Genomic DNA, 113,433 nt, shown 5'->3' on the forward strand with positions numbered 1-113,433 from the left:
GCGACGAACGTATCGAATGCATCGGGCATGGTGGCATGGCCGCTTCTGCTCCTGCCCATGGTGGGCAAGGCCAGGGCTGCGAGCCCGGCACCCATCAGTCTGCGTCGTTGCATCAGGAAAGCATCGAGGGTATCGGGATCGGTCACGTACTTGGCCCTTTGTGCGGTGGGCAATGGCATTGCGCAAGAGAAGGAAGAAGTCGGATTAGCCTGAATACGAGGTAGTGACCCCGTCATCTAGTTGCGCGATAGGTCCTTCCTGCTTAATATGTAGGCGCCTACCTATATTGTCAAGCCAATGGTCGATGCCAAAACGGATCTGAGCAACTACACATCGCGCGCCGGTGGTGCCGCTTTAGGCGCGAGGCTTCGGCGTCTCTCGGAGCGGATCGATCGAGAGGCCGCGCAGTTCTATGCGGAGCTGGGTGTGGAGTTCGAACAACGTTGGTTCGGCACACTGAACCTGCTGGATCAATTCGATTCGCTCACGGTCGGGGAGCTATCCGAGGCGTTGGGCATCAGTCACGTTTCGGTGAGCCAGGCACGTGACTCATTGCATAAAGCAGGATTGGTCGAAACAACGGCGGATCCAGAAGACGGCCGTCGCAGAATGCTCCGTCTTTCAAGGAAAGGGCGTACCCTCGTGAACCGCTTGAGGCCCACATGGGCGGCTTTATCGGCGGCTGCCGAAGCTCTGGATCGCGAAGCGGGAGGGGTTGTGAAAATGCTTGATCGATTGGAGCGAGCGCTCGAAAAGAGATCAGTCTGTGACCGGGCGAGATTGTTCAAGAAGCCAGACTAGCGCAAGCCTCCGAGCGAACGCCTCAGGCCGATCGTGAGGGGCTGCTTCTGGCCGGACGTCGACATTGGATGGCGACCAAGCTGAGATGCAACGCTGGCTGAAATTGATGGTCGACTTGGCCGGAATCCGCATCGAGTTCGGGCAACGGCTGTCATGGCATCGACGTCGCCCGCACTGACTTCAAGCTGTTCAGTTTGCCGAAGCCGGCCGCACTGGGGTCCAGCTTGGTAGTCGAGTGCCAGCCCATGCGGTAGGAACGAACAGCCTCGCTCCGGGGTGAGCCCTGTGTTGACATGGTCGAGCTCGGCCGAAAGCCTGGCGTTCATCCGTCTTCTGCGGCTTTCGTTGGACGGATGTGCTTATTGCTGCAAACGGCGCACGAGACGATTTTATGCCGACCCATTGCGAATCCTGCCTAGTGACTGCCTAGTGATTAGGGACAAAACTAACCCCAGCTTGGTGGGCGTCGGCGTGGCCATCAGGGCGCTGCTCTACCATGCTGGGCCTGGCTTGGCATGCTCCAAAATCACCTCTCTTGGCGTACTTTGCGAGCATTTCGTTGACCTCATCAATCGCTCGCTTCGCCTTGATCGGGTCGCACGGCCTTTGGGGTATCGCACGAAGTGTCTCTAGCCGCGGCAAAGAGTCGAGAAAGTCAGCCGGAACCGGCCAGGTTCGCCGGGTCCTTGCCAACGTCCGGAATGCGGCCCTGACACGCTCCGTGTCATGCATTTCATTCCAGCTATGGCGCTCGGCCACCGCCTCCAGCCAAGCCTGTGCGGTGAGGTCAATCACGTCCATTGGTGGCGAACGTTCGAGAGAGAGTAGGCAGAGCTTCTGCAGTCCTGCTGCGATCTCGATCAGAAGCCAGTTCGGATTGGGCTGCATGTTTGAGTTTCTCCAGGCGCGCTAGGCCCGTCAGCGTCTTGGACAGCTGTCCATTGCCTCGGGCAGATGTGATGTTCCGAGAAATCGATTCTGCGCGCTCGGCGTTTTCGCGACGAGCAGTGGCGATGACGTAACCTGCCGGCTTGCCAGGGAAAAGGCCTGCGACCTCCAACAAATGCTCGGTCGTAACCCCCTCCACGCAGGCCGCGATGAGGTCCGGGTTCTGCGACGTGACACGGACGCCAGCCTTAGTCAGTGTTGCGGCTGATATGCTGGCGGAGGTTCTTCCTGCAGGCGGAGCGAGCGCTTCTATGTGTGGTTCATGGGCTTCTGGCAATTGGCGACTGGTTTCTGGTGTCTGGAGAGCATTGCCTTTGCTGTGCATTCGCATCGTTGGCGCATGTGCGTTCGCATTGCCTTCGGATTGCCAACGAAGTTCTGCGCTGCGCTTGGCCTTCGCCCGCTTCTCCTGATAGCGGCTGATCTCCTCTTCGCAGCGCTTATGACGCCACCCGTCGGCGGCCTGGATGAAGAACTCGTTCAGCACCGTCTCGAGGGCAATCTTTTCTTCGCGTGAGCGTGCGCGGGCTAGCCGTTGCACCACCTTCATGTCGAGCGGAAGCAATACTTCGGTGCTGTAGTAGCGTCGCAACAGGCGGCCGTACATGCCGTCTTCGCAGGCCGTCAAGTGGGCGGTCGCGGTTTCGTAGTCGCCTATGTGAAGCTCAAAATAGTTCACCTTGGACCAGTCCTCTTCGCTTCGATCAGAGAGCCCTTGGGCCAGGTCACTCCGGCCAATCGGCCATTCGGGTTGCGCCGAACACTGAGTTCATTGAAACGGGATCTTTCGGCAGGATTGGGCCGGGCGACAACGACAACCGTCAACTCACTGACCATTGGTTGTCTGCTCAATGAGCATTCTTATGTCTTCAACCCGCCACGCAGTCGTTCGAGGCCCGAGGCGCACAGGGGCCGGGTATCTTTTCGAACGGACCCCCTCCCACCAAGCGGACCGAGAGACGGGCCAGATCGCGGGAATCGGAGGGGTGGCTTTGGCGTCTCCGAGGATCTGACGGAGGCGAAGGAAACCAGTATCGGGAAGTGTCTGCATTTGGACCTCATTTGATGTGGAGAACCAGCACCAAGACTCCCATGAGGTTCATTTCCCTTGCGTACATATACTCCGACGACACAAGCTATTGATTTACATGGAATTAATGCCGATGTCGCTCCTCGGGCGTCGCAGGATGTTGGCGTATCCCATTGGTCTATATAGGCCGATCTGCCGGCGCAGAACTGTATGTCGTCGACCAGTTCCGGCGGCGAGGCAGTGGCCGCCGCGCTTGAAACTGCCCCCGCGAAGGGGCGATGCGTCGAGCTTGGCCGCAAATGGATTTCAACAGGCCAACCCACTTCATCGATACTTCGTCGATTACACGATTGCAGGGGTGAAGACAGCGGTCCGCACCTGCTGCATGCTCAAAAGTCGAGCACTAGAATTCCGCCTTCTATTGAGCCTTGCGCACTATCGACTCGGCGTTGTCATTGAGCCTCAAACCGTCCAAGTAGTCCGCCCACGCCTGCATCATCTTCTTGCGCTCTGGGAGGTATGCTGTTCGATTGTAGGCCCGTCCATTGGGATCGCGGACGGCATGCGCAAGCTGGTGCTCGATGTAGTCGGGGCGGAAGTGCAGCGTCTCGTCCAGCACGGTGCGGGCCATCGCGCGGAAGCCATGGCCGGTCATGGCTTCCTTGTCGAAACCCATGCGGCGCAGCGCTGCATTGATCGCGTTGTTGCTCATGGGCTGCTTGGGGCTGCGGCCACCGGGGAAGACATAGCGCCCGTGTCCGGTTAGCGGATGCAGCTCCCGCAGGATTGTCAACGCCTGATCTGACAGCGGGACCAAATGAGGTTCGCCCATCTTCATTTTCTCGCCGGGGATGTTCCACTCGGCGGCGTTGAGGTCGATTTCTTCCCACTCGGCGTGGCGCAGTTCGCCGGGGCGCACGAACACCAGCGGGGCGAGGCGCAGGGCGCACCTGGTCACGAAGCCACCCATGTAGCCATCCATGGCGCGCAGCAGGCCGCCAATCGCTTTGGTGTCGGTGATGGCCGCGTGGTGGCGCTCAGGGGCTGCGGGAAGGGCGCCTTTCAGGTCGGCTACGGGATTGCGATCAGCTCGCCCGGTGGCGATCGCATAGCGCATCACCTGTCCGCAGTTCTGCATGATGCGGTGCGCCGACTCGATGGCGCCTCGCTCTTCGATGCGGCGTGCCACCCTGAGGAAGTCGGGAGCGGCCAACTCTGCAACCGGGCGCTTCCCGATCCAAGGGAACACGTCGTTCTCTAGCCACGCTGTCACTTTGACGGAGTAGGCGGTGACCCAATCACGCTTGGCCAGCCACTCGCGGGCCACCACTTCAAAGCTGTTGGCCGCGCGCTCCTCGCCGGCTGCTTTCGTTGCCTTGCGGTGTTCGCCTGGATCGACGCCAGCGGCCAGCAGCTTACGTGCATCGTCACGCTTGGCGCGCGCGTCGGCCAGACCGGTGTCGGGGTAGGTGCCCATGCTGAGCGTCTTGCGCTTGCCCAGGTAACGGTAATCGAATCGCCACCAGCGGGAACCGTTCGGGTTGAGCAGCAGGTACAGCCCACTTCCATCAGTGAGCTTGATGGGCTTGTCAGTCGGCTTGGCTTTGCGGATAGCGGTGTCGGTGAGCGCCATGTCGGTAGCTCCGTGACGGTAGGTGGGCAGGGGGTGGAGGTCTCTACCGTCAAACCTACCGCCGCTTACCGTCGGATTGCAACGCTCGACATCGCACCCAATTGGACACAAAAAAGGCCGAAACCCTTGATATTTCTGGGGATTCCGGCCTGATTTGCACGTCGTTGGACGTTGAGATGGTGGAGGTGGGCGGAATCGAACCGCCGTCCGAAGGCACTCCATCCCCGGCACTACATGCTTAGCTCACCGTTAGATCTCGTCCCGGGGCAGCACGGTGTGCAAAGCGCACCCAAGGACCAGCCTGCTTTGGGTTAACTAGGGGCTGACAGGCGGCCACCCCCGGCGATTCCGTGATAATGACCCTACGCTGCGAGCACGGACACAAGCAGTTTCGGGGCTTACGCCTTAAGCGGCGAGAGCGTAGTTGTCGTCGTTGGCAACTAGAGTTTTGCAGCTGGATTTACGAGGAAAGCTACCCCCTCGGCATGCGCCAGGCGACTTTGCAACCCCCGTCGAAGCCAGTGCACCCCCGGGGACAGCCAACATCGCTGACCACCCCAGTATAGGGCCGGGCCGGCAGTACTCAAGAGGCGGGCAGGTGGCATGCGGCATCCGTTCACGTGACATGGTCTCCACGGCTACGCGGTATGCTCCCGCGCATGACTTCACTCGATGCTGCGTCCGGGAAGGACCGTGGACTCCGCTGGCAAACCGGCCCCCGTGCGTACCTGTTGGCCTTGGCGGTACTGTTGGGCTCGCTGGGCATCGTGATCGCATTGTGGCGCGTGGCTTACCAGCGCGAGTTGGACGTGTCGCGGCAGGCCTTCGTCCAGGACGCCGAAGTGGTTGCCGAGCGGGTCCGGCAGCGGATGGTCAAGTATGAACTGGTGCTGCGTGGCGGCTCGTCCTTGTTTGCTTCGCTTGCCCGCCCCACGCCGCAGCAGTGGCGGGCCTATGTGGACCAACTGGATATCGACCAGCGCTTTCCCGGCATGGTGGGGTTGGGGTTCGCCGGTTATGTAAGCCAGGCGCAGATGCTGGTCCTGCAGCGGGAGTGGATGGACTCAGGGTATGGACGCCTTGAGATCCGGCCGCGTGGCGTCCGGTCGCACTACGGGCCGATTCTCTATCTGGAGCCGCGGACCCAGGTGAATGCCGACGCGGTCGGGTTCGACATGTACGCCGAGGCGCTGCGACACCGCGCCATGGCGGATGCGGCCGACACGGGGCTTCCCCGGCTGACCGGGCCCCTCCGGCTGGTGCAGGATGGCAACCAGCCGCGGACGGGCATGCTGATCTATGCCCCCGTGTACTTCGGCGGCCTTGAGCCGAAAACGCTGGCCGCCCGGCGCGAAGCCTTGCTGGGCTGGGCTTACGTACCGTTGCGGGCGGAGACGTTTGTCCGTGCGGCACTCGGTGAGTCGGGCAAAGCTGCCCAGTTGGTCTTCCGCATCACCGACGTCACCGATGTCGCCGATCAGCTGCTGTTTTCGACATCTCCACGGTCAGGGCAGGCCAAGCCCGCTTTTGAACACGCCCTCGAATTGGATATGTATGGGCGTCGATGGCGGTTCGACTTCCAGTCCGGGCCCATGGCGCAGGCAGCCCCCCAGTTGAGAGGTCTCTATTGGACGGGAGCGTTGGGGGTGCTCGTATCGCTGTTGATGTACGCCGTCGCCATGATCCTGGTGAGAACACAGTCGCGCGCGCAGGCGCTGGCCGAGCGGATGACCGAAGACTTCCGTCGCAGCGAGGAACGGTTCCGCATCGCGGTGGAGCATTCGGCTATCGGCAAGGCGTTGTTGGACCGGGAGGAGAAGATCGTGGGTGTGAACGCAGCGCTTGCCAGCATCGTCAAGCGCGATCGCACTTCCCTGCCTGGCACCATGCTCTCGTCGTTGTTTGCAGCAAGCGAAGCCCCGGAAACCGTGGACGAACACGGGATCCGCCGCTCCAACCGGCAGATCATTCGGCAGGACGGGGACGTGCGCGAGGTGCAACTGACCTTCTCGCCAATTCCCGGCAACATTGGCCAGGACGTGGCAGGACTGGTGCAGGTTGAAGACGTCACCGAGCGGGTGCGCGCCGAAGCGCGCGTGCACGCGCTGAATCGCACGTTGGAGGCGCGAGTCGCGTTGCGCACCCGGGAGCTGAGCCAGGCCAACCAGGAGCTGGAGGCCTTCGCTTACAGCGTGTCCCACGACCTGCGGGCGCCGCTACGGGCCATCGATGGCTTCAGCCGGATCCTGGCCGAACGCTACGCCAAGGTGCTGGACGAGGAGGGCGTCGATTACCTCAACCGCGTGCGCAAGGCGGCCTCGCGGATGGGTGAGCTGATCGACGCGCTACTGAAGATGTCACGCGTGAGCCGCGGCGAGATGCGGCTGGAACGACTGGACATGACCCGCATTGCCGGCGAGGTGGTGGAGGAACTGCGCCTGGCGTCGCCCGGGCGCAAGGTGGACGTGGCGATCGCTCCGGACATGGCCGTGGAAGGCGACGCCACGTTGGTGCGCAATTTGTTGGGCAACGTGCTGGGCAATGCGTGGAAGTTCACCAGGGACCGCGAGAATGCCCATATCGAGATCGGCACCGCGGGCGTGGACGAAGGCATGGTGGAGTTCTACGTCAGGGACAACGGTGCCGGCTTCAGGCAGGAATACGCGGACAAGCTGTTCCGGCCGTTCCAGCGACTGCACCGCCAGGAGGAGTTCGCCGGCCACGGCATCGGCCTGGCCTCGGTGAAACGCATCGTCGAGCGACATGGCGGCGAGGTCCGCGCCGAAGGCCGCGAAGGCGAGGGTGCGACGTTCTACTTCACCTTGCCGGCGATCGTTCCACACCCCTGATGCAGGGGTGGGTTGGCGCGGGCGCCTTGTGCGCCCGTCACGCGTCCTTGTTGTGGCGCCGCATCACCCGTTGCTTCTCGCGCTGCCAGTCTCGCTCCTTGCTGGCGTCGCGCTTGTCGTGCGCCTGCTTGCCCTTGGCCAGGCAGATCTCGATCTTGACCTTGTTGCCTTTCCAGTACAGCGACGTGGGCACCACGGTATAACCTTCGCGCTGGATGCGGCCGATCAGGTTGTCGATCTCGTTCCGATGCAGCAGCAGCTTGCGTGTGCGGCGCTCATCGGCCACCACGTGCGTGGAGGCGGAGATCAGCGGGGTGATCTGCGCGTTGTGCAGGAACATCTCGCCGTCGCGGATGTGGGCGTAGCTCTCGCCGATGTTGGCGCGACCCGCGCGGATGGACTTCAGTTCCCAGCCCTGCAGGGCCAAGCCGGCCTCGAACTTCTGCTCGAGGTAGTAGTCGTGTCGGGCACGCCTGTTGGTCGCGATGGTGCCGCCACCCGCGCCCTTTGCCTTATCCTTGCCGGTCTTGCCATTGTTCTTTGCCATTGCGCCTATTGTCCCCGAAAGTGGGGTCGACAGGCGACCACCCCATGACTTCCATCCGCCGATCCGCCCTTGTAGAGCATTCCGCCGCGCGCATGTTCGCGCTGGTCAACGATGTCGCTGCCTATCCGCGACGATTTGACTGGTGCGAAGGCGCGCAGGTGCTGGAAGAGGGCGAGGGCCGCAAGGTGGCCCGGCTGGACCTTCGGATGGGTGGGCTGCGGACCTGGTTCATGACCGAGAACACCCTGGCGCCGCCGCATCACATCGACATGCGGCTGATCGATGGCCCGTTCCGCAAGCTGGGCGGGCGCTGGGAGTTCCACTCCCTGGACGAATCGGCGTGCAAGGTCACCCTCACCCTCGACTTCGAGCCGGCGGTGAAACTGCTGGGGGCGGCGATGGCGGTCGGCTTCCAGAGCCTGGCCGACCGGATGGTGGACGATTTCGTACGCGTTGCCGACCGGGGCGACGTGGCGTGAAGGTGCAGGTGGTCCGGGCGTGGCCGCGACGCCATGAGGCGGCCGAGGTGTCATTGGCCCCGGGCAGTTGCGTGCGCGACGCGGTGTCGGCAGCCGGTTGGGCTGCGGATGCGGAGGTCACCGGCTATGCGGTGTTCGGGGCAAAAGTGTCCCTGGATGCGATTTTGGTCGACGGAGACCGCGTGGAACTGCTGCGCGCACTCACGGTGGACCCCAAGGTGGCCCGGCGCAAGCGGGCCGAAGCACGGCCGATCAAGAAGCGCTGAATGCGGAAGGGGCCGCGACAAGCGGCCCCTTCTGGCGCGTTCCACTGGAAGCGGGAGCGGATCAGCGACCCTTCTTCTTGTCCTTGGCCAGGTTGGGCCCGAACTGCTTGCGCGCGGCCTTGGCCAGTTCCTCATCCTGCTCCGGGAAATAGTCGCCTTCCCAGCGGGTGACGGCATCGCCCTCGAAATGGATGGTCAGGTTCTTCTTTTCGGTACGCGCCAGTCGGCCTACGCGCTGGGTGGCGGTGTAGTCCCAGCGGTTCTGGCTGAAGGGGTCGGCAATCGACGGCGTGCCCAGCAGCAACTGGACCTGCTGCTTGCTCATGCCCACCTGCAACTGGTCGACCGCGCTCTTCTCCAGCAGGTTGCCCTGGTAGATAGGCTGGCGGTAGACAATGCCGCAGCCGGACGTGGCAAGGGCGACGGAGAGAACCAGGACGAGCTTTCGCATTTGGTTTCGGGCAGGCGGATATCGACCCGATGATACACTGAAGGCAAGTTTGCGCGCCCGCCGCGTGCCGTCCGTTCATGGAGACGACATGGAATCGCAAGACCTGCGCAATGCCGGTTTGAAGGTTACCCACCCCCGCCTGCGCATCCTGCAACTGCTGGAGCAGGCCAAGCCGCGGCACATGACTGCCGAAGACATCTATCGGCACCTGCTGGAACAGGGCGAGGACATCGGCCTGGCCACGGTGTACCGCGTGCTGACCCAGTTCGAGGCCGCGGGACTGGTGCTGAAGCACAATTTCGAGGCCGGCCAGTCGGTCTACGAACTGGACCGTGGCGACCACCACGACCATATGGTGGACGTGGACACGGGCAAGATCATCGAGTTCGAGAGCGACGAAATCGAAGCGTTGCAGCACAAGATCGCGGCCAAGTACGGCTACGAGATCGAGGCGCACTCGCTGGTGCTGTACGTGCGCAAGAAGCGCGGCTGACCCTGCGCCGCGCGCTAGTCCACGTCCGCGAGCAACCGCTTGGCCGCCGCACGCGCTTCCTTGGTCAGCTCCACGCCGCCGAGCATGCGGGCGAGTTCTTCCTCGCGAGCCTTGGCATCCAGGCGCTGCACTGCGCTTCGGGTGATGCCTTCGCTGGCCGCCTTGCTCACCCGGTAGTGGGCGTGGCCCTTGGCGGCCACCTGAGGCAAGTGCGTCACGCACAGCACCTGCCGGCTGGCGCCGAGGGCGCGTAGCTTCTGACCGACGATGTCGGCCACTGCGCCGCCGATGCCGGAATCCACTTCGTCGAACACCATGGTCTGGACCGCGTCCAGGCCGAGCGCGGCGACCTCGATGGCCAGCGAGATGCGGGACAGTTCGCCGCCAGACGCGACCTTGCGCAGCGCGCGGGCCGGCTGGCCGGGGTTGGCGGCCACGAGGAACTCCACGCGCTCGGCTCCGTTGGGGTCGGGGCGATTGGCGTCGACGGGCTCCAGCGCGACATCGAAGCGACCGCCGCCCATGCCGAGGTCGGCGATCAGGGCGGTGGTGGAATCGGAAAGGGACTTTGCAGCGGCCTGGCGTGCCTCGGTGAGTACGGCGGCAGCTTCCTGCCACGCCGTTTTCGCCGTCTCGATTTCGCCATCGAGCTGCTGGACGCGCACGCCAGCAGTGCGCAGTACTTCCAGTTCCTCAGCGAGGCCGTCTCGGTGCGCGGCCAATTGCTCGGGGGTGACGCGGTGCTTGCGGGCCAGTTCGTGCAGGCGGCCGAGGCGGCGCTCCAGCCCTTCGAATGCATCCGGGTCCAGCTCCAGGTCGCTGCGCACGCGGTCCAGCAGTACCAGCGCCTCGTCGATCTGGATCGCGGCGTTGTCGAGCATGGCATTGACCTCCAGCAGGCGTGGCTCATGCTCGGAAACGCGCTGCAGGTCGTGGCGGGCCTGCTGGAGCAGGCGGGTCAGCGACGGACCTTCGTCCCCACCGAGGCGGGCGAAGGTGCCTTCGCAGGCCGTGATTAGGTCGCTTGCATGGGCCAGGCGACGGTGGTCGGCCTGCAGCTTGGCAATCGTGCCCGCGTCGAGTGCCTCGCGGTCGAGTTCGGTGAATTGGTGCTCCAGCCAAGCGGTGCGTTCGGACACATCGCCGCGGGCGGACAGGGCGTCGCGCTCCTGCAACAGCGCGCTCCAGTGGCGGGCGGCGCTGGCCACCGCGGCGCGTGGAGTGTCGGTGCGGCCGTAGGCATCCAGCAACGCCAGCTGGCTCGGCTTCGACATCAGGGCCTGGTGCTCATGCTGGCCATGGATTTCCACTAGGCGGGTGGCCAGGTCGGTCAGTTGCGACAGCGTGACTGGCCGGCCGTTGATCCAGGCCTTGGAGCCGCCGTCGGCGCGGATGACGCGGCGGATCTGGCAGCCATCGTCCTCGTCCAGCTCATTCTCCCGCAGCCATGCCAGGGCGGTCGGGGTATCGGCCAGGGTGAAGTCGGCCACCAGTTCGGCCCGGTCGGCACCATGGCGGACCACGCCGCTGTCGGCGCGCAGGCCGGAGATCAGTCCCAGCGCGTCCACCAGCAGGGACTTGCCGGCGCCGGTCTCGCCGGAAATGACGGTCAACCCGGGGCCGAAGGCCAGTTCGGCTTCGGTGACCACGGCGAATTGCTTGATGGAGAGGTGGGTCAGCATGCGGGGCGATTGTGCCGGGTGCGGAGCGTTGGGCCAAGCGGGGGCGGGGGCACCTTGGCATGACGAATTCTCACGGGACGAGATTGCCCAAAGTCCCACGCCCGGGTGGAGTTCGCTTGCGCCCTGTCGGCCAGACGCTTATATCAAGTAGATGAGCCGCCGCCCCACCGACCCCATTCTTGACCCGCGAGCCCGGCAGTTGCTGCGCACGCTGATCGGTCGCTACATCCAGAGCGGTGAACCGGTGGGCTCGCAGACGCTGGCGCGCCATGCGGGGCTCGATGTCAGTCCGGCCACCATCCGCAACATCCTGTCCGACCTGGAGGACGTGGGCCTGCTGAGTGCCCCCCATACTTCGGCTGGGCGGATTCCCACTGCGCAGGGGTACCGGCTGTTCGTCGATACATTGCTTCAGGTCTCGCCCTTGCCCGAAGGCGAGGTGTCGCGCCTGCGCAGCGAGTTGCCTGCCGGCTCGGGGACACAGGCGCTGCTGGGCAGTGCTTCGGAATTGCTCTCGGCCATGACCCACTTCGTGGGGGTGGTCAGCGTGCCCAACCGGGCCCAGTTCGCGTTCCGCCGGATCGGTTTCGTGCCGATCGACGCACAGCGCGTATTGGCCATCGTGGTGCTGGCCGACAACGATGTGCAGAACCGCATCATCCAGACCAGGCGACCATATGACGCGGGCGAGCTGGAACGGGTGGCGAATTACCTCAATACCCACTTCGCCGGTCGGGCGGTTGCGGACATCCGGGCGACGCTGTTGCGGGATCTGCGCACCGCGCGGGCGGAAATGGAGACGCTGCTGGCGCAATCGGTCGAACTGGCCGAACAGGTGCTGGCGCCGGGCGGGGACGACATGGTGGTGGCGGGACAGACCCGCCTGATGGGCGTGCAGGAGCTTTCGGATGTGGACCGCCTTCGCGACCTGTTCGAGGCCTTCGCCCGCAAGCGCGAGATCCTGCAGTTGCTGGAGCGCACGGTGCAGGCGCCCGGCGTGCGCATCTTCATCGGCGAAGAGACCGGGCTCGCTCCGCTGGAGGGGGTGTCCCTGGTGACCGCACCCTACACCTCCGGGGGGCGGGTGTTGGGCGTGCTGGGGGTGATCGGCCCCACGCGCATGGCCTATGAGCGGGTGATTCCGGTGGTCCAGGCGGCCGCCGACGCGCTCGGGGCCGCGATCCAGCCCGATCTGGGCTAGGTGGCTTGAAAGCCCCCGGCGGGGGCCCCATAGCAGGGCTGTCGTGCACTCCCGGCCAAGGGAAGTGCGTCCGTTTCAAGCAGGAAACCGCCAGGCATGATGACCACCGAACACCAGACCGACCCCAACCAGGGTGAAACCGTCGAGGGCGCGACCGGCGCCGAACCCATCGACTCGTTTGAAACGCAGATCGACGCGCTCAAGGCCGAGCTGGCCAAGGTGGCCGAAGACGCGCTGCGCGAGCGCGCCGAGTTGGACAACCAGCGCAAGCGCCTGACGCGCGACGTGGACATGGCCCGCAAGTTCGCCAACGAGCGCCTGCTGTCCGAGCTGCTGCCGGTGATCGACAGCCTCGAGGCGGGTCTCGCCGCCGCCGGCACCGATGCCAATGCCCTGCGCGACGGCATGGAACTGACCCTGCGGCAGTTGCTCAAGGTGGTGTCCGACAACGGCCTGGTGGCGGTGGATCCCACCGGCCAGCCGTTCAACCCCGAGCACCACCAGGCCATGAGCATGGTCGACAGCGCGGATCACGCGCCGGGCCACGTGGTGCAGGTGTACCAGAAGGGCTGGCTGCTCAACGAGCGTCTGCTGCGCCCCGCGCTGGTCGTGGTGGCCAAGGACGCCTGAACCTTTGCATAGCCGGACGCTTGAAGTGGTTTCCGGCGACCCCAGATAACGACCATCGGCGGCCCGGCCGCCCCCAAGTCAAAGATTTCGAGAGGGAAACACCATGGGCAAGATCATCGGCATCGACCTCGGCACGACCAACTCGTGCGTGGCGATCATGGAGGGCGGCAACGTCAAGGTCATCGAGAACGCCGAGGGCGACCGCACCACGCCGTCCATCGTTGCGTTCACCAAGGACGGCGAAGTCCTCGTCGGCGCCTCGGCCAAGCGCCAGGCGGTGACCAACCCCAAGAACACCTTCTTCGCGGTGAAGCGCCTGATCGGCCGCAAGTTCACCGACGCCGAAGTGCAGAAGGACATCAGCCTTGTGCCATACGGCATCATCCAGCACGACAACGGCGACGCCTGGGTGCAGACCGCCGAAGGCAAGAAGATGGCACCGCAGCAGGTCTCGGCCGAAGTGCTGGCCAAGATGAAGAAGACCGCTGAGGCCTACCTGGGCGAGACTGTGACCGAGGCGGTCATCACCGTGCCGGCGTACTTCAACGACAGCCAGCGCCAGGCGACCAAGGATGCGGGCAAGATCGCGGGCCTGGACGTCAAGCGCATCATCAACGAGCCGACCGCGGCCGCGCTGGCCTACGGCATGGACAAGAAGGGCGGTGACCGCAAGGTGGCCGTGTACGACCTCGGCGGCGGCACCTTCGACGTGTCGATCATCGAGATCGCGTCGGTCGACGGCGAGATGCAGGTCGAGGTGCTGGCCACCAACGGCGACACCTTCCTGGGCGGCGAAGACTTCGATGCGCGCGTCATTGACTACCTGGTCGAGGAGTTCCTCAAGGACCAGGGCATCGACCTGCGCAAGGACCCGCTGGCCCTGCAGCGCCTGAAGGACGCGGCCGAACGCGCCAAGATCGAGCTGTCCAGCGCGCAGCAGACCGAGGTCAACCTGCCGTACGTGACCGCCGACGCGAGCGGCCCGAAGCACCTGAACATCAAGCTGACCCGCGCCAAGCTGGAGTCGCTGGTCGATGACCTGATCCGCAAGTCGATCGAGCCGTGCCGCACCGCGCTCAACGACGCCGGCCTGCGCGCCAGCGACGTGACCGAGGTGATCCTGGTCGGCGGCCAGACCCGCATGCCGAAGGTGCAGGCGGCGGTGGCCGAGTTCTTCGGCAAGGAGCCGCGCAAGGACGTCAACCCGGACGAAGCCGTGGCCGTGGGCGCCGCGATCCAGGGTGGCGTGCTGCAGGGCGACGTCAAGGACGTGCTGCTGCTGGACGTGACCCCGCTGAGCCTGGGCATCGAGACCCTGGGTGGCGTGTTCACCAAGATCATCGAGAAGAACACCACGATTCCGACCAAGGCCTCGCAGACCTTCTCGACCGCCGAGGACAACCAGTCCGCGGTGACCGTGCACGTGCTGCAGGGTGAGCGTGAGCAGGCCCGCTACAACAAGTCGCTGGCCCGCTTTGACCTGTCGGGCATCGAGCCGGCACCGCGCGGCATGCCGCAGGTGGAGGTGTCGTTCGACATCGACGCCAACGGCATCGTGCACGTGACGGCCAAGGACAAGAAGACCGGCAAGGAACAGAAGGTCGAGATCAAGGCCGGTTCGGGCCTGTCCGAGGACGAGATCAACAAGATGGTGCAGGACGCCGAGGCGCACCGCGAGGAGGACCAGAAGTTCCACGAGCTGGTCCAGGCCCGCAACCATGCCGACGGCCTGATCCACATGACGCGCACGACCATCAAGGAAAATGGCGACAAGGTGCCGGGCGACGTGATCGGCCGCGCCGAGGGCGCCATCGCCGAACTCGAGACCGCCATGAAGGGCGACGACAAGGGCCAGATCGAGGCCAAGTCGAAGGCACTGGAAGAGGCGGCACAGGGCCTGTTTGCCGCAGCGCAGGCCGCGCAGCCGGGTGAGGCCGGTGCTGCGGCTGGCGGCGCCAAGGGCGGCGATGACGTGGTCGACGCCGAGTTCACCGAGGTCAAGGAAGACGACAAGAAGTAACCGATTGCCCCATGCCCGCGCCACGCCTTGATGGCGGGAGCGGGCACGGGGATCGGACGAGGGTCCGGGTTCGCGACGCGGTCCCGGGCCCTCGTTGTTTGAGCCAGACGCACATCACCGATGCCAGTCCTGCCTGCCGTGGCGGGCAGGGGAACCGAAGCCGCACATGAGCAAGCGCGATTACTACGAAGTCCTGGGCGTGGCCCGCACCGCCAGCGAAGACGAGCTGAAAAAGGCCTATCGCCGCTGCGCGATGAAACACCACCCCGACCGCAATCCGGGCGACAAGGCCGCCGAGGAGTCGTTCAAGGAGTGCAAGGAGGCGTACGAGGTGCTGTCCGATGCCTCCAAGCGCCGCATGTACGACCAGCACGGCCACGCCGCGTTCGAGCACGGCATGGGCGGTGGCGGCGGTGGTCCGGGCTACGCCGACATGGGCGATATTTTCGGCGACATCTTCGGCAACATCTTTGGCGGCGGTGGAGGCTCGCGCGGACCGCGTCGCGGCGCCGATGTCGGCTATGTGATGGAGCTGTCGCTGGAAGAGGCCGTGGGTGGCGTCGACAAGCAGATCGAAGTCCCCACGCTGGACGAGTGCGATACCTGCCACGGCAGCGGTTCCACCGACGGCAAGGTGGATACCTGCAGCACCTGCCAGGGGCGTGGCCAGGTCCGGTTCCAGCGCGGCATCTTCTCGATGCAGCAGGCCTGTCCGCATTGCGGCGGGCGTGGCCAGACCATCGCCAACCCCTGCGGCGACTGCCACGGGCAGGGGCGCGTGGAGCGCACCAAGACCCTGCAGGTCAAGATTCCGGCGGGCGTCGACAATGGCGACCGCATCCGCCTCGCGGGCGAGGGCGAAGCCGGCCCGGCCGGAGCCCCTCCGGGCGACCTGTACGTGGAGGTGCGCGTGCGCGAGCACGACATCTTCCAGCGCGACGGCGACGACCTGCACTGCGAGGTGCCCATCCGCATTTCCCAGGCGGCGTTGGGCGATGTCATCCGCGTGCCGACGCTGGGGGGCGAGGTGGAGTTGCGCATCCCGGCTGAGACCCAGACAGGCAAGTTGTTCCGTCTACGCGACAAGGGCGTGAAGTCGGTGCGCAGTCGCAAGCCCGGTGATCTGTACTGCCGGGTCGCGGTGGAAACACCGGTCAATCTCACGGCGGAGCAGCGCGAATTGCTCGAGAAATTCGAGGCCACGTTCGCTGGCGACGACGCGCGACGTCATTCCCCACGGTCCTCCACATTCATCGACGGTGTCAAGGGGTTCTGGGATCGCATGACGTCCTGAACTGGTGGATTGTCGATTCCGTCAAGGAATCAGAAAAGGACGCTGTCCTGCAGGCCGATAAATTTCCGTGAAGCGGATATAAATGGCCCAATGGAATTGCGAGCCCGCATGATGTCGACCGCCACGTTCGAGCCGATCACACGGGGAGTGGGGACGGACCCTCACCAGTTGGTGTTCGCATTGCAGCACCTCTCCACGGAACCCCTCAACGAGGTCATCGAGGCGGCGCTGCGGCGCACCGACGATTTCCTGTTTGACCGGGCCCAAGTCGGTGCCGATGGGGTCGAGCTCACCGCGCTGCGGGACCTGCGTCGCGTCCGCGGCCAGATCGCCCAGGGCTTTGCCCAGTCCGCTGCAGCGGGCTTCCGCGCTTTCAGCGGCATGGCCGCGGTCGAGGGCCCGGCAGAAGTCGTGTTGCGCCTGGTCGAGGACGAAGACCTCCAACAGCAGTTGGCCGACGAACAACTCATCGACAACCTCAGCCGCCTGCATGCGCAGGGATTGGCCGCGCTGGATGCGCGCATGGCCGCCCTGGCCACGCGCGCCTCGCTCCCGGGGGGCGACAACCCGGTGGGCCCGAAGGCCTTGGCGAAGGCCATGCGTGACGGCATGCGGGGCAGTGAGCTTACAGCCAACGTCGCCATTGCCCTTCTCAAGTTCTTCGAGCGTGAACTGGGCGAAGCGCTGCATGATGTCTATGCGCGCATGAACGAGCAGCTGGCTTCGGCGGGCATCCTGCCCAGCCTGGAGGCCCCCGCGCCGAAACCGAAGTCCGAGGCCCGAACGGCTCCGGCAAACGCTTCGGAGAGGTCTGCCGATGCGTCCGACGACGCGGTTGGCATGGAGGGAGGCGATTCCGCGTTCTTCAACAGCCTGGTGGGCCTGCTGCAGGGCTGGCGCCAGCGCCTGGGAGGGCAGGAGAGCCCGCGTGCGATGGCCGGCGGCCTCGGCGGCATGCCCATGCCCACCAGCGACGTGATGAGCGTCCTGCATCGGATGCAGAAGCAGCCCTCGGCCGTTTTGGCGCAGGCACTTGATGATGACCGTGCCTCGCTGGCCGACCAGCTCCGCCGCGAGCTGCTCGCGACCGCGCAGCGCCTGGGAATGGCCGGGCACGACACCAGTCTTGGCGCCGCCGACGAGGATGCGGTCGATCTCGTCGGGATGCTGTTCGATGTGCTGATGGACGAGCGTGACTTCGAACCCGAGGCCCGTCGCAAGATCGGACGCCTGTTGGTGCCGTATGTCCGCGTGGCGGTGAAGGATCGCCGCATGTTCCTCTACAAGGGCCATCCGGCGCGCCGCCTGTTGAACGCCGTGGCCGAAGCTTGCGAAGGCAATCACGGCGAGGGGCCGCAGGAGCGCCAGTTGCTGGACCAGGTCGACGGCGTGGTCGAGCGCGTGGTCGCCGAGTACAACGAAGACCTGGCGATCTTCGAGACGCTGGAGCAGGAGCTCCGCAGCTACATGGACCAGCACCGCAAGCGCATGGAGCTTGCGGAAAAACGTGCCGCCGAGGCCCAGCGCGGCCGCGAGCGGCTGGAACAGGCCCGCGAGATCGCCGCCACCGACATCGTGGCGCAGCGCAATGGTCGTGAACTGCCGCCGGCGCTGGGCGAATTCCTGTCGCACTATGCGACGCACCATCTCACCCAGGTCATCCTGCGCGACGGCCAGGCTTCGCCGCGGTACGCCGATGCGTTACATGCGGTCATGGGCCTGCTGGTCAGCTTTGATCATGCGGAGTTGGGCGCGCCGCCGGAGCGGTTGCCCCCGTTGGAGCGGGCGGCACTGTCGGCGATCCTGGAAAGCTCGGGTTGCGTGGGCCATGCCGCGGAGGAAACGCTGGCCGCTCTGCATCACACCCTGGCTCGCATCGCCGAGGGTGATGCCAGTGCCGAGCAGCAAACCCTGCCAACGCCGCCGCCGATCCCCGCACCGCCGCCGCCGGTGGTGGAGCCCCTGCTTGTGCCCGTCACCCAGGGGCCGACCCTGGACTTCGACGCCGAGGTGGCCGACCAGATCCGCGCGCTGGAGATTGGCAGCTGGGTGCAGTTGACGTCCGAAAACGGCCGCAGCGAGCCGGCCAAGGTGTCGTGGGTCAGCCCGATTTCCGCGCGCCTGTTGTTCGTCAATCGGCGCGGCATTCGCGTGCTGGTCGCTTCAGCCGAAGAGTTGGCAGCCATGGTCAAGGCCGGGCGCATGGCATTGCGAGGCGTCGACAATGCGTTCGAGGATTCGATGCGTCAGGTAATGGGGCGTCTCCAGGCCGAAGCACCCGCGTCCGCTTGATCGTTTCCCCGGTGACGGTTGGCTTGGATGGCGTCAAGATAGACGCATGACCAAGCCTACCCGAGTTCTCATCCATGGCGCTTCCGGGCGCATGGGCCAGGCGTTGTTGCGGCTGGCTTCAGAGCAGTCCACCCTCCAGGTAGTGGGCGCGGTTGCGCGCGAGCCGGAGCGTCTGCCGACGTTGCCTGGCGTGCACCGGCTTGCCGCCTCGGAACTCTCGCAGGCGCCCGTCTTCGACGTGGCCATCGATTTCAGCCTGCCCGAGGGATTTGATCGCATCCTGGATCTCTGCGTGGCGCGTGGTGCTGCGCTGGTCTCCGGGACCACTGGCATCGAACTGCTCCAGCGCGAGGCACTGGCGGCCGCCTCAAGGCAGATTCCGGTGTTGTGGGCCTCCAACTTCAGCCTGGGCGTTGCGGTGCTGAACGATCTCGTCGAGCGTGCCGCCCAGGCGTTGCAGGGGTGGGATTGCGACATCGTGGAGTCGCACCACGTACACAAGCTGGATGCGCCCTCGGGAACCGCGCTGACTCTCGGTGAACATGCCCGGAAGGGCGGTGCGGAGCCGCGGTATGCCTCGCTGCGGGCGGGGGACATCGTGGGTGAGCACCTGGTGCAGTTCACCGCACTGGGCGAGCGGATCGAACTGGTGCACCGCGCCACCAACCGGGACATCTTCGCCCGGGGCGCCTTGCATTGTGCTGGGCGGCTGGTCAGCCGACCGGCGGGCAGTTATCGGGTGCGGGACCTGCTGGATTGAGCTGGCGAGTTGGCGTTCATTCAGTGCAGTTGTCGGCTGAATAGGGACATTGCGTCGAGTTCATGAGGGACGGCGTGCTTTGCGGAGTCTGACTGGAAGCTCGCATCTGGGGCACTGGATGCTGGCGCCGGGGTGCCGATCCGGATAGAATTCCCGCTCGCCTGAACTCCTCCCGCCGGACCGGTTAGAAACCGCGTCCGCGCTTTGCTGCAAGCCGCTTTCCGCGGCCGTGCGCAGGGCGGATGGTCAGCACCCCTCGGCACCCAAGGCGACCCCCGTGACCCATCCCGCAATCCTCGCACTCGAAGACGGCACCATCTTCGAGGGCGTTTCCGTAGGCGCGCCCGGACTTTCCGTCGGCGAAGTCGTGTTCAACACTGCACTCACCGGCTATCAGGAAGTCCTGACCGATCCGTCCTACGCGCGTCAGCTCGTGACGCTGACCTATCCCCACATCGGCAACACCGGCTGCACCGAGCAGGACGACGAGGCCACGAAGGTCTGGGCGTCCGGTCTGATCGTGCGCAACGTGCCGCGCCGGCCCAGCAACTGGCGCAGCCAGGTGTCCCTGCCGGAGTGGCTGAAGGCCCGCGGCATCGTCGCGATCGCCGACATCGACACCCGTAAGCTGACCCGCATCCTGCGCGACAAAGGCGCCCAGAATGGCGCGGTCATGGCCGGCGACGTGGACCCGGAGAAGGCCATCGAAGCCGCCCGCAAGTTCCCGGGCCTTAAGGGCATGGACCTGGCGAAGGTGGTGAGCGCGACCGAGCGCTATGAGTGGACCGATGGCCAGTTGGACCTGGACACCGGCGCCTTCGTGCAGGCCGAGCGCAAGTTCCACGTGGTGGCCTACGACTTCGGCGTGAAGATCAACATCCTGCGCATGATCGCCGAGCGCGGCTGCCGGGTGACCGTGGTGCCGGCGCAGACTCCGGCCGCCGAGGTGCTGGCCCTGAAGCCCGATGGCGTGTTCCTGTCGAATGGCCCGGGTGACCCGGAGCCGTGTGACTACGCCATCGCCGCCATCAAGGACTTCATTGCCGCCAAGGTTCCGACCTTCGGCATCTGCCTGGGCCATCAATTGCTGGCGCTTGCCAGCGGTGCGCGCACCATGAAGATGCCGCACGGCCACCATGGCGCCAACCACCCGGTACAGGACCTCGACAGCGGCCGGGTGATGATCACCTCGCAAAACCATGGTTTCGCGGTGGACGAGCCGACGTTGCCGGCCAACGTGCGCGTGACCCATCGCTCGCTGTTCGATGGCACCAACCAGGGCATCGCCTTGACCGACGCGCCGGCCTTCAGCTTCCAGGGGCACCCCGAGGCGAGCCCGGGCCCGCACGACGTTTCCCCGCTCTTCGACCGCTTCATTGCGCTGATGGAGAACAACTGACATGCCAAAGCGCACTGACATCAAAACCGTCCTGATCATCGGCGCCGGTCCGATCGTGATCGGCCAGGCCTGCGAGTTCGACTACTCCGGCGCGCAGGCCTGCAAGGCCCTGCGTGACGAGGGTTACCGCGTGGTGCTGGTCAACAGCAACCCGGCCACGATCATGACCGACCCGAACATGGCCGACGCCGTGTACATCGAGCCGATCAACTGGCAGACGGTCGAGAAGATCATCGCCAAGGAAAAGCCCGATGCGCTGCTGCCGACCATGGGTGGCCAGACCGCGCTGAACTGCGCGCTGGACCTGGCCGACAACGGCGTGCTGGAGAAGTACAACGTCGAGCTGATCGGCGCCTCGCGCGATGCTATCCGCATGGCCGAGGACCGCGAGCTGTTCCGCGTGGCCATGCAGGAAATTGGCCTGGAGTGCCCGAAGGCCGAGGTCGCCAAGACGTTCGAGCAGGCAGTGGAGATCCAGGCCAAGGTCGGTTACCCGACCATCATCCGCCCGTCGTTCACCCTCGGTGGCACCGGTGGCGGCATCGCCTACAACAAGGAGGAGTTCGAGGAGATCGCCAAGCGCGGCCTCGAGCTCTCGCCGGTCAGCGAGATCCTGGTCGAGGAGTCGGTGCTGGGCTGGAAGGAATTCGAAATGGAAGTGGTCCGCGACAAGGCGGACAACTGCATCATCGTCTGCTCGATCGAGAACTTCGACGCCATGGGCGTGCACACCGGAGACTCGATCACCGTCGCGCCGGCACAGACTTTGACCGACAAGGAATACCAGCGCCTGCGCGATGCCTCCATCGCGGTGCTGCGCAAGATCGGCGTGGATACCGGCGGCTCCAACGTGCAGTTCGGCATCAACGCGCAGAACGGCCGCGTCGTGGTGATCGAGATGAACCCGCGCGTGTCGCGTTCGTCGGCGCTGGCGTCGAAGGCCACCGGCTTCCCGATCGCCAAGATCGCGGCCAAGCTGGCGGTGGGCTACACGCTGGACGAGCTGCGCAACGAGATCACCGGCGGCAAGACCCCGGCTTCGTTCGAACCGTCGATCGACTACGTGGTCACCAAGATCCCGCGCTTCGCCTTCGAGAAGTTCCCGCAGGCCGACGCACGCCTCACCACCCAGATGAAGTCGGTGGGCGAAGTGATGGCGATGGGTCGCACCTTCCAGGAGTCGTTGCAGAAGGCGCTGCGCGGCCTGGAAACCGGCAAGGTCGGCCTCGACCCGACGGGATTGGACCTTGGCAACGAAGACGACGTGGCAACCCTGAAGCGCGAGTTGAAGGAGCCGGGTCCGGAGCGCATGTTCCACATCGGCGATGCCTTCCGCGCGGGGATGAGCGTGGAGGACATCCATGCGCTGTCCTTCGTCGATCCGTGGTTCCTCGACCAGATCGAGGAAATCATCGCGACGGAAAAGGACGTGGCCATCGCCGGCCTGGGCGGCATCGATGCCAAGCGCATGCGCGAGCTCAAGCGCATGGGCTTCTCCGATGCGCGCCTGGCCCAGCTGACCGGCACCGACGAGACGGCCGTGCGCACCCTGCGCCGCGCCTTTGGCGTGCGTCCGGTGTACAAGCGCGTGGATTCGTGCGCGGCGGAATTCGCCACGACCACCGCCTACATGTACTCGACCTACGAGGACGAGTGCGAGGCACAGCCGACCGACCGCAACAAGATCATCGTGCTCGGTGGCGGCCCCAACCGCATCGGCCAGGGCATCGAGTTCGACTACTGCTGCGTGCATGCCGCGCTCGCCCTGCGCGAGGACGGTTATGAAACCATCATGGTCAACTGCAACCCGGAGACCGTGTCGACCGACTACGACACCTCCGACCGCCTGTACTTCGAGCCGCTGACGCTGGAAGACGTGCTGGAGATCTGTGACCTGGAGAAGCCCAAGGGCGTGATCGTCCAGTACGGCGGCCAGACCCCGCTGAAGCTGGCGCGCGCGTTGGAAGCCAATGGCGTGCCGGTGATCGGCACCACGCCGGACAGCATCGACCTGGCCGAGGACCGCGAGCGCTTCCAGAAGCTGGTGCAGGAACTGGGCCTGGCCCAGCCGCTTAACCGTACCGCGCGCAACCCGGAAGAGGCGCTGCTGCTGGCGTCGCAGATCGGTTACCCGCTGGTGGTGCGTCCGAGCTACGTGCTTGGCGGCCGTGCGATGGAGATCGTCTACTCTGACGCCGACCTGACCCGCTACATCCGTGACGCGGTCAAGGTTTCCAACGATTCGCCGGTGCTGCTGGATCGCTTCCTCGACAACGCGGTCGAAGTGGACGTGGACGTCATCGCCGACAAGGACGGCCACGTGCTGGTAGGTGGCGTCATGGAGCACATCGAGGAAGCCGGCGTTCACTCCGGCGACTCGTCCTGTTCGTTGCCGCCGTACTCGCTGACCCCGGCCGTGCAGGAAAAGCTGCGCGCGCAGGTGGTGGCGCTGGCCAAGGCACTGAACGTGGTCGGTTTGATGAACACCCAGTTCGCGATCACCTTTGACGAGCAGGGCAACGACACCGTTTACCTGATCGAAGTGAACCCGCGTGCCTCGCGCACGGTGCCGTTCGTCTCCAAGGCGACGGGCATGGCGCTGGCGAAGGTCGCCGCGCGCTGCATGGTCGGCCAGACGCTGGCGGAGCAGGGCGCGACCAAGGAAATCATTCCGGACTACTACTCGGTCAAGGAAGCCATCTTCCCGTTCGCCAAGTTCCAGGGCGTGGACCCGATCCTTGGGCCGGAGATGCGCTCCACCGGCGAGGTGATGGGCGTGGGCCGCAACTTCGGCGCGGCCATGGCGCGCGCGCAGGAAGCCGGCGGCATCAAGGCGCTGCAGCCCACGGGCAAGGTGTTCATCTCGGTGCGCGACCCGGACAAGCAGCGCGTGCTGCCAGTGGCGCAGGACCTGGCCAAGCGCGGCTACGCGCTGGTCGCGACCGAGGGCACGCATAAGTTCCTGACCGAACAAGGCCTGGTCTGCGAGCGCATCAACAAGGTGACCGAAGGCCGTCCGCACGTGGTCGACCTGATCAAGAACGGCGAGATCGTGTACATCATCAACACGACCGAGGGCCGCCAGGCCATCAACGACTCGTTCTCGATCCGGCGCGAGGCGCTGCAGCAACGCGTGACCTATTCGACCACCGTGTCGGGGGCTCGCGCGCTGGTCAATTCGCTCGACTACCGCGGCACTGGTCCGGTGTGGTCGCTGCAGGAGCTGCACGCCGAGGTGCAGGGCGCCGCCTGATCGAGGCCGTCAGGGCCACCGGCTTCAATGCCGGTGGCCTTTGCGGGCGGTCGCGTGGCCACTTGGTCAAAGAGCGTCTGTCGTGTGACCGGGGCGCCCTGTGGCGCACGCCTCGGCTTGCACAAGCGTGGCTTCCAGCGTCACACCGGATTGCCGGCTCGGGCTGACGGCCCGCCGCCTTCCGTGCACAATCAGACCCTGTACCGCTGGCGTCTTGCCGGCGGGATCATTGGACGAAACGCGCTGGCGCCTGCGCTGGCACGAGGATTTTTTGCAATGCGAGCACCCATCACCATGAAAGGCGCGCTGCGTTTGCGCGCCGAGCTGGAAGAACTGAAGTCGGTCAAGCGCCCGGCGGTCATCAACGCCATCGCCGAAGCGCGTGCCCATGGCGATCTCAAGGAGAACGCCGAATACCACGCTGCGCGCGAGCAGCAGGGCTTCATCGAAGGCCGCATCAAGCAGCTCGAGGCGGAGCTCTCGCACGCCCAGGTGATTGACGTCTCCTCGCTCAATGCGGGATCGCGCGTGGTGTTTGGCGCCACGGTCGAACTGGTCGACGTGGATACCGACGAGTCGAAGACCTACCAGATCGTGGGCGACCTCGAGGCCGACATCAAACAGGGCTGGATTGCGATTTCGTCGCCGGTCGCACGGGCCCTGATCGGCAAGCACGAGGGTGACGCCATCACCATCGAGGCGCCGGGCGGTACCCGCGAGTACGAAATCGTCGCGGTCCGTTATCTCGGCTGATCGATGACGTCGACGACGCTCCTGCTGCCGGCTCGCGCGCGACTGGCGCAGCAGCGCCTGCCGCCTGCACTTGCGGTGCGCCTGGCACGGGCCGAGCGCGCGTTCGACGCTACCCACGGCCACGGACTGGGTCAGTTGGGGCGGGTGTTGGATGTCCTTCCGCGCACTTGGCCGGTGGCCGCTGCCACGCGCCAGCGTGACGCCGGTGATGCGGTGGGTGCGGCATGGTTGCGCGCGGACCCGGCTTATGTGCGCCCGGACATCAACGGTGCCCGACTGCTGGCACATGGCCCCGCGCTGGCGCTGGATCTTGCCGACGTGGACGCGTTCCTTTCCGCTCTGCGCCCGCTGTTTGGCGACGCAGGCGTGCCGATCGACGCCCCGGATCCGTCGCGCTGGTACTTGCGCCTGCCCGCCGGTGCCAAGTGGCCCGCGTTTGTGCCGCCGGACATGGCGTTGGGCGACGATGTGTTCGACCACCTGCCAGGTGCCTCGGCCGATCAAAGCGGCGAGGGCCGCCGCTGGCGCGCGCTGCTGAGCGAAGCGCAGGTGGTGCTGCACAACCACCCATGCAATGCAGAGCGGTTGGCGAAGGGATTGGCGCCGGTGAATTCGTTGTGGTTCTGGGGAGCGGGCGTGCTGCCCGGTTCCGTGCGAACCGCATACACCAGCATTGCCACTGACGACGATGCATTGGAAGCAATGGCGTTGCTAGCCGACGTGGCGACCGCAGCTTTGCCCACTGGGTGGTCCTCCACGCCCCTCGTCAACCTCGGCAGCAGTGCAAACGCGGATTCCGCACTATTCGACCTGCGCCATGTGCGTGACCTGGCTGCCCTTGAGCGCGACTGGCTGGCTCCGCTGCATGCGGATCTCCAGGCGGGCCGGCTGCAGCGCGCGACGCTGGATTTCGCCGATGGTCATGCCTTCGTCCTGACGCCCGGCCAACGCTGGCGGTTCTGGCGACGCGCCTTGGGATCCCTCGAGGCATGACGCCCGGCTCGAAGCTGCGTCGCCGCCCGGACGTTGGCGCTGGCGAGTGGCCGGAGCGCATTCCGCCGCTGCTGCAACGCGTTTACGCCGCACGAGGCGCCGCCACCATCGAGCAGGCCCAGCCGCGCCTGGCGCAACTGTTGGCCCCCGAGTTGCTGGGTGGATTGGATGCCGCCACGGCGCTGATCGCCGACGCCATCGCACGCGACCGTCATATCGTCGTGGTCGGCGACTTCGACTGCGACGGGGCCACGGCCTGCGCGGTGGGCGTGCGCGGGCTGCGGATGCTCGGCGCGCGACGCGTCTCGCATGCGGTGCCCAATCGGATCGTGCACGGTTACGGCCTTTCGCCGGCGTTGGTGGGCGAACTGGCTGCGCTTCAGCCCGACCTGGTCATTACCGTGGACCACGGGATTGCCTGCCATCCCGGTATCGCGGCCGCAAAGTCGCGTGGCTGGCAAGTGCTGGTAACCGACCACCACCTGCCGGGCGAGACGTTGCCGCCGGCGGACGCCATCGTCAATCCCAATCTGCGTGGCGATGCCTTCCCGAGCAAGGTGATGGCCGGCGTGGGAGTCATCTTCTACGTGCTGATGGCATTGCGTCGCCGCCTGCGCGAGAGCGGGGCTGTTACAGGCACCGGGCCGGACCTTGCGACGCTGCTGGACCTGGTGGCCGTGGGCACCGTTGCCGACCTGGTGCCGCTGGACACCAATAACCGCGCCTTGGTGGCGGCGGGTCTGCGCCGGCTGCGTGCAGGGCAGGGGTGCGCTGGCTTGCGGGCGCTGATCGAGGTCGCCCAGCGTGATCCCGCGCGCCTGACCGCGGCCGACATCGGCTACGCCATCGGCCCACGCATCAATGCGGCCGGTCGCCTCGAAGACATGGCGCTGGGCATCGAGTGCCTGCTGACTGACGACCTGGACCAGGCCCGCGGCATGGCCGCCACGCTGGATGCCATCAACGGCGAGCGCCGCACCCGTCAGCAACAGATGACCGACGAGGCGGCTGTGGCTGTGGCACGCGTGGCGCTGGCCGATGGCGCCGTGCCGGTATCGCTGTGCCTGTTCGATGCCGAGTGGCACCCGGGCGTGGTGGGCTTGGTGGCCTCCAAGATCAAGGAACGCGTGCACCGGCCCGTGGTGGCATTTGCACCGGCGGAACCGGGCAGCGCCATGTTGCGCGGTTCGGCGCGTTCCATTCCCGGCTTTCATATCCGCGACGCCATCGCGGACGTGGACAGCCGCCACCCGGGGCTGATCGAGCGGTTCGGCGGCCACGCGATGGCGGCAGGCTTGTCTCTCCGGGCTGACGCGCTTCCCGCATTCGAAGCGGCATTCCGCGCGCGCGCGGAAGCGGTACTGACCCCGGAGTTGCTGGAGGTCGACGTGCTCTCGGACGGCGCCCTGGCCCCGGCGGAGTTCACCCGGGCCAGTGCGGAAGCGTTGCGTGACGGTGGACCGTGGGGGCAGGGCTTTCCGGAGCCGCAGTTCGATGGCGAATTCGACGTGCTCCAGTGGCGCGTCATCGCCGAGCGCCACCTCAAGCTGGAGCTGGGCCACGCCGGTCGCCGCCTGAACGCGATCGAGTTCGGCGGATGGGCCGGCGCACCTCCAGCGGGCAGGGTGCGCATCGCCTATCGGCTTGAACCTGACGATTACCGCGGCGGCGATGCCGTGCAGCTGGTGGTGACGTACCGCGAGTCGGCCTGAGCCGGGGGCAGCCGCTTCAGTCCGAACAGCGGACGCAACCAGCGGACCCGACGGATCGCCTCGTATCCGGCAAAGCTGGCAGCAAAGGTGGCCAGCACCAGCAGTGGACCCTCGACAACCGGCATCAGCGCCAGGGGCTTGGCCCAGTGTGCGAAGGCAACGATCAGCGTCTGGTGGAGGATGTAGACGGGGAACACCGCACTGGACAGGTAGCGCAGGACCGGGCCGTCCCCTTGGACCCAGCGCCTGGCCCAGCCGAGGATGGCGACAATGCTGGCCCACTGGTCCAGCCCCCAGATCCCGCGCTGGACCATGCGGAGTGCGTCGGGCGGCGGGTTGGTATCGGTGTATCGGCTGAAGTACCACGCAATGAACACATAGCTCGCCAAGGCAAGCGCGGTGGCGGGCCAACGCAGGCGTTCGATGTCATTCCACACATTTTCCGCCGTGGCCAGCCAGTAGCCGGCCAGGAACAGGGGCAGGTACTGCGCGTGGTTGTACCAGTCATCGACCAACCCGTGGGTGGATTCGAAACGCGCGACCAGGGCCAGCCTCACCACGGCCAGCAATATCGCGGGCGCCAGCAGCAGTACGGCGCCCCGCAGGCGTCGACTCAGTACCTGGCTCATCCGGGCCATCGAATTGGGGAACACCCGCCGCAGCGCCACCAGCGCGATGGTGTACACCCACAGGTAGGCCACGAACCACAGATGGTTCCAGGTAGGCAGGTCCAGGCAATCCGTATCGCGGCAAAGGGTTGTGTCTGCCATGAGGTATCGCTTGTAAAACGATGCGTATCCGTCTGAATAACCGAGTTTTTCTGCTACTTCAAAGTAGGCTTGGGGCACGACGATCACGAACATGCCAAAGATCAGTGGCAGCAGCAGGCGCCATGAGCGCTGGACTAGGAACCGCTGAGGACGGTTGGCAAGCAGGAAGGCAGTGGCCACCCCCGATATCAGGAACAACAGCGACAGCCGCCACGGGCTGGTGAGCAGCATCAACGGTTCGAGGGCCGGGCTGGTGAACGGGCTTTTGACGTGCCAGTCCCAACTCACGTAGTACATGCCCACGTGATAGAGGACCAGCAACCCAAAGGCGGCTACGCGTACCCAATCGAGATCATGGCGGCGGGAAAAGGTCATGGTCGTCGCGTCCTTGGCTGGGATGGCCATGCTCCAATGGCCCCGGTCCGCGCCCTCTCCCAAAGTGACGAATTCCAAGGGTTCAGGGACGAGCCGCGGACGGCAGGGGTGAGCGGGGGAGCCTCGCCACGCGCCGCCAGTAGAATGCGCGGATGACGATGCCCGCGCCTTCCGCCTATGAACGCTACCTGCCTTGGAAACGCACCGTGGAGGTCAGTTACTGGCTCGGGCTGACCCTGGTGAATGCGGTGGCGAACAGCGTCACCGTGCTGATGGACGTGCGCCGGGTGGACCTGATGTTTGCCGACTGGGAGCCGGTGGCGTGGGAGACGTCCAGCGGGTTGATGCTCCTGCTGCTGGTGCCCCCGCTGGTCTGGTTCACCCGCCGGTTTCCCCTGCATTGGGACAACCTGCGTCAGCAGTTGCCCCGGCACTTGCTGGGAAGCGTGGTCTTTTCCGTTGCCCATGTCGCCGGGATGGTCGGGCTGCGCAAGGTGGCCTACGCCAGTCAAGGCTTGGTGTACGACTTCGGTTCCCTGCCGGTCGAATTGGGTTACGAATACCTGAAGGACATCCGGACCTACGTGGGGATGGTCGCGACCATCGAGATCTATCGGCTGGTGCTGCGACGCATGCAGGGTGAGGCCACGCTGCTGGCCGAGCCCGACGAGGGGGAGGCGGTGGAGTCCACGGATCGCCCGGAGCGCTTCCTCGTGCGCAAGCTGGGGCGTGAGTTCCTGGTGGCGGCCGCCGACATCGAGTGGCTGCAGGCGGCCGGCAACTACGTGAACCTGCGCGTACGGGGGCATGACTACCCGTTGCGGAGCACCATCTCCGGCATCGAGGCCAAGCTGGACCCCGCACGGTTCGTGCGCATACACCGCAGCTACATGGTCAATCTGGACCTGGTCACTTCGATCCAACCCCTGGAGAGTGGCGAGGCCAAGATCCAGCTCAAGGATGGAACGGAGTTGCCTTGCAGCCGGCGCTACCGGGACGCCCTGCGTGGGCCCGCCATTGCGGCTTGAGAGGGCTTTCGCCTGCAACGACCCATGGCTTGCTAGAATTGCGGGTTCATCACCGCACGACCAAAACGGACACCCAGCATGATCGAGCTGAATCCCGTCCGCCAGCGAATCGCCGACCTTCGGGAACGGCTGGATTCGCTGAGGGGGTATCTTTGACTTCGATGGCAAGGTTGAACGCCTCGAAGAAGTAAACCGCGAACTGGAAAGCCCCGACGTCTGGAACGACGCCGATCGGGCCCAGGCCCTGGGGCGCGAACGCGCCTCGTTGGACAAGGTGGTCAGTGGTATCCGCGACCTGACCGATGGCCTGGTCGGAGCCAACGAGCTGCTCGAACTGGCCGAGATGGAAAACGACGAGGGCACCGCGCTGGCCGTGGTGGACGACGTCGACCGCTATGCCAAGGACGTGGAGAAGCTGGAGTTCCAGCGCATGTTCTCGGGCAAGATGGACTCGGCCAACGCGTTCATCGACATCCAGGCTGGTGCTGGCGGTACGGAAGCCCAGGACTGGGCGGAAATCCTGCTGCGCATGTACCTGCGCTGGTGCGAGTCGCGCGGCTGGAAGACCGAACTGATGGAGGCCAGTGGTGGCGACGTGGCGGGTATCAAGTCCGCGACCGTCCGCGTCGAGGGCGACTTCGCCTACGGCTGGCTGAAGACCGAGACTGGCGTGCACCGCCTGGTGCGCAAGTCGCCGTTCGACTCCGACAACCGCCGCCACACCTCGTTCACCTCGGTGTTCGTGTCGCCGGAAGTCGATGACAGCTTCGAGATCGACATCAATCCCGCGGACCTGAAGACGGACGTGTACCGCTCGTCCGGTGCGGGCGGCCAGCACGTCAACAAGACCGAATCGGCCGTGCGCATCACGCACGTGCCGACCGGGATTGTCGTGGCCTGCCAGACCGGCCGCAGCCAGCACCAGAACCGCGACAATGCGATGAAGATGCTGGCCGCCAAGCTCTATGAGCTGGAAATGCAGAAGCGCAACGCCGAGAGGGACGCGCTGGAAGCCAGCAAGTCCGACATCGGCTGGGGCAGCCAGATCCGCAACTACGTGCTGGACCAGAGCCGCATCAAGGACCTGCGCACCGGCGTGGAGCGCAGTGACACCCAGAAGGTGCTGGACGGCGACCTGGACGAGTTCGTCGAGGCCAGCCTCAAGTCCGGCCTGGAGGTCGGCTCCAAACGCGCGGACATGGCCTGACGTCGCGGGCGGGGCGCTTGCCCCACCTTCGTCCACGCCAGCCCAAACGTGGTGCCAGCCAGCAGGCTGGCGTCACGCCTCCCGGCCCGGCAGGATGGGGCCGGGGCGACACCGGGCCAGGGATCGGTCACGGACGCCAAGCCATGGACGCACGGCAACCGATTCGACCCCCCCCGCAAACCCCTTGTAACTCTTCGACCCCACTGCGATGACCGACCAGACCACCCCCGCCCAGACGCCCGCCGACGAGAATTTCCTGATCGCCGAGCGTCGCGCCAAACTGACGGCGCTGCGAGGGGAGGGCATCGCCTTCCCGAACGATTTCAAGCGCCACGACTACGCTGGCGACCTGCAGGCGGCCTATGCCGACCGCGACGCATGGACCGCCGAGTCGCTGGAGGCCAAGGCGCACAAGGTCGTCGTCGCCGGCCGCATCCTGCTCAAGCGGGTGATGGGCAAGGCCAGCTTCGTGCAGGTGCAGGACGAATCCGGCCGCATCCAGCTGTTCCTGCAGTCCAACGCGCTGGGCGACACCTATGAAGCCTTCAAGGGCTGGGACGTCGGCGACATCGTCGGTGCCGAGGGCGTGGTCACGCGGACCAAGACCGGCGAGCTGTCGGTCAAGGCCGAGTCGCTGCGCCTGCTGACCAAGGCGCTGCGCCCGCTGCCCGACAAGTTCCACGGCCTGGCCGACGTCGAGCAGCGTTACCGCCAGCGCTACGTCGACCTGGTGGTCAACCCCGAGGCGCGCGACGTGTTCGTCAAGCGCAGCAAGATCATCCGCGAGATGCGCGCGTGGCTGGATGCCCGCCGCTTCCTCGAGGTCGAGACGCCGATGATGCATTACATCCCCGGCGGCGCAACGGCCAAGCCCTTCGTCACCCACCACAATGCGCTGGACCTGCAGCTGTACCTGCGCGTGGCGCCGGAGCTGTATCTCAAGCGCCTGGTGGTCGGCGGCATGGAGCGTGTGTACGAGATCAACCGCAACTTCCGCAACGAGGGCGTGTCCACCCGACACAACCCCGAGTTCACCATGCTCGAGCTGTATGAGGCTTACGCCACCTACACCGAGATCATGGACCTGACCGAAGGCGTGATTCGCGACGTGGCCCAGACCGTGCTGGGCACCACCGAGGTGGACTGGGACGGCAACACCATCGACATGGCGCCAGCCTTCCGCCGCTGGTCGATGACCGATGCGGTGCTGGAGCACAACCCCGAGATCGCGCGTGGGGACTTGCGCGACCTCGACAAGATGCGCGCGCACTGCGCCCGCCTGAAAATCCCGGTGAAGGCGTCCTACGGATGGGGCAAGCTGCTGCTGGAAATCTTCGAGAAGACCGTCGAGCACACCCTGATCCAGCCGACCTTCATCACCGACCATCCGGTGGAGGTCAGCCCGCTGGCGCGCGCCAACGACCACGACCCCGAGTTGACTGATCGTTTCGAGCTGTTCATCGGTGGCAAGGAACTGGCCAACGGCTTCTCCGAGCTCAACGATCCAGAGGACCAGGCCGCGCGCTTCCAGGCGCAGGTGGAGGCCAAGGCCGGGGGCGACGACGAGGCCATGCATTTCGACGCCGATTACATCCGTGCGCTGGAAGTGGGCATGCCGCCGACCGGTGGACTGGGCATCGGCATCGACCGCTTGGTGATGCTGCTGACCGGTTCGTCCTCGATCCGCGACGTGTTGCTGTTCCCCTACATGCGGCCAGAGCACGGCTGAACCGCTCCCTCTTTTTGCCAAGGAATGGCTGCATGCACCCGAACGGAACGATATGCTGGGCACGGTGTGCCGCACCCTTGGCGGCACAAAGGGCAGGTGCCTGAGTGAATGTGGTCATTGTCGATGATCAAACCTCCGCGCGAACCATGTTGCGGCGCATCATCGAGGACATCACGCCGGAGTTGCAGGTCCACGACTTCGGCGAGCCGGAAACCGCGCTGGCCTGGTGCGAAGCCGGTCACTCGGATCTGTTGCTGCTGGACTACCGCATGCCGGGCATCGACGGGCTGGAGTTCGCCCGTCGGTTCCGCCGCCGCCCGACCCATCGCGACGTGCCGATCATCCTGGTCACCGTGGTCGGGGACGAACCTCTCCGGCAAGCGGCGCTCGACGCAGGGGTGATTGACTTCCTGGTCAAGCCGGTTCGGCCGCGCGAACTGCGCGCCCGCTGCCGCAACCTGTTGCACCTGCGCCAGCAGTCCGAGCACGTGAAGCAGCGCGCACTTTCGCTGGAGCAACGACTGTTGGCCAGCATGCACGAGGTGGAGGAGCGCGAACGCGAGACGCTGTCACGCCTGGCGCGCGCCATCGAGCTGCGCGACACCGGGACCAGCGTGTACCTGGAGCGCATGGCCCACGTGGCCGGACTGATTGCCGAGGAGCTGGGCCTGTCGGAAGACGAAGCGCGGCTGATCGAGATGGCGGCGCCGCTCCACGACGTGGGCAAGATTGCGATCCCCGATTCGGTGCTGCTCAAGGCCGGCCCGCTCAACGAGAACGAGCGCGACGTCATGCGAACGCATCCGCGCATCGGCCACCATCTGCTCAGTGGCAGCCAGAACCGCTTCATCCAGTTGGGCGCGACGATCGCATTGCGCCACCACGAGCGCTACGACGGGTCCGGTTACCCGGATGGCCTCGTTGGCGCGGAGATCCCGTTGGAAGCGAGGATCGTGGCAACCGCTGATGTGTTCGATGCGCTGCTGTCGCCACGCCCTTACAAGCATGCCTGGACCATCGAGGAAGCCTTGGAGTACCTGGCCTCTGAACGCGGCCGGCTGTTCGATCCGGATTGCGTCGATGTACTGATCCGGGCGAGCGAACGCTTGCACGATATTTGCCGCCGCTATTCCAAGGGCAGCCCCCGCTCGGATAGGGAGTGACCGATGAACCATTTCCTGGATTGGCTCAGGGCGCGCCTGTCGCAGCGCACTGACAGCGAGCATGGCCAGGCGATGGTGCGGTTGGCCGTGTTGCTGGTGGTGCTGGTGTATCTCAAGGCCAGCGGGGTTCGCGAGAGCATGTCGGCCGCCATCTACGGCGACGTCCTGGCGATGGTGGCGACGGGCTTCACCATTGGGGCCGTGCTGCTGGGCTGGATCGTGGCGCGCCCGGAACGCTCGCACGTGCGACGCGGCATCGGCATGGCTGCCGACTATGGCTTGATGGCTGCGGCCATGGTCCGGATGGGCGAGCCGCTGGCCTGGGTCTACGTGATCCTGATGTGGGTGACGGTGGGCAACGGTCTCCGGTTCGGCAATCGCTATCTCGCGGCAGCAGTGGTGGTGGCCTCGGTGGCTTTCGGATATGTCATCGCGGTGACCCCTTATTGGCAGGACAACCGCGTGTTGGCGGTGGGGCTGCTGCTGGGCCTGGCGGCGGTGCCGATGTACCTGTCGGGCCTGTTGCGGGCACTGACGCGCGCCACCGATGAGGCGCGTCGCGCCAGTGAAGCCAAGTCGCGCTTCCTGGCCAACATGAGCCATGAATTCCGCACGCCGCTCAACGGCCTGGCGGGCATGTCGGAGCTGCTGGCCGCCACCCGCCTGGACGAGGAGCAGCGCGAGTGCGTCAACACCATCCGCGCCTCTACCCAGTCGCTGCTGGCACTGGTGCAGGATGTGCTGGACATTTCCGCCATCGAGGCGGGCAAGCTGAAGCTCGACCTCACCGAGTTCTCGCCGCGGGACCTGGTGGACAGCATCGGGCTGATCCTCGCCCCCCAGGCGCGCGCCAAACGGCTGCGTTTCTCAATGTCGTTGGACGATGCGGTTCCGCCCCTGCTTTGCGGTGACGTGGCCCACCTTCGCCAGGTGTTGCTGAACCTGGCGGGCAATGCGGTCAAGTTCACCCAGAATGGCTCGGTGAGCCTGCAAGTAGCGTCGGTAGGCACGCTGGATGGCCGTACGCGCCTGCGCTTCACGGTAACCGACACGGGCGTCGGGGTGCCGGATTCGGTGCGTCACCGCCTGTTCGAGGCGTTTGAACAGGCCGACTCCAGCCTTGGGCGCCGCTATGGCGGCACGGGTTTGGGTACCACGATTGCCAAGGGCCTGACCGAGGCGATGGGCGGCACGATCGGTTTCGAGAGCGCCGAAGGAAGAGGCAGCCGCTTCTGGGTGGAGCTGCCCTTCGATGTGCCAAGCCGCGAGTCCGTGGCGTTGCCCTCAGGCGCGGGAGAGACTGCGAACCCGGAAGGGCGCCGGGACACGTCAGACGCGGCAGAGAACGTGATTGCGTTCTCCGACCCGTTCCTGCGCCATCGCGCGCGCGTGCGCAGCATGCGCATCCTGATCGCCGATGACCACGCCGCAAACCGGCTGGTGCTGGAACGCCTGCTGCGCAAGGCTGGCCACCGCGTCACCAGCGTGGACAGCGGCGAGGATGTCCTGTCGGCGATGGAGCAGGCGGAGTTCGATGCGGCGATCGTTGACCTGCATATGCCGGACATGAGCGGTCTGGACCTGCTTCACCATCTGCGGGTGCTGCAAGCCGGTGCCCCGGCCAAGACGCCGGTGATGGTGCTTAGCGCCGATGTGACGCCGGATGCCATCGAATCCTGTAGGCGGGCGGGCGCGTGGGAATTCCTGGCCAAGCCCGTGGCCACTTCGCGCTTGTTGGAGCTGCTGGGCAACCTGGCCAATGGCGTGGCGCCCACGACGGCCCCCGTGGCGGCGCGGGGCGAGGGCGGCATTGCCGCCAATGTGTTTGATCCCAGCGTGCTGGACGAACTGCGATCGCTCGGGTTGGGCGAATCGTTCGAACGTGAATTCATCGTGCAATGCCTGCGCGATGCCGAGGAGTGCCTGATGCAGCTCAGCCAGGGTGGGGACCATGGTGATTGGGACCGCATCCGGGAACAGGCCCATGCCCTGAAAGGCGTGGCCAGCAACCTGGGCCTGATGCGCTTGTCCTCGGCCAGCGGCGAGGTGATGCGCATGCAGGACTGGCAGCTTTCGCGCGATTGGCGGCAGCACGCGATCAAGCTGGGCGAGCAGCTCTCCCTGGGACGTTCCGCATTGGACCGGCGGACGCAGGCCTTGGGCGCGAGTGGCGAGAACGCGCCCTGACCCTGCGCGCGGCCGGCCTCACCCGGCCATACCGCCGCGCCGCGCTTGCGCGCGCACGATCCGCTCCATGGTCCGCAACGAACGCTCACCCAGCTGCAGGGCGGTGTCCACCCAGACTTCGGTGATGCGCATCAGCTCGTCCCTTTCCACCGGCTGCGACAACGCGCGCACGCGATTCAGGGCGCGGTGCGCGTGCGGAGCCCGCTGCTGCTGGCGGATCAGCTCACGCACGGCCTGTTCGCCATGGCCCTTCGGCACGAGTACATCGACCACGCCCATGGCGTGCAGTTCGTCACTGGTGTAGACGCGGCCTTCCAGGATGATGCGCTCCGCCAGCTGCGGGCTGACGCGACGCGAGAGGAAGGAGTACGCGCCCATGCCCGGGAACAGGCCAAACAGGACTTCGGGCAGACCCATGTCCACGCCCTGCTCGGCGACGATCGTATGGCAAGACAGCGCAAGTTCAAGCCCGCCGCCCAACGCATCGCCCTGCACCAGCGCGATCGTGCGGAAATCCCCACCCAGGCCGGTGTGGAACTGGTACACGCCTTCCACGCAGCTCTGGGCATAGGCGAGCAGTTCATCACGGTTGCCCGAACGTATCAGTTTGCCGAACAGGTCAAGGTCGCCACCCAGGTTGAACGCCTGCGCCGATGAGGCGATGACCAGGTGGCGCAGTCCACCCGCGCCCGGCGACGGGGTGGGGGAGGCGACCGAGGCCAGGTACGCGTGCATGTCCACCATCAGCTCGGTGCGGAAGCACGGACGGACGCCCGGGCGGATGTCGGCGTGCATGTACATCCAAATTTCGTTGCCGTTGGCGTCGGCCTCGATTTCCACGGTGGGGTAGGGGCGAGTACGGCAGGATTTTTCGATGACGCTCATGGTGGCTTCCTCGGTAGTGGCGTTGTGGCGGTCGGGATTGGCACGCGGACCGAGTCCGATGCTACACCTCGAAAACGACCACAAACGACAAGGCCCCTCGGGGAGGGGCCTTGGAGGAAATCACTATGAAATCCGGGTTCAGTGCGGCGCGGTCTCGTCACGCAATTCGCGGCGCAGGATCTTGCCGACATTGGTCTTCGGCAGTTCCTTGCGGAACTCGACGATCTTGGGCTGTTTGTACCCGGTCAGGTTCTCGCGTGCGTGAGCCTTCACCTGTTCAGCCGTGAGGCTGGGGTCCTTCTTGACGATGACCACCTTGACCGCTTCACCCGACTTCTCGTCCGGCACGCCGACGGCCGCGACTTCCAGCACGCCCGGCATCATGGCGATGACGTCCTCGATCTCGTTGGGGTACACGTTGAACCCCGAGACCAGGATCATGTCCTTCTTGCGATCGACGACATAGAAGAAGCCCTTCTCGTCCATCCGCGCCATGTCGCCGGTGTGCAGCCAGCCATCGACATCGATGACCGCTGCGGTTTCTTCCGGCCGCTGCCAGTAACCCTTCATGACCTGCGGGCCCTTGATGCACAGTTCACCCACTTCGCCCTGGGGCAGCGGGTTGCCGTTCTCGTCCTTGATGCACGCATCGGTGGACGGAATCGGCAGGCCGATGGCGCCGTTGTATTCCTCCAGCGTCATCGGGTTGATGCAGGCCGCCGGCGAGGTCTCGGTCAGCCCGTAGGCCTCCACCAGCGTGTTGCCGGTAACCTGCTTCCAGCGCTCGGCAACCGAACGCTGCACCGCCATGCCACCGCCCAGGGTGAGGTGCAGGCGGGAGAAGTCGATTTCGTCGAAGCCGGGCGTGTTGAGCAGGCCGTTGAACAGGGTGTTGACGCCGGTAATGGCCGTGAACGGCACGCCCTTCAGTTCCTTCACGAATGCCGGCATGTCGCGGGGGTTGGTGATCATGTAGTTCAGGCCGCCGAACTTCATGAACACCAGGCCGTTCGCCGTGAGCGCGAAGATGTGGTACAGCGGCAGGGCGGTGACGATGATCTCCTCGCCCATCTTGATGTTGCCACCCACCCACGCCGCCGCCTGCTGCATGTTGGCGACGAGGTTGCGATGCGTAAGCATCGCCCCCTTGGCCACGCCGGTCGTGCCGCCGGTGTACTGCAGGAAAGCGATATCGCTGGCTTCGATGTCCACGTCCGGCAGGCTGTGCATCTGTCCGAGCGTCAATGCATCGCGGAAGCGGATCGCGCCCGGGATGTCGTAGTCGGGCACCATCTTCTTCACGTACTTCAGCACGAAGTTGACGATCGGGCCCTTGGGGAAGGCGAGCATGTCGCCCAGACCGGTGGTGATCACCTGCTTGACCTGGGTGTCGGCGAGCACTTCCTGGACCGTGTGTCCGAAGTTGTCCATGACCAACACGACGCTCGCACCGGAATCGACGAGCTGGTGCCGGAGCTCGCGGGCGGTGTACATCGGGTTGGTGTTCACCACCGTCAAGCCCGCGCGCAGGATGCCGAACGTCGCGATCGGATACTGCAGGCAGTTGGGCATCATGATCGCGACGCGATCGCCTTTCTTAAGCTTCAGCTCGCCCAGCAGGTAGGCAGCGAACTGCGCGCTGAGCCGGTCGATGTCGCCATAGGTCAGCGTCTTGCCGAGGTTGGAGAACGCGGGGCGGTCACGATAGTTGGCGATCGCGGCATCGAGCACCGATACGATGGAAGGAAACTCGTCGACGTTGATCTCCGACGGAATTCCTGATGGGTACTGGGCCAGCCACGGTCGAGCATTGGTCATCGCGATCCCCTCTATATCGCTTGTTTTGTGGCCGCTCGGTGCGCGGATGCGCAGCCGTACGGTCTTTGACCGGATTGGAGCATAGGGTGTTGGGACTGGCAAGGCGGCCCCCGGCCCGCTAGCGTTGGACGGGTTGATGACGCAAGGGAGGGGGAGGCTCTGGACACGTTACGCCGATGCTTCTGGGCGATTGTGTGCGTTTGCGCACTCCATGGTTGCGCGCGCACGGCTCCCGAGGAACGCCTGCGACAGACCGTTGCTGCATCGCAGCACGCCCTGGAGGGTCGCGATGCCGCGGCCCTTGCCGGCAACGTGGCCGAAGACTTCGTTGGCCCCGACGGCATGGACCGTACAGGCTTGCGCCGTACGGCCCAAGCAGCGTTCCTTCGCTACCGGGCCGTGGGCGTGACCCTTGGCCCGATGCAGGTGGACATGGCCGCTGACAGTCGCCATGCCACCGTCCGCTTCACCGCCGCGCTCACCGGCGGCGACGGCGCGACCCTGCCCGAGAGTGCGCGCCTGTACCAGGTGGAGAGTGGATGGCGGCTGGTGGACGATGCATGGGAGCTCACCAGCCTGCGCTGGAGCGGTGCAGGGCAGGGCGTGCCCTGACCTGTGTCAGGCGGCCCGCCTTGCGGCCAGCTGCCGCAGCACGTAATGCAGGATGCCGCCATGGCGGAAGTACTCCACTTCCTTCGGCGTGAGCAGCAGCACCTTGACCTCGAACCGCTTCTCGCTGCCGTCGGCCCTGCGCGCCACCACCGTGGCCGTGCGTGATGCGCCGTCGACCAGCCCGGTGATGCTGATGGTCTCCGAGCCGTCCAGTCCCAGCGTCTGCGCATTCTCGCCGGCCTGGAATTGCAGGGGCAGTACGCCCATGCCCACCAGGTTGGAGCGGTGGATTCGTTCGAAGCTCTCGGCCACCACGGCCCGCACGCCCAGCAGGTTGGTGCCCTTGGCCGCCCAGTCGCGGCTGGACCCAGTGCCGTATTCCTTGCCGGCGAACACGACCAACGGCACGCCGTCGGCCTTGTACTTCATCGCCGCATCGTAGATGGCCAGTTTCTCCGGTGCCGCGCCGCCGGGGCTGTAATACAGCGTGTTGCCGCCTTCCTCGCCACCCAGCATCAGGTTCTTGATGCGGATGTTGGCGAAGGTGCCACGCACCATGACGTCGTCGTTGCCGCGGCGGCTGCCATAGCTGTTGAAGTCCGCCGGCTGCACGCCCCGCGCCTGCAGGAAACGGCCGGCCGGCGAGTCCTTCTTGATGTTGCCCGCCGGCGAGATGTGGTCGGTGGTGATCGAGTCACCGAACAGGCCCATCACGCGTGCACCTTCGATGTCCGCGATGTGGCCCACGGCCATGGTCATGCCGTCGAAGTAGGGCGGGTTCTTGATGTAGGTGGAGGCCTCGTCCCAGCGGAAGGACTCGCCCTCCGGGGAGGCGATCTGGTTCCAGCGATTGTCACCCTTGAACACGTCGGCATAGTTCTGCGCGAACAGCTCGGGGCCGACGGTTGCGGCGATGAGGTCGCCGATCTCCTTGTTGCTGGGCCAGAGGTCGCGCAGGTACACCGGCGTGCCGTCGGCGGTGGTCGCCAGCGGGTCTCGGGTCAGGTCGATGTCCACCGTGCCGGCGATCGCGTACGCCACCACCAGCGGCGGTGAGGCGAGGTAGTTCATCTTCACCTCTGGATGTACGCGACCTTCGAAGTTTCGGTTGCCCGACAGCACGGAGGCGACGACCAGATCGTTCTCGGCGATGCCCTTGGACACCACGTCCGGCAATGGGCCCGAGTTGCCGATGCACGTGGTGCAGCCGTAGCCCACGACGTAGAAGCCCAGTTGCTCCAGGTCATCCAGCAGGCCGGCCTTGCGCAGGTAGTCGGTGACTACCAGTGACCCCGGCCCCAACGAGGTCTTCACCCACGGCTTGGCCTTCAGCCCAAGCTTGGCGGCGTTGCGTGCCAGCAGGCCAGCCCCCAGCATCACCGCGGGATTGGACGTATTGGTGCAGGAGGTGATTGCGGCGATCACCACGGAACCGTCGTGCAGGTAGGCATCCTGGTCGTGGATGCGGATCTTCGACTGCGGCTTGGCAGCCAGGTGGCTGGCCTGCGGCTGCGCGCCACCCTCTTCCTTGAAGTCGGATTCCGCGCAGCCCACGCGGGCCTTGCGTCCAACGATCAGGCCTGTGAGGTTGTCGTTGAAGTTGACCTGCATGTCTTCCAGCAGCACGCGGTCCTGTGGGCGCTTCGGGCCGGCCAGCGACGGCTTCACGTCGCCCAGGTCCAGCGACAACGTGGCGGAGTAGGTGGCCTCTGGTGCGCCCGGCTCGTGCCACAAGCCCTGGGCCTTGGCATAGGCTTCGACCAGTGCGATCTGCGCCTCGCTGCGGCCGGAGAGGCGCAGGTAGTTCAGCGCTTCCGCGTCGATCGGGAAGATGCCGCAAGTGGCGCCATATTCCGGGGCCATGTTGGCGATGGTGGCGCGGTCGGCCAGCGGCAGGTGCTGCAGGCCTTCGCCATAAAACTCGACGAACTTGCCCACCACGCCCAGTTTGCGCAGCATCTGGGTCACGGTCAGCACCAGGTCGGTGGCCGTAGTGCCCTCGGGCAGCTTGCCGGTGAGCTTGAAGCCCACCACCTGCGGAATCAGCATCGATGACGGCTGGCCCAGCATGGCCGCTTCGGCCTCGATGCCGCCGACGCCCCAGCCCAGCACGCCGATGCCGTTGATCATGGTGGTATGGCTGTCGGTGCCGAACACGGTGTCCGGGAACGCCTGCAATTCGCTCGCGCCGTCATCGGTCTTGACCTCGCGCTCGACGACAACGCGCGCGAGGTTCTCCAGGTTCACCTGGTGCACGATGCCGGTGTTGGGCGGCACCACCTTGAAGTTCTCGAATGCCTTCTGGCCCCAGCGCAGGAAGCTGTACCGCTCCATGTTGCGTTCGAATTCGATCTTGCCGTTGAGGTCCAGTGCATCCGGTCGGCCGAAGACGTCCACCTGCACCGAATGGTCGATCACCAGTTCGGAGGGGATCAGTGGGTTGATCTGCCTGGCATTGCCACCCAGGCGGGTGACGGCATCGCGCATCGCGGCCAGGTCCACCACGCACGGCACGCCGGTGAAGTCCTGCAGCACCACGCGGGCGGGCATGAAGGCGATCTCGGTGTCGGGGTCCTTCGTGGCGTCCCATTGGGCGACGGCCTCGATGTGTTCGCGACCGACCGTCATGCCGCCGTCTTCGTGCCGCAACAGGTTCTCCAGCAGGATCTTCATGGAGTAGGGCAGCTTCGACAGGTCGAAGTGCTCGCCCAGCGCAGGCAGGCTGTAGTAAGTCAGCGACTTGCCGTTGACGGACAGCTGGCGGCGCGTCGAGAAGGAGTCGTTCATGGGGGTTGCAGCTCCTTTGGCAGGGGGCGGGCAAGCCGCGCATGCGGGGCATGGCGGGCATCCTTGGGTGCCGTAGGGCGGGCCGTGCGGCACGACGTACTCCATTATGGCTCCGGCATATTCAGGTTGGGTGAGGTGCCGGTTGGAACGCTGTGTCCGGGCATTGGACCTTCGTCGAATATGGTCGCGAGCCTTTGCGACTGGCTTCCCGGAAGCGGTATGCCAACTTGAGTATGATCGTTCAGGTATGTATGATTGATACATACTTCGATGCGGAGAGCACCCATGGAAGCGACCGTTGGCGAGCGAGGCCAGATCACCCTGCCCAAGGCCGTGCGCGATGCGCTGGGCTTGGCCAAGGGCGCCCAGCTGAAGGTCGAGCTGGAGGGCAATCGCATCGTCCTGCGCAAGAGCGTGGACGACGCCATTTCCCGCGCCCGTGGTCGCTTCAAGCTGGATGGCTTTGCCTCCACCGACGAGGCCATGCGCGCCATTCGCGGCCGGGCCCCGGGCGAGCCGCTCGAGTCCTGACCGGGCGATGCGCCGATGATCGCCATCGACTCCTCCGTCCTGATCGACCTGCTGGCCGATGGGCCCCAGGCCGATGCGGCCGAGGCCTGTCTGCGCCAGTGCCTGGGCAACGGTCCGGTGGTGATCAGCGACGTGGCCCTGGCGGAGGTGTGCAGTGCGCTGCGCGACGGGGCCGAAGCGCTGGCGGTGCTGGAGGAAATGAGCATCCGCTTCAGCGCGCTGGAGTCGAAGTCGGCCCTGCGCGCAGGTGAGATGCAGCGGCGCCATCGCCAACGCGGTGGCCCGCGTGCCCGCGCGGTGCCGGACTTCCTGATCGGTGCCCACGCACTCCTGCAGTGCGACGGACTGATTACCCGCGACGACGGGTTCTATCGTCAGTACTTCAAGGGGCTCAAGCTGATCGTGCCGACTGCCTGAGCTTCTGGCGGAGTGGCCCCATGCCCGAGCGGAGCCACGATGCCGTATCTGCAACATCCCATTCGAAATACCTGTTTCGCACTACCGCTTCATCCCATTTCAAAACCTGGATCCCATCGCAGGGATCCTGTAATTCACCGGAGTCCTCCATGCTCGAAGCCTATCGCCAACACGTCGCAGAGCGCGCCGCGCTCGGTATCCCGCCGCTGCCGCTGACCGCACAGCAGACCGCCGACGTCATCGAGCTGCTGAAGAACCCGCCGGCTGGCGAGGAAGCATTCCTGGTCGACCTGATCACCAACCGCGTGCCGGCTGGCGTGGACGATGCCGCCAAGGTCAAGGCCTCGTACCTGGCCGCCGTGGCCCACGGCACCGAGAAGAACGCGCTGATCAGCCGCGCCCGGGCCACCGAACTGCTGGGCACCATGCTGGGCGGCTATAACATCCACCCGTTGATCGAACTGCTGGATGACGCCGAGGTCGGCACTGTCGCCGCCAACGCGCTCAAGCACACCCTGCTGATGTTCGACGCCTTCCACGACGTGCAGGAGAAGGCCGAGCAGGGCAACGCCAACGCCAAGGCCGTGCTGCAGAGCTGGGCCGACGCCGAGTGGTTCACCAGCAAGCCGGAAGTGCCGGAGTCGCTGACCATAACCGTGTTCAAGGTGACCGGCGAAACCAACACCGACGACCTGTCGCCGGCACCCGATGCCACCACCCGCCCGGACATCCCGCTGCACGCGCTGGCGATGCTGAAGAACGCCCGTGACGGCATCACCCCGGAAGAAGACGGCAAGCGTGGCCCGGTGAAGTTCATCGAGTCGTTGAAGGACAAGGGCCACCTGGTCGCCTACGTCGGCGACGTCGTCGGCACCGGCTCCAGCCGCAAGTCCGCCACCAATTCGGTGCTGTGGTTCACCGGCGAGGACATCCCCTTCATCCCGAACAAGCGCTTCGGCGGCGTGTGCCTGGGTTCGAAGATCGCCCCGATCTTCTACAACACCATGGAAGATGCCGGCGCGCTGCCGATCGAGCTGGACGTGTCGCAGATGAACATGGGCGACGTGGTCGAGCTGCGTCCGTACGAGGGCAAGGCGCTGAAGGACGGCAAGGTCATTGCCGAGTTCGCGCTGAAGTCCGACGTGCTGCTGGACGAAGTCCGCGCCGGTGGCCGCATCCCGCTGATCGTGGGCCGCGGCCTGACCGCCAAGGCGCGTGAAGCGCTGGGCCTGGCTCCGTCGACCCTGTTCCGCCTGCCGATCAACCCGGCCGACACCGGCAAGGGCTACTCGCTGGCGCAGAAGATGGTCGGCCGCGCCTGCGGTCTGCCGGAAGGCCAGGGCGTGCGTCCGGGCACCTACTGCGAGCCGAAGATGACCTCGGTGGGTTCGCAGGACACGACCGGCCCGATGACCCGCGACGAACTGAAGGACCTGGCGTGCCTGGGCTTCTCGGCCGACCTGGTGATGCAGTCGTTCTGCCACACCGCGGCCTACCCGAAGCCGGTGGACGTGAAGACCCACCACACGCTGCCCGAGTTCATCTCCAACCGCGGCGGCATCTCGCTGCGTCCGGGCGATGGCGTGATCCACAGCTGGCTCAACCGCATGCTGCTGCCTGACACCGTGGGCACCGGCGGCGACTCGCACACCCGCTTCCCGGTGGGTATCTCGTTCCCGGCCGGTTCGGGCCTGGTCGCGTTCGCCGCGGCCACCGGCGTGATGCCGCTGGACATGCCGGAATCGGTTCTGGTGCGCTTCAAGGGCGAGATGCAGCCGGGCGTGACCCTGCGTGACCTCGTCAACGCCATCCCGCTGGCGGCCATCAAGCAGGGTCTGCTGACCGTCGCCAAGCAGGGCAAGAAGAACATCTTCTCCGGCCGCATCCTCGAGATCGAAGGCCTGCCGCAGCTGAAGGTGGAACAGGCATTCGAGTTGTCCGACGCCTCGGCCGAGCGTTCGGCTGCGGGCTGCACCGTGCACCTGGACAAGGCACCGATCATCGAATACATCAACAGCAACATCACGCTGCTGAAGTGGATGATCGCCGAAGGCTACGCCGACGCCCGTTCGCTGGCGCGCCGCATCAAGGCGATGGAAGCGTGGCTGGCCAACCCGCAGTTGCTGGAAGGCGACGCGGATGCCGAGTACGCCGCCGTCATCGAGATCGACCTCAACGAGATCGTCGAGCCGATCCTGGCCTGCCCCAACGACCCGGATGACGTGAAGACCCTGTCCGACGTGGCAGGTGCCAAGATCGATGAAGTGTTCATCGGTTCGTGCATGACCAACATCGGCCACTTCCGCGCCGCTGCCAAGCTGCTGGAAGGCAAGCGTGACATCCCGACCCGCCTGTGGGTCGCGCCGCCGACCAAGATGGACGCCAGCGAGCTGACCAAGGAAGGCCACTACGGCACCTTCGGCACCGCCGGTGCGCGCATGGAAATGCCGGGTTGCTCGCTGTGCATGGGCAACCAGGCGCAGGCGCGCGAGGGTGCGACGGTGTTCTCCACCTCCACCCGCAACTTCCCGAACCGCTTGGGTCGTAACACCAACGTGTACCTGGGCTCGGCGGAACTGGCGGCGATCTGCTCGCGTCTGGGTCGCATCCCGACCCGCGAGGAGTACATGGCGGACATCGGCGTGATCAACACCAACGGCGCCGAGATCTACCGTTACATGAACTTCGACCAGATCGAGGAATACCGCGAAGTGGCGGACAAGGTGGCGGCGGCCTGATCGATAGGTGCACTGCAGCGCAGAAAACCCGGCCATGTGCCGGGTTTTCTGTTTCCTGGGGTCGGCGAACGGCCTTGCATGGCTTCCGGGCGCCCCCTACTGTGATCCGCTGATCGTCGGTGCTATCCAACCGACCAGTGAAGGGACCAGGTCTGAGCCGCAGGCATACCCCCAATGGCCGGCTGCGCCGGGCCTTGTCGCGCTTGCAGGTAAGCGTGTCGACCCGGCGAAACGTGTCGCTTGGCGTGCTGCTGGGCGCAGTGTCGATGGATGCGTCCGCACAGTCGGCAACGGAACTTTCGCCACCGGATGCCGCCTCGCCTGACGCACGGATGCTGGACACCATCACGGTGACGGGGCAGCGACTTCCGCTTTCGTCGTTCCCGGGGGCCGTGGATGTCGTGGACGGCGAAACGCTGCGGGTTGGACAGCGACGCGTGAACCTGTCTGAGTCCCTCAGTCGCGTGCCCGGGTTCACCGTGCGTGATCGCGGCAATTTCGCGCAGGACCTGCAGGTGCAGAGCCGGGGTTTCGGGGCGCGTTCCACGTTTGGAATCCGGGGCATCCGGCTGGTGGCCGATGGGATCCCTCTAACCGCGGCTGACGGTCAGTCGCAGGCGGCGGGGTTCGGGCTCGACATGCTGGACCGGATCGAGGTGCTGCGCGGCCCGCTGGCACTGCAATACGGTAACGCCTCCGGTGGCGCGATCGTCGGGTACACAGACCTCAATGAGGACGAGGGTCTCGGCGCGGACATATGGGTGGACGACCGGGGTGCGCGACGGGCTGCGGCGCGATGGGACGGTGCCCACCGGGCCTCCGACTGGCGCTGGCGACTGGTCGGCAGCCACTTCGGGACCCCAGGCGAACGGCCCCATGCCGCGGCCGAGCGTAGCCAGGGTCTCGTCCACGGTGAGTGGAAGCCCGACCCGTCGAGCCGTCTGAGGCTCACCGCCAATAGCCTGATGCAGCCTTGGACCGAAGATCCCCTTGGTCTGACGCGCGCGCAATGGAGCGCCGATCCACACGGCGGCGCGCCAGCGGCCGAGGCGTTCCATACCCGCAAGCGCATCTCCAACCATCAATTCGGGTTGCGCTGGGATCATGAGCCCACAGCGGACCGCGCCTGGTGGGTTGCAGTTAACGGCGGGGCGCGGGGCATCGAACAGTTTCTCGCCATTCCTGTCGCTGCACAGGCTTCCTCAACCAGTGCGGGTGGCGTGGTCGATGTGGACCGTCGTGAACGCGGGTTGGAAGCGGGTCAGCGCTGGCACGATGCGCGCGGCTCGCTTTCCATCGGCGTAGAGCTAGCGATGCTGACGGAAGCCCGTCGCGGTTACGAGAATTTCATCGGTGAGGCCGTCGGTATTCGAGGGCGACTGCGCCGAGACGAGGACAACCACGTGGCCAGCCAATCCGCGTTCCTGGTGGGCGAACAGGCGCTGGGCAATCGGTGGCACGCATTGGGAGGCGTTCGTCACGTGCGCTCGCGTTTTGAATCGCGCGACGAATTCCTGGCGCCCGGCAATGGCGATGACAGTGGTTCGGCGCGATATGCGGAAAGCGCGCTCTCGATGGGTATCGCGCGCAGGTTTGACCGGGGCGAATGGTTCGCAGGCTACGGCCGGGGCTTCGAGACGCCCACGGTGGCCGAGCTGTCCTACCGACCGGACGGTGGCACCGGGCTGAACCTTGGCTTGCGTCCCTCGGCTACGCGATCGCTTGAGGCAGGCATGCGTTGGCGGTCCGAAGGGCGGCGACTGGGCGTCACCGCATACCGCATTGAGGGCCGCGATGAGATCGTGGCCGCAGCCAGCCTCGGGGGGCGTGCCAGTTTTGCCAACGCAGGCAGCACGCGCCGCGAGGGACTCGAACTGGGCGTGGAGCGCACTTGGAGCCCGCACTGGCGTTACACGGTGGCGGCCAATTGGTTGCGCGCACGCTTCACCCAGGGATTCGCCTATCAGGTGTTCAGCGGCGGCGCACTGCAGACCCGTCAAGTGGCGGCGGGCAATCGTATGCCCGGGGTTCCCAAGGCCGACGCTTTCGTGGAGGTTGCCTGGAACTCCTTGGACGAGCGTATCGGCATCGCCATGGAACTGCGTGCGAGTGATCGGGTATTCGTGGATGACCGCAACAGCGACGCTGCCCCAGGTCACGCCTTGATGGCCCTGCGAGGCACTTGGGGGCCGTCGGCCTCGGGCTGGCAGGCTTTCGCGCGTATCGACAATTTGCTTGACCGGAACGTCGTAGGCTCGGTCATCGTCAACGAAGGCAGCGGTCGATTCTTCGAACCTGGCCAGGGGCGGACGGTCACGTTGGGGTTGGGCTGGCGCTCCCCCTGACCTACAGGGGGGGCGTGGCTCAGCCCAAGTGGGCGTTGATCGCCGCGACCATATCCCGCCGACGCAGCAGGAAGTCCCAAAGGCTGCCGCCCAGCTGACGCCAAAGCACGGCCGAACGCACGGCGGCAAGCAACACCGCCCGCACTTCCGCGACGACATTGGCCTGGCCCAGGTAGTGCGGGTTGCCCTGCACAAGCACGCGTGGGCGCAAATGGCTGAGTGTTTCGGCATACAGCCCGCCCAAGGCCGACAGCACGTCGGGGTGGGTCGAGCCTTCGCGCTCGGCCTGGGTGGCCTGGGCGCGGATGCCATGCTGCACCCGGCGGCCCATCGCCTCGTCGGCGACGAACCGGCGTTCCAGTTGCAGCACCGCCAAGGCCAAGCGGGGCAGTTGCTCGTCCCGCGCCTGGCTGGAGAAATAGTCACGCAGCAGGGTCAGGCCCGGTCGCAGAGCCCCCACGTCGCCGTAGATGGCCGCCGGCGTGGCGGCATCGATGCGGAAGACCGAGTCCAGTGCGGTGCCGAGAATGCGTTGCTCCGCCGTGCCGGTGTCGGCGATGCGGCGCACCTGCGCCAGCGCCTGTGCCAGGCCGGCAAGGGCCAGTACGCGATCGGACATCGGATTGGGGCGGGTCTCGCTCATGCGGCTTGGGCCTTCAGGCGTTGTTCGAGGGGGGCGTCGGTGGCGGCGATGACCGCGCCGCCCAAGCACACGTCGCCGTCATACAGCACCAGCGACTGGCCGGGCGTGACCGCACGTTGGGGGCGGGCGAAGCGAACCTCAAGCGTGCCGTCTTCGCGCACCGCGACCTCACAGGCCTCGTCGGGCTGGCGGTAACGGGTCTGCGCGGTGCAGGCGAACCGCTGGGCCGGCGGCGCGCCGGACACCCAGTGCGCCGCTTCCGACTGCAGCATCGTCGACTCCAGCCACGGAAACCCGCGGCATTGGTCGACGTAGAGCACGTTGCCGGCCACGTCCTTGCCCACCACGAACCACGGGCCCGGCTCGAAGCCCCGCACTCCGCCGATGTTCAGTCCCTCGCGCTGGCCCAGCGTGTAGAAGAACACGCCAGGGTGCTCGCCGATGACATGCCCATCGGGCGTGCGCATCTCGCCGGTGCGGGCGGGCAGGTAGCGCGATAGGAATTCGCGGAAGTCACGCTCGCCGATGAAGCAGATGCCCGTGGAATCCTTCTTGGCCGCGGTGGGCAGGCCGGCTTCCTGCGCCATGCGCCGCACGTCGGTCTTGACCAGTTCGCCCAACGGAAACCGGGTGCTGGCCAACTGGTGCTGGCCCAGCTGGTGCAGGAAGTAACTCTGGTCCTTGTTGCGGTCACGTGCGCGCAACAGGTGGTGGCGGCCGCCATCTTCGGCCACGCGGGCGTAGTGGCCCGTGGCGATGAACTCGGCGCCCAGGTCATGGGCGGCATCGAGGAAATGCTTGAACTTGATCTCGCGGTTGCACAACACGTCCGGATTGGGCGTCCGGCCGGCCGCGTACTCGGCCAGGAAATGCTCGAACACGCCTTTCCAGTACTCGCCTGAAAAGTCGCGGAAATGGATGGGGATGCCCAGCCGCCCGCACACCGCAACCGCGTCACGGCGGTCGTCCTCGGCGCGGCATTCGCCGCTGCCGTCGTCGGCCCAGTTCTGCATGAAGAGCCCGGCGATGGGCTCACCGGCGTCCCGCAGCAGCAGTGCCGCCACCGAGGAGTCCACGCCGCCGGACATGCCGACGATGGTGCGCACGCCGCTCATGCCAGATGCTGCAACACGTCCAGCGACTGCCGGCGGCCGGCGAGGAAATCCTCGGCGGTGCGCCAGACCAGCGGGCTGCGATGGCGCTCGGCTTCGGCCTGCAGTTCGGCGGGCGTCAGCCACATCGCGCGGACGATGCCCTCGTCCAACGAACGCGTCGGGTCGTGGGTGACAGGCTCGGCGGCGAAGGCAAACCGCAGGTAATGGCGGCCTCCGCTGCCGTCCGCCTGCGGCGGTGCTTTCCATTGGTAGGCACCCACGAACCCGGTCAGCCGCACGTCCCAGCCGGTTTCCTCGCGGGTCTCGCGCAGGGCGGCCTCGATCAGGCTCTCGTCGGGTTCCAGATGGCCTGCGGGCTGGTTCAGGACCAGGCGGCCGCCGGCCATTTCCTCGACCATCAGCAGGCGGCCGTCGGCCACCACCACCGTGGCGACGGTGACGTCCGGTTGCCAGAAGCGGCCTTCGCGATAGGTCATGCGGGTGATTGTCTCGTTGCGTGGATTGGGGGGCGCTGGAAGGGCGAAGCCCCGCCGGCGGGGCCGGTCGGGGCTTCGCGGGATCCTGCGCCGGGATTACAGATCGTCGCGATCGCCGGACAGTTCCAGCTCCATGTCATCGGCCGTCTGGGCCGCGATGTCCATGGCCGCCTCCAGTTCGGCTGCGCTCATGCTGTCAGGCATCTTCAGGACGAAGTACAACACGTCGTCCGCAAGTTCCCAACTGCCCAGCTTGTTGTTGCGGCTTTCACGCATCAGTTCAAGGGCCTTGTCGCCATCGATGTCGTCCTTTTCGACCCGGCCGGCGGGCGAGAAAATTTCCCGGACGCTGAAGCCCTCCACCGACTCGGTGCCGCCCGAGACGAACACCAGCTGGGTACGGCCTTCCTTGGAGTAGTTGTAGGTGACCTTGTAGTCGCCGTCGCCGTCCACTTCATGCTTGATGCCACGGGCATCCAGGCGCGCCTTGACCGAGCCGTCCGATGCTGCGGCGGGCAGGGCGATGGCGGTGAGCAGCAGTGCGGCAGACAGCAGGCAAAGGTGGCGCAAGTGCATGGAACGTCCTTTTCTGTGATGGAGTCTGCATTGTGTATGGACGGGTGCCGCATCGTCCACGGCACCCGCCGTCCGACGGACTCTCGGTCGCGAAATGGCCCGCGGTGGGCTTGACTCAGAACTCGTCCTTGCCCGGGGTCAGTTCGGCCTCCATCTGGTCGGCGCTCTGGATGGCGGCGTTGATGGCATCGTCCAACTGCTCGGCCGACGCGTTGGTGGCGACCTTGATCACGAAGACCGCGTACTGGCCCTGCTTGGCCCAGCCGCCCAGCTTGCTCTCCTGGGAGGCCTCGAGCAGCCGGTTGGCAACCTTCGCCGGGAATTCATCGCTCTTGGCCTTGTAAGCCGGCGCCCAGACTTCGCGTACCTCGTGCGAGCCATAGTCGAAGACCGGCGAGCGAACGTAGACCAGCTGACTGCGGCCCTTCTTTTCGTCCTCGTCGTCGTCATCCAGGTCGAAGACGAGCTTGTAGTCGCCGTCCTCATCGACTTCGTACTTGTACTTCAACTTGTCCAGCAACCGCTTCACGCGGGGATCCGGTGCGTGCTCGCTGGCGGAGGCCGCAGCGGCGGCCGGTGCATCCTTGGCCAGCACGGCCGGGGCGAAGGCGAGGGCGGAAAGCAGCAGGACGAGCGCTGGACGCATGAGGAACGATCCGTGTGGTGAAGCCCTCATTCTGCCGCTGCGTCGTGTTGCACGTCCATCGCACCATGGGACGGTTGGACCCGCCGCGTATAATGGTCGGATGCCCAAGCAGACCGACCACGAGCACCACCACGGCGTCCTGGTGGAAACCGGAAAACCCGAGGTCGCCCGCCCCCCGCTGTACTCGGTGCTCCTGCTCAACGACGACTACACCCCGATGGATTTCGTGGTGGACGTGCTGATGCGCTTCTTCCCCCTGGACATCGAAAAAGCCACCCAGATCATGCTCCACGTGCACACCCGTGGCCGGGGCGTATGCGGGGTATTCACCCGCGAGGTGGCCGAGTCCAAGGTCGCGCAGGTGAACGAATACTCAAGGCTCAACCAGCACCCCTTGCTGTGCACGATGGAAAAGGCCTAAAACGGGTCCAAGGGACGTACTGATCAAGTAGGAGGGGTCTTCCGCCCCAGCCGGTCTGATCGGGAGTTCCGAAGGGGGGCGCATGGAAAAGCACCTTGCGTGTCCCCATCTAGGACCGCAGTAGCTTTTTGGAGGCTTGCCCCCATGTTCAGCAAGGATCTCGAATACAGCATCGGCCAGTGCTACAAGCGCGCCCGCGAGGCGCGCCACGAGTACATGACGGTCGAGCACCTGCTGCTGGCGCTCCTGGACAACCCCTCGGCCGAGCAGGTGCTGAAGGCCTGCAGCGTGGACTTCCCGCGCCTGCGTTCCGACCTGGAGCAGGCGATTTCCACTTCGGTTTCGGTGCTGCCCACGGACATCGACCGCGACACCCAGCCGACGCTGGGCTTCCAGCGGGTCCTGCAGCGTGCGGTCTACCACGTCCAGTCCTCGGGCAAGAAGGAAGTCACCGGCGCCAACGTGCTGGTGGCCATCTTCGGCGAAAAGGACTCCCATGCCGTCTACTTCCTCAACCAGCAGGACGTGGCGCGGCTGGACGTCGTCAACTACATCTCCCACGGTATCGCCAAGCACGGCGAGGACGAGCCGCAGCACCCGCACGAGGAGGGCGAGTCGCGCCAGGCCGAGGGCGGGGAGGGCGAAGGCAAGTCCGACGCGCTGGCCGAGTTTGCCAGCAACCTCAACCTGGCCGCCCGCGACGGCAAGATCGACCCGCTGGTGGGCCGCGCCGACGAGGTGGAGCGCACCATCCAGGTGTTGTGCCGCCGCCGCAAGAACAACCCGCTGTACGTGGGCGAGGCCGGCGTGGGCAAGACCGCGATCGCCGAAGGCCTGGCCAAGCGCATCGTCGAGGGCGACGTCCCCGAGGTGCTGATGGACGCCACCATCTACTCGCTCGACCTGGGCGCGCTGGTCGCGGGCACCAAGTACCGCGGCGACTTCGAGAAGCGGCTCAAGGCGGTGTTGGCGCAACTGAAGAAGCTGCCTGGCGCGATCCTCTTCATCGACGAGATCCATACCATCATCGGCGCCGGATCGGCGTCGGGTGGCACGATGGATGCGTCCAACCTGATCAAGCCGGCGCTGGCGTCGGGCGAGTTGCGTTGCATCGGTTCCACTACGTTCCAGGAATACCGCGGCATCTTCGAGAAGGACCGGGCGCTGGCCCGCCGCTTCCAGAAGATCGACATCGTCGAGCCGACGGTGGGCGAGACCGTGGAGATCCTGCAGGGCCTGAAGCCGAAGTATGAGCAGCACCACGGCGTGACCTACGCCGACGAGGCGCTGCAGGCGGCGGTGGACCTGTCGGTCAAGCACATCGGCGACCGGCTGCTGCCGGACAAGGCCATCGACGTGATCGACGAGGCCGGTGCCCGCCAGCGGGTGCTGCCTGAGGGTGTGCGCAAGACCTTGATCGACGTCGAGGAGATCGAGACGATCGTGGCCAAGATGGCGCGCATCCCCGCCAAGCAGGTCACCGCCACGGACAAGGACGTGCTCCGCAACCTCGAGCGCAACCTGAAGATGGTGATCTTTGGCCAGGACCCGGCCATCGAAACCCTGACCAGCGCGATCAAGCTGGCCCGCAGCGGCCTGGGCAACCCGGACAAGCCGATCGGCAACTTCCTGTTCGCCGGCCCCACCGGCGTGGGCAAGACCGAGGTGACCAAGCAGCTGGCCCTGCAGCTGGGCATCGAGCTGGTGCGCTTCGACATGTCCGAGTACATGGAGCCGCATTCGGTCAGCCGCCTGATTGGCGCGCCTCCGGGTTACGTGGGCTTCGACCAGGGCGGCCTGCTGACCGAGAAGATCGTCAAGACGCCGCACTGCGTGTTGCTGCTGGACGAGGTGGAGAAGGCCCACCCGGACATCTTCAACATCCTGCTGCAGGTGATGGATCGCGGCATCCTGACCGACACCAACGGGCGCGAGGCCAACTTCAAGAACGTGGTGCTGGTGATGACCACCAACGCCGGCGCGGCGCAGGCTTCGCGGCGCTCGATCGGCTTCACCAAGCAGGACCACAGCACCGACGCGATGGAAGTCATCCGCCGCTCGTTCACGCCGGAGTTCCGCAACCGCCTGGATGCGGTGGTGCAGTTCCAGCCGCTGGGCTTCGAGCATATCCTGCGGGTGGTGGACAAGTTCCTGATCGAGCTGGAGTCCCAGCTGCACGAGAAGAACGTGACCCTGTCGGCCACGCCACCGGCGCGCGACTGGCTGGCCCAGCACGGCTTCGACCCGCTGATGGGCGCGCGGCCGATGGCGCGGGTGATCCAGGACAAGATCAAGCGCCCGCTGGCCGACGAATTGTTGTTCGGCAAGTTGATCGGCGGCGGCCGGGTCACCATCGACGTCAAGGACGACGAACTGGTGCTGGACGTCCAGGCCGAGCCGGAGAAGCTGTTGCCGGCAACGGTCAACTGACGGATCGCCCCGATCCGCGCCGTCGTCCAGGCGGCGCGGCGGCGAGTACGGACACGAAAAAGGCGACCCGAAGGTCGCCTTTTTCTTCAATGAGTTACCGCCATTACTTCATGCGGTAGGTGATGCGACCCTTGGTCAGGTCGTAAGGGGTCATTTCCACCTTCACCTTGTCGCCGGTCAGGATGCGGATGTAGTTCTTGCGCATGCGGCCGGAGATGTGGGCGATGATTTCGTGCCCGTTTTCGAGGCGCACCCGGAACATGGTGTTCGGAAGGGTTTCCGCCACCGTGCCCTCGAATTCGATCACGTCGTCTTTTGCCATGTGTTCCCTGAGTGTTGCCCTGAGTGTTGCGAGGGGCGGCCCAATCTTGGCCGCGAAGCCCAGCATTCTGCCATGTTGCGGGGTCTGGCGCAAAAGGCGGGAACGAAAGGGTTCAGGCGGGGGCTCAGGGCGCCCGGGCCAACTCGACTGCGCCCAGGTTTCCGAATCGGTCGGTCCATGGCCCGGACGGGGCGGGCAGGGCTGTAAGCGTCGCGACCTGCGACAGGAACCGGTCGCGCCGGATGAGTCGGGCGCCCAACGCCATCAGGTGCGGGTTCTCCACTTGTGCGTCGATCAGCGGCCAACCCCATTGGCGCATCCGATGGGCCAGGCCGCCAATCGCGACCTTCGACCCACCCGATTCGGCGCTGAACATGCTTTCGCCGAAGAACATCTGGCCAATCGAGACGCCGTACAGGCCGCCGACCAGTCGGTCGCCGTCCCAGACCTCGATGGAATGGGCGTGCCCCAGGCGATGCAGGGCGACATAGGCCGCGTGCATCTCCGGGGTGATCCACGTGCCGTCCTGGCCGTTGCGCGGAATGCGGGCGCACGCATCGATTACCGCCTCGAATGCGGTGTCGGCGCGAACGACCCACGGTAACTGGCGCAGCGTGCGCCGGAAGCGCGAGGGCAACTTGAAGCTGTCGGTTCGGAAGACCGTTCGCGGATCCGGGCACCACCACAGGATGGGCTGGCCTTCCGAGTACCAGGGGAAAATGCCGTGCCGGTATGCGTTGAGCAGCCGGGTAGGGGAAAGGTCACCGCCCAGCGCAAGCAGCCCGTCGGGTTGGCGGAGCGCGCTTTCTCCGGGCGGAAAAGGCGCGGTCGGGTCCGCGGGCAGTTCGGGAAGGCGCAGGGACATGCCGTCAGCTTGTCACGCCGGGGCCACCCGCGTCTGCCACCTTGAAGGGGCTGCGCCCGGCCAGCCTGTGGGCGTACTGCAGGACAGCGTTGGTTTCCTGCCGGCACCAGTCAGCCAACGCTGCGCGGAAGTCCTTGTCGGCGATCCAGTGGCGACTGTGAACGAGGGCTGGAAGGAAGCCACGCGCCAGTTTGTGCTCGCCTTGTGCGCCGGGCTCGAATCGGGTCAGGCCGTGGCGCAGGCAATAATCGATGCCCTGGTAATAGCAGGTCTCGAAATGCAGGCCCGGCAAGGTGGCGTTGCTGCCCCAATAGCGGCCGTACAAGGTACTCCCGCCACGCAGGCACAGGGCCCCAGCGACGGGCTGCTCCCGGTAGTCGGCGAGGAACACCACGAGTGAGCGTGGTTGGGTTTCCGCCAGGTGCCGCAGGAACGGCAAGGTCAATGCCGGGTGGTTGCCGTACTCGGCAAACGTACGCAGGTAGAAACCGTGCATCGCCACCAGGTCGGCCTCGCTTGCGGTGACGCCGTCCACCACGCGGAAACGCACGCCCGCCTCCGCCACCTTGCGGCGCTCCTGTCGGATGTTCTTGCGATGCTTGTGGTCGAAGGCCGAGAGGAAATCATCGAACGTCTGCCAGCCGGCATCGTTGTGCCAGTGATACTGGACATCGGTGCGCGCCAGCCAGGTACGGGTGTCGGGCCTGTTGCTCCCGGCCGGAGGGAACGCGAAGGCCTCTTCGGCGGTGTGGAAGTTCACGTGCACCGACGAGACGCCGAGCTGGCGGCCTTGCGCCACCATGGCATCGGCCAGTGCCGACTGCGCTGCAGCGTCGCGTGCGAGCAGCCGGGGGCCGGTAACAGGCGAGTACGGCACGGCGCATAGCCACTTGGGGAAATAATCCAGCCCATGCCGCGCGTAGGCATGGGCCCACGCATGGTCGAAGACGAATTCGCCGTGGGAGTTTTCCTTGAGGTACATCGGCGCCGCGGCGACCACGTCGTCGCCGTCCCATAGGGTCAGGTGTCGGGGTGTCCAACCCCAATCGGCGCGAAGGCAGCCGTGCTGCTCCAGCCCGGACAGGAACGCGTGCGTAATGAAGGGATTGCGCCCGTCGTGGAGCGCATCCCACCGCTCGGCGGGAACGTCGGCCAGGTGGGACAGAAGGCGGACGTCGGCCATGGGCAAAGGGCGCCCCGCGGAGGGCAGGGCACCGGGGCTGGCTCAGCCTTCGCTGTCGAGGAACTTCTCGGCGTCCAGCGCGGCCATGCAGCCAAAGCCTGCCGAGGTGATGGCCTGGCGGTAGACCTGGTCGGCGACATCGCCAGCCGCGTACACGCCTTCGACCGAGGTCTGGGTGGCATTGCCCTCCAGTCCGGTGGCGATGGTCAGGTAGCCGTTGCGCATTGCCAACTGCCCCTCGAACAGCGAGGTATTGGGCGTATGGCCGATGGCGACGAAGAAGCCATGCACCGGGATCTCGCGGGTGCTGTCGTCGAGCATCGACTTGACGCGCACGCCGGTGACGCCAGCATCGTCGCCGAGCACTTCGTCGACCGTGTTGTTCCACACCAGTTCGATCTTGCCGGACTCGGCCTTGGCGAACAGCTTGTCCTGCATGATCTTTTCCGCGCGCAGGGTGTCGCGGCGGTGGATCAGGTAGACCTTGCGGGCGATGTTGGACAGGTACAGGGCCTCTTCGACCGCGGTGTTGCCGCCGCCAATCACCGCCACGTCCTTGTCCTTGTAGAAGAAACCGTCGCAGGTGGCGCAGGCGGAGACCCCGCGGCCTTTGTAAGCCTCCTCGGACGGGATGCCCAGGTACTTGGCGGTGGCGCCGGTGGCGATGATCAGCGCGTCGCAGGTGTACTCGCCGCTGTCACCCACCAGGCGGAACGGGCGCTTGGACAGGTCGGCGGTGTGGACGTGGTCGAACACCACTTCGGTTTCGAAACGCTCGGCGTGCGCTTGCATGCGGGCCATCAGGTCCGGGCCCATCAGGCCATGGGCGTCGCCCGGCCAGTTGTCCACCTCGGTGGTGGTCATCAGCTGGCCACCCATCTGCAGGCCGGTGATCACCACGGGCTTGAGGTTGGCGCGCGCCGCGTAGACAGCGGCCGTCCAGCCGGCGGGGCCGGAGCCGAGGATGATCAACTTCGAATGCTTGGATGGGGTCATGGCTATACTGGGGCACTGAGGGACGCCATAGAGTGGCGGGCGACTCCCGGGTTTACAAGGCGAGGCCGGCGAAAACAGCGTTGCAGTGCTGACGCTGACTGGCTGTGCAAGTGCGACACCCACGATGCCGCGATCGCGGCGTTTCCTGACAGATGCGGCAGGCAAGGGCTGGGAGGACGCGATGCGGATTGGAGTACCCCGGGAGACCAAGACGCTGGAAGGGCGGGTGGCACTGGTGCCAGCCGCGGCCGGAGACCTTGTGCGACGCGGCCACGAGGTGTGGCTTGAGCAGGGCGCGGGCCTGAAGAGTGGTTTCAGCGACGCCCAGTACGCGCAACTGGGCGTCAACATCGCCCCCGACGCGGCTGCCTTGTATGACAAGGGCGAGCTGATCGTGAAGGTGAAGGAGCCGATCGAGGGCGATCTGCGTCACCTGCGGCCCGACCACCTGCTGTTCTGCTACCTGCACCTGGCCCCGGAACCGGCGCTGACGCGGCGGCTGTTGGAGATAGGGCTGACGGGCGTGGCGTTCGAGACCGTGGAGCTGGACAACGGGGCATTGCCGTTGCTGGCGCCGATGTCGGTGATCGCCGGCAAGATCGCCGTGCAGATTGGCACCCACCTGTTGCACCAGCCGCAGGGCGGCAAGGGCAAGTTGCTGGGAGGGTTGCCGGCCACCGAACGCGGCAAGGTGGTGGTGTTCGGCGCCGGGCAGGCCGGTGGGCATGCCGCCGCGCTGGCCGCGGCCGGCGGTGCCAACGTGGTGGTGTTCGAGAAGCGTCAGGACCGCATGGACGAAATGATGCGCCTGGGCAACAACGTGACCGCGCTGTACCCGTACGATGACCTGGTTGCCCGCGAGGTGGCTACCGCGGACCTGGCCGTGGGTGCGGTGCTGATCCCCGGCGCAATGGCGCCGCACGTGCTGACCCGCGACATGCTCAAGGGCATGGAAGACGGCAGCGTGGTGGTGGACATCTCGATCGACCAGGGCGGCTGCTTCGAAACCTCGCGCCCGACCACGTGGAAGGAGCCCACGTACGTGGAGGAGGGGGTCATCCATTTCTGCGTGACCAACATGCCAGGAGCCGTGCCCCAGACCTCCTCCCAGGCGATCTGCGCGGCCATCCTGCCGTGGGTGGGCAAGCTGGCCTCGGGGGCGTGGCGCGACAGCCAGCCGCTGCTCCGCGGCATCAACGTGGAAGGTGGGCGGCTGGTGCACCCTGCGCTGCAGGGAATGAAGCTGTAATTTAACCCCGGGGACACCTTGGCTCCCGGGCTGTGAATTTGCGGTATTCCACCGTATATTCAACAACTAAGGCAATCGATTTAAGGCAGAACATCACGGTGGCGCAAGCGTCCGCAGCAAGCCGAAAGAAGGTCACGGCCGAAAAGGCCCCGCCATCGCCCCGTCGCCAGCGCCTCATGCGCGACATCGCGCTGATCATCATCGCGCCGTTGCTGGTGTATCTGCTGGCCAGCCTGGTCACGTATTCGCCACTGGATCCGGGCTGGTCGAAGGCCGGTAGCGTCACCGCGCCGCTGCACAACCTCGGCGGCAACGTGGGGGCCTTCCTGGCCGACGTGCTGCTGTACCTGACGGGCTATGTCGCCTTCCTGCTGCCCATCATCCTCGGGTTGATCGCCTGGATCGCACTGTTCGGCATGGATACCGATGGTGACGGCCATGCCGACCTGGGGCCTGCACTGCGCCTGATTGGCATTGTCGGCTTCCTGGTGTCGGCCACCGGGCTGTTGTACCTGCGGTTCAACGGCCTGTCGGATTTCTCGGCCGGCAGTGGCGGCATCCTGGGTGAGGTGGTGGGCAAGTCGTTGTATCGGGGGTTCGGCCCGGTGGGCGGCAACCTGTTCCTGTTGGCGCTGCTGCTGATCTCGGTGACCCTGGCGACCGGGCTGTCCTGGCTGCACGTGATGGACAAGCTGGGCCAGTGGACGCTGGCGTTGGGGCCGTTGGTGTCGGGGCTGTTCAAACGGGGCAGCAAGCAGGCCAGCGAGTGGCAACAGACCCGAGCCCTGCGCGAGGAGCGCGAGGAGATCCGCAAGGTTGATACCGAGCTGCGTGCCAAGCGCGCGCCGGTGAAGATCGAACCACCGCCGGCGCCGGTGGTGGAGAAGAGCGAGCGCGCGAAGCGCGAAACCCAGATACCGCTGTTCCACACGGGCGATGGCACCGGTCTGCCGGCGCTGGCGCTGCTGGATGATCCCAAGCCGCAGCCCAAGGGCTACGACGAGCAGACGCTGGAAACGCTGTCCCGGCAGATCGAGTTCAAGCTCAAGGACTTCCGCATCGATGCGCAGGTGGTGGGTGCCTATCCAGGCCCCGTCATCACCCGTTTCGAAATCGAGCCCGCGCCCGGGGTGAAGGTCAGCCAGATCAGTTCGCTGGACAAGGACATCGCCCGCGGCCTGTCGGTCAAGTCGGTGCGCGTGGTGGACGTGATCCCGGGCAAGTCCGTGATCGGCCTGGAGACGCCGAACACCCAGCGCGAGATGATCTTCCTCTCCGAGCTGCTGCGTTCGAAGGAATACGACAAATCCACCAGCCCGCTGACGCTGGCGCTGGGCAAGGACATTGCCGGCCGGCCGACGGTGGCCGACCTGGCGCGCATGCCGCACCTGCTGGTGGCCGGCACCACCGGCTCGGGCAAGTCGGTGGCGGTCAACGCGATGGTGCTGTCGCTGCTGTACAAGGCATCCGCCAAGGACCTGCGGATGCTGATGATCGACCCGAAGATGCTGGAACTCTCCGTCTACCAGGGGATTCCGCACCTGCTGGCACCGGTGGTCACCGACATGAAGGAGGCCGCCAACGGCTTGCGCTGGTGCGTGGCGGAGATGGAGCGGCGCTACAAGCTGATGAGCGCGGTGGGCGTGCGCAACCTCGCCGGCTTCAACAAGAAGGTGAAGGACGCGCAGGACTCGGGCCAGCCGATGATGGACCCGCTGTTCAAACCCAACGCGGAGTTGGGCGAAGCGCCGCGGCCGCTGGAGACGCTGCCGTTCATCGTCATTTTCATCGACGAATTCGCCGACATGATGATGATCGTCGGCAAGAAGGTGGAGGAGCTGATCGCGCGCCTGGCGCAGAAGGCGCGCGCGGCGGGCATCCACCTGATCCTGGCCACGCAGCGCCCTTCGGTGGACGTGATCACGGGCCTGATCAAGGCCAACATCCCCACGCGCATCGCGTTCCAGGTGTCGAGCAAGATCGACTCGCGCACCATCCTTGACCAGTCGGGCGCCGAGACGCTGCTGGGCCACGGCGACATGCTGTACCTGCCGCCGGGCACCGCAATGCCGGAGCGCGTGCATGGCGCCTTCGTCAGTGACGAGGAAGTGCATCGCGTGGTGGAGCACCTCAAGCAGATCGGCGGCGGCCCCGATTACATCGAGGGTGTGCTGGACGAGGTGCAGACCATGGGCGATGGCGTGGTGGTAGGCGCCACCGGCCTGCCGGAAAGTGGCGGGGGAGGAGGCGACGAATCCGACCCGCTGTACGACGAGGCGGTGCGCATCGTCACCGAGACCCGTCGTGCGTCGATTTCCGGCGTGCAGCGTCGGTTGAAGATCGGCTACAACCGTGCGGCCCGCCTGATCGAAGCCATGGAGATGGCAGGCGTGGTCTCACCACCGGAACACAATGGCGACCGCAGCGTGTTGGCGCCGCCACCGCCGCGGGATTAGAAGACGCGCTGGTGGCGCGGCCGGACAACGTCCGCGGCATGCTGAATGGCCTCCTGGATGACGCGATGGTTCGCTGAACATGGATCAGCAGGACGGGGTGGCCTTGATGGCCTATTCAGCTTTCGCGCCACACACTGCGGCCATCGCAATCGCCTTTGCAGTTGGAGCAACACCATGAACCGTATTTCCAAGTGGGCGGCCCGCATCAGTGTTGGTGTTGTGGCCGTCGTGATGGCCACCTCCCCGGCGTTTGCCGCGGCACGCGATGATCTCAATACCTTCACCAAGGGGCTGAAGGGGCTCAATGCCTCGTTCACCCAGCAGGTGTTCAACGAGAAGGGGCGGCTTAAAGAGTCCTCCAGCGGCCGTCTGGCGCTGTCCGCCCCGCGCCTGTTCCGCTGGGAGTACGTCAAGCCCTACCCGCAACTGATCGTGGCCGACGGCCGCAAGGTGTGGGTCTTTGACCCCGACCTGCAGCAGGCGACGGTCAAGCCGCAGGGCCCGGAAGAACAGAACAGCCCGTTGGCGGCGTTGATTGACCCGGCCAAGCTGGACGCGCAGTTCGTGGTCAAGGACGCTGGCTCGTCGGAAGGCATGAACTGGTTGTCCTTGGCGCCTCGCAGCGACGAGGCGGGCTTCCGCACCGCGCGCCTGGGCTTTACCCAAGGCGCCTTGGCGAAGATGGTGATCGTGGACAGCTTGGGTCAGCGCACCGAAATCCGCTTCACTGGCTGGAAGCGCAACCCCGCGTTTCCGCGAGGCACGTTCAGCTACAAGCCGGCCAAGGGCGTGGACGTCATTGGCGAGGGCTGATGCCCGACCTCCAAACGCAACTGCCATGAAATGAGCGAACGGACGGTGGGGAGACCCGCCGTCCATTTTCATGGAGCATCCGCTGGGCCAGTGCTGAAAGTTGCGGCCGATGCCATGGAGTCGGTTGCGGCTGCATTCACGTTCAACGCATGGCAATCACAGGCCTTCCACGGCATCGGCGGCACTCTGCCCCCCACGCCCCGCAATGACCGCGGCGGCCTGCCAGGGTTGGACACGCCATGTTGCTTCGTACCGCCATCTCTTCCGCCGTACTCGCCTCTGCCGGCGCGCTGGGCGTGTTTTCCACGGTGCCTGCAACACAGCCGGCCCCCCAGCCCGCGCCCATCTTCCAGGCATCGGCGTTGGACAAGATGGCGGAGTCACGCGTGGAAGGCGACCTTGCCATGGATGACGCGGTGGCCGCTTCGTTGGTGGGTGCCATCACCCTGCAGTTTCCGAAGCACAAGGTCGAAGTGAAGTTGGACAAGGTGGACGTCGCGCCGCTGAGCCTGCGGGACCGTGCAGTGTCCGGTGAGGGTCGCGTGCGCATTGGCGACGATGACGCATGGATCCCTCTCGCGTTCAATGCGCTGTATGACACGCGGGACACCGTCGTCACGCAGCCGCAGCTGGTCTTCGGCAGTGACGCGCCAGCAAGCATGCTGCAGCGGCAATCCGCACTGATGCGCGCGCTTTCCCAGCAGGTCAATCGCGCCATGGCAGCCGAGTTTGGCCAGCAGTCCATCGAAATGCGCATCGACCATGCCAGCACGTCGCCGGCCGGCCGCCGCTACCTCCAGGTCCAGGCCGTTGGACAGGCGCGGTTTGGCGGCGAAGGTACCGAGCAAGCCAATATCCAGGCGCTTTATGATCGGGCGACCGGGCAGTGGTTGCGGGTCGACTACGAACTGGGCAGTGCCGCGCCGCGCGGCGATCTGGCGCAAGGTTGACCCGCTGGTATCTTGTATGGCCCGCCCCCGCGTTGAACCCCAGTGCCACGGCCGAGCCCGCCACCGTATTCCGATCCCGCACCTGACCTGCTGAGCGCCGACCGCGACGCCTTGCGCCCGCTGGCCGAGCGCATGCGGCCACGCACGCTCGACGAGATGGTGGGGCAACGCCGACTGCTGTCGCCCGGTAGCGCACTGCGACGCGCCGTCGAGTCCGGGCGCATGCACTCGATGATCCTGTGGGGGCCCCCGGGCTGCGGCAAGACCACGTTGGCGTTGCTGTTGGCGCGCTATGCCGATGCCGAATTCAAGGCCATCTCCGCGGTGCTTTCCGGACTTCCAGAGGTGCGCCAGGTGCTGGCCGAGGCCGCGCAACGCTTTGCCGAGGGACGACGCACCGTGCTGTTCGTGGACGAGGTGCATCGGTTCAACAAGGCGCAGCAGGACGCCTTCCTGCCGCATATCGAACGCGGAACGATCCTGTTTGTCGGCGCGACCACGGAAAACCCGTCGTTCGAACTGAACTCGGCCTTGCTGTCACGCTGCCGCGTGCACGTGATGGAGGCGGTCTCGCCCGAAGACATCGCCGTTGCCCTGCGCGCTGCATTGGAGGACGAGCAACGTGGGCTGGGCGGGCAGGGGATCCGCGTATCGGATGATGCGCTGCGGCTGATCGCCACGGCTGCCGACGGTGACGTGCGCCGAAGCCTGACGTTGCTGGAAATTGCGGCGGAACTAGCGGCCGACGAGGGCGGGGAAATCACGGATGCGACGTTGGCTCAGGTGCTGGCGGACCGCACGCGTCGCTTTGACAAGGGCGGCGAGCAGTTCTATGACCAGATCTCGGCGCTGCACAAATCGGTGCGCAGCTCCAACCCGGACGCGGCGCTGTATTGGCTGGCGCGCATGTTCGATGGCGGCTGCGACCGCGCTTACCTGGCGCGCCGGCTGACGCGGATGGCGGTCGAAGACATTGGCCTGGCCGATCCGCGCGCGCTGCAGATGGCGATTGATGCGTGGGAAACCTATGACCGCCTCGGCACGCCGGAAGGTGAGCTGGCGTTGGCGCAGCTGACCCTTTACCTGGCCAGTACCGCCAAGTCGAACGCGGCCTACATGGCCTACAAGGCAGCCCAGCAGGACGTGGCCGAGTACGGCACCCAGGAGGTACCCCTGCATCTGCGCAACGCGCCGACCCGGCTGATGAAGCAGCTGGGATATGCCAAGGGCTACCAGTACGACCACGAGCGGGAAGGCGGCGTGGCGCTGGACCAGACCGGTTTCCCCGACGCGATGGGAGAACGCGTGTATTACCAGCCGGTGGAGCGTGGTCTGGAGCTCAAGCTGAAGGATAAGCTGGACCGCCTTCGCGCAGCACGTGCTGCGGCGCGCGGCAGGCAGGGCGGGGGGCAGGGCTGACGGTTGCGAGGCGTCGCCGTCACAGGCAAGCTCATCCGGCCCCCACACCACCGAACGCAAACGCCAGTCCTGGGGAGGACCCGATGCGAATTGCCATAGCCGCCGTAATCGGCGGGATCGTGATGTTCCTGTGGGGCGCCGTGGCCCACACCATGTTGCCGTTGGGCGAAATGGGCATGCATACCGCCGTTGAGCAGGATGCGGCGCTCACCGCCATCACAGGCAGTGCCTCCAAGGGGGAGGGCATGTACATGTTGCCCGGCATGGACCCGGCGATGTATGCGGACGAGGCCGCCAACAAGGCGTTCGTGGAAGCCAATCGCGACAAGCCTTACGCGCTGGTGATCTACCAGCCCGACGGCAATCCGGCGCTGGAGAACATGGGGCCCAACCTGGGCAAGCAGTGGGTATCCGATACGTTGGCGGCCGGCGTGCTGGCCTGGATCCTGTCGTTGGGCGTCTGGGGCTTTGGTCGCCGGGTCGCGGTGGCCGCGGCTGCGGGCGTCTTCAGCTGGCTGACGATCAGCGTGCCGTACTGGAACTGGTACATGTTCCCGGTGGATTTCACGCTGGCCAACCTGGTCGAGCAGGCAGTGGGCTGGGCCCTTGGCGGTGCAGCCATCGCCTGGTGGCTGGGACGGGGCGAAAGGCGTGCGCGTTGAGAGCGCCATCGACGTGAGGGGCGCTTGATGCCTGCCATCTGGTGGCATCAGCTTGTCCTGGTGATGCTCGGCGGCGCCTTGGGCGCCGCTGGGCGCCACTGGTTGGGCGGCGTGTTGCTACGGCACCTTGGCAGCGGTTTCCCTTGGGGCACCTTCGCCGCCAATATGTTCGGCTCGTTTGCGATCGGCTTTCTGGCCGTCTGGTTGGAAGGGCGCGGCCCAAGTGCGTTGTACTGGCGCGCGTTCCTGATCGTCGGCGTCCTGGGCGCCCTGACCACGTGGTCTTCGTTGATGCTGGAGTGCCTGTTGATGGCGCGCTCTGAACGGACACCCATGTTGATGGGCTACCTGGGGCTGTCGCTGGTGACGGGCCTTGCGCTGGTATGGGTGGGAGCGCGATTTGCAGGGATACTCCGGCCGCCAGTCTGGTAGCCCGACATCCGTATTGAAGGAGTTGTGACAGCCATGAAGGCGTTGTGCCACGTAATTGCAGTGCTCGTGATGGGGCTTCCGACGCCGGCATGGAGCCAGCAGGCGGGCGAGTTGCGCAAATGCGTTTCACCGGGCGGCGCGGTGAGCTTCCAGCAGCAGCCTTGCGCTGCGGGCTCCCGCCAGACCTCCAGCCGATCCTACGTTGCCGAGCCTGCGCCGACGGCCGAGCAGATCCGCGCGCGTGCGACGCGGGAGCAGGTCGCCCGCGCGGAGTCTGCGGAACTGTCCCGCCGGGCGGGCACCTCAGGCCATCTCTCGGCGCCACCGGGAAGAGGCACCTTGCATCGAGTGGCAATTGCCAAGGATGACGCAGCTTGCCAGCGAGCTCGCCGGCATCGGGACGAGACGTTGGAGCGGGTGGGCTTGAAGCGGACTTATGACCTGCTACGGGCGCTCAACGACGAGGTTGCGCGGGCCTGCCGTTAGTTGCGCGCGCAATGCCCCGGGAATGTCGGGTTTTTCACCGGGCGTATGCGCGCCTCGGTCTAGCCTTTGCATACGGGCAATGCAGAGCAGAGAGGCGGGTGTCATGAGCAGGCAATCGGGTCTTAGGGCATTGGCCGCCGCTGGCCTATTGGTGGTGGTGACCGTGCTTGGCTTGAGCGCCAAGGTTGGACGTGACACGTCACAGTACTTGCGAACGGTTTCCATGCAGAGAAACTGGGATTCGCCTGGGCAGGGACCTGAAGAGGTGCGGGCAGCGAGCAGCGCGGCAGCGTCCGAGGCGCGGCGCCCGGTGGATTCGCACCGCGCCGCAGCGGCGCCTTTGGGGGTAGTGGCTTCGCATTGATCGGTAACGGATTCTTGCGTTTCATCGATCTCTTATGGCGTGTCCCTGAGTTTGGTAAGCGCCAACTGGGCCTCTTCGTTCTTGGGGTCCAATGCCAGGGCCGTCTCGTAGCACTTCCTCGCATCGGCAACCCTGCCCAGCAGTTCGTAGGCGTTGCCCTTGCGCCACCAGGCGGCCGAAATCGACGGTTGTGCGTCCGCTCCGGCGAGCTCGATATAGCGAGTCAGTGCTGGCAAGGCCTTCTCAACCTCTGTCTTGCCGACAATGCGCAGCCTGGCGGCCATGTAGAGCGACATCACATGTGGCTTTTCCGCGGTGGCAAGGCGGTCAAGAATCGGTAGTGCCGCGCCCACCTGCCCTGAGTCCGCGAACTGTTGTGCGTGTGCGAAGTCGGCGTCGGCCTGGGTAGGCAGCGCGTACGGAAGGTTGAACAGCACCTTCTCGATCTCCTCGGCCAACGGCGTGGCGCCCAAGTCATAGTTCGACAGCACGATCAACGTATATCCGTCGTCCAGATAGCGGCGAAACTCGGCATTGACGCCCGGAGCACCGCCGCCATGACCCACGGCGCGGTGGCCATTGATGCTCTTGGTGAACCAGCCGCTGCCATAGAACGGCGCCGGACCGACCGGGGTGAACATGCGCTGCCGGCTGTTGCTGTTGAGCAATCGAGTCCCATACAGGGCTTGGTCGAAACGCAGCAGATCGGGGGCTGTCGTATGCAGCCCGCCGTCGGCTGATGCCGGCATGATGCTGCGCACATTGGTGACGCGGCCACGATTAGGAGTCAGCACATAGCCAAGCGATCGGTTGGAGAGTACGTCGTTCTCCTGCGTCAGCCGGCTGTCGATCATGCCCGCCGGCGCAAAGATGTGCAGCCGCAGGTACTCCGGGTAGCTCAGGCCGCTGATTTTCTCGACAATCGCGCCCAAGACGACCATGCCGGAATTCGAATAGGCGAACCTCTCGCCGGGCGAAAATTGCGGTCGTTGCGTGTAGATGAGGGGCAGGATGTCGGCAATGTTCTCGATGCCGGCCATCTTGCGCGGATAGTCCTCGTGTTCCATATAGTCGCCCAAGCCAGACGAGTGGTTGAGCAACTGTTGGATGGTGATCGTGTCCTTCTCTGGGAAGGGAAACTCGGGCAGGAACCGGGAGAGCTTGTCATCCAGTTTCAACTTGCCCGCATCGACCAGCTGCATGATCGCCACAGCGGTAAAAGTCTTGCCGATGGAGCCGATGTTGTAGCTGGTGTTCAGCCGGTTCGGTATCCGATGGTCCTTGTTTGCCTCACCGAAAGCGTCGGCATAGACAACCTTGCCGTGGTCGGCGACGAGAACGGTCCCGGAAAACAAGTCCAGATCAGCGTAGCGGCTGACCAGGGTTTCGATGTTCTTCCGTGATGGTCCGGTGTCACCGTTGGTTGCTGCGGCAACTGGGAGAGCCAGTAATGCGACGGCGGCGATTGCGAGCAGTTTCATTTGTGTCCTTGGCAGAATGCGTCGGGGGGTACGCAGGAGGGATACGGCCAAGTGCCAAGAGGTTGCATCGCTGGTTACGGGGGTGCGGCCTTCGATCTTTGCATGATCCCGATGCGCCACTCGTTCAGGAACAAGGACAGGGAAGCTCGGCAGATTTCCGCGACCAAACGCGATCTCAGTCGGGCCAATCCGAGACGCCCCGGGGGTACGCGGGCGGAATCTCGCTAGAAGCGACGAGCATAGCCAACGCCAATCGTCGTCGTGTTTTCGTTTTCCGTCAGGGGGCTGTTCCTGATCGCTGACCCCAATCGCGTTCCGCTCACATCCATGGCGATGAAGCTGGAATCATTGATCGCCCAGGCAGCCCGCAGCCCCAGTTCGAAGTTGGTCGTGGAAGATGCCTGGTAGGTGCGCCTGTCCTGCGTTGCCTCCCCGGGACGGACACCGTGGTAGTAGTTGGCGGTGTCCGCACTCATCCAGGCGGCCGCAGCCCGGGGTGTCAGGTGGAGCCGTCCCTTCTTGAACGGGTGCGACAAGGCCAATCGAGCCGTTTCACCTTGGGCGTGGCCGGAGGCGTCCTTGGTCCATTCCGCCGAAATGTGCCCGATGGGCGTTCTCCATTCCACCGCCGGCCCGATCCAGACGCTGGGTTTGCGCTCTTCCATGCCCCGCAGTACATGGGTGTCGGACGGCTCGTAGCCCGCACCGATGTCGTAGTTCGATCGCAGTGACACTGAAACCCGACGGGAAGAGAGAGCGGGAATCCTGAGGTCGACTGTGGTGCCGCTTACCCGCAGGTAGCGGCTATCGTAACCGATGATCGGTACCAGCGACGTCCGGTGGTCACCGTAGGCTCGCGCTTGACTGAACGCGGCAACGCCGATGGCGAACTGGGAGGAGCGGTTCTCCTCGGCCAGGAGATCGCGCGGGGCCAGCAGGGAAATGGCGAGAGCCGCGCCAGTCATGAAATGTCGAGGGTGCATGGGGCTGGGGGGGGGAGGGGAGGAGCCGGCATCCTCTGGACTCCCATCACGGGAAGGTCAAGCGCGGCGATTGCGGGCTTGCGCTACGCTGGGTTGACCTTCTCGTCATGGGAATCTGCAAGCTGCACGGCCTTGCCAGATAGGAAGCGGGTTATTCCATGCGAGTCGTCATTGCACATTGTTGGACCGGACACCCATGGGATGGCTGGTATCCGCAGGCCAAGCTTGACTTGGAGGCCTTGGGGCATGAGGTGAACGTACCGTGCCTGCCGGATACGGACACGCCGGATCCGTCGGCGTGGGTTTCCGCACTGGGCTGCGCCATAGGAGAGCGAGCGAGCGAAACCCTGCTCGTGGGCCATAGCCTGGGTGCACTGGGGATGCTTCATTGGTTGGCGAGTGCTGCAGGAAATACTGCTGTCCGTGGACTTTTCCTGGTGGCGCCGCCGTTGGCGATGACGGGAATCGTGGAAGTAGACCGTTTTTTGCGACCAGCACCGGATCTGTCCGCGGTAAAGGGAAAATCTGCGCAGACTGCGGTGTTGGTATCGGACAGCGACAAGTACCTGCTCCCGTCACCGATGACCGTGGCCCAGCAACTTGCGGCTGCCATCGACGCCCAGATATTGGTGTCGGTGGGGAAGGGGCATTTCTCCCCGGCGTCAGGGTTGCGCGCTTTGCCGGAGCTTGCCGCGTGGGTAAAAGCGAACATCGATCCTTGAAGGCCGGAAACCATCCGTTGGACGCCCGCCACCCTCGTAATGGGAGGCGTCACGCCTGTCGGTTGAAAAGCGCAGTCCTGTCGTTTGTCGCGTCATGAAACGTTTGCATGCGGTCGCCGCATGCAAACGTGGAAGGAGGTGCGCGATCCACCTCCAGGGGTGGCATTGGGCAAGTCGTCAGGCTTGGCAAGTGCCGCAGCAGGTCTTCACGGGCGCCTCTGATCCAGCCTTGCGGGTCTGGGCGTCCTCGAAGATGGCAATAACGTCATAGCCCTCGTCCTGGACGGCTTTCGCGGCTTGTTGCGGGCTGACGCCGCCAATGACCCAAACTTCCTTCGCCTGGAGGTCAACGTCTACCTGGGCCGACGCGTCGATTCGGCCAATCGCGGCCGTAATGGCTTTGACGCAGTGGCCGCAGCTCATGCCTTCGACAATCAGTTTCACTTTCCGGTTCCTGTGAGGCTGGCGGGATGCCAAGTGCGGCCAGTGTTCAGTTTCCCACCGTGGAAAGGTCAATGACTGTAATGGCGGGGGTGGAAATTGCCGGGTATTGACCTTCCAATGGTGGTAGGCCTCAGCTTCCCATCAACCTCCCTGGGTCGGGCCGCCTATTCTAGGCTTCCGATTGGACGTGGTAGGCATTCCCCTGGCCGGGTTGGGTCTGCTGGACCCGGTGGTCGCGGGAGCTTCGATGGCCCTGTCATCGGTCAGCGTAATTTCCAATACCCTGCTGCTATGCCATTGGCATCCAGCGTTTGAGTCGTAAGCGAGGTACCGTCATGACTCCGAATACACGCGCCATGCGTCCCGAACTTGCCGACGCACGACAACAGGGTTTCCACAACATCGGGGAGGCCGCCGACCTGAGCGGGGTCAGCGCCAAGATGATCCGTCATTACGAGAGCATTGGCCTTATTCCGGAAGCCGGGCGTACCTTCGCCGGTTACCGGATATATTCCGACGCGGACGTGCATCGCTTTCGTTTCATCAAGCGTGCCCGTGCGCTGGGGTTTTCGATCAAGCAGATCGAAGCATTGCTGGGATTGTGGAGCAACCGGTCGCGGGCGAGTGCGGAAGTGAAAAAACTGGCGCAGGAGCACGCCGACGCCTTGTCGCTCAAGATTCACGAAATGCAGGCGATGCAGCAGACGCTGCAACGCCTCGCAAGCTTGTGCCATGGCGACCATCGTCCGGAATGCCCGATTCTGGAAGACCTGGCGATGCCAAGCCCCGGCGAAAGTACGAAGGCGGAGCGTGTCCAGGTCCCATCGAAGAAGGTCTGATCCCACTGAGGCATGGTCGCGGATGCGCCGCTGGCGCCGTCAGGGGGTGTTGCCTGGCGCCTCGCCAGCCACTGCTGGCAGCCGAAACCTCGCACGGTATTGTTCCGGCGTCACGCCTATCCGGCGGTGGCAGGCACGTATGAACGTCGGCACGGAACCCAGGCCAGAGCGCTCTGCGATGCGCGCCAACGGCCAGTTGGTGGTCTCAAGCAACATCTTTGCCCGATCCAGACGCACCAGCTCCACATAGGTTGACGGTGTCATTCCCGTCTGCGCCTTGAACAGGCGTCCGAAGTTGCGCTCACTCATCGCGGCGCGGTCCGCCAGGGCAGGCAGGCCGAGGTCATCGGTGGGATGCTCGGCTATCCAGCGGAGCAGTTCCCGGAACCGGTCCGAGGCTTGGGCTTGGGCTGCCAGGTTTGCGCTGAATTGTGACTGCCCGCCGGGGCGGCGAAGGTAAAGCACGAGGTCGCGAGCGACGGCGAGGGCTACCTCAGCGCCAAGGTCCTGCTCGACCAAGGCCAAGGCCAGGTCGATTCCCGCGGTTACTCCCGCGGATGTATAGACCTTGCCATCTGCCACGTAGATGGCATCCGCCACTACCTGGGTGCCGGGAAACATCTCCTGGAGCCGGCCGCAGTTGGCCCAGTGCGTAGTCGCACGGCGACCTTCCAGTAGCCCGGCTGCGCCCAGGACGAACGCACCCGTGCATACGCTGGCGACCCGCCGGGCATTTCGAGCGTGCGTCTTGAGCCAGAGCAGGAGGGAACGTCCCTCCGGTGAATCCCCCAAGGCCTCAACCGAGCCGCCGCTGACCATGATGGTGTCCAGGTCGTCTGCGAGCTTGCCCAGTGGCACGGCACCCGAGATCTGCAGGCCTGAGTTGGAAACGATTGTGTCGCCGCTTGCGGAGGCGATCGCCAATCCGTAGCGGAAGGGGGTGGCTCCTCCGGTAGGGGCGTAGGTGTTGGCTTTGGAGAACACCTCCATCGGTCCGACCAGGTCCAGCGCTTGGAAACCGTCGAATCCGATGAGCACCACGGTGCGGGTGCCGACGCGTCCGGATAGGCCGGGGACAGGGTCCGCAGCAGCCGAGGAAAGGGCGCCGGCGACATCGGTGGGGGCCATGAAGCCACGATACCGGAGTTGTCGCGACAGGGGGTGCAGGACTGGCGCAAAACGATCATCAAATGGCCATAACACCAAATGCTGGGCTCGTAGAGTCGCATGGCAGCATCCCCCTCAAGCGATCAGCAGCCATGTGCCGACACCTCAAATTGACCCTTGTCATCGCCGCAGTGCTTGCAGGAGCCGGCGCCGTTGCCGCAGCCACCCTGCATGCGGGCAGTTCCCCTCCAGAAGCGTCGGCTGTGCCCATTGCGCAGGCGGAGCACATGCGCACCATCTCGCTGATGAGGCCAAACCGGTATCGGAGCCGACCTGTCGTGGCCATTCTGGGGCACAACGACGGAACCGAGACGACTGACTACCTGATCCCATATGGGGTGCTGGCGCAGTCGGATGCGGCCGACGTGCTGGCCGTTGCCCCGGAGGCGAGGGCAGTTCGGTTGAAGCCTGCGCTCAGCGTCAAGCCCCAGGCCACTCTGGATGAGTTCGACGAACGCTATCCCCAGGGGGCCGATTACGTAGTCGTTGCCGCCATGCACCCCCGCAACGACCCTCGGGTCATCGCCTGGATCAAGGCGCAGCAGGCGCGGGGCGCGATCATTGTCGGCGTCTGCAGTGGCGTGAGGACGCTGTCCGCTGCTGGCCTGCTGGCGGGCCGGAGAGCCACGCGGTACTGGTACGACGCAAACGACATGGAAAGCGACAACCCCACGACACAATGGGTTCAGGATCGCCGTTATGTCGTGGATCGCGGCGTGGTGACCACCACGGGCATCACCGCATCGATGCCGGTGTCACTGGCGCTGGTTGAAGCGATTGCGGGACGCAGCAAGGCAATGGAAGTCGCACGCCATTTTGGGGTTTCCGAATGGGATGCCCGCCACGATAGCGACGCCTTTGGCTTCAACGGCCGCATGCTGGCCGCAGCCGCACGCAACAAGGTTGCCGTCTGGTCGCACGAGACGTTCGCCATTTGGGTGCCCGCCGGCACAGACGAGGTGTCACTGGCGTTCACCGCGGACGCGTGGTCCCGCACTTTCCGCTCCGGCGTGGTTTCTGTTTCCCCGGAGCCGGTCCTTCTGCGTCGTGGGCTTGTCCTGATTCCGGACCAGGCCGCGTCCGATGCTTTGCCAGGGCCGTATTTGGATCCGCCGTCGCAACTGGCTCCCGCCCAGGCCCTGCCGTTGGCATTGGCCTCGATCTCCGAGCGGTATGGCCAACATACCGCTTCGTTCGTCGCCACGCAGTTGGAGTATCCCTGGAGCGAGCGCGCACCGCTGACGGCGTCGGAAGCGCGGACCGCCGGTGAGCCACAGGAGATGTCGCCATGAAGCGATTCATCACCGAGGGAGATGGGCTGCCCACGTGGCAGTCACCGATCAGTCATGCCGTGGTTGTCGGCAACACCTGTTACCTGAGCGGGCAGCTGTCGGTATCCGCCGAAGGCGAATACATCCCCGGAACCGTGCAGGAGGAGGCTGAAAGAGCTTTCTCCAACCTGTTCAACGCCGTGCGCGCGTCGGGTTTCAGTGCCGAAGACCTAGTGTTCGTAGACATCGTCCTTGCCGATATTTTTGACATCCAGGTCGTGAACTTGCTGTATGCGGAACTTTTCCCCGTAGGCCGGCGGCCGGCGCGGACGTTCTGTCAGGCCGCGGCGCTACCGTTTGGTGCGCGGGTGAAGGTGATGGGCGTCGCCGTGGGCGAGCCGCAGTCCTGATGCGATCCACCAATCATCAACCATAAGAGGAGTGAGTCATGGAGTTTATCGATGGTACGGCGTTCACCGCCGACGAAGCATGGGCCAGTCGCGTCCTGAGCGACTTGGGCAACCACACGGTGAAGATCCATTGGACCAACAAGCCCTACCGCTGGCACGAGAACACGGGCGAGGAGCTCTTCGTCGTGCTCGATGGCGAGGTCGAGATGCGCTACATCGAGAATGGCGAGGAATGTGTTCGAAGCCTGAAGCCTGGCGGGATGGTGCTGATAGGTCATGGCGAACGGCATGTTGCGGCGCCGTTGGGCGAGGCCCGCATCCTCGTCATCGAGGAGAAGGGCACTGAATAGCCCCAAGGATGGCGTACTGCGGGAATTGCACGTGTGACACGCAAAAAAAGGGGCGCCTCAGGCGCCCCTTTTTGTTCCATGACGTTCCATGGCATCGGCCAGGTCGTGCTCTCCCGTGCGTCGCAGGCCCGCGAGGATGTCGGCAAAGACGTCGTCGCGCTCGTTCTGGCCCAGCTTGAACTTGGCGTTCACGGCAAGGACCCGGGCCCGGAAGGCAACGACTGCCGCTGACAGGCGTGCGTAGCGCTCGCCCATGTCCATTGCCGTCCAGGCCGATGGACGCCCTCGCTCCATGTGCTGCACCAGTTCAGACAAAGCGGCATGCACGTCCTCGGGCCCATCGTCGAATGCCACCTCGATGTCTATGTGCACGGTGGCGTAGTTCCAGGTGGGTGCCTGCGTCCTGTCACGCATCCAGGACGGCGATACATAGCCCTGGGGCCCCATGAAGATCGCCAGGGCGCGGGGAGATCTCCGCAGCATTTCGACCTGCGGATTACCCCGTGCGAAATGGCCGATAAGCCAGCACTCCTCGCCGTTACGCGCCAGCAGGAGGGGCAGGGGCGTACAGATCGGCGCTCCGTCGCACATCGAGACCAGTTGTGCGAAGGGGAAGTCTTCCACCAGGCGATTGATCGCCTCGGTGGTTGGCTTGAATATAGGGCTGGTTTTCATGGCCGCGCTTCAGGGAAGTTCGTTGGCGGACAGCGGGTCGATCGCATACGGGTGCATCGTGGGCAGGAAGCCGGCTTGACTTTCAACGCGTGCAATCCAGGCCCGGACGGCGGGAAATGGCGCCAACGAAATACCTGCCTCTTCCGTTCGGCTGGCATAGGCAAACAGGGACATGTCAGCGATGGTGTACTGCTCCCCGGCGATGAAATCATGGTCTGAGAGTTGAGCCTCCAGCGTGGCCAAGGCGTTGAGTCCTGCCTTGCGCTTCATCTCGACCAGGAACTCTGGGCGGCGGGGCAGCTTTCCGGTCATCGTCCAGTGTCGGAGGGCTCCGATCTGGCTTTCGACACGCTCCTGCTCGAACGAAAGCCATTGGTAGACCTTCGCGCGACCGTAGGCGTCGCTGGGCAGATAGGGGGTGCCCTCGGCCAGATACATCAGGATGGCGTTTGACTCCGACAGCACGCGTCCGTCGTCCAGACGGATCGCTGGCACCGTGCCGGTCGGGCTGACCTTGCGGTAGTCCGGGGCTTGTCCCTCTCCCCCGAAGATTGCCACGAGGACCTGCTCGTAGGGCTGGTTGAGATGGTTGAGAAGGAGTCGGACTTTCCAGGCGTTCTGGGAAGGCAGGTAGTCGTAGAGCGTGATCACATGGGTCTCCAGAGGAAGCGAATGCCCAGTTTCCGGAAACGATCAGTGCCGCGATATCCGGTTCTTGCGGTGGTCGGGGGGCGCTTGGGGTTCGGGGAAGACCGCAACAACCGGATGGTTCCATCAGCGGATCGCCTGCACAGTACGGGCTCCCCCGCCTTGAGTGTCGAGATGTCGAGTCAATCGGAACATGTGCCAGTGGGTGAAGTCGGTGCTTCGATCGCAACGCGATTGGCCGCGGTGGATTGGGCGTTGGTCGAGGCGGAACTGAATGGGGCGGGGTGGGCCAGCCTTGGCCAGGTGCTGACACCCGCGGAATGTTCATCCCTCCGGGACACGTACGGCTGCCCGGTATTCAGAAGCACGATTTCGATGCAGCGCCACGGATTTGGACGGGGCGAATACAAGTACTTCAGCTATCCGTTGCCAGCTATCGTCGCCGGTCTGCGAAGCCAGCTCTATGCGCATCTCGCGGCGCCGGCAAAGCGATGGCAGGACAAACTTGGCATTGAGGGTGTCATCCCCGATTCGCACGACGCGTATCTGGAGATGTGCAAGGCCGCAGGGCAGTCGCGGCCTACGCCGTTGCTGCTCCGTTATGCCCAGGGCGATTACAACTGCCTGCACCAGGACCTTTACGGTGAAGTCCATTTTCCGTTTCAGGTGGTCATTCTCCTTTCCGAGCCCGGATGCGACTTTGAGGGCGGTGAGTTCGTGCTGACCGAGCAACGCCCCCGAGTGCAGTCGCGGGCGCACGTGGTTCCGCTCAAGGCGGGGGAGGCAGCTGTATTCGCGGTCAGGAACAGGCCTGCCCTGGGGACGCGAGGTACCTACAGGGTCACGCTGCGCCACGGCGTGAGTGCGGTGTTACGCGGTTCCAGATATGCCCTGGGCGTGATCCTGCACGACGCCGCCTGAGTTGCTGCCGGTCGCGTCTGGAAATGTTCGCGATAGCGTCACCTGCTCCGGTGATTGACATGCCGACTTGGCGGACCAAGGCTCGTAGCTCCGGGATTTCACCGCATCTGCGCGTGGCCGGGGCTACGGTGTCGTCACCAGCAGCGCACAGAGGTGAGTGTCATGGCCAGGCAAACGGGATGGTGGCTCCTGGCGGGGGCCTGCCTGCTGGTCGTGGGCGCCGTGCTGGGCGTGGCGGCCAAGGTTGGCCGCGATACGTCGCAGTACCTGCAAGCGGTTTCGACACAGCGTGATTGGGAGCCGACCCGGGAAGGCTCTGGCGGCGAGATTGTCGCTGGCGCCAAGGGCGGGGCCGGGAGCACAGAGGCGGCGTTGACAGCAGAAAAGTTCGCAACGGACAGATGAGGTATGGGCAGCAAGCACAAGCTGCAAAGCGAAGCGGATGGGGATCAGAGTTTCAGCATCGGCAGAGGGTTAAGCGGATGGTTCAAGAACCGTCTATAAGAGAGCATCAACAAACGCTTATGAAATCCAGAATCGGGGAACTCATCGAACACTTCGCGCCGGAGTTCTCGTGAAAGGCCGGGTGCCACGAGACCTTTCGAAACGTCGGCCCAGTCGGCTCGCCTGAACATTTCCACTAGCCCACCCTCACTGCCACGGTAGGGTGTGATCTTGTGGTGCTGGCAGATCATCACGCCAACTTCTCCTGCGAATTTATCGCCGCCATGGGACGAGATCCATTCTCGTGCTAGACGCTGCGATGGCGCGAGATAGTCAAACGTATCATCGGTCCATATCCCCAGGTCGTGGAACGCGGCGGCAAGGCTGATCGTGCGCAATGCTTCATGGTCGTCCGCGAGGCCGTTGAGACCGGCCAAGGACCAGCAGAAGTTGGCGACACGGTATGCGTGGTTGCGGTAAGCCTCGAAGTCCCTGCCGAGCTGCGCGGCATGGTGCGAGAGCACCTCATCCAGCAACGGCAGGTTTGTCAACATTCGGTGATTTCCAGCCCGTGGCATGTTTCATCGCGTTGTCCTAATTCGGCGTGAGGGCGATGAAATCAGCAATGTATTCAGCAGACAGCTCGGGATACTGATGATGGGGTGCATGCCCTGTCTCGGAGTAGAACATGAATTGCGCATTGCGCATCTGGCCGATGAGCGGGAACCAGTTCTGCCCCGCCGTGCTGATGTCATGGTCGCCGCTAATGACGAGGACTGGTGTGCGTATTTCTGTAAGTTTCGTGCGGCGGCCTGCCTTGTCTTCGTGAAATCCCGCGGCTGCCGTGAAATACACCTGGAACTGTTCCATCTTTGACGGGATCTTGGAGGCCACGTCGGGGCGGGAGTAGATGCGATCATGCGACGCGCGTGCCGCGGCCCGGCTGAACTCCGATCTAGGTTCGAAGAACAGGACCTCTTCGTCAGCCAGGTCATTGAACGGTTTGACCGCACGCTCAAGGAATTCCTGCTGGAGCGGGATCTCGACCCGACCCGGCGGGTTAGCCCCGATCAGGACGGCATGGGTTACGCGCCCGGGTTGGTCGAGCAGTACGGCCTGTGCCGCCGCGCCTCCCCATGACCAGCCCAGCATGGTGAACTTCTCCAGCTTGATGGCAACGGTGAACTCGTTGATCACGCGTGCGATTTGACCAATGTCGTCCGGCATCTTCCCGGTCGAATAACCAATGCCGGGATAGTCGAAGGTGATTACGGTGTGCCGCTCGGCGAGTTTGTCGAGGAACGCTGGATCCCACGTGTCGATGGTGCCGCGCAGGCGGTTTGCCAACACGACAGGGCTCCCCGAGCCGATTGCACGATAGGCAATTCTGCCGCCGTCGACCTGCACGTATTGGGTTTGAGCGGCGAGGGCTTTGGCTTTCGATCCCGCATGGACCGGTGTCGTCAGGGAAACGACTAGCAGCATGAATGCGATGAGCGGGGTGTTCATGTGGGAGCGTCCTGAGTTGGGAGTGCCTGATAAGACTGCGGTCGTCGCTGAGGCATGCGGCCTGTACGCCTCGTTCATTGGATGAAGGGAAGCCTGAAACGCGAGAGCGTCCAGCGGGACACCTCCTCCTCCCACTCGTCGCCCTTCATGGGCGTAATGGGAAGCGATAGATTGGTGACGATCATCCACTCGTTCTGTACGGCCGTGCTGGCGGGAAATAGCAGGCCAATCGGTGCGCCATTGCCGATGCCGATGAAACCGCCGGCACGCACCCGCATGCGCCCAGTCTCATCCAGAGCCACGACTGTGTCTGTCTGGTTGGAGGCGATCCAGAACAAGCCCTGATGAAACAACAGGCCATCGGCGCCGAAGACACTCTCCGCCACGATTTCCAGCGGCCCGGCAGGCAGGCGCATGCGTAGCAGGCGGCCGTCACCGGCATTGGTGACGTAGAGGGTGCTTTCGTCCTCGCTCAGGGCCAAGCCATTGGCCCCGAAGGGCAGGGGCGCGGAGGTTCCCAGCAGGGCGTCGCGCGATACGACGGAAACTTCACAGGGGCTGCACGCCGTAGCCTGGGTGATCCGGTAGATGGCGCCTTGGAAGGAGTCGGACACATACAGGTTGCCAGCCCGGTCGAACACCATGCCGTTGATGCCCGGAAAGCCTGACGATCCGTAGACGATCTGGTCGTGGCTGCCCTCGGGATTGTCGATGTGGCGCGAAGTGGGCGCAGCAGGTGTCAGCGCCTTGAATGTCACCACGTCTTCAATCGGTGTGCTGGCGTCGAACGTCGCCGGAAGACGTTGCAGCTTCGATGCACCAAAGTTGCGGACATAAACCTTGCCTTGGGCGAAAGCCAGGCCCGTCAGCGGGGTGGCCCCGAAGCGGCGCTGCTCAAGCAATTTCCCTTGGCGGGAGAAGCGCAGTAACTGGTTGTTGCGCTCCGGTTCCGGCATGCGTGCATCGAACGTGCCCACGAATATTTCGCCCGTGGCCGGATCGATGGCAAGCCCCTCCGGCTGGCGTACGCCAGAAGGCAGCTCCGTCAGCTGCTCTACAGCGATATGCAGTGGTCCTTGTCCGGAGGCGGACGCCACTTGCGGCTGCACTGTCAGGGCGATGGCGAGCATTGCGGTGAGCACGTGGCCTGTCATGGTTTCACCTCAAGAAAATCGAAGGATCGTCGACCGGATGGAAACTCAGCTGGACAACGAAGCCAGCAGCTGGTCTGTGCCGACGATGGCATGGGCGAAAGTTGGGCCATTCACTTCATGCGCGGAGTGCATCCCGTCGGGATCGAAAGCCGCAGTCGCATCTTTTACCAACGTCACGTGATAGCCCAGTTCCATGCCGAATCGGGCCGTGGATTCCACGCAGGTGTTGGAGACCATTCCCACCAGGATGATTTTGCGAATGCCGTGCAGCTTGAGCTGCGCATCCAGGTCGGTGTTCGCGAACCCACTTTGTGCCCAATGCTCGTGGATGACGATGTCGCCCGGCCTCGGACCAAACGCCGGATGGAACTCGCCGCCCCAAGTGCCTTCCGCGAAGAGCTGGGCTCTCCTCACCCCTTCTTGCGAGTGGTTAAGATGCAGCCAACCATCGTAGTCACCTGGGCGCCAACGGCGGTGGGGAACGATGAAGACGCGTATCGACGCTTTCCGAATGGCGGCTATGACGCGAGGCAGGTTAACGTAGAACCCAGATGCCATCGCCGTTTCTTTCGTCGCGTCGTAGAGCTTGCCACCCTCGCTCATGAAATCGTTGTACGGATCTATGACCAGTAAGGCTGTCTCTTCGATGGGATAGGCATGTGTCACTGCAATCTCCTGATCATGAGGCGCATCGGTATTACCGGAAGCGTTTCAGTACCAGGCGATAACGTCATCCACTGCAATGCGCTTTGCGTGCGTGCAGTTACGCCACGGCCGGCGAACGATGCGACCTGCGGATGCGAACCACCTGAACCATCGCGCCCCCCAGGTACACCAGGAAGCCAGCGCCGACCAGAGCCTTTAGCATCGGGTCTTCGGGTCCGGTGAACGCCGGATGGCTGACCGGCACGCGCGTACCGGTTTCGGTAAGGCCGGGAATGAGGTGGAAGAACAGCGTCAGCGAGTAGCCGAGTACGGCCATGTAGCGGGACAGGCCAGCGCTGCTCGTGCGCTTTTCCGCTGCATATGCGACAGCCAGCACCACCAGTGTGATGATTGCTAGCGCATGTGGCGGGCCGAAGCCGCCGTGGTGGAAGATGAAAAGGCCGGTGATGCAGGTCGCCACTGTGAACAGGACATAGGTCAGCCCTGCACGCGAACGCGTACCGATCTCTCCGTGACTGAACAGGGCGTTGATACCTGCCACCACGGCCACTACGGAAATTGCTGTGTGGAACATGCCGAAAGCGGTCATGTTGAGCATGAGGTGACCTCCTGTGCGAGCGAAATCCACGTTGCATCGGGTCGGATGCAACGGGTACTGATGATCAGCCCCTCACGAATGCGAGCAGGTCGGCGTTGAGCCTTTCCTTGTGCGTATCGGTGATGCCGTGCGGGGCGCCTTCGTAGACAATCAGCTTGCTGTCCTTGATCAACTTGGCCGAGGCGCGACCGGCGGCGTCGATGGGCACTATCTGATCGTCGTCGCCGTGGACAATCAGCGTGGGAACGTCGAACTTCTTCAAGTCTTCAGTGAAGTCCGTCTCGGAGAAGGCTTTGATGCTGTCGTAAGTGTTCTTGTGCCCGCCCATCATGCCCTGCATCCACCAGGCGTTGATGACCCCCTGGGAAGGCTTCGCACCCGGACGGTTGTAGCCGAAGAAAGGACCGCTGGGAATGTCGAGGAACAGCTGCGAGCGGTTGGCGATAAGTCCTGCCCGGATACCGTCGAAGACCGAGATTGGCAAGCCACCCGGATTGGCGTCGGTCTTGACCATCAGCGGCGGTACGGCGGAAACGAGGCCGGCCTTCTTCGCGCGTTTGGTGCCGTGGCGGCCGATGTAACGCGCCACTTCGCCACCGCCGGTAGAGAAGCCGAACAGGGTCGCATCCTTGACGTCCAGGTGGTCGAGCAGCTGCGCCAGATCGTCGGCGTAGTGATCCATGTCGTTGCCATCCCACGGCTGGCTGGAACGACCATGGCCGCGCCGGTCGTGCGCGATGCAGCGGAAGCCGTTGGATGCCAAGTGGAACATCTGCGATTCCCAACTGTCCGAGTTCAGCGGCCAGCCATGGCTGAACACCACGACCGGGCCGGCGCCCCAATCCTTGTAGTAGATCTCGACGCCATCTTTGGTGGTGAACGTGCTCATGGTCTTGGTCACTCCGGAGCTGGGGTTGGCGGGTTGCGGTGCGGCCGCGGTCGGCGTTTCGGGCGACGAGCAACCGGCAAGGGGAAGGAAGGCGGCGACGGTCAGCACCGTGCCGCTGATGATCAGACCGCGGCGAGTTTCGTCGACATCGAACTCTTTCTTTCGGCTTGTCATGTCTGCCTCGAGGAACGGATTGCGCCCGCCAACCATTCCGGTGGGCTGGATGGATCACATTGGGTCAAGTCGAAGAGCGCGTGTCGGGTGATACGCCGCGCTGGTCCTTGTGCTCAACGTCTGCAGAGATCAGTGGTGTTAATTCCTAGTCCCTGCTTGACGATGCTCAACCAGGAAAGCGGTGGGCGAAACCCTCTCATGGGCAGTAGCTGATTCCCTCTATCGGGTGGTGACGTGGCCACGCGTCAATCCGGGATCTTCACTACGCGTCGGCCGAACAGCATTGCATCCATGGAGTAGGCGCCGGGTCCGAGCAACATCAAGGCGGCGGCGCAAAGTCCGAACATCAGGGGCGGTAGCAGTGCCATGGTGAGCTCAAGGTCATGCAGCCGGGCAATCGCCGCGAAGCAGCAGAGCATCGCGGTCAATCGCGTCAACAGGCCTGCCAACAGGGCAAGTAGCATCACGCCTGCCACGAAATAGGCGGTGCCAGTTTGCGTCCATGGAAGCGTCACCGGATCCGATAGCGCCAACCCGGCCGCCACCGCAAACCGGAGCAGAACCAAGCCGGTCCCCGCATGTCCGTAGGGGAAGAGGGAGAGCAGTCTTTGCACGCATACCAGATTAGGCGGCCGGACAACTCGCGCCTATCCGTTTTTCGGGGTGCTTGGCCATCCCACATATGAGGGATGGCATGGTACGGGCCGGCACAGTTCCAGTACCCTTTGCATGTGAAGCCGGAGTGAACGTGACTGCCCCCAGCTCGCCCGAGGACAGAGCCCGACTGCGTAGCGCGGGGTTGGCGCTGCTGCTGCTTTGCCTGCTGGCAGGGACGTGCGTCGCCAGTGAGTTCACATCGCCGCAGTACCACCGCACCGCCTGGACGATGCAGGACGGCGCGCCGGCGGATATCTGGGCGCTGGCCCAAGGACGGGACGGCTATCTGTGGTTGGGCACGGGCACGGGGCTCTACCGTTTCGATGGTGTGCAGTTCGAACAGTTTCACCCCCCTCAGGACAAGCCATTCTCTTCCAGCAACATAACCGCGCTCCACACCGCGTCGGACGGTGCCTTGTGGATCGGCTTCCTGATAGGAGGCGTAAGCGTGTTGCGGGATGGGGAGCTGACACATTACCCAATCGCGGCCGGGGCGCCTGCCGACCTTGTCCTCGCCTTTGCCGAAGACCGAAACGGTGCAATCTGGGCGGCAGCGCGCGGGGGATTTCGGCGCTTCGATGGGCAACGCTGGCATACGGTCGGGGCAGATTGGGACTATCCGGCCTCCGGTGCCCACTCCCTGCTCAAGGATGCGGCGGGCACTTTGTGGGTCACCACGGGTAAGACTCTGCTGTATTTGCCAAGCGGTGCACGCAAATTTCTTTCAACGCGCGAGCCGGTTGGACGGCATGCGACATTGGCCGAGGCGCCAGATGGCACGATCTGGTTGTCCGACGGCTTGCATGGGACGCGCCCGCTGCATGACGCACGTGATCCCCAACGTGTGCCCCGCACTTTGCCGATCACGAACGTCGCCCACCTTGCCTCCATGCGCATTGACGATGCAGGCGCGCTTTGGGGCACCGACCGCACCGTAGGCGGGGTGATGCGTGTTTCCAACTTGGGTCGCTTCCTGGACGGACGTAGCCTTCGACCGGGGGACTTCGACGCCACGATTCGCAAGCGCGACGGACTGTTGTCGGATCGTGCCATTCCCGTTCTTAGGGATCGCGAAGGCAATATCTGGATTGGAACCAACCTGGGTTTGCATCGCTTTCGCTTGAATAGCGTGCGTGCGCTCCAGGACGAACGACTGGACCAGCATTCCATCTATGGGATGGCGTACCTACCCAAGCACGGACTGCTGGTGTCCAGCGACCGTTTTCTCTATCGCATCCATGAGGGCGTTCCCGAGCTGTTCGCGGATACCGGCGGCGCTGGCATCCATGCCCTGGTGGCGACTGGTGACGGGGTGTTGTGGGCGAAGACGGATCACTCGTTGCTGCGTCTCGAACAAGGTAGATTGGAGAGCATCGCGACCCCCTTGGCCGAAACCGGGGTCGTCAGTGTCATTTCCAGCGACGGGAAGACTGGGCTACTGCTGATGCAGGATACTACTGGCCTGCATCACTTCGACGGAAAGCGTTGGAGCCGCATTGGCATTGGCGTCATCCGATCCATCAACGCAACCGCGCTTGCCCAAGGGGCCAACGGTGACGTCTGGGTCGGCTATCCAGGAAGCGTGCTTGCGCGTTGGGACGGAAAGAGGCAGCGCATCTATTCCAGTCGCGAGGGACTGAGGGTCGGCACCATTACGGCTATCGCCCCGGTGGAAGCGGGGCTACTGGTGGCCGGTGAAACAGGGCTCGTGCTACTGCGTGATGAGCGTGTCCATCCCTTGCTTCTGGCGGACCCCGAGCGACTCCATGGCATCACGGGCATCGTCGCCTCGCGCCATGATATCTGGCTCAATGGCATACGGGGCGTGGTTCGAATTTCGGCCCGCGCCGTTGCAGCAGTAGCCGATGAACCGAGTCGTCCACTGGAAAGCCAAATTTTTGATCTTGGCGACGGAATGCTCGGCGTCGCGCAGCAGTATACGCCTGCATCAACAGCGATCGCGGATGGCGGAGGGCGGCTATGGTTTTCCACCAACCAAGGGCTGGTGACGATCGACCCCGAGCATCTCAGGTCCAACCGCGTCGTTCCTCCCGTTCATATCCGCGCGCTGACCGCTGCCAACCGTCGATACGCCGTGGAGAACGGGCTGCGCCTGCCGAAAGGCACGAAGAACGTGCGCTTCGAATATACGGCGTTGAGTTTGTCGGCTCCCGAGCGGGTCCGTTTCCGCTACCGCCTGGAAGGCGTCGACGCCGACTGGCAAGAAGTTGGCAATCGCCGCCAGGCGTTCTACGCCAATTTGGCCCCTGGCAATTACCGCTTTCAGGTCATCGCCGCGAACGACAGCGGTGTCTGGAACGAACAGGGTGACTCGTTCGACTTCGTGATCGAGCCGCGCTTCACCCAAACCTTGTGGTTCGTCGCGTTGTGTATGGTAGGGGCTGGAGGACTACTGATTTCGCTTTATCTGTTGCGTTTACGCCAGATCGCGGACCGAGTTCGGATGCGGCTGGAGGAGCGTCATGACGAGCGCGAGCGAATCGCCCGAGAGTTGCATGACACGCTGCTGCAGGGCATCCAAGGTTTGGTCTTGCGATTCCAGGCGATTGCCAACCGAATCCCAACGGACGATCCTCTCCGCAGTGCGATGGAAAAAGCGTTGGATCGTGCCGACGAAGCCATCGCAGAAGGACGGGATCGCGTGCGAGACCTGCGGGCCACCACGATGTCATCACCGATTGATCTGCCTGAAGCGTTCGCACGCGTTGGAGCCGAGTTGGTGGAAAGCCATCCGGCAGACTTCGTGGTCGTTGTCGAAGGGCAGTTGCCGGCTATGGATCCGCGCATAAGTGACGAGGTGTACTGGATCGGTAGGGAGGTGTTGACCAATGCGTTCCGGCACGCCAGCGCAAGTCGGATAGAGGTGGATATTTCTTGCGGACACGAGTTGCTTGCATTCCGTTTTCGCGATAATGGTCAAGGCATGGGAGACGATATCCGGCGCACCGGTGAGAAGCCGGGGCACTGGGGTCTGGCCGGCATGCGTGAGCGAGCCAAGACCATTTCGGGCGAACTGAGTATCTGGAGCCGAGAAGGCAAGGGAACCGAGGTTGAACTCGTCATACGAAAGAGTGCGGCATTGCGTGGAGCACGAAAGCCAGGTTGGCGCGAGCGGCTCACTCGGGTATGGAGCGCCTGATCATGGCTGATACCGATAAGCCTATCCGCATCCTCACGGTTGACGATCACCCCTTGCTGCGGGAAGGCATCGCGGGAGTGATCTCGGGGGAGAACGACATGCAGCTGGTTGGAGAAGCCTGCACCGGCCACGAAGCGATAGCGGCATTCCGTGCCTATCTCCCCGACGTCACTCTGATGGACCTGCAGATGCCCGAGCTCAATGGCGTCGACGCGATAGTGCAGATCCGCGATGAGTTTCCGGCGGCCAGGATCATTGTCCTCACGACCTACAGTGGCGATGTGCAGGCGCTGCGCGCGCTGAGGGCAGGGGCGCAAGGCTACTTGCTCAAGAGTTCGCTGCGGAAGGAACTGCTGGACACCATTCGCGCGGTGGTGGCCGGCCGTCGGCGGATACCGCCCGAGATTGCAGCGGAAATCGCGGAGCACGTCACGGACAGGGACCTGACCACCCGGGAGATCGAGATACTCAAGGGCGTTGCGGCGGGAAATTCCAACAAAAGAATCGCCGCGCAGTTGTCAATCTCCGAAGAAACCGTAAAAACGCACGTGAAAAGTGTGCTGTCGAAGCTCGACGCCCATGACCGCACGCATGCGGTCACGATCGCAATCCGACGCGGGATCATTGCCCCCTAGCGGCATGTCGCTCGGGGCAGCCCACCACAAGGGAATGGCGCCTAACTTGGAACACCTGACGGGTTGGCTGCATCCCTCCATGGAGGGATGTGCGCTTCCTCCCTATAGGTGTTTGAGCGAATGGCTGGCGGAATTAGTCTCCAGCGTGCGCGTAGTGATTGCGCCGTAGAACTGACGATGCAGTCGCGACTTCCTCGTACTCCGGAGCAACGCTATGGCCACGGCTTCCCCCGCACCCGGCAAGACCCTGCTCACCCCCAAGGATCACACTCTGATCCTGATCGACCATCAGTCGCAGATGGCTTTCGCCGTCCGCTCGATCGACATCGGCTCGTTGCGCACCAACACGGTCCTCGTTTCCAAGGCGGCCGTTGGCTTTGGCGTATCCACCATCGTCACAACCGTTGCCGAGAAGAGTTTTTCTGGCCCTCTGTTTCCCGAGATCACAGAAACCTTCACCAGCGGACCGGTGTATGACCGGACCAGCATGAATGCCTGGGAGGATTCGCAGATAACCAATCGCGTCAACGAGATCGGAAAGGACCGTCTGGTGTTTGCTGGCCTTTGGACCAGCGTCTGCATTGTCGGTCCCGTGCTTTCGGCCATCGAGCAGGGCTTCGAGGCCTACGTCATCACCGACGCGTGCGGCGATGTCTCGGATGAAGCCCACGAACGCGCGGTGGCGCGGATGATCCAGGCGGGCGCGAGGCCCATGACCAGTCTGCAGTACATGCTGGAGCTGCAGCGCGATTGGGCTCGCGGCGAGACTTACGCGCTTACCACCGGCATCGCCCGTGAGCATGCGGGCGGCTACGGCATCGGGATCCAGTACGCGAAGACCATGTTCGGTGCCCAGGAAGGCGGCCACTGATCGCCGCCAGCGGGTCGTTCGGGCGAATGCAGCGGACGAATGCCTCCGGATGTCCGCCCCTCCGGCTGCTTGGCTGATGGACGCGCACGAGTAAGACCAGTACCGTCTGATCGACGAACTGACGCTCGAAGCGCACGAATGAACAAGAATCGGATGGAGGCGTTCAGTGACGGCGTGCTCGCCATCATCATCACCATCATGGTGCTGGAAATGAAGGTGCCGCACGGCACCGACCTGTCCGCTCTGCGGCCGCTCTTGCCGGTACTGATGAGCTACGTATTGAGCTTCATTTACATCGGTATCTACTGGAGCAACCATCACCACCTGTTGCACGCGGTCCGTGGTGGTGTCTCCGGCGGTGCGCTTTGGGCCAACCTGCACCTGATGTTCTGGCTATCGCTGCTGCCATTCGTCACCGGATGGATGGGTGAGAACCGTTTCGCGCCGTTGCCCTCGGCGCTGTACGGCGCAGTGCTGTTGTTGGCGTCTATCGCCTACACGATACTGGTACGAACGCTGCTTCGCCGCGAGGGTCGCGGTTCGCTGCTGGCGCAGGCAATCGGCAGCGACGCCAAGGGCTTGGCCTCAATCGTGCTCTACCTTGCCGCGATTCCGTTGGCCTTTGTCGGGTACGGAATCTCACAAATGCTCTACGCAGTGGTGGCCCTCATCTGGTTGGTGCCCGACCGCCGGATCGAAAGGCAAATGGAGGAAGAGTAGGCTGGGAGGTCAGGCCTGTGTGCGCAATCGCTCAACACCGCGCTGCGCCACTACAACCGTGTTGCGGACAGATTGGGAATACGGCCCGCGTCAAGCCAGTCGCCGGATACGCGTTGGGTATACTGACCGGCGAGGCTGACCGCTCTCGGAAGAGGGGAGCTAGATGGCCATGCAACCCGCCTCGCGCCCGAGGCAGCGCTTCAGCAGAAGGTGGCCGGCCATGTCGATGCCCGCACCAAAACCCGCAACGGAGCAGCTCCTACCCCGTCTTTTGTTGCTGCTGTCCCTGACCACGGGGCTCGTGGATGCGGTGAGCGTGCTGGGCTTGGGGAAGGTGTTTACCGCCAACATGACGGGAAACGTCGTATTCCTTGGTTTCGCCGCCGTTGGTACCCCGGGGTTTCGCGTCGTGCCGTACCTGGTGGCCATTGCCGCGTTCATGTTGGGCGCGGTGATCAGCGGTCGGGTGGGGCGGGCCCACGTCGGGCACAGCCTCAGGCGCTGGTTGATCACCTCGTCGCTCATCGAGGCGGCGTTGCTGTGGGTCGCCGCCGTGGCGGCATTCGGATTCGATATCCCCGCGCAGACACCCGTGTCCAGCCTGTACGCCATCATCGCGCTGACCGCGGTGGCGATGGGCTTCCGGAACGCTACGGTCCGCCAGCTCAAGGTTCCAGACCTTACGACCACCGTCCTGACACTGACCATCACCGGCCTGGCTTCGGACTCCGTGCTGGCGGGCGGGAGCAATCCGAACTGGATCAACCGCGCAAGCGCCATCGCGGCAATCTTTGCCGGAGCCGCCTTGGGTGCGGTCATGGTCGCGCATGGTGGCTTGGCTTGGCCGCTCGTGGTGACGGGCTTGTTGATTGTCCTGGGAACTGCTGCTTGTGCCGCACATCCCGCGTCCGGAGCGCCGGTGCCAGGGAAGGGATAAATCCGACGTGGAACACGTCCTAGGATTCGTCTTTGCCCACAGCTGGGCGAGCGGCGCGTTCGATGTCACGTTCCAGGAAGTAGTTCAGGAACGTGCGGATGAGCGCGACGGCTGCGAGCTGGCCGATATCGTCCCAACTGGGCGAGATCGCCGTCTTGACGATGTCCGCGGCGAGCATGAATTCGAGCCCGAGCAGTAGCCAGCGAGCCAGGATCAGCCACGCATTGCGCAGCGTCTCCTGGGTTGCCGCGCGCTTCAGGAGTGACGGCGTGGTGCGCGCCACGGCCTGGATGGCTCCGAGGGCGATCATAAGTACGGAGAGTGATTCCAGCACGAGTGCGATGGCTTCACTGATCACTCGGAACAGCTCTTCCATGTATTTCCTCCTGCGAACGTGAGTTGGTTGGTTCTACGAGTGGGGGATGCTCGCCGGCTTCCAGCCGGAGGATCCGCAGGACTTCTTGGATTGCTTCGGGGGCCTGCTGCAGATCGTGTCCGAATGGCACCACCAAGGTCGAGGCGGCGCCGTCCAGATACGCGCTCTGCAGCGGGACCACGCCGTCCGTCGGGGTGGGGCGCCCCGGTAGGGAGCCGGCAATGGTGTGATAGGGAATGCCCGCGATCGGCATCAGTGCTTCGCCCGCGTGCCTGACCGGTTGCGTGCCTTGCAGGGTGGAGATGCTGTTGACCGTGCCGCGCTGGTAGGTCGACCGAAGCTCCGGTCGCACGGCCTCCGGGTTGCGTCGCGCGACCCGCCGGAGCGCCTGGATTTCGGGAATCTGGCGCCCCACGATCACTCGCGCCAAGCGCCCGAACCAACGCGTCGTGGTGGGGCTGCCACGGTGCGGGGCGGCCATGAAGATCGCGCGCCGAACGCCGGGGTACGCATTGAAGTGGAAGGCCTGGTCGACCGTCCACAGGTCGTTGGCGTCCCCCTGCAGGTTCCGGAATGGCGCCAGGAATGCCGCATTCCAAAGCAGGTCGCCGCTGTCGACGCACAACAGGCGCGCGACGACCCCGCCCAGGCTGTGGCCTACCAGAACGACACCGGAGCGCGCAGGGTCGTCGCCTTCAGGGTCGAGTATTCGCCAGGCATCGTCCAGGTAGGTCTGGACACGACGTCGTGTCACCAGCAATGGCGCATTGGTCCGATAGACGAGGTGCCAGACCTGGAACCGCCTGCGCAAGTCCGGATCCCCCCAGACGGCATTGGACAGGCGCGCCCAGACCAGTGGGCTGCTGCCAAGGCCATGGATCATGACCAGGGGCTGCTTGTGCGGGTCGTAATCCTCCAGCAGATAGAGACCCGCACGGCGACCGACTTCCTTGCCCCCGAACAGCCCCAGAATCCCGAGCCGGTTGAGCTTGGATTTCCGCGCCCCCCACGCATAGGGCGCCGATGTGTCGATCGCCAACGGGTAGGCGTGGCGGCCGCGAATCAAGGCGGGGGTTGTCAATGGGTTACCAAATACCAGGTGCGGACGATCGGATCCGTCGCCTTCGATCCATGCAGTGGCCCCGCGGAAGACTCCTTCTGGAGGCAGGAGTTGGCAGAGCGGGGCCTGGGTGCAGCGAGGCGTCAAAACCGCCAGTGGCACCCCGAAGCCGGGCTGGACATGGCGTTCGCCACCGTACAGCTGCAACGGGACGCGGTCCGCCAGAATCACGCGCAAAGGCGGTTGAAGGGAGGGGGAAAGACCCCGGAACTCGACGTCCAGGGTCGTTGCTCCGAAGGTGGTCGCGCCTTGCGAGAATGTGTGCGGCGAGCCGCCGGTGTGACGAAGAAGGAAACCTGTCGTGCACGCTGTCGCCAATGCCGACGCAGAGTCCCTGACCGCGGCGTCATCCGCATCCAACGCCCGATAGGCGTCCGTTGCACAACGTACCCAAGCCTCAACGGCCGTGTGGTCACGGCGTGCTCGTTGGGCGTGCTGCGCCCATGCCCGTGCCGAGTCCAAGGCTGTGGTGGCTCCCTGTTCCGTACACGGCGAGGACGCCGGGCAGGTGGTGCCCGAAGACGCAATGGCCCGATGCGACAGCGTTATCAGCAGCAACGCCAGCACCATTCCCGTGCGCGATCGAATGAAGTCGGACCAGATGCCCATGCCGCCTCCGTGACGAAAGGAGCCGTTGCCCGCCTTGGTGCCGGTCCCCGTACTAATTCAGACAGCCAGACAGACTTTAGCTCGGCGACACAAGCACGACTAGCGTGCACCGGGCGACGCCCGCCAGCCGCTACGGACCATGCCCCGGTTCATGTCCGGAAACTGTCTTTCCATGTCCAAAGACGAAGGCCTTTGCACATCCGTGGGATCAGAAGCGATAACGCAGGGTGAGCTCGATGTAGCCGAGCGGCTGGTGGTCCCCGGTCTCACGCAGGAAGCGGCCGGGTTTCAGGTAGGCCAGCACCACGCTGCTCGTCCACTGTGGCGTTGGCTCCCAGGTCGTCCCCAGCGAGGCCACCGTGGCGACGTGGCGCGCGCGGCTGCCCCCGGGCGCCCGCACCAGCGCGCCTGCGGGAGCGTACACGCCATCGTCAGGCGACTGGCGCCAGAACACGTCGAGACTGGCTTCCACGCTGACGTCCGCGTGCGGCTGGAAGGAGACCGTCGGCTGCAGGTTGAAGAAGTTGTGCGGCCCCAGCGTGGCGTCCTCGCCGAAATAGTTGCCGCGTGGGAACATCGGGTTGAACGTCTCCAGGCGGCCGTCGCCGGGATGACGGTCGCCGCTGGCCGCCGCGGCCAACAGCGCGACGCGCGGCGACCACTGCGCGCCGGTGAAGGTGTAGCCGGTGTCCGTCGCCAGCGTCCAGGCGCGGATCGAGGCATCGCCAAAATGGCCACCCTGCAGCACCGCCTCCCAGTTCCAGTCCCAGGGACCGCGCTGGCCGAAGCTGCGCACGCCCAGGCTCCAGCGTCGTTCCTGCGCCGAGCCCTGAACATAGCGCGCGTCACGCGCGTCATAGTGAAGGGCGTACAGGTCCAGTCCGGAATTGCTCTGGTTCCGCGTCGCATACACGCCCTGCAGGTCCTGAGTGAGTGAACGGCGGTCGTCAAAGCTGGCGGGCAGAGCCAAGCGCGGCGACACGTCGAAGGCATCGACGCGCCAGGCGCCGAACTGTGCCCAGCCACGCGTTCCCTGGAAGGTCCGACGCACGTTTGGCCCTTCACGCACGTCGACCAGGCGCGCTGAACCCAGTCGCAGTTCTTGGATGCCGTGGCGTAGACCCAGCACCGATCCCGCCGAGGCCTGGCTGCTGACTTCCACAAACGCGTTCTCCAGGTCCAGCCGATTCTCGTCGACCGGCGAAGGACCGGCGACGCGGCCGGTGGCCCACGCCGAGTTGATCTGGACGAAACCGCGGATACGGTTTCCGGCGCGCAGGTCGACAAACGCGGCGTAGCGCTGCAGGACCGCGCCGCGCTTGTCCTGCGGGTCTTCGCCGTAGGCGGGATGGTGCGTGTATTCGTAACGCCATCGCGCTTCGCCGCCAAGGCTCAGCGTCCATGGCAGGCGCGTGCCCAGCGGCATTTCCTTCCAGCAGGCCGCATTGCTGCCCGGGGATGCGTTGGACCTCGTGGCAGCGCAGTGCGCGCGCTGCGCGGCGAAATCATCGTCGAAACGCAGGACTTCCATCTGCGCTGACGCCAGCGCCGGCCACGCCAGCACGCACAGGGCGGCGGCGCGGTGCATGCTTAGCCGAACACCTGTCCGCCGAGCAGGTAGCCCAGTGTCATCGCCACCACCAACAGCGCCCCCTGTAGCTTGGGCGGTGCAGGCGAGGGGATGTCGAGTACGCGGCAGCCGACGCCGATCAGCAGGGCGGCGATGATCCCAACGACGGCCATCATCATGGCGACTTCTCCGATTTGGTGGCGCCGGTGGGGCCGCCACACTGGTCTATGGTGGTGGCGGGACGGCGCTGCGCGAGCACGCGATCGGCAAGCTGGTAGCCGATGGTCATCGCCAGCACCAGTAGCGCGCCGATCAGTGCCGGTGGCGCAGGTGAGGGCACGCCAAAGGCACGACAGCCCAGTCCGATCAATAGGGCCAGTACCAGGCCGACCAGGAATTTCATGTTCATGCGGTTCTCCTCGAGAATTCATAGTTCTGTGTGATCGCGCGGCAGCGCTTCCAGTGGCCGGCCCGGCGCGCCACCGACGAAGTGGCGCACCCGTGGTGTCGCCTGGGCTCGCAACTGCTCGAGGACCCGCTCCTGCAGACGCCGCTCGTCGTGGGTGACGCGTTCGTGTTGACGCAGGTGTTCCAGCCACGAAGCGACGACGAAGTACTCAAGGTACGTGCCCGGTTGCTCTGTGTCCTCCATCACGCCCCATTGCACCGCGCCGTCGCGGCGGCGGGTCTTGCCAAGTGATTGCATCAGTTGCAGGAACGCCTCGCGGCGCTCCAGGACAACGGTGTATTCGACGGTCACCAGCACCGGGCCGCAGTCGCGCTCCTCCTTCTCCATCAGCACCAGCGGTTGAGGCCAATGGCCTGAGGGCAGGGTGTCGACCTTCGCCGCAGCGCCCAGGCGAAAGCGCAAGCCGACCACCGCCGCTACGGTCGCGCACGCGGCGGCCGCGAGCAGGGCGAATGTTGTCGTCTGCTGCTGCGCCAGGCCGCCCCAGAACAGGCTGCCGGTGGCCATGCCAGCGGAGAACACCACGATGTACAGTGACAGCGCCCGCGCCCGCACCCACGCCGGCACCGAAGTCTGCGCCGCGATCTGCAGCGACGACAGCACGCAGATCCAGGCGAAACCGTTCACCAGCGACACCGCGAGCAAAACCCGGATCTCGCGCACCAGCGCCACGGTCGCCATACAGCCGGCGTAGGCCAGCGTGGCAGCCAGAACAAGCCGATCTGGATCAATGCGCAGACGCAGCTTGGGCAGCAGCAGTGCGCCGCTGATCGCACCGATGCCGACGCAGCCCAGCAGCAGGCCGTAGGTGCCCGCGCCACCGCCCAGCTCCTGCTTGACCACGATGGGCAGCAGAGCGGTCAACGCGCTGGCGAAGGCAAAAAATAGCGCCGCCTTGACCAGCACCGATTGGAACACCGAGGCGTGCAGTGCGTAGCGCAAGCCGGCGCGCAGCGCGCTGCCGAAGGACTCCGGGGGTAGCGCATGTTGCTCGGGTTGGCGCTTCCAGCGCCACAGCACCAGCACCACGCCGCAGAACGACAGCGCGTTGACCGCGAAGGCCCACGCCACGCCCCAGTGCGACACGATCAGGCCGCCCAGCGCGGGCCCGACCGAACGGGCGATGTTGATGCTCAACGATCCCAGCGCGACCGCTGGACCGAGCATCGGCCGTGGCACCAGTTCCGGCGTGGTGGCCTGTTGCGCTGGCATCGCCATCGCCGCCCCGACGCCAAGTGCGAACGTCAACGCGACCAGCGTCCACGGCCCCAGCTGGCCAAGCTGGGCCAGCAGCGCCAGCGCGCTGGCCACCGACAGCATCCACAACTGCGCCAAGAGGAGGTAGCGGCGCCGGTCGACGATGTCGGCCAGGGTGCCGGCGATCACTGCAAGCAGCACCACCGGCAGCGTGGTCGCCGCCTGCACCGCGGCCACCATGAAGGGCGAACCCGTGTTCTCCGCCATCACCCACGAGGCGGCGACATCGTGCACCGACGTGCCGATGCTGCTGGTGAGGATCGCCAGCCACAACGAGCGAAACGTGGGCTGACCCAGCGGCGACCAAGGTCCGGGGGCGGCGGTTTGCGGAGGCGGCGATACTTGGCTCATGCGGCATTCCATGGGTCAGATGTGCCCGGCAGGCGCATCCATCGCTGGACCCAGCCGTCGGTCGCGCCTCTACAATGGCGAATTCAGAACGCGAAGCAGGAACAGCCCAGCGCGCCCCAGAAACCCTGGAATTCGCTGGTGGGTGCGGCGTGGTGGGCGGCGTGCACATGGTTGTGCACCTTGCAGCCCTGTCCATGCTCGTGCGAGTGCCGGTGCGCGGCCGCAAACGCCGCCGACGCCTGCGTCAGGGTTGCGCCCTGGTAGCCGCCGTAGTGGCGCACCGGCGACCAGTCCGGCATGGGTTCGGGCAGCTGTGGCGCCAGTGGACCGAATTCGCCGTCGCCGTGCACCACGCGGCCGCCGACCACGGTCATCAGGCTGGTGATGTCCTTGATGGCCTCATCCTCGACGTTGAAGTAATCCGCCGACAGCACTGCGAAATCCGCGAACTGGCCGACCTTCAACACGCCCTTGCTGTCCTCCTCGTTGGAGAACCACGCACTGCCATGCGTCCACTGGCGCAGCGCTTGCTCTCGCTCGAGCTGGTTGTTCTCGCCGTAGATACGCAGACCACCGAGGGTCTTGCCGGTAGTCAGCCAATACAGCGCGACCCACGGGTTATAGCTGGCCACGCGCGTGGCGTCGGTGCCCATGCCTACTGGAAGGCCAGCTTCCAGCATGCGCCGCACTGGCGGCGTGTGCTCAGCCGCCCGTGCGCCGTAACGCTCCACGAAGTATTCACCCTGGTAGGCCATACGATGCTGCACCGCAATGCCGCCACCCAGCGCCTTGATGCGATCGATGTTGCGGTCGGTAATCGTCTCGGCGTGGTCGACGATCCAATGCAGGCCGTCGAAAGGCACGTCACGATTCACCTTCTCGTACACATCGAGAATGCGCGAGATGCTCTCGTCGTAGGTGGAGTGGATGCGGAACGGCCAACGGTTCTGCGCGAGCAGGCGTACCACGTCCTCCAGTTCTCCTTCCAGGCCGGCCGGCAGTTCGGGACGGGGTTCGCGGAAGTCCTCGAAGTCGGCGGCAGAGAACACCAGCATCTCGCCGGCACCGTTGTGGCGCAGCATGTCGTCGCCTTGGCGCGGCTTGAGCATCTTCGTCCAGCGGTCGAAGTCGGCCAGCTCGCCGCCCTTCTTCTGCGTGAAGAGGTTGTAGGCGATGCGCACGGTCAGCTCATTCTGCGAGTGCAGGTTCTGGATGACCGCGTAGTCTTCCGGGTAGTTCTGGAAGCCGCCACCAGCGTCGATCACGGAGGTAATGCCGAGGCGGTTCAGCTCGCGCATGAAATGCCGGGTCGAATTGATCTGGTATTCCAGCGGCAGGGTGGGGCCGGCTGCGAGCGTGGCGTACAGGATCAGTGCGTTCGGCTTCGCCAGGAGCAAGCCTGTCGGGTTGCCATTGGCGTCGCGCTGGATCTCGCCGCCCGGCGGGTTGGGCGTGTCCTTGCCGTAGCCGACGGCGCGAAGCGCGGCACCGTTGAGCAGTGCCCGGTCGTAGAGGTGCAGGATGAACACGGGTGTATCCGGCGCAATCGTGTTGATCTCTTCCAGGGTTGGCAGGCGCTTCTCGACGAACTGGTGCTCGGTGAAGCCGCCAACCACGCGCACCCACTGTGGGGCCGGCGTTCGCGCAACCTGGGCTTTCAGCATTGCGAGCGCGTCGGCAAGTGATGACACCCCGTCCCAGCGCAGCTCGAGGTTATAGTTGAGGCCGCCTCGGATCAGGTGGGTGTGGCTGTCGTTGAGGCCGGGGATCACCCGACGGCCCCCAGCATCAATGACTTGGGTGCGCGCGTCGGCTTTCTCCATCACCTTGGCCTCGTCGCCAATGGCGACGATCACACCGTTGGCCACCGCCAGCGCGTTTGCGGATGGTTGGCGGGGATCCAGGGTGGTTATCCTGGCATTGCGGATGATCAGGTTAGCCATTGCGCGCTCCTTGGTCGGAATGAGATGGCACCCGGCGAGTCCGGCTGCGGCGGCACCGGCCGCCAGGGCGCCGAAGAACCGGCGTCGGGAAGGATCGTGTGGCGGGTAAGTCATGGAGGCCGCCTCGACGAATATCAGGAGTTGAGGGGCGGGCGCCGTGCCGATAGCGAGGCATCCACCAACAATGGTCCAGCACCCGGCAGCGCAACGGCCACAAGCGCTACCGTCGACACAGCTTCGCCCTGCATGATGGCGTCGGGGTGAGCGGAGTGCCTGTCAATTGGGTCAAGCACGATCATGCTCTCGTAATTGCTTTGGCTGCAATGCACCGAAGTTCACACCGTAATGGCGCTACCGCAGCGTGCCAGCGGGGAGCAAGCGTCCGGGCCGCGAGCCAGACGCCGCTGTCGGACTCAGTGGCCTTCGGACGCGCCGAACATGCTCTTGGCGTATACGAGGCCCAGACCGTAGCCGCCGCCGTTGACCTTGGCTATGCCGGTGGTCAACTCGTAGGTATCGCCGCGTGCCCAGTCGCGCTGCAGCTCAAGCAGGTACTGCAAGCTGGTCATCGGCCGCGCACCCGCCTGGATCATGCGCTCCATGGCGCGCTCATGGGCCTCGTCGCTGACGTCACCGCACGCGTCAGCAATCACATAGACCTCGAAGCCCTGGTCCAGTGCCGACAATGCCGGGCCGACGATGCACACGCTGGTCCACAGGCCGGCGAAGACGATACGCGACTTGCCAATCTGGTTGACCTTGTCGGTGATGCGGCCGTCTTCCCAGGTGTTCATGGTGGTTCGGTCGATCTTCTGTTCGCTCGGGAACGCTGCCGTGATTTCGTCGAAGATAGGGCCTGAGAAGCCCTTTTCGGCGACGGTCGTGAGGATGGTGGAGACACCGAAGCCGGCCGCGGACTTGGCGACCAGCGCCGTATTGTTGCGAAGCAACACCGGGTCGATCGACTTGGTCGCGAAGGCCATCTGCGACTGGTGATCAATCAGGATCAGGGTGTGGTCCTTGGGGCTCAGCAGGGTCTTGCCGGGGGTTGGGGTAGCCTTGGCCATGGGTCGTCTCCGTCTGGGCACCAGCAGGGTGCAGTTGGTGATGGGTAACGTAACCACCTTGCAAAACGGGGCATAGCCAAAACGAAGAGATTGACTGTCTCCAGAAGGGAGACAGTCCAACGGGTGTCCGCTGTAATTTTTATGTTAACTGTAACGTGGTGCCGGCCAAGACGAGGGGAGGGCAGCGTGGATCAGATTGAATGCATGCGCGCATTCGTGCTGGCAGTCGAGCTTGAAGGGTTATCCGCTGCGGCTCGGAGGTTGCAAGTACCTCGTGCAAAAGTAAGCAAGCAGATCCAGGCCTTGGAAAGTCGGCTTGGAGCACAGTTGCTAATGCGGACGACTCGGAAGCTGCACCTTACATCTCTGGGCGCCGACTACTTTGAGTCTGCGCGATCAGTTCTTGATGCACTCGATGACGCCGAACAGAGGCTTCAGGAAGGCGCGATGAGCCCGCGCGGTCTGGTGCGCGTCAATGCCCCAATGTCATTTGGAGTGAGAGTGCTTGGGCCGTTGCTGCCCAAGTTTCACGAGCAATATCCAGATATTGAGCTTCAGTTGGTGCTCGCCGACCAACTGGTTGATCCCGTCCGGGACGGACTTGACGTGACGATTCGTGTGGCAAATCTCACCGACTCATCGATGGCTGCCCGGATGATCATGCCGGCTCCCCGGGTTCTTGTGGCCTCGTCTGCCTTCCTTGGGAGGATGGGGGCGATTTCGACTCCAAAGGATCTTGAGAGCAGGCCTTTCCTGAATTACAGCTATCTCCAAGGTGGGACAACATTGCAACTGCGCAAAGACGACATCACGCAGAGGGTCGTGCTGTCTGGTCCCTTGTGTGCGAACAATGGAGACGTGCTCGCGCAGGCAGCTGAGGCCGGGGTAGGGGTTGCGTTGCTTCCCGAGTTCATCGTTCGAGAAGGCATCGAGGCAAAGCGCCTGGTGCACATCCTGCCGGACTGGCAGGCTCCATCAATCTCAGTGAATGCGCTCTTCTGCTCGACGCGGGAACTTCCGCAAAGGACGAGAGTTTTCATTGACTACCTGGTTCGTGAACTTGACCCGGACATCGGTGGAAGGCACAGGCAGTAGGTTGCCAGCCTCCGTCAATGGAGACGGCACCAACGAGTTGCCTCGGCAATACGCGGTCGCGCGAAAGTTGAGTGCAGCGGGAGCGGTTCCGGCAGAACTTGCCGATTGGGGTACTAGGCTGGTATTCCATAACTTCGCATAATGCCTATTATGTTCTTGTGGCGGTGGCTGCGAGACCTGGCGCGATCCTCGCGCGTACCCGCTCTAAGCTACTGATTCAAGGCGACTTTATCGCGTAGCTTTCGAGCTCAAAGCCCCGGCAAAGTCCGGGGCTTTTCAATGATCCGGGGGGATCCAGATGCAATACGACTTCACCGAGGATTGGCACGGCTGGAAGCTGCGAGGCGGCTTCCTTGTCAGTCCAGACCGGCAACACCTGACCCGCGAACGGCTGGAAGGCCTGCTGTGGCGCGATGCCCAGGAGCTCCGACTGGCCGGGCTCAGATCCCGGCGCGAGGCGATGAAGCCGCGGCAGATGGTCCGCGTGGTCGTCGTCGAGCTCGACGAGATCCGGCAGCGCGGGAAGCTCGCCGGGTGATACGACAAGAGCCCCTGCAGGGGCCCTGTTGGTTTACTGCAGTAAAGGCGGTCACCGGGGGGCGGAAGATGACGTGCCAGCCCCGAAACCGCCGTAACCGTTCACCTGCCCCGCGCTGATCGCTACACCAGAAGAAACGGCCGTTCCGGCCATAGCCGTGGGGGCGCTGCCCCCACCCCCCGGACGCTCTCCAATTACACCGTAGCGCATGCCACCGACCTCGCCTTGAACCTGATGTTGCGTTGGACTCTTGAACGGGTTGTAGACCGGGCCATTGCGCGCCATAGAGCGACAATTCTGCTCGGACGTAATGTTGAGCGTGCCCTGTTCGGTAAGGCATCGACACGAGGCGTCTCGAAACTCACCGTTCGCGTCCAAGCCGGCGGCAGACGACATACAGGCAACCATGGGCTCCGCAAGCGGCTCACGGTTGACAAGGGCCGGCATTGTCCAGGGCGCGCCGTCGATCAGCGGCGTGTATCGCGCAATGTAGCCTTCAGCCGTCGTGATAACCGGCGCATCACCCTTGTTGTCCGCTTGTGCGCTGGCTGCGCTCGGCGCTTCCACGGCTCGCGCCGTGGCGCTCGCCTGCGCTTCGCCAGCTTGTGCTGTGCCTAATCGATCATAGATCCGCCAGCCGACGAAGCCGAACAGAAGCGCCGCAACACCCAGCATCGCGACGGCGCGCTTGAACTGGCTTTTCACCTTCCGCTCAACCGTGTGGACCTCAGCGGACTTGTAAAGGTCGAAAACCTCTTTTGGATACACCCACGTCTCGCTGTCCTCACGTTCTAAAGCGGTATGGCTGCGCACGTTGTCAATGACCGCGCCGGTCCGCCGATAGACCTTGCAGGACTGCTTTCCGCCCTCGCGCACCAGATGCTCGTGCATACCAACGAGCGCACGCAGATTGAGATGCAGCAACGCCGGGTGCTGCGTAATGACAATGAGGCGAATGCCCTGATGGCGAATGGTTTCCATCGCCTGAATATTGCGGGGCACGACCTTGACCGCCTTGCCGGTAGCTTCATCGGTTTCCAACTCGTAACTACCTGCGCGCCAGAACTTCTGGCCTTCGTCAACGATCAGGACCGCACCGGCCGGCAATTCTTCCCACTTGGTGGGATCGGGAAAATCGACCACCCCGGGAATGTTCAAGCCGTTGACGTTAGAGGCGAAAACGAGCTCGCCGGCCTTGACGGCCTTATCCGCGTACCAGACACCACGCAGCGTTTTCCCGCTGCCAGGCACCGCCGTGATCAGCGTAATGGAGGAGGTTTTGCCGATGGCACTCATGCGGGAGCCTTAGCGAAAAAGACTTTCTTGGCACCGATCAGCGTCGATGCGGAAAGCATGATGGAAAGGGCCTTGGTCACGCCAAACGCGCCGAACCAACAAAGATACTGATTCGGGATCATCGACCAAGCAGTAATTGCACTATCGACCAAAGGTTGAATGGCAAATTCATTGGTCGCGATCACAAGGCCAAGACGGCCGAGGAAGCCGGCAAAAATAAACGCGGACTTGGCAAGGAGAAAGCGTGTAATCCACGGCGCGAGGGCCGCCAAGAGTGGCGCGAATGGCATGACTTAGGCCCCGAGTTGGCGAGCAATCCACATGTAAGCCATAGCGACGATCAGCATTTTGATCATGGCCATGACCGTCCAGAACTCTGGCGGAAAATCGATAGATTGGCCGGCAAGCGTGAACGTCAAATCGCACTGCCCCGACGAAGCACCAAGCAGATTTTCGTTAATTTGACCGCGATCCACGCTCAAGTGTATGTCGCTCAAATTCAGGCCCTCAGTGCCGTCAGGCTGCGCGGCAATATCTGCAAGCGCCTGATTGTCGGCAGTAAAACGTTGCTCATAGTCGCAACGTTCCTTCCGTTTCTCCATAGCGAGCGAACACAGGATTTCATCACCGGAGCACTGAAAAAGCGCCTCACAGTCCCCTGCCCCACTCGACTTGTGCGCCTCGCCCTGGCACCGGGTTTTCCACGTCTGAAGCGCGATAGAGCCCAAAATAGGGTCGCCGGTAGCGACAGGCGGGGCATCGCAAGAAACGCCACCAGCCAAGCCGTTTTCCTGACCACCTTCCTGCCCAGAGCCATCACCGGATGAACTCTCACCCTGATTGGTAGGCCCGGCGTTAGTGCCGTTCACCGTGGTGTAATTGGTCGTGGTGGTCGTCGTTGTTGAGTTATTGGTCGTCGTCGTGGTCTTGACCGAATCGCCCTGTTTTTGCAGCGTGTCGCCGTTTGGCAAACTAAGACTTGGCGGGATCTCGGTCGGGCCGGCGTTCTTTTTCTGCATGACCGGACCATCCGTTTTTTCGCCGGTCTCACCCGGCTTCCAGCAGAACTGCCGGCCATTGCTCGCGCTGGCACAGTGCTGGCCGTCAGGCTTCTTACACATGGTGAAGGTGCCGACCTGCTGGCATTCCTGCTTCGGAATGTCATTGTTCTTTTCTGGCGTATCCCAATTGGGATCAATCGGCACAGCGCCACACGGATCGCCGGTGTACTCCATGACGCCGCGATAAACCGTCTTGGTAGTGCCGTCTGAAATGCTCTGATTGGTCTCGGTCTCAAAACCGGGCTGCATGGCGAACTTGCAGCCAGCAACGCAGCGTTCAGTTGTCAATGAGGGCCTAGGCAGCATCCGGTTAGCGCCAAGATCAGCATTGCGAGCGAGACACTCCTGCGCGCTAAAGCAAGTATTGGTCGAATCGTTCCAACTAGAGCCCGCAGGACACTCGACGCTCCACTGCGCGTTGATGTACTGGTTGCCGTAGTTGACGGTTCCACCACCATAGGACGAAGACTTGCACGAATAGACGCCGCGAACGACGTTCGCTGATTGGAGGCTATAACTGGTAAACGTCGCCGTCCACGACCAGGTGGCGTTGTAGGACTGACACATTTGCTGCGCGGTTTGCCCGTCCGCACGAGTGCCCGCCGACGCCTTGGAATACGCCTCGCTCCGGTACTCGCAATTCCACGTCAACCCGGAGGGCGTGCACGCGGCTTCAGCGCGGCCGATGCCACAAAACCCGAGCAGAGCCGCCACGACGACGAACGCAATGCGCCGCGCGAATGCATGGGCGAAGATGCGAGCAAGCCAGCGCATCAGTCCCAACCCGTGCAGACGATGCAACTGGCCAGCATGTACCACACCAACAAGATCGTGCCGTGAAGCTGCTCGAAACTCATGGCCCTCACTCCGAGAAAATGGGGGCGTAGTACGCCCCCGTGGTGACGCAAGAAATACCGGGTGTTACGGGTTCAGCAGCTTGCCGCCGCGCTTGGCCCACAGAACGACCGCGAAGCCGACGATGACCAACAGCACTTCGGTCTTGTAGGCGGTGAACGACGCGATGATGTCGGTGCTTTCACCGGCAGCGAACGCGAACGGCGAGAACATCGCGAGCGACAGGGCCAGCAGGCCCATCTTGGTCTTCTGGAACATGGTGTTAATCCTCTCTGGGTGGTTTGAATCCGTGCTTCACGAATGCGATCACGGCCAGGCTGCCTAAGAACAACCATCCGATTTCGTTGGCCTGGGCAACGGTCGGAAGCAGGTCGGCGACACTCGGCTGCTCGACCCATGCCTGCTGAGCGCATGAACCATCCGCAGCAGGCACAGCGTCGAGACAAACGAGCACGCGCATGGGTTACGCCTTGGAGCCGGGGAGCAGCGCTTCGAGAACGCTGAACTTACTGAAGAAGTGCGCGCCCTTGTTCACCTGAAGCATCTTCTCGATGGCAAGGCGGTAGCGGCCCGGCGGGTACGGCGGCTGGCCTTCCTCAAGCCGAACGTCGTACGGGTAAATGAACCCGTTCGACTGCAAGCGGGCTTCCTGCGTGCGCTTGGTCCACGCCACATCGTCGCCGTCATCATTCTTGAAGTTGCCGCCCCGAGTTTTCACTTCACCGGGAACCACTTCTACAATCACGTCACGTTCCATTTCCGTTTTCCTCTGTTGAATCGGGGCATTGCGAAGTCCCGGCTACGTCCGCCCACGTAAGACGCCCGGCTTTCATCCACCGGGGCACACCGTCCCGGCCAAACGTTTCAATCAGGTCGCAAAACGACTCCCGGTCCGGAGCCATTTGCATCAATGCATAGACGGTCGTGCCGTACTGGCGCTTGACGTGGCGGCGCACGCTCTTAAGCGTGGCCTTGCTCACTTCGTTAGCCACGGCGAGGCGCTGCAAGCAGCTGGACACGAAGTCCAGCGCAGCGAAGGCACCACGCATGTACGCAATCGGGTCCGTAAGCACATCCAAGGCGATCCGGCGACGCTTGGAGCTGCGCATCTGAACTTCCCAGCGGACCCACGGTGACTCCTGATCACCCGCCTTCTTGCCCTTCTCGTACACGCGCAGCTGCCGTTCGCTGCTGCTGTGACCGACGTAGAACGAAGAACCGCCGCCGTGACTTTTCTCGAATGCCTGGTACTTCGGCCGATGCAGTTCGCCGCCGAAGCGGTAGTCAAATTCGCCGATCTCGTACATGCAACGCGCCATCGCTAGGTTGCGGTGGCCGTCGAAGTCGTCGAAGGCAATGTCTACGCGAGTGAGCAGCCCACCAACGCGTGTCAGCTTCGCTGACAGCGCGCACCACGGCTCCGCGTGGTCTGCGCTCGCGTTGCCGCGCTGCTCCACGATTGAGCATCCAAGGCCCGTCAACTCGAAGCGCAGCGAGGGACGACCGCCCTTGCGCTCGGCCATGCAGCCGCCGAGTTCGATCATCCCAGCAGGTTCGCCCCACACGTTGGTGACCATCCAGCGGAACGCGTAGAACGCACCGCCAGCAGCGTCGGCGGCAAGCACCAAGCCGGAATCAGCGAAAAGGTAGGAGAACGCGCGGTGCGCAATGTCCAGGCACGTGGCATCGGGCGGGATGAACTGAGCACGCTTGCCGACCACCAATTCGCCATTGGCGTCCGCGTCGGACTTGGGGCGAGGCCCAAAGCCGCGAAGGTGTGCGGCGAGGTCGTCAAAGCCCATGCGGGGCTGTTCGTCGCCAAGGATGTTCCGGACAGTGCCGCCCCACCCTACCTCGCGCAGCAGGTCCCACAGATCGACGGAGCCGGAGACCCAGTCGAGGCCCGCCCACGTGCGGGTTTCCGCCGTCCGGCTGTTTTCCAAGAGCGAGGCTTCAAAGCGCGGAGCAGAGCTTTCGGCCCCTGAGTGGCCCCCGCGATCTGAACCTGAACGAGTGACTCCCCTGTTAGACGAGGGGAGTCCGTTCAGCTTGCCGCCGTCAGCCATGCGCAACCCCCATGGCGTCGAGGCGGGCCGCAGCGAGGCGGCGGCGTGCGTGAGAACACGTCACGTCGCGCAACACAGCGCGCTCAGCGGCCACTTGGGCCGCTTCTGCGAAGTCGAGTTCGAGTTGGGTTTCGTGAGCCGTAGGCAGCAGCACAGCGCGTTCTACGCGGGGTGGCTGCCAGGAGCGCCAGAAGCGGGACGGTTGGCGGCTCATGCCCTGCCCTCGCGGTGACGCAGCGGGTAAAGGTCGGCCCACACGCGCAAAGGCGCAGTAGCGCCACAGGCGAAGCAGAACACGGCGTCATGGCCCGGGTGGTAGCCGTAGGCGTGGCGGCCAAAGCAGCACCACAGCCGATCCCACAGGCCGAGCAGGCGAGCAAGCGGCCTCATGCCCGCACCTCATCGCCACGATAGGTAGAACGGCACCGGTCGAACGTTTCACCGCAGCAATGACAGAGGCGGTCGTCGTCGTCGTCGTGGTGGTAAAACGCGGCTTCATCGCACGGGTCGAGGCCAGCCGGGTCGAAGAACCCGTCGGCGTCGCGGTAGGACTCGAAACGGAATAGCTCCCCTAGCTCCCTTGGAGCCTTCCCCACAACGGGGGCTGTCCGCAATGCGGTCGAATCCGGGGCAGACTCAAGACGGGCACGCCGGTCGCGCTGTGCCGTAGCTACAGCGCCCGCCGCCATCATGGCCAAGCGGTGTTCGTGACCGGCACGCAAAACGCGAAGGTGATAGGCCCGGTGCGCGCACAGCAGCAGCCCGAGCATGAGGACAACGAAGGCGGCCAACAGGCCCGCTTCCAACGTCCGAGAAAGATACAGCCACTCCGGTTGCGTCATGATCAGATCCCCATCTGAGCTTGGCCGGGACTTCGGCGGCGGGGGAATCCAGTGCCCCGACTAGGGAGCGAGTGGCGCCGCCGGGGCCTGTCCCGGCAGGGCGGCCCAGTGTCAAGGCGCTTGACACTTGGGCGTGATTCAATTCCCTTGACACCCACCTGTCAAGAGGCTTGACCCGTGAACGCGACGAATAAATTGCTTGACAAATGGATTGAATGGCGCTCTCGCAGCACCGGTGCGGCTCTCACGGCGGGAGCGATCGCGGACGCCCTAGGCGTGCGACGGACGTCGATCGCGAACTACCGGGCCGAAACCTCGCAGGCTGCGCCGCACGTGATCGCCAAAATGGCACGCGACCTTGGTGAAAACCCGGCGGTATGGCTGGCCTTGGTAGAGTCGGAAAGATCTCGCGATGCCGATGATCGCAGGGCGTGGGCAGCCGTTTTCAAGCAGCTTTCGGCGGCGGCCGTGCTGGCCGTAGTGGTCGCCGTCCCGAGCATCACTCAAGCGGCCCAGATGGGCGCCGATAAGGCGGCAATGCCTATTATGTTAAATACGCAGTGGCGATGTTGCGCCGTTGGTTGGCGCGAAACCCCGTGCCGGCCTGCGTCCCGTTCCAGCCACACGGCCGCTGTACCCGTCGGGGTTCATGAACTGCCAGCGCCACGCGTCGCGGCACATCGCATCGACGTCCAGTTGTGCCCGCCAGCCCAGCAATCGACGGGCCAATGACGGATCCGCCCAAACCTGAGCAACATCGCCCGCGCGACGCTCGACGATCTCATACGGCACCTTTCGGCCAGAGGCGTCTTCGAACGCGCGAACCAGTTCCAGCACGCTCACGCCCCGGCCCGTCCCCAGATTGACGGTCAGGCTTCGGCCGTTGTCGGCCAGGTATTCCAGCGCATCGACATGGGCCTGTGCCAGATCGGTGACGTGGATGTAATCGCGGACGCCCGTGCCATCGGGGGTTGGATAGTCGCCGCCGAAGATGCTGAGCCTGCGGCTACGGCCTGCGGCTACCCGGCAGATGTACGGCATGAGGTTGTTCGGGATGCCGGCCGGGTCCTCCCCGATCAGGCCGGATGGATGGGCGCCAACGGGGTTGAAATACCGGAGGTTGGCGACGTGGAACGATGGCTGCGAATGGCACAGGTCGCCGATCAGCTGCTCCACGACCAGTTTCGTGCGTCCGTACGGGTTGGTGACCTGCAGGCGAGCGCCCTCCTGGACCGGTACGGCTTCGGGGTCCCCGTAGACCGTGGCGGACGAGCTGAACACCAAGCGGTGGATGTTGGCTGCCTGCATTGCCTGAAGCAGGTTGATGGTGCCGCTGATGTTGTTCTGGAAATACTCCAGCGGCCGCTTGCAGGAATCGCCTACCGCTTTGAGCGCTGCGAAATGGATCACGGCATCGAATCGGTGCCGGAGCAGCAACCTGATCAGTGCCAGCCTGTTGCGCAGGTCGACGCGTTCGCACGCCACCGGCACCCCGGTAATCCGCTGCAGGCGCGCAAGTACTTTGGGCGAACTGTTGGAGAAATTGTCGCCAATTACAACGTCGTGTCCCCGCTCCAACAGGGCCACGCAGGTGTGGCTGCCGATGTACCCGGCGCCACCGCACACAAGGATGCGCATCGCGCTCATGACGGATCCCGGTTCCGTTGGTCGTCGAGGGGGGGACGTCCAAACCAACGGAAAAGGTCGGCGGATTCGTCCAGGCCGCGGCAATGGAATGCATGAATGCCCCTGCCGCCACGTTGTCCGAGGGCGGCTGAAATCAGCGTTGTAAAAATGGGCCAGGGGTGCGCCTGCCCATCACTGCAAGAGGGTTTTGGGGAGGGGCGTACCACGGGCGGCCGGGCGTGAAGATGCGGCTGGCGGCCATCTGGCCCAACCGAGGCCGGGTGGCCGGGTGTGCCGTTACCCGGCGTTTCTCAGTTGGGGTCAATCGGAGAATTGCCATGCGCCTCGCGTCAGCCCTTTGTGCGGTCGGCCTGTCTCTTGTGCTTGCAGGTTGTGCCAGCGCCCCAAGCCTCATGTCGGGGGCGCCCCCCTCCCCCGTCCAGCCGGACGACTACCAGATTGGTGTGGACGATATTGTCCAGGTGTCGGTCTGGAAGAACCCCGAGTTGGGCGTCACCGGGCCTGTGCGGCCCGACGGCAAGATATCGGTCCCGCTGGTGGGCGATGTGGTCGCAGGCGGCCGAACGCCCAACGACGTCGCGAAGGACTTGCAGGAACGGCTTTCCGCGTATGTGCGCGAGCCCCAGGTGACCGTCATCCTCACCGAGCTGCGTAGCCACGAATACCTGTCCAGGGTGCGTGTTACCGGCGCTGTCCGCCAGCCTGTCTCCATTCCATACCGCCAAGGGATGACCGTGCTGGACGCGGTGCTCGCCGCCGGCGGCGTTACCGAGTTCGCCGCGCCGGATCGTTCCAGCCTGCACCGCAAGACCGGGACTGGCGATCACGCCTATGGGGTGATGCTGGGCAACATCCTCGAATCCGGTGACCTCACAACCAACTACAAGGTCGCCCCGGGCGACGTGATCACGGTTCCGGAGCGTGTGCTGTGAATACCGCTTACAGGCAACTCGGCTTGCCTGCCCCAGCGTCGGAAAGGCTGCCGACGCTTACGTTGCTGTCGATCGCGCGCAAGGAAGTAGTGCGTTACGTGCTGCCACTGGCCGCGATTTTCACTGCTATCGCGTTGTTCTTCCTCATCTGGGGCTTGCTTAGCCCGCCCACGTACAAGTCATCGGCGACAGTGCTGGTCCAGGACAACGCACCGATCACCCCGCTCATGGAGGGGCGAACCGCGGCGCCGAACGAGGCCTCGATGGCCATCATTTCCCGGGACGTGCTGTTTGGCCACCGGGTGATGGACGAGGTACTGAAGGCCGGCGGCTGGAATCTGGAAACAATGAGCCCCGTCGAAAAGGAGCGCCTGACAAAGAGCGTCATGGGGCGCACCGAAGTGACCGTGACCGAGCGAACGCAGGTGCGGTCATCGGACCCCAAGTTGAGCGTTGTCAAGATCACCTATGCCGACTCGGACGCCGAGCGCGCCCATCGGGTGACCAAGCGGTTCTCCGAAGCCTTGATCGAGCAGGTGCTTGACTCGAGGGCCAGGGCCAGTCGCTCCGCGTACGAATTCATTGATGCCCAGGTCGAGAAGTACCAGGCGGCGTTGGGCGAGGCGGACAAGAAGCTGCATGACTATCGCCTGGACAATCCCGACGCCCTCCCCGGCGTGGATGCCGACGTGGCGGCCCGCATCGCCGAACTGCGTAGGGCAGCCGACAATGCCAGCATGGATCTTGCCGATGTGAGCGCCCAGGAACGGCAGGTGCTCAGCCTGCTCTCACGCGAGAGCCAGGTCACCACGATATCGCGCGCCACCCAGTCGAATGCACAACTCGCGACCTTGCAGGCAGAGGAACGCCGGCTGTTGCTCAGCTACACCGAGCAGCACCCCGACGTGGTCCGCGTTCGCAGCCAGATTCGCGACCTGCAGTCGCAGATGCGCAGCGGACGCGTAACGGGTGCCTCCGTCCTGCCCGGCACGAACCCGACCATGAATCCGGTTTACGAACAGTTGCGCGCCCAACTGGCCGAGGTGCGGCGCCAGGGGGCTGCGGCTGCGTCCCGGGTAGCGAGCGCACAGGCCCTGTTGCGCGATGAGTTGGGGCGTAGCCGCCGGATCATCGGCGCGGAAGGTGAAGTATCTGCCCTGACCCGGGCGCACGACGTCAATCGGGAGATGTACGAGGATCTCCTGAAGCGGCGTGAGAACGCGCGAGTCTCGATGAGCCTCGATGCGGACGGGCGCAGTCTCGGGTTCCAGATCCAGGAGCCGGCTTCCACCCCGCTCCTACCGTCCGGGCTTCGGCTGACGCACTTCGCCATCGCCGGGATCATCGTCGCAGTCCTGGTGCCGCTGCTGCTCGTTTCGTTGCTGGTCAAGCACGACCCGCGTGTCCGGGTTCCTATGCAGATCGAACGCGATGCCGGCTTGCCAGTGCTGGCAAGCATCCCGATGGGCATGACGCCGGACGGTTTCGAAGCAAGCGCAAGGCGGATGAAACTGGGCAAGGCCTTGTTCCTGGTGGTGCCAGTGGTCTACGGACTTGCATTGCTGCTGAAGATGGTGGGCGTGCTATGAATGACTCGAACCTTGCGGCAGCCGCCATCGTGAGCGCAGCCCGGGACGCAGAGCGCCGGGATGTTGTGCGAAAAAGCGAAACGACCAGCCTGACGCCTCGCCAGATGGCCGAGCGATCAATCATTCCGTACGCCGATGGCGCGAATCGTCCCCTGGTCGACTCGTTCCGAACCCTGCGTACCCAATTGCTGGCCATTTCCAACGAGAACTTCATCACCCTGGTGGTTCCTGTGACCAAGGGCAGCGGCGCGAGCTTCGTAGCCCGCAACCTTGCCTTGTCGATGACGTTCGACCCAACCAAGACGGCGCTGCTGGTCGACTGCGACTTCCGTCATCCGTCCCAGCACTCGTCGCTGAAGGTGGATGCCTCCCGCGGCGGGCTGGCGAATTATCTGGAGAACCAGCATTCCGAAGTGGAGGAAATGCTCTATGGAACTGGGATTCCGAGACTGACCCTGATTCCGGCCGGGCGATCCGCGTACGGTGACTTGGCGAGCGAGCAGTTCTCGTCGTTTCGGATGCGGTTACTGATGGACTCGCTCCGGAGCAGCTTTGCCGACCGCTACATCTTCCTGGACGGGCCGCCAGCCCTCGGGTCGCCGGATGCCAGAATGCTGGCTGATCTGGCCGATGTCGTCATTCTCGTTGCAGGCTACGGGCGGAATACCGCAGCAGACATCGCCATCGCGGCTGGCAACTTCGACCCACGAAAATTCGCGGGCGTGGTTTTCAATGAGAACGCCTGATCACGACAAGTCGCGAGCCGGCGCCCGACCGCCGCGGGTCCGTCGTTCGCGGATATACCTCGCGATCATGGCGTCGGCAATCGCCTGTGGCGCACATGCCGGACGTCTTGACTACCAACTGGAGATGACCGCGCTCAAGAGCGACAACATCAACCAGAGTGAGGACAACGAGGCCAAGGAAAACGTGTTTATTCCGAGGCTGAAGTTCGACTTCGTCGAGGAAGGGGCATCCGTTGACGTCAAGGCAAGGGGAGAGATTGAGCGCCGTCATTATGGCAACGACAATTTCGATGATGAAACCCGAAGCGCGTTCGCGGGCAGGATCAATTGGTCGGTGCTGCCACGACGCTTGAGTCTGGTCGCGGAAGACTACCTGAGCGAACAGCCAATCAACATTCGCGACGGTCGCTATCCCGGCAACCTGCAACAGGTCAACGTGTTCATCGCCGGGCCCAGCATGTTCGCGAGGTTTGGCGAAGCGACGCGTTTCCAGATGGATCTGCGCGGCGCGGACACCTACGCCGAGGTGACGCCAGGGTTTGACAGCAGGCGCTATAGCGCCTCGGCGATACTGGGTCAAACGTTTGGCGCGTCCGCGGAGGCGTCGCTTCACGTGACGGCGACGAAGGCGGATTTTGATGAGACAGACCCGAACATTGTCGTGGACTACGTACGCAGGGATGCGTTCTTGCGCTATGAGGGTCGCCAGCGGAACGTAAGTTACGTTGTCGATCTGGGGGGCGCGCGTGTTGATCGCGACCTTGCAAGCGATGCCAATACGACCATCGCCAGGCTGACCGTCGAGTGGCAGCCCAACACGTCCAGCCGGCTCCGCCTGCGTGCGCGACGTCAGTTCGCGGACGAAGTCCAGGATCTTATCCTGCGCCTCAGCGACCCGGAGGAAGCGCTCGTTGCCGATCTTGCCGATCCAGGCTCATCGCAGGTCAGCGGCAGCGTCTACCGACAGCGTGATGTTGAGCTGGACTACCGCTATCGGGGCGAGCGCTTCAGTTTCCGCGTCAGGCCACGGGATCGCAACCTGGACTATCTCAGCCGCGATGACTCCAGCAGGACCGAGCGCAGCATGGCGTTTCAGATGGGCTACCTGCTGCGCCCGCGATTGAACACGTTTGTGGATGGATTGGTTCGGGTGCGTGATTTCTCCACGCGTGACCAGCGCGACATCGACCACATTTACCGCCTTGGGGTGGACTACCAGGTGACGCGGCATTGGGGATGGCGTGCTGAGTTGATCCGGAACAAGCGCGACTCAAATCTTGACGACCCATATTACGTCGAGCACGTCGCGCAGATGACGGTCTGGTGGAAGCGCTGACGGAGGTGATGGGATGGCGCTACTGCTCCTGTGCACCATGGTGCTGTTGCTGGCGTACATTTACTTCGGCTACCCGCTGTTGATGCTCACCTTGGCCGCGGTCAGGCCACGGCCGATTCGCAAGCACCCGTTCTCCCCGACGGTGTCAGTCATTGTCACCGCGTACAACGAGCGCCCATCCATCGAGAGAAAGATCAGGAACGTTCTGCAGTCCGACTATCGGGCAAACCTTGTGGAGGTAATCGTCGCCTCCGACGCATCGGATGACGGGACGGATGACGTTGTCATCGCCATGGCGCATCCGTTGATCAAGCTGCTTCGAGTTGAGGGGCGGAAGGGAAAGACGGCCTGTCAGAACGCGGCGGCAGCGGCAGCATCCGGGGACATTCTGGTGTTTACCGACGCCACCACGGACTTGGATCCAAGCGCACTGCGTGCGTTGGCTGGGAGTTTCAGCGACTCTTCCGTCGGTTGCGTTGCCGGCCGCCTGGTGTACACGCCAATGGGGGGCGACGTGACGGCCCGCGGTGGCACGTCATACTGGAACTACGAGTCGATCCTGCGCGCGGCGGAAAGTGCCGTAGGGTCGTTGATCGGTGTGTCCGGGTGCCTTTATGCGGTGCGTCGCCATGCGTATCGCGCCATTGACCCTGGTCTAATCAGTGACTTCGTCATCGCCATGGTGGTCAGGGAGCAAGGGCTTCGCACCGTCCTTGAACCAACGGCGCTGTGCTATGAAGCAACGCTGGAGCGACCCGATCAGGAGCTGGCCATGCGGGTTCGCGTCGGGCTCCGAAGCCTGTGCGCGCTTTCCATGCAAAGGCGGTTCCTGAACCCATTGCGCTTTGGAATGTTCGCCTGGCAGTTGTGGTCACACAAACTGTTGCGCTATCTGTCTCCGGTTATCTGGGGCATGGCGCTGCTTGCCAACCTGGCGCTGGCCGCCGAGGGACGCTACGTCTGGTTGTTGTCCCTGCAACTGGCGGTGTTGGCAGCCGGTCTGCTCGGCTTCGTCTCGGTGAGGGTGTTCGCGAAGTCTGGCGTGCTGGCGCAGCCCTACTATTTCCTGCTGACAAACCTAGCGTCAGCCGTCAGCCTGTTTCGATTTCTTCGGGGAGAGCGCATCGTGACCTGGACACCGGTTCGATAGCCATGCAGACGATCTTTCCAATGGATGCACCGGCGGATCAGTCCAGCAGAGGCGCCAGCCTTGGCGATCCCGAGGTTGGCGTCGGCCGGGAGGCCGCATGCGGGAACGACGCAGTCGACCAGTGCGCCCCTGCCCTCACGGCAGCCTCCGCACGCTTCGCGCCACGGCGCGTGCTTTACGTCGTGTCCCAGTTTCCAAGTCTTTCCGAGACATTCATAGTGCGCGAGATCGGCGCGCTGATCGAACAGGGCATCGATGTGCGTGTCTTGTCGTTGAAGGCAAGCAAGGAGACGATTGTCCAGGATCAGGCTAGCAAGCTGCTGGACAGGGCCTTGTACCCGATTGGCCTGTTGCACTCCATTGTCGCCGCCCTCGTGGCCGTTCTACGGCAACCTGGCGTGATGACGTCATTCCTGGTGACACTGGTGCGGGAGCTCTGGCGCCGTCCGGTGATCTTTGCGAAGAGTCTCGTGGCCGGCTTCCGCGCGCTTGGACGCATGGATGACATCAGGCGCTACGAGCCGGAGCTGATCCATGCCACGTGGGCAACCTACCCCGCTACGGTGGCCTGGCTGTTGTCGCGGGCCTTGGGGAGGCCGTTCAGCTTTACC

104 protein-coding genes and 1 other RNA gene (1 of these 105 only partly in view) are annotated in these 113,433 nt (G+C 64.4%); 55 read left to right on the top strand and 50 right to left on the bottom strand.

The window, feature by feature from the left end; all coding sequences use genetic code 11:
• The first annotated feature begins 297 nt into the window (after positions 1–297).
• Positions 298–801, top strand: a complete 504-nt coding sequence (locus N800_RS15465; RefSeq protein ID WP_084086967.1) for a MarR family winged helix-turn-helix transcriptional regulator — start codon at positions 298–300, stop codon at positions 799–801.
• Positions 802–1,588: 787 nt separating this feature from the next.
• On the opposite strand, the gene N800_RS15470 is transcribed toward N800_RS15465, so the two are convergent.
• The 3 genes from N800_RS15470 to ssrA all read right to left on the bottom strand — a co-directional run bounded on the left by N800_RS15470 (position 1,589) and on the right by ssrA (position 4,943).
• Positions 1,589–2,428: a YdaU family protein gene (locus N800_RS15470; protein ID WP_198032422.1), complete on the bottom strand. Its 840-nt coding sequence runs from the start codon at positions 2,426–2,428 to the stop codon at positions 1,589–1,591.
• A 769-nt stretch (positions 2,429–3,197) separates the two neighbouring features.
• Positions 3,198–4,412 (bottom strand): tyrosine-type recombinase/integrase, encoded by a 1,215-nt coding sequence (locus tag N800_RS00010; protein ID WP_036133298.1) that lies wholly within the window; start codon positions 4,410–4,412, stop codon positions 3,198–3,200.
• Between the two features lie 177 nt (positions 4,413–4,589).
• Positions 4,590–4,943: a transfer-messenger RNA gene (gene ssrA, locus N800_RS15480) on the bottom strand.
• Positions 4,944–5,071: 128 nt separating this feature from the next.
• Here ssrA and N800_RS15105 point away from each other — a divergent pair.
• Positions 5,072–7,261, top strand: a complete 2,190-nt coding sequence (locus N800_RS15105) for a CHASE domain-containing protein (RefSeq protein ID WP_198032423.1) — start codon at positions 5,072–5,074, stop codon at positions 7,259–7,261.
• Between the two features lie 37 nt (positions 7,262–7,298).
• Here the strand turns inward: N800_RS15105 and smpB are convergent, their stop codons facing one another.
• Positions 7,299–7,808: an SsrA-binding protein SmpB gene (gene smpB / locus N800_RS00020; RefSeq protein ID WP_036133301.1), complete on the bottom strand. Its 510-nt coding sequence runs from the start codon at positions 7,806–7,808 to the stop codon at positions 7,299–7,301.
• Between the two features lie 44 nt (positions 7,809–7,852).
• Here smpB and N800_RS00025 point away from each other — a divergent pair, with 44 nt between their 5' ends.
• Together N800_RS00025 and N800_RS00030 are read left to right on the top strand one after the other, a co-directional pair.
• The gene (locus tag N800_RS00025) at positions 7,853–8,287 is read left to right on the top strand and encodes a type II toxin-antitoxin system RatA family toxin (RefSeq protein ID WP_036133306.1); all 435 of its coding nucleotides are present in this window, start codon (positions 7,853–7,855) and stop codon (positions 8,285–8,287) included.
• Positions 8,284–8,553: an RnfH family protein gene (locus N800_RS00030; RefSeq protein WP_036133310.1), complete on the top strand. Its 270-nt coding sequence runs from the start codon at positions 8,284–8,286 to the stop codon at positions 8,551–8,553. The genes N800_RS00025 and N800_RS00030 overlap by 4 nt, the downstream gene beginning before the upstream one ends.
• A gap of 61 nt (positions 8,554–8,614) precedes the next feature.
• On the opposite strand, the gene N800_RS00035 is transcribed toward N800_RS00030, so the two are convergent.
• Positions 8,615–9,004 carry an outer membrane protein assembly factor BamE gene (locus tag N800_RS00035; RefSeq protein ID WP_036133313.1) on the bottom strand — a complete coding sequence of 130 codons (390 nt, stop codon included), beginning with the start codon at positions 9,002–9,004 and terminating at the stop codon, positions 8,615–8,617.
• 88 nt (positions 9,005–9,092) lie between these two features.
• Here N800_RS00035 and fur point away from each other — a divergent pair, with 88 nt between their 5' ends.
• Positions 9,093–9,497, top strand: coding sequence for a ferric iron uptake transcriptional regulator (fur, locus tag N800_RS00040; protein ID WP_036133315.1), 405 nt, complete (start codon positions 9,093–9,095; stop codon positions 9,495–9,497).
• A 14-nt stretch (positions 9,498–9,511) separates the two neighbouring features.
• Here the strand turns inward: fur and recN are convergent, their stop codons facing one another.
• A complete protein-coding gene (gene recN / locus N800_RS00045; RefSeq protein WP_036133317.1) occupies positions 9,512–11,179 on the bottom strand; it encodes a DNA repair protein RecN in 1,668 nt (555 codons plus the stop codon).
• Between the two features lie 151 nt (positions 11,180–11,330).
• Here recN and hrcA point away from each other — a divergent pair, with 151 nt between their 5' ends.
• The 11 genes from hrcA (at position 11,331) to recJ (ending at position 27,486) form a co-directional block, all read left to right on the top strand.
• Positions 11,331–12,380, top strand: coding sequence for a heat-inducible transcriptional repressor HrcA (hrcA, locus tag N800_RS00050; protein ID WP_036133320.1), 1,050 nt, complete (start codon positions 11,331–11,333; stop codon positions 12,378–12,380).
• A gap of 99 nt (positions 12,381–12,479) precedes the next feature.
• Positions 12,480–13,010 (top strand): nucleotide exchange factor GrpE, encoded by a 531-nt coding sequence (gene grpE / locus N800_RS00055; protein ID WP_036133772.1) that lies wholly within the window; start codon positions 12,480–12,482, stop codon positions 13,008–13,010.
• Between the two features lie 103 nt (positions 13,011–13,113).
• Complete coding sequence (gene dnaK / locus N800_RS00060; protein WP_036133322.1) at positions 13,114–15,030, top strand: molecular chaperone DnaK; 1,917 nt, start codon at positions 13,114–13,116, stop codon at positions 15,028–15,030.
• A gap of 166 nt (positions 15,031–15,196) precedes the next feature.
• The gene (gene dnaJ / locus N800_RS00065; protein ID WP_036133324.1) at positions 15,197–16,324 is read left to right on the top strand and encodes a molecular chaperone DnaJ; all 1,128 of its coding nucleotides are present in this window, start codon (positions 15,197–15,199) and stop codon (positions 16,322–16,324) included.
• A 111-nt stretch (positions 16,325–16,435) separates the two neighbouring features.
• Positions 16,436–18,616, top strand: coding sequence for a DUF1631 family protein (locus N800_RS00070; protein ID WP_198032424.1), 2,181 nt, complete (start codon positions 16,436–16,438; stop codon positions 18,614–18,616).
• 46 nt (positions 18,617–18,662) lie between these two features.
• On the top strand, positions 18,663–19,376 hold the full coding sequence (dapB, locus tag N800_RS00075) for a 4-hydroxy-tetrahydrodipicolinate reductase (RefSeq protein ID WP_084086976.1): 714 nt from the start codon (positions 18,663–18,665) through the stop codon (positions 19,374–19,376).
• Between the two features lie 277 nt (positions 19,377–19,653).
• Complete coding sequence (gene carA, locus N800_RS00080; protein WP_036133329.1) at positions 19,654–20,775, top strand: glutamine-hydrolyzing carbamoyl-phosphate synthase small subunit; 1,122 nt, start codon at positions 19,654–19,656, stop codon at positions 20,773–20,775.
• A gap of 1 nt (position 20,776) precedes the next feature.
• Positions 20,777–24,028, top strand: coding sequence for a carbamoyl-phosphate synthase large subunit (carB, locus tag N800_RS00085; RefSeq protein WP_036133331.1), 3,252 nt, complete (start codon positions 20,777–20,779; stop codon positions 24,026–24,028).
• Between the two features lie 276 nt (positions 24,029–24,304).
• Entirely contained in the window at positions 24,305–24,781 is a 477-nt protein-coding gene (greA, locus tag N800_RS00090) for a transcription elongation factor GreA (RefSeq protein WP_036133333.1), read from the top strand.
• A 3-nt stretch (positions 24,782–24,784) separates the two neighbouring features.
• Complete coding sequence (locus N800_RS00095) at positions 24,785–25,774, top strand: hypothetical protein (protein ID WP_036133335.1); 990 nt, start codon at positions 24,785–24,787, stop codon at positions 25,772–25,774.
• Positions 25,771–27,486: a single-stranded-DNA-specific exonuclease RecJ gene (recJ, locus tag N800_RS00100; RefSeq protein ID WP_036133337.1), complete on the top strand. Its 1,716-nt coding sequence runs from the start codon at positions 25,771–25,773 to the stop codon at positions 27,484–27,486. Before N800_RS00095 ends, recJ begins: the two co-directional genes overlap by 4 nt.
• On the opposite strand, the gene N800_RS00105 is transcribed toward recJ, so the two are convergent.
• Positions 27,432–28,631 carry an acyltransferase family protein gene (locus N800_RS00105; protein ID WP_232227496.1) on the bottom strand — a complete coding sequence of 400 codons (1,200 nt, stop codon included), beginning with the start codon at positions 28,629–28,631 and terminating at the stop codon, positions 27,432–27,434. The two genes, recJ and N800_RS00105, sit on opposite strands and share 55 nt — an antisense overlap.
• A 152-nt stretch (positions 28,632–28,783) precedes the next feature.
• Here N800_RS00105 and N800_RS00110 point away from each other — a divergent pair, with 152 nt between their 5' ends.
• From N800_RS00110 to N800_RS00130, 5 genes are all read left to right on the top strand, one after another.
• Entirely contained in the window at positions 28,784–29,659 is an 876-nt protein-coding gene (locus tag N800_RS00110) for a LytTR family DNA-binding domain-containing protein (RefSeq protein WP_036133342.1), read from the top strand.
• Positions 29,660–29,737: 78 nt separating this feature from the next.
• Positions 29,738–30,866, top strand: a protein-coding gene (prfB, locus tag N800_RS00115) for a peptide chain release factor 2 (RefSeq protein WP_156962800.1) whose coding sequence is annotated in 2 segments (ribosomal slippage) — positions 29,738–29,812 and positions 29,814–30,866 — 1,128 coding nt in all. Because the reading frame shifts where the segments join, the coding sequence is not laid out codon by codon here.
• A gap of 208 nt (positions 30,867–31,074) precedes the next feature.
• The gene (gene lysS, locus N800_RS00120) at positions 31,075–32,595 is read left to right on the top strand and encodes a lysine--tRNA ligase (protein ID WP_036133344.1); all 1,521 of its coding nucleotides are present in this window, start codon (positions 31,075–31,077) and stop codon (positions 32,593–32,595) included.
• A gap of 104 nt (positions 32,596–32,699) precedes the next feature.
• Complete coding sequence (locus N800_RS00125; RefSeq protein WP_036133348.1) at positions 32,700–33,758, top strand: response regulator; 1,059 nt, start codon at positions 32,700–32,702, stop codon at positions 33,756–33,758.
• A 3-nt stretch (positions 33,759–33,761) separates the two neighbouring features.
• The gene (locus tag N800_RS00130; protein ID WP_036133351.1) at positions 33,762–35,945 is read left to right on the top strand and encodes an ATP-binding protein; all 2,184 of its coding nucleotides are present in this window, start codon (positions 33,762–33,764) and stop codon (positions 35,943–35,945) included.
• Between the two features lie 18 nt (positions 35,946–35,963).
• Here N800_RS00130 and N800_RS00135 read toward each other — a convergent pair whose 3' ends face one another.
• Both N800_RS00135 and N800_RS00140 read right to left on the bottom strand, forming a co-directional pair.
• Complete coding sequence (locus N800_RS00135; RefSeq protein WP_036133354.1) at positions 35,964–36,830, bottom strand: crotonase/enoyl-CoA hydratase family protein; 867 nt, start codon at positions 36,828–36,830, stop codon at positions 35,964–35,966.
• A gap of 138 nt (positions 36,831–36,968) precedes the next feature.
• Positions 36,969–38,648, bottom strand: coding sequence for a long-chain fatty acid--CoA ligase (locus tag N800_RS00140; RefSeq protein ID WP_036133357.1), 1,680 nt, complete (start codon positions 38,646–38,648; stop codon positions 36,969–36,971).
• Positions 38,649–39,005: 357 nt separating this feature from the next.
• On the opposite strand from N800_RS00140, the gene N800_RS16190 reads away from it, so the two are divergent.
• Positions 39,006–39,260, top strand: a complete 255-nt coding sequence (locus N800_RS16190) for a hypothetical protein (RefSeq protein WP_232227498.1) — start codon at positions 39,006–39,008, stop codon at positions 39,258–39,260.
• A gap of 6 nt (positions 39,261–39,266) precedes the next feature.
• On the opposite strand, the gene acnA is transcribed toward N800_RS16190, so the two are convergent.
• Complete coding sequence (gene acnA / locus N800_RS00150) at positions 39,267–42,047, bottom strand: aconitate hydratase AcnA (RefSeq protein WP_036133359.1); 2,781 nt, start codon at positions 42,045–42,047, stop codon at positions 39,267–39,269.
• 285 nt (positions 42,048–42,332) lie between these two features.
• Between acnA and N800_RS00155 the strand changes: the two genes are divergently transcribed.
• From N800_RS00155 to N800_RS00170, 4 genes are all read left to right on the top strand, one after another.
• On the top strand, positions 42,333–42,578 hold the full coding sequence (locus tag N800_RS00155) for an AbrB/MazE/SpoVT family DNA-binding domain-containing protein (RefSeq protein ID WP_036133362.1): 246 nt from the start codon (positions 42,333–42,335) through the stop codon (positions 42,576–42,578).
• Positions 42,579–42,593: 15 nt separating this feature from the next.
• The gene (locus N800_RS00160) at positions 42,594–42,995 is read left to right on the top strand and encodes a type II toxin-antitoxin system VapC family toxin (RefSeq protein ID WP_036133365.1); all 402 of its coding nucleotides are present in this window, start codon (positions 42,594–42,596) and stop codon (positions 42,993–42,995) included.
• Between the two features lie 149 nt (positions 42,996–43,144).
• On the top strand, positions 43,145–45,733 hold the full coding sequence (gene acnB / locus N800_RS00165; RefSeq protein ID WP_036133368.1) for a bifunctional aconitate hydratase 2/2-methylisocitrate dehydratase: 2,589 nt from the start codon (positions 43,145–43,147) through the stop codon (positions 45,731–45,733).
• A gap of 332 nt (positions 45,734–46,065) precedes the next feature.
• Positions 46,066–48,078, top strand: coding sequence for a TonB-dependent receptor family protein (locus tag N800_RS00170; RefSeq protein ID WP_198032425.1), 2,013 nt, complete (start codon positions 46,066–46,068; stop codon positions 48,076–48,078).
• A 19-nt stretch (positions 48,079–48,097) separates the two neighbouring features.
• On the opposite strand, the gene hflD is transcribed toward N800_RS00170, so the two are convergent.
• The 5 genes from hflD to N800_RS00195 form a co-directional block, all read right to left on the bottom strand.
• On the bottom strand, positions 48,098–48,697 hold the full coding sequence (gene hflD / locus N800_RS00175) for a high frequency lysogenization protein HflD (protein WP_036133787.1): 600 nt from the start codon (positions 48,695–48,697) through the stop codon (positions 48,098–48,100).
• Between the two features lie 20 nt (positions 48,698–48,717).
• On the bottom strand, positions 48,718–49,836 hold the full coding sequence (gene mnmA / locus N800_RS00180; protein WP_036133371.1) for a tRNA 2-thiouridine(34) synthase MnmA: 1,119 nt from the start codon (positions 49,834–49,836) through the stop codon (positions 48,718–48,720).
• Positions 49,833–50,312, bottom strand: a complete 480-nt coding sequence (locus N800_RS16195; protein ID WP_036133374.1) for an NUDIX hydrolase — start codon at positions 50,310–50,312, stop codon at positions 49,833–49,835. The genes mnmA and N800_RS16195 overlap by 4 nt, the downstream gene beginning before the upstream one ends.
• A 96-nt stretch (positions 50,313–50,408) precedes the next feature.
• On the bottom strand, positions 50,409–50,888 hold the full coding sequence (locus N800_RS15115; protein ID WP_052107751.1) for a hypothetical protein: 480 nt from the start codon (positions 50,886–50,888) through the stop codon (positions 50,409–50,411).
• Between the two features lie 115 nt (positions 50,889–51,003).
• Positions 51,004–51,534 carry a type III secretion system chaperone family protein gene (locus tag N800_RS00195; protein WP_052107752.1) on the bottom strand — a complete coding sequence of 177 codons (531 nt, stop codon included), beginning with the start codon at positions 51,532–51,534 and terminating at the stop codon, positions 51,004–51,006.
• 100 nt (positions 51,535–51,634) lie between these two features.
• Here N800_RS00195 and clpS point away from each other — a divergent pair, with 100 nt between their 5' ends.
• Together clpS and clpA are read left to right on the top strand one after the other, a co-directional pair.
• Positions 51,635–51,955, top strand: coding sequence for an ATP-dependent Clp protease adapter ClpS (gene clpS / locus N800_RS00200; protein WP_036133376.1), 321 nt, complete (start codon positions 51,635–51,637; stop codon positions 51,953–51,955).
• Between the two features lie 144 nt (positions 51,956–52,099).
• Positions 52,100–54,385, top strand: a complete 2,286-nt coding sequence (gene clpA / locus N800_RS00205; protein WP_036133379.1) for an ATP-dependent Clp protease ATP-binding subunit ClpA — start codon at positions 52,100–52,102, stop codon at positions 54,383–54,385.
• A 103-nt stretch (positions 54,386–54,488) separates the two neighbouring features.
• Here the strand turns inward: clpA and infA are convergent, their stop codons facing one another.
• The 4 genes from infA to trxB form a co-directional block, all read right to left on the bottom strand.
• Entirely contained in the window at positions 54,489–54,707 is a 219-nt protein-coding gene (infA, locus tag N800_RS00210; protein ID WP_031372296.1) for a translation initiation factor IF-1, read from the bottom strand.
• A 124-nt stretch (positions 54,708–54,831) separates the two neighbouring features.
• Positions 54,832–55,572, bottom strand: coding sequence for a leucyl/phenylalanyl-tRNA--protein transferase (aat, locus tag N800_RS00215; protein ID WP_036133383.1), 741 nt, complete (start codon positions 55,570–55,572; stop codon positions 54,832–54,834).
• 4 nt (positions 55,573–55,576) lie between these two features.
• Positions 55,577–56,755, bottom strand: a complete 1,179-nt coding sequence (locus N800_RS00220) for a GNAT family N-acetyltransferase (RefSeq protein WP_036133387.1) — start codon at positions 56,753–56,755, stop codon at positions 55,577–55,579.
• 42 nt (positions 56,756–56,797) lie between these two features.
• A complete protein-coding gene (gene trxB / locus N800_RS00225; RefSeq protein ID WP_036133390.1) occupies positions 56,798–57,751 on the bottom strand; it encodes a thioredoxin-disulfide reductase in 954 nt (317 codons plus the stop codon).
• 181 nt (positions 57,752–57,932) lie between these two features.
• Here trxB and N800_RS00230 point away from each other — a divergent pair, with 181 nt between their 5' ends.
• The 7 genes from N800_RS00230 (at position 57,933) to crcB (ending at position 65,732) form a co-directional block, all read left to right on the top strand.
• A complete protein-coding gene (locus N800_RS00230) occupies positions 57,933–59,000 on the top strand; it encodes an alanine dehydrogenase (RefSeq protein ID WP_036133393.1) in 1,068 nt (355 codons plus the stop codon).
• A gap of 74 nt (positions 59,001–59,074) precedes the next feature.
• The gene (locus N800_RS00235) at positions 59,075–61,456 is read left to right on the top strand and encodes a DNA translocase FtsK (RefSeq protein ID WP_036133797.1); all 2,382 of its coding nucleotides are present in this window, start codon (positions 59,075–59,077) and stop codon (positions 61,454–61,456) included.
• Between the two features lie 174 nt (positions 61,457–61,630).
• A complete protein-coding gene (gene lolA, locus N800_RS00240; RefSeq protein WP_036133396.1) occupies positions 61,631–62,269 on the top strand; it encodes an outer membrane lipoprotein periplasmic chaperone LolA in 639 nt (212 codons plus the stop codon).
• A 239-nt stretch (positions 62,270–62,508) separates the two neighbouring features.
• Entirely contained in the window at positions 62,509–63,219 is a 711-nt protein-coding gene (locus tag N800_RS00245) for a hypothetical protein (protein WP_036133399.1), read from the top strand.
• A gap of 132 nt (positions 63,220–63,351) precedes the next feature.
• Positions 63,352–64,638 carry a replication-associated recombination protein A gene (locus N800_RS00250; protein ID WP_156962820.1) on the top strand — a complete coding sequence of 429 codons (1,287 nt, stop codon included), beginning with the start codon at positions 63,352–63,354 and terminating at the stop codon, positions 64,636–64,638.
• Positions 64,639–64,721: 83 nt separating this feature from the next.
• The gene (locus N800_RS00255) at positions 64,722–65,300 is read left to right on the top strand and encodes a hypothetical protein (protein ID WP_036133405.1); all 579 of its coding nucleotides are present in this window, start codon (positions 64,722–64,724) and stop codon (positions 65,298–65,300) included.
• A gap of 27 nt (positions 65,301–65,327) precedes the next feature.
• Positions 65,328–65,732, top strand: coding sequence for a fluoride efflux transporter CrcB (gene crcB, locus N800_RS00260; protein ID WP_036133408.1), 405 nt, complete (start codon positions 65,328–65,330; stop codon positions 65,730–65,732).
• 882 nt (positions 65,733–66,614) lie between these two features.
• Here crcB and N800_RS00270 read toward each other — a convergent pair.
• Positions 66,615–68,063: a serine hydrolase domain-containing protein gene (locus N800_RS00270; RefSeq protein WP_036133413.1), complete on the bottom strand. Its 1,449-nt coding sequence runs from the start codon at positions 68,061–68,063 to the stop codon at positions 66,615–66,617.
• A gap of 224 nt (positions 68,064–68,287) precedes the next feature.
• Positions 68,288–69,028 carry a MipA/OmpV family protein gene (locus N800_RS00275; RefSeq protein ID WP_052107754.1) on the bottom strand — a complete coding sequence of 247 codons (741 nt, stop codon included), beginning with the start codon at positions 69,026–69,028 and terminating at the stop codon, positions 68,288–68,290.
• Positions 69,029–69,204: 176 nt separating this feature from the next.
• On the opposite strand from N800_RS00275, the gene N800_RS15490 reads away from it, so the two are divergent.
• Positions 69,205–69,768: an RBBP9/YdeN family alpha/beta hydrolase gene (locus N800_RS15490; RefSeq protein ID WP_084086982.1), complete on the top strand. Its 564-nt coding sequence runs from the start codon at positions 69,205–69,207 to the stop codon at positions 69,766–69,768.
• Between the two features lie 177 nt (positions 69,769–69,945).
• Here N800_RS15490 and N800_RS00285 read toward each other — a convergent pair whose 3' ends face one another.
• Positions 69,946–70,212, bottom strand: coding sequence for a heavy-metal-associated domain-containing protein (locus tag N800_RS00285; protein ID WP_036133419.1), 267 nt, complete (start codon positions 70,210–70,212; stop codon positions 69,946–69,948).
• A 335-nt stretch (positions 70,213–70,547) separates the two neighbouring features.
• On the opposite strand from N800_RS00285, the gene cueR reads away from it, so the two are divergent.
• On the top strand, positions 70,548–71,051 hold the full coding sequence (gene cueR / locus N800_RS00290; RefSeq protein ID WP_425476488.1) for a Cu(I)-responsive transcriptional regulator: 504 nt from the start codon (positions 70,548–70,550) through the stop codon (positions 71,049–71,051).
• Between the two features lie 39 nt (positions 71,052–71,090).
• On the opposite strand, the gene N800_RS00295 is transcribed toward cueR, so the two are convergent.
• Positions 71,091–72,179 (bottom strand): GlxA family transcriptional regulator, encoded by a 1,089-nt coding sequence (locus N800_RS00295; RefSeq protein ID WP_084086984.1) that lies wholly within the window; start codon positions 72,177–72,179, stop codon positions 71,091–71,093.
• A gap of 266 nt (positions 72,180–72,445) precedes the next feature.
• On the opposite strand from N800_RS00295, the gene N800_RS00300 reads away from it, so the two are divergent.
• Genes N800_RS00300 through N800_RS00310 form a run of 3 tightly spaced genes read left to right on the top strand, consistent with a single transcriptional unit; the run spans position 72,446 to position 74,249 of the window.
• On the top strand, positions 72,446–73,510 hold the full coding sequence (locus tag N800_RS00300; protein WP_052107755.1) for a DJ-1/PfpI family protein: 1,065 nt from the start codon (positions 72,446–72,448) through the stop codon (positions 73,508–73,510).
• The gene (locus N800_RS00305) at positions 73,507–73,899 is read left to right on the top strand and encodes a RidA family protein (RefSeq protein WP_036133422.1); all 393 of its coding nucleotides are present in this window, start codon (positions 73,507–73,509) and stop codon (positions 73,897–73,899) included. Before N800_RS00300 ends, N800_RS00305 begins: the two co-directional genes overlap by 4 nt.
• A 38-nt stretch (positions 73,900–73,937) precedes the next feature.
• Positions 73,938–74,249, top strand: coding sequence for a cupin domain-containing protein (locus tag N800_RS00310; RefSeq protein ID WP_036133425.1), 312 nt, complete (start codon positions 73,938–73,940; stop codon positions 74,247–74,249).
• Positions 74,250–74,306: 57 nt separating this feature from the next.
• On the opposite strand, the gene N800_RS00315 is transcribed toward N800_RS00310, so the two are convergent.
• Together N800_RS00315 and N800_RS00320 are read right to left on the bottom strand one after the other, a co-directional pair.
• Positions 74,307–74,924 (bottom strand): FMN-binding negative transcriptional regulator, encoded by a 618-nt coding sequence (locus tag N800_RS00315; protein WP_052107756.1) that lies wholly within the window; start codon positions 74,922–74,924, stop codon positions 74,307–74,309.
• Positions 74,925–74,933: 9 nt separating this feature from the next.
• Positions 74,934–75,575 (bottom strand): glutathione S-transferase family protein, encoded by a 642-nt coding sequence (locus tag N800_RS00320; RefSeq protein ID WP_036133428.1) that lies wholly within the window; start codon positions 75,573–75,575, stop codon positions 74,934–74,936.
• 171 nt (positions 75,576–75,746) lie between these two features.
• Between N800_RS00320 and N800_RS00325 the strand changes: the two genes are divergently transcribed.
• Both N800_RS00325 and N800_RS00330 read left to right on the top strand, forming a co-directional pair.
• The gene (locus tag N800_RS00325) at positions 75,747–76,493 is read left to right on the top strand and encodes a 2OG-Fe(II) oxygenase (RefSeq protein ID WP_052107785.1); all 747 of its coding nucleotides are present in this window, start codon (positions 75,747–75,749) and stop codon (positions 76,491–76,493) included.
• 162 nt (positions 76,494–76,655) lie between these two features.
• On the top strand, positions 76,656–76,898 hold the full coding sequence (locus N800_RS00330) for a hypothetical protein (protein WP_036133430.1): 243 nt from the start codon (positions 76,656–76,658) through the stop codon (positions 76,896–76,898).
• A gap of 44 nt (positions 76,899–76,942) precedes the next feature.
• On the opposite strand, the gene N800_RS00335 is transcribed toward N800_RS00330, so the two are convergent.
• The 7 genes from N800_RS00335 to N800_RS00365 form a co-directional block, all read right to left on the bottom strand.
• Positions 76,943–77,491 carry a hypothetical protein gene (locus tag N800_RS00335; protein ID WP_052107757.1) on the bottom strand — a complete coding sequence of 183 codons (549 nt, stop codon included), beginning with the start codon at positions 77,489–77,491 and terminating at the stop codon, positions 76,943–76,945.
• Positions 77,492–77,531: 40 nt separating this feature from the next.
• Positions 77,532–78,446 carry an alpha/beta fold hydrolase gene (locus tag N800_RS00340; RefSeq protein WP_198032427.1) on the bottom strand — a complete coding sequence of 305 codons (915 nt, stop codon included), beginning with the start codon at positions 78,444–78,446 and terminating at the stop codon, positions 77,532–77,534.
• Between the two features lie 74 nt (positions 78,447–78,520).
• Positions 78,521–79,600 carry an SMP-30/gluconolactonase/LRE family protein gene (locus tag N800_RS00345; RefSeq protein WP_156962805.1) on the bottom strand — a complete coding sequence of 360 codons (1,080 nt, stop codon included), beginning with the start codon at positions 79,598–79,600 and terminating at the stop codon, positions 78,521–78,523.
• Between the two features lie 45 nt (positions 79,601–79,645).
• On the bottom strand, positions 79,646–80,266 hold the full coding sequence (locus N800_RS00350; RefSeq protein WP_198032428.1) for a cysteine hydrolase family protein: 621 nt from the start codon (positions 80,264–80,266) through the stop codon (positions 79,646–79,648).
• Positions 80,267–80,363: 97 nt separating this feature from the next.
• A complete protein-coding gene (locus N800_RS00355) occupies positions 80,364–80,864 on the bottom strand; it encodes a DUF2306 domain-containing protein (RefSeq protein ID WP_036133440.1) in 501 nt (166 codons plus the stop codon).
• Between the two features lie 64 nt (positions 80,865–80,928).
• Entirely contained in the window at positions 80,929–81,927 is a 999-nt protein-coding gene (locus N800_RS00360; RefSeq protein ID WP_198032429.1) for an alpha/beta fold hydrolase, read from the bottom strand.
• Between the two features lie 245 nt (positions 81,928–82,172).
• Positions 82,173–82,541, bottom strand: a complete 369-nt coding sequence (locus tag N800_RS00365) for a hypothetical protein (RefSeq protein WP_036133444.1) — start codon at positions 82,539–82,541, stop codon at positions 82,173–82,175.
• Between the two features lie 134 nt (positions 82,542–82,675).
• Between N800_RS00365 and N800_RS00370 the strand changes: the two genes are divergently transcribed.
• The 5 genes from N800_RS00370 (at position 82,676) to N800_RS00390 (ending at position 88,907) form a co-directional block, all read left to right on the top strand.
• Positions 82,676–85,744: a sensor histidine kinase gene (locus N800_RS00370; protein ID WP_198032430.1), complete on the top strand. Its 3,069-nt coding sequence runs from the start codon at positions 82,676–82,678 to the stop codon at positions 85,742–85,744.
• A gap of 2 nt (positions 85,745–85,746) precedes the next feature.
• Positions 85,747–86,379: a response regulator gene (locus tag N800_RS00375; RefSeq protein ID WP_036133822.1), complete on the top strand. Its 633-nt coding sequence runs from the start codon at positions 85,747–85,749 to the stop codon at positions 86,377–86,379.
• A 214-nt stretch (positions 86,380–86,593) separates the two neighbouring features.
• Positions 86,594–87,250, top strand: coding sequence for a hydrolase (locus tag N800_RS00380; protein ID WP_036133446.1), 657 nt, complete (start codon positions 86,594–86,596; stop codon positions 87,248–87,250).
• Positions 87,251–87,388: 138 nt separating this feature from the next.
• Positions 87,389–87,970, top strand: a complete 582-nt coding sequence (locus N800_RS00385; RefSeq protein ID WP_036133448.1) for a TMEM175 family protein — start codon at positions 87,389–87,391, stop codon at positions 87,968–87,970.
• A 220-nt stretch (positions 87,971–88,190) separates the two neighbouring features.
• On the top strand, positions 88,191–88,907 hold the full coding sequence (locus N800_RS00390; protein ID WP_156962806.1) for a YoaK family protein: 717 nt from the start codon (positions 88,191–88,193) through the stop codon (positions 88,905–88,907).
• A 19-nt stretch (positions 88,908–88,926) separates the two neighbouring features.
• Here the strand turns inward: N800_RS00390 and N800_RS00395 are convergent, their stop codons facing one another.
• From N800_RS00395 to N800_RS00430, 8 genes are all read right to left on the bottom strand, one after another.
• A complete protein-coding gene (locus N800_RS00395) occupies positions 88,927–89,283 on the bottom strand; it encodes a DUF1622 domain-containing protein (protein WP_036133450.1) in 357 nt (118 codons plus the stop codon).
• Entirely contained in the window at positions 89,255–91,012 is a 1,758-nt protein-coding gene (locus tag N800_RS15495; protein ID WP_084086990.1) for an esterase/lipase family protein, read from the bottom strand. The genes N800_RS00395 and N800_RS15495 overlap by 29 nt, the downstream gene beginning before the upstream one ends.
• Positions 91,013–91,220: 208 nt before the next feature.
• Positions 91,221–92,600 (bottom strand): alginate export family protein, encoded by a 1,380-nt coding sequence (locus tag N800_RS00405; protein WP_052107760.1) that lies wholly within the window; start codon positions 92,598–92,600, stop codon positions 91,221–91,223.
• Between the two features lie 2 nt (positions 92,601–92,602).
• A complete protein-coding gene (locus N800_RS00410; RefSeq protein WP_036133453.1) occupies positions 92,603–92,761 on the bottom strand; it encodes a DUF1427 family protein in 159 nt (52 codons plus the stop codon).
• A complete protein-coding gene (locus N800_RS00415; RefSeq protein ID WP_036133455.1) occupies positions 92,758–92,991 on the bottom strand; it encodes a DUF1427 family protein in 234 nt (77 codons plus the stop codon). Before N800_RS00415 ends, N800_RS00410 begins: the two co-directional genes overlap by 4 nt.
• 18 nt (positions 92,992–93,009) lie before the next feature.
• On the bottom strand, positions 93,010–94,659 hold the full coding sequence (locus N800_RS00420) for an MFS transporter (RefSeq protein WP_036133833.1): 1,650 nt from the start codon (positions 94,657–94,659) through the stop codon (positions 93,010–93,012).
• 83 nt (positions 94,660–94,742) lie between these two features.
• Positions 94,743–96,602, bottom strand: coding sequence for an amidohydrolase (locus tag N800_RS00425; RefSeq protein WP_156962807.1), 1,860 nt, complete (start codon positions 96,600–96,602; stop codon positions 94,743–94,745).
• A gap of 413 nt (positions 96,603–97,015) precedes the next feature.
• Positions 97,016–97,669, bottom strand: a complete 654-nt coding sequence (locus N800_RS00430) for a hydrolase (protein WP_036133461.1) — start codon at positions 97,667–97,669, stop codon at positions 97,016–97,018.
• Positions 97,670–97,855: 186 nt separating this feature from the next.
• Here N800_RS00430 and N800_RS00435 point away from each other — a divergent pair, with 186 nt between their 5' ends.
• A complete protein-coding gene (locus N800_RS00435; protein ID WP_036133464.1) occupies positions 97,856–98,764 on the top strand; it encodes a LysR family transcriptional regulator in 909 nt (302 codons plus the stop codon).
• A gap of 298 nt (positions 98,765–99,062) precedes the next feature.
• A complete protein-coding gene (locus N800_RS00440; RefSeq protein WP_036133467.1) occupies positions 99,063–99,302 on the top strand; it encodes a hypothetical protein in 240 nt (79 codons plus the stop codon).
• Positions 99,303–99,353: 51 nt separating this feature from the next.
• Here the strand turns inward: N800_RS00440 and N800_RS00445 are convergent, their stop codons facing one another.
• The 10 genes from N800_RS00445 to galE form a co-directional block, all read right to left on the bottom strand.
• Positions 99,354–100,598 (bottom strand): zonular occludens toxin domain-containing protein, encoded by a 1,245-nt coding sequence (locus N800_RS00445; protein ID WP_052107761.1) that lies wholly within the window; start codon positions 100,596–100,598, stop codon positions 99,354–99,356.
• The gene (locus N800_RS00450; RefSeq protein ID WP_052107762.1) at positions 100,595–100,888 is read right to left on the bottom strand and encodes a DUF2523 family protein; all 294 of its coding nucleotides are present in this window, start codon (positions 100,886–100,888) and stop codon (positions 100,595–100,597) included. Before N800_RS00450 ends, N800_RS00445 begins: the two co-directional genes overlap by 4 nt.
• A 3-nt stretch (positions 100,889–100,891) precedes the next feature.
• Positions 100,892–102,433: a hypothetical protein gene (locus N800_RS00455; RefSeq protein WP_084086992.1), complete on the bottom strand. Its 1,542-nt coding sequence runs from the start codon at positions 102,431–102,433 to the stop codon at positions 100,892–100,894.
• A gap of 147 nt (positions 102,434–102,580) precedes the next feature.
• Complete coding sequence (locus tag N800_RS00460; RefSeq protein WP_036133474.1) at positions 102,581–102,772, bottom strand: hypothetical protein; 192 nt, start codon at positions 102,770–102,772, stop codon at positions 102,581–102,583.
• A gap of 4 nt (positions 102,773–102,776) precedes the next feature.
• Positions 102,777–102,974 carry a hypothetical protein gene (locus N800_RS00465; protein WP_036133477.1) on the bottom strand — a complete coding sequence of 66 codons (198 nt, stop codon included), beginning with the start codon at positions 102,972–102,974 and terminating at the stop codon, positions 102,777–102,779.
• Positions 102,975–102,977: 3 nt separating this feature from the next.
• The gene (locus N800_RS00470; RefSeq protein ID WP_036133479.1) at positions 102,978–103,271 is read right to left on the bottom strand and encodes a single-stranded DNA-binding protein; all 294 of its coding nucleotides are present in this window, start codon (positions 103,269–103,271) and stop codon (positions 102,978–102,980) included.
• Positions 103,261–104,457 (bottom strand): replication initiation factor domain-containing protein, encoded by a 1,197-nt coding sequence (locus N800_RS00475; RefSeq protein WP_052107763.1) that lies wholly within the window; start codon positions 104,455–104,457, stop codon positions 103,261–103,263. The genes N800_RS00470 and N800_RS00475 overlap by 11 nt, the downstream gene beginning before the upstream one ends.
• Positions 104,458–104,790: 333 nt before the next feature.
• Positions 104,791–104,970, bottom strand: coding sequence for a hypothetical protein (locus tag N800_RS15770; RefSeq protein ID WP_156962808.1), 180 nt, complete (start codon positions 104,968–104,970; stop codon positions 104,791–104,793).
• Entirely contained in the window at positions 104,967–105,422 is a 456-nt protein-coding gene (locus tag N800_RS00485; RefSeq protein WP_036133484.1) for a hypothetical protein, read from the bottom strand. The genes N800_RS15770 and N800_RS00485 overlap by 4 nt, the downstream gene beginning before the upstream one ends.
• Before the next feature lie 549 nt (positions 105,423–105,971).
• Positions 105,972–107,060, bottom strand: a complete 1,089-nt coding sequence (galE, locus tag N800_RS00490) for a UDP-glucose 4-epimerase GalE (protein WP_084087027.1) — start codon at positions 107,058–107,060, stop codon at positions 105,972–105,974.
• 326 nt (positions 107,061–107,386) lie between these two features.
• On the opposite strand from galE, the gene N800_RS00495 reads away from it, so the two are divergent.
• The 6 genes from N800_RS00495 to N800_RS00520 form a co-directional block, all read left to right on the top strand.
• Entirely contained in the window at positions 107,387–108,001 is a 615-nt protein-coding gene (locus N800_RS00495; protein ID WP_156962810.1) for an XrtA/PEP-CTERM system exopolysaccharide export protein, read from the top strand.
• 98 nt (positions 108,002–108,099) lie between these two features.
• Positions 108,100–109,590, top strand: a complete 1,491-nt coding sequence (locus N800_RS00500) for a hypothetical protein (protein WP_156962811.1) — start codon at positions 108,100–108,102, stop codon at positions 109,588–109,590.
• Entirely contained in the window at positions 109,587–110,336 is a 750-nt protein-coding gene (locus tag N800_RS00505; RefSeq protein ID WP_036133490.1) for a P-loop NTPase family protein, read from the top strand. The genes N800_RS00500 and N800_RS00505 overlap by 4 nt, the downstream gene beginning before the upstream one ends.
• Positions 110,337–110,403: 67 nt before the next feature.
• A complete protein-coding gene (locus tag N800_RS00510; RefSeq protein WP_198032431.1) occupies positions 110,404–111,672 on the top strand; it encodes a porin family protein in 1,269 nt (422 codons plus the stop codon).
• Positions 111,673–111,685: 13 nt separating this feature from the next.
• Positions 111,686–112,822 (top strand): glycosyltransferase family 2 protein, encoded by a 1,137-nt coding sequence (locus N800_RS00515; protein WP_036133496.1) that lies wholly within the window; start codon positions 111,686–111,688, stop codon positions 112,820–112,822.
• 2 nt (positions 112,823–112,824) lie between these two features.
• On the top strand, positions 112,825–113,433 hold the 5' end (the start) of the coding sequence (locus tag N800_RS00520) for a glycosyltransferase (RefSeq protein WP_036133498.1). Its footprint extends 762 nt past the window's final position; 609 of the gene's 1,371 nt are visible here — the first part of the coding sequence; it begins with the start codon at positions 112,825–112,827; its stop codon lies off the right edge, out of view.

The sequence above is a fragment of the Lysobacter daejeonensis GH1-9 genome, from assembly GCF_000768355.1.
GTDB classification, from domain to species: domain Bacteria; phylum Pseudomonadota; class Gammaproteobacteria; order Xanthomonadales; family Xanthomonadaceae; genus Aerolutibacter; species Aerolutibacter daejeonensis.

What these genes read in the sequence shown, in the direction of transcription:
- N800_RS00025 (WP_036133306.1), top strand. Translation starts at nt 7,853, where the DNA reads ATGACTTCCATCCGCCGATCCGCCCTTGTAGAGCATTCCGCCGCGCGC.
- dapB (WP_084086976.1), top strand. Translation starts at nt 18,663, where the DNA reads ATGACCAAGCCTACCCGAGTTCTCATCCATGGCGCTTCCGGGCGCATG.
- N800_RS00385 (WP_036133448.1), top strand. Translation starts at nt 87,389, where the DNA reads ATGAACAAGAATCGGATGGAGGCGTTCAGTGACGGCGTGCTCGCCATC.
- lysS (WP_036133344.1), top strand. Translation starts at nt 31,075, where the DNA reads ATGACCGACCAGACCACCCCCGCCCAGACGCCCGCCGACGAGAATTTC.
- N800_RS00295 (WP_084086984.1), bottom strand. Translation starts at nt 72,179, where the DNA reads ATGGCCCCCACCGATGTCGCCGGCGCCCTTTCCTCGGCTGCTGCGGAC.
- N800_RS00515 (WP_036133496.1), top strand. Translation starts at nt 111,686, where the DNA reads ATGGCGCTACTGCTCCTGTGCACCATGGTGCTGTTGCTGGCGTACATT.
- grpE (WP_036133772.1), top strand. Translation starts at nt 12,480, where the DNA reads ATGACCACCGAACACCAGACCGACCCCAACCAGGGTGAAACCGTCGAG.
- N800_RS00250 (WP_156962820.1), top strand. Translation starts at nt 63,352, where the DNA reads ATGCGGCCACGCACGCTCGACGAGATGGTGGGGCAACGCCGACTGCTG.
- N800_RS00230 (WP_036133393.1), top strand. Translation starts at nt 57,933, where the DNA reads ATGCGGATTGGAGTACCCCGGGAGACCAAGACGCTGGAAGGGCGGGTG.
- N800_RS00130 (WP_036133351.1), top strand. Translation starts at nt 33,762, where the DNA reads ATGAACCATTTCCTGGATTGGCTCAGGGCGCGCCTGTCGCAGCGCACT.
- N800_RS15495 (WP_084086990.1), bottom strand. Translation starts at nt 91,012, where the DNA reads ATGGGCATCTGGTCCGACTTCATTCGATCGCGCACGGGAATGGTGCTG.
- N800_RS00395 (WP_036133450.1), bottom strand. Translation starts at nt 89,283, where the DNA reads ATGGAAGAGCTGTTCCGAGTGATCAGTGAAGCCATCGCACTCGTGCTG.
- N800_RS00410 (WP_036133453.1), bottom strand. Translation starts at nt 92,761, where the DNA reads ATGATGATGGCCGTCGTTGGGATCATCGCCGCCCTGCTGATCGGCGTC.
- hrcA (WP_036133320.1), top strand. Translation starts at nt 11,331, where the DNA reads ATGAGCCGCCGCCCCACCGACCCCATTCTTGACCCGCGAGCCCGGCAG.
- N800_RS00035 (WP_036133313.1), bottom strand. Translation starts at nt 9,004, where the DNA reads ATGCGAAAGCTCGTCCTGGTTCTCTCCGTCGCCCTTGCCACGTCCGGC.
- dnaJ (WP_036133324.1), top strand. Translation starts at nt 15,197, where the DNA reads ATGAGCAAGCGCGATTACTACGAAGTCCTGGGCGTGGCCCGCACCGCC.
- clpS (WP_036133376.1), top strand. Translation starts at nt 51,635, where the DNA reads ATGCCCAAGCAGACCGACCACGAGCACCACCACGGCGTCCTGGTGGAA.
- acnB (WP_036133368.1), top strand. Translation starts at nt 43,145, where the DNA reads ATGCTCGAAGCCTATCGCCAACACGTCGCAGAGCGCGCCGCGCTCGGT.
- dnaK (WP_036133322.1), top strand. Translation starts at nt 13,114, where the DNA reads ATGGGCAAGATCATCGGCATCGACCTCGGCACGACCAACTCGTGCGTG.
- N800_RS00310 (WP_036133425.1), top strand. Translation starts at nt 73,938, where the DNA reads ATGGAGTTTATCGATGGTACGGCGTTCACCGCCGACGAAGCATGGGCC.
- N800_RS00315 (WP_052107756.1), bottom strand. Translation starts at nt 74,924, where the DNA reads ATGAAAACCAGCCCTATATTCAAGCCAACCACCGAGGCGATCAATCGC.
- N800_RS00375 (WP_036133822.1), top strand. Translation starts at nt 85,747, where the DNA reads ATGGCTGATACCGATAAGCCTATCCGCATCCTCACGGTTGACGATCAC.
- N800_RS15105 (WP_198032423.1), top strand. Translation starts at nt 5,072, where the DNA reads ATGACTTCACTCGATGCTGCGTCCGGGAAGGACCGTGGACTCCGCTGG.
- N800_RS00390 (WP_156962806.1), top strand. Translation starts at nt 88,191, where the DNA reads ATGTCGATGCCCGCACCAAAACCCGCAACGGAGCAGCTCCTACCCCGT.
- N800_RS00195 (WP_052107752.1), bottom strand. Translation starts at nt 51,534, where the DNA reads ATGCGTCCAGCGCTCGTCCTGCTGCTTTCCGCCCTCGCCTTCGCCCCG.
- N800_RS00305 (WP_036133422.1), top strand. Translation starts at nt 73,507, where the DNA reads ATGAAGCGATTCATCACCGAGGGAGATGGGCTGCCCACGTGGCAGTCA.
- N800_RS00420 (WP_036133833.1), bottom strand. Translation starts at nt 94,659, where the DNA reads ATGAGCCAAGTATCGCCGCCTCCGCAAACCGCCGCCCCCGGACCTTGG.
- N800_RS00300 (WP_052107755.1), top strand. Translation starts at nt 72,446, where the DNA reads ATGCGCACCATCTCGCTGATGAGGCCAAACCGGTATCGGAGCCGACCT.
- cueR (WP_425476488.1), top strand. Translation starts at nt 70,548, where the DNA reads ATGACTCCGAATACACGCGCCATGCGTCCCGAACTTGCCGACGCACGA.
- trxB (WP_036133390.1), bottom strand. Translation starts at nt 57,751, where the DNA reads ATGACCCCATCCAAGCATTCGAAGTTGATCATCCTCGGCTCCGGCCCC.
- mnmA (WP_036133371.1), bottom strand. Translation starts at nt 49,836, where the DNA reads ATGAGCGGCGTGCGCACCATCGTCGGCATGTCCGGCGGCGTGGACTCC.
- N800_RS00245 (WP_036133399.1), top strand. Translation starts at nt 62,509, where the DNA reads ATGTTGCTTCGTACCGCCATCTCTTCCGCCGTACTCGCCTCTGCCGGC.
- smpB (WP_036133301.1), bottom strand. Translation starts at nt 7,808, where the DNA reads ATGGCAAAGAACAATGGCAAGACCGGCAAGGATAAGGCAAAGGGCGCG.
- N800_RS00325 (WP_052107785.1), top strand. Translation starts at nt 75,747, where the DNA reads ATGTCGAGTCAATCGGAACATGTGCCAGTGGGTGAAGTCGGTGCTTCG.
- N800_RS00450 (WP_052107762.1), bottom strand. Translation starts at nt 100,888, where the DNA reads ATGCCATTCGCGCCACTCTTGGCGGCCCTCGCGCCGTGGATTACACGC.
- infA (WP_031372296.1), bottom strand. Translation starts at nt 54,707, where the DNA reads ATGGCAAAAGACGACGTGATCGAATTCGAGGGCACGGTGGCGGAAACC.
- N800_RS00470 (WP_036133479.1), bottom strand. Translation starts at nt 103,271, where the DNA reads ATGGAACGTGACGTGATTGTAGAAGTGGTTCCCGGTGAAGTGAAAACT.
- galE (WP_084087027.1), bottom strand. Translation starts at nt 107,060, where the DNA reads ATGCGCATCCTTGTGTGCGGTGGCGCCGGGTACATCGGCAGCCACACC.
- N800_RS00095 (WP_036133335.1), top strand. Translation starts at nt 24,785, where the DNA reads ATGACGTCGACGACGCTCCTGCTGCCGGCTCGCGCGCGACTGGCGCAG.
- N800_RS00405 (WP_052107760.1), bottom strand. Translation starts at nt 92,600, where the DNA reads ATGCACCGCGCCGCCGCCCTGTGCGTGCTGGCGTGGCCGGCGCTGGCG.
- N800_RS00135 (WP_036133354.1), bottom strand. Translation starts at nt 36,830, where the DNA reads ATGAGCGTCATCGAAAAATCCTGCCGTACTCGCCCCTACCCCACCGTG.
- N800_RS00160 (WP_036133365.1), top strand. Translation starts at nt 42,594, where the DNA reads ATGATCGCCATCGACTCCTCCGTCCTGATCGACCTGCTGGCCGATGGG.
- N800_RS00270 (WP_036133413.1), bottom strand. Translation starts at nt 68,063, where the DNA reads ATGAAACTGCTCGCAATCGCCGCCGTCGCATTACTGGCTCTCCCAGTT.
- N800_RS00415 (WP_036133455.1), bottom strand. Translation starts at nt 92,991, where the DNA reads ATGAACATGAAATTCCTGGTCGGCCTGGTACTGGCCCTATTGATCGGA.
- N800_RS00425 (WP_156962807.1), bottom strand. Translation starts at nt 96,602, where the DNA reads ATGGCTAACCTGATCATCCGCAATGCCAGGATAACCACCCTGGATCCC.
- N800_RS00465 (WP_036133477.1), bottom strand. Translation starts at nt 102,974, where the DNA reads ATGCGCGTGCTCGTTTGTCTCGACGCTGTGCCTGCTGCGGATGGTTCA.
- greA (WP_036133333.1), top strand. Translation starts at nt 24,305, where the DNA reads ATGCGAGCACCCATCACCATGAAAGGCGCGCTGCGTTTGCGCGCCGAG.
- N800_RS00070 (WP_198032424.1), top strand. Translation starts at nt 16,436, where the DNA reads ATGTCGACCGCCACGTTCGAGCCGATCACACGGGGAGTGGGGACGGAC.
- N800_RS00460 (WP_036133474.1), bottom strand. Translation starts at nt 102,772, where the DNA reads ATGTTCCAGAAGACCAAGATGGGCCTGCTGGCCCTGTCGCTCGCGATG.
- N800_RS00430 (WP_036133461.1), bottom strand. Translation starts at nt 97,669, where the DNA reads ATGGCCAAGGCTACCCCAACCCCCGGCAAGACCCTGCTGAGCCCCAAG.
- aat (WP_036133383.1), bottom strand. Translation starts at nt 55,572, where the DNA reads ATGTCCCTGCGCCTTCCCGAACTGCCCGCGGACCCGACCGCGCCTTTT.
- N800_RS00170 (WP_198032425.1), top strand. Translation starts at nt 46,066, where the DNA reads ATGCTGGACACCATCACGGTGACGGGGCAGCGACTTCCGCTTTCGTCG.
- N800_RS00220 (WP_036133387.1), bottom strand. Translation starts at nt 56,755, where the DNA reads ATGGCCGACGTCCGCCTTCTGTCCCACCTGGCCGACGTTCCCGCCGAG.
- N800_RS00445 (WP_052107761.1), bottom strand. Translation starts at nt 100,598, where the DNA reads ATGAGTGCCATCGGCAAAACCTCCTCCATTACGCTGATCACGGCGGTG.
- N800_RS00105 (WP_232227496.1), bottom strand. Translation starts at nt 28,631, where the DNA reads ATGACCTTTTCCCGCCGCCATGATCTCGATTGGGTACGCGTAGCCGCC.
- recN (WP_036133317.1), bottom strand. Translation starts at nt 11,179, where the DNA reads ATGCTGACCCACCTCTCCATCAAGCAATTCGCCGTGGTCACCGAAGCC.
- N800_RS15465 (WP_084086967.1), top strand. Translation starts at nt 298, where the DNA reads ATGGTCGATGCCAAAACGGATCTGAGCAACTACACATCGCGCGCCGGT.
- N800_RS00335 (WP_052107757.1), bottom strand. Translation starts at nt 77,491, where the DNA reads ATGTTGACAAACCTGCCGTTGCTGGATGAGGTGCTCTCGCACCATGCC.
- N800_RS00455 (WP_084086992.1), bottom strand. Translation starts at nt 102,433, where the DNA reads ATGCGCTGGCTTGCTCGCATCTTCGCCCATGCATTCGCGCGGCGCATT.
- N800_RS00340 (WP_198032427.1), bottom strand. Translation starts at nt 78,446, where the DNA reads ATGAACACCCCGCTCATCGCATTCATGCTGCTAGTCGTTTCCCTGACG.
- lolA (WP_036133396.1), top strand. Translation starts at nt 61,631, where the DNA reads ATGAACCGTATTTCCAAGTGGGCGGCCCGCATCAGTGTTGGTGTTGTG.
- N800_RS15490 (WP_084086982.1), top strand. Translation starts at nt 69,205, where the DNA reads ATGCGAGTCGTCATTGCACATTGTTGGACCGGACACCCATGGGATGGC.
- acnA (WP_036133359.1), bottom strand. Translation starts at nt 42,047, where the DNA reads ATGAACGACTCCTTCTCGACGCGCCGCCAGCTGTCCGTCAACGGCAAG.
- N800_RS00510 (WP_198032431.1), top strand. Translation starts at nt 110,404, where the DNA reads ATGGCGTCGGCAATCGCCTGTGGCGCACATGCCGGACGTCTTGACTAC.
- N800_RS00275 (WP_052107754.1), bottom strand. Translation starts at nt 69,028, where the DNA reads ATGACTGGCGCGGCTCTCGCCATTTCCCTGCTGGCCCCGCGCGATCTC.
- N800_RS00110 (WP_036133342.1), top strand. Translation starts at nt 28,784, where the DNA reads ATGACGATGCCCGCGCCTTCCGCCTATGAACGCTACCTGCCTTGGAAA.
- crcB (WP_036133408.1), top strand. Translation starts at nt 65,328, where the DNA reads ATGCCTGCCATCTGGTGGCATCAGCTTGTCCTGGTGATGCTCGGCGGC.
- N800_RS00485 (WP_036133484.1), bottom strand. Translation starts at nt 105,422, where the DNA reads ATGACGCAACCGGAGTGGCTGTATCTTTCTCGGACGTTGGAAGCGGGC.
- carB (WP_036133331.1), top strand. Translation starts at nt 20,777, where the DNA reads ATGCCAAAGCGCACTGACATCAAAACCGTCCTGATCATCGGCGCCGGT.
- N800_RS00440 (WP_036133467.1), top strand. Translation starts at nt 99,063, where the DNA reads ATGCAATACGACTTCACCGAGGATTGGCACGGCTGGAAGCTGCGAGGC.
- N800_RS00380 (WP_036133446.1), top strand. Translation starts at nt 86,594, where the DNA reads ATGGCCACGGCTTCCCCCGCACCCGGCAAGACCCTGCTCACCCCCAAG.
- N800_RS15770 (WP_156962808.1), bottom strand. Translation starts at nt 104,970, where the DNA reads ATGAGGCCGCTTGCTCGCCTGCTCGGCCTGTGGGATCGGCTGTGGTGC.
- N800_RS00345 (WP_156962805.1), bottom strand. Translation starts at nt 79,600, where the DNA reads ATGACAGGCCACGTGCTCACCGCAATGCTCGCCATCGCCCTGACAGTG.
- N800_RS00255 (WP_036133405.1), top strand. Translation starts at nt 64,722, where the DNA reads ATGCGAATTGCCATAGCCGCCGTAATCGGCGGGATCGTGATGTTCCTG.
- N800_RS00355 (WP_036133440.1), bottom strand. Translation starts at nt 80,864, where the DNA reads ATGCTCAACATGACCGCTTTCGGCATGTTCCACACAGCAATTTCCGTA.
- N800_RS00330 (WP_036133430.1), top strand. Translation starts at nt 76,656, where the DNA reads ATGGCCAGGCAAACGGGATGGTGGCTCCTGGCGGGGGCCTGCCTGCTG.
- clpA (WP_036133379.1), top strand. Translation starts at nt 52,100, where the DNA reads ATGTTCAGCAAGGATCTCGAATACAGCATCGGCCAGTGCTACAAGCGC.
- N800_RS00140 (WP_036133357.1), bottom strand. Translation starts at nt 38,648, where the DNA reads ATGACCAATGCTCGACCGTGGCTGGCCCAGTACCCATCAGGAATTCCG.
- N800_RS00155 (WP_036133362.1), top strand. Translation starts at nt 42,333, where the DNA reads ATGGAAGCGACCGTTGGCGAGCGAGGCCAGATCACCCTGCCCAAGGCC.
- hflD (WP_036133787.1), bottom strand. Translation starts at nt 48,697, where the DNA reads ATGTCCGATCGCGTACTGGCCCTTGCCGGCCTGGCACAGGCGCTGGCG.
- N800_RS00360 (WP_198032429.1), bottom strand. Translation starts at nt 81,927, where the DNA reads ATGACAAGCCGAAAGAAAGAGTTCGATGTCGACGAAACTCGCCGCGGT.
- N800_RS00010 (WP_036133298.1), bottom strand. Translation starts at nt 4,412, where the DNA reads ATGGCGCTCACCGACACCGCTATCCGCAAAGCCAAGCCGACTGACAAG.
- N800_RS00495 (WP_156962810.1), top strand. Translation starts at nt 107,387, where the DNA reads ATGCGCCTCGCGTCAGCCCTTTGTGCGGTCGGCCTGTCTCTTGTGCTT.
- N800_RS00505 (WP_036133490.1), top strand. Translation starts at nt 109,587, where the DNA reads ATGAATGACTCGAACCTTGCGGCAGCCGCCATCGTGAGCGCAGCCCGG.
- fur (WP_036133315.1), top strand. Translation starts at nt 9,093, where the DNA reads ATGGAATCGCAAGACCTGCGCAATGCCGGTTTGAAGGTTACCCACCCC.
- N800_RS15115 (WP_052107751.1), bottom strand. Translation starts at nt 50,888, where the DNA reads ATGCACTTGCGCCACCTTTGCCTGCTGTCTGCCGCACTGCTGCTCACC.
- N800_RS16195 (WP_036133374.1), bottom strand. Translation starts at nt 50,312, where the DNA reads ATGACCTATCGCGAAGGCCGCTTCTGGCAACCGGACGTCACCGTCGCC.
- recJ (WP_036133337.1), top strand. Translation starts at nt 25,771, where the DNA reads ATGACGCCCGGCTCGAAGCTGCGTCGCCGCCCGGACGTTGGCGCTGGC.